The 113,961-nt window shown below is 61.3% G+C and carries 104 protein-coding genes and 1 tRNA gene (2 of these 105 running past the window's edge); 68 read left to right on the forward strand and 37 right to left on the reverse strand.

Annotated elements, in window-relative coordinates; translation table 11 throughout:
• Both J3L12_RS00250 and J3L12_RS00255 read right to left on the reverse strand, forming a co-directional pair.
• Positions 1 to 908, reverse strand: the 5' portion of a protein-coding gene (locus tag J3L12_RS00250; protein WP_208013026.1) for a DEAD/DEAH box helicase. 1,423 nt of this gene lie to the left of the window's left edge; 908 of the gene's 2,331 nt are visible here — the first part of the coding sequence; it begins with the start codon at positions 906 to 908; its stop codon lies beyond the left edge, outside the window.
• 164 nt (positions 909 to 1,072) lie between these two features.
• Positions 1,073 to 2,344 (reverse strand): MFS transporter, encoded by a 1,272-nt coding sequence (locus tag J3L12_RS00255; RefSeq protein ID WP_347708811.1) that lies wholly within the window; start codon positions 2,342 to 2,344, stop codon positions 1,073 to 1,075.
• A gap of 696 nt (positions 2,345 to 3,040) precedes the next feature.
• On the opposite strand from J3L12_RS00255, the gene J3L12_RS00260 reads away from it, so the two are divergent.
• The 5 genes from J3L12_RS00260 to J3L12_RS00280 all read left to right on the forward strand — a co-directional run bounded on the left by J3L12_RS00260 (position 3,041) and on the right by J3L12_RS00280 (position 6,766).
• Entirely contained in the window at positions 3,041 to 3,547 is a 507-nt protein-coding gene (locus J3L12_RS00260; protein ID WP_208013027.1) for a TlpA disulfide reductase family protein, read from the forward strand.
• 93 nt (positions 3,548 to 3,640) lie between these two features.
• On the forward strand, positions 3,641 to 4,324 hold the full coding sequence (locus J3L12_RS00265) for a DUF2461 domain-containing protein (protein WP_208013028.1): 684 nt from the start codon (positions 3,641 to 3,643) through the stop codon (positions 4,322 to 4,324).
• Between the two features lie 2 nt (positions 4,325 to 4,326).
• Complete coding sequence (locus tag J3L12_RS00270) at positions 4,327 to 4,731, forward strand: M67 family metallopeptidase (protein ID WP_208013029.1); 405 nt, start codon at positions 4,327 to 4,329, stop codon at positions 4,729 to 4,731.
• A 31-nt stretch (positions 4,732 to 4,762) separates the two neighbouring features.
• Positions 4,763 to 5,563 (forward strand): molybdopterin-synthase adenylyltransferase MoeB, encoded by an 801-nt coding sequence (gene moeB, locus J3L12_RS00275; RefSeq protein ID WP_208013030.1) that lies wholly within the window; start codon positions 4,763 to 4,765, stop codon positions 5,561 to 5,563.
• 60 nt (positions 5,564 to 5,623) lie between these two features.
• Positions 5,624 to 6,766: a citrate synthase/methylcitrate synthase gene (locus tag J3L12_RS00280; protein WP_208013031.1), complete on the forward strand. Its 1,143-nt coding sequence runs from the start codon at positions 5,624 to 5,626 to the stop codon at positions 6,764 to 6,766.
• 195 nt (positions 6,767 to 6,961) lie between these two features.
• Here the strand turns inward: J3L12_RS00280 and J3L12_RS00285 are convergent, their stop codons facing one another.
• Positions 6,962 to 7,792 carry a serine/threonine-protein kinase gene (locus tag J3L12_RS00285; protein WP_208013032.1) on the reverse strand — a complete coding sequence of 277 codons (831 nt, stop codon included), beginning with the start codon at positions 7,790 to 7,792 and terminating at the stop codon, positions 6,962 to 6,964.
• Between the two features lie 254 nt (positions 7,793 to 8,046).
• Between J3L12_RS00285 and J3L12_RS00290 the strand changes: the two genes are divergently transcribed.
• From J3L12_RS00290 to J3L12_RS00400, 23 genes are all read left to right on the forward strand, one after another.
• Positions 8,047 to 8,790 carry a patatin-like phospholipase family protein gene (locus J3L12_RS00290; RefSeq protein WP_208013033.1) on the forward strand — a complete coding sequence of 248 codons (744 nt, stop codon included), beginning with the start codon at positions 8,047 to 8,049 and terminating at the stop codon, positions 8,788 to 8,790.
• Positions 8,791 to 8,916: 126 nt separating this feature from the next.
• Positions 8,917 to 9,699 carry a signal peptidase I gene (lepB, locus tag J3L12_RS00295; RefSeq protein ID WP_208013034.1) on the forward strand — a complete coding sequence of 261 codons (783 nt, stop codon included), beginning with the start codon at positions 8,917 to 8,919 and terminating at the stop codon, positions 9,697 to 9,699.
• Positions 9,700 to 10,151: 452 nt separating this feature from the next.
• Positions 10,152 to 10,703, forward strand: coding sequence for an ATP-dependent protease subunit HslV (gene hslV / locus J3L12_RS00300; protein WP_208013035.1), 552 nt, complete (start codon positions 10,152 to 10,154; stop codon positions 10,701 to 10,703).
• Positions 10,700 to 11,953, forward strand: a complete 1,254-nt coding sequence (locus J3L12_RS00305; RefSeq protein WP_208013036.1) for an ATP-dependent protease ATPase subunit HslU — start codon at positions 10,700 to 10,702, stop codon at positions 11,951 to 11,953. The genes hslV and J3L12_RS00305 overlap by 4 nt, the downstream gene beginning before the upstream one ends.
• Positions 11,954 to 12,075: 122 nt before the next feature.
• Positions 12,076 to 13,149, forward strand: coding sequence for a tetratricopeptide repeat protein (locus J3L12_RS00310; RefSeq protein ID WP_243454773.1), 1,074 nt, complete (start codon positions 12,076 to 12,078; stop codon positions 13,147 to 13,149).
• Positions 13,150 to 13,214: 65 nt separating this feature from the next.
• On the forward strand, positions 13,215 to 14,207 hold the full coding sequence (locus tag J3L12_RS00315; RefSeq protein WP_208013038.1) for a hypothetical protein: 993 nt from the start codon (positions 13,215 to 13,217) through the stop codon (positions 14,205 to 14,207).
• Positions 14,208 to 14,219: 12 nt separating this feature from the next.
• Positions 14,220 to 15,983, forward strand: a complete 1,764-nt coding sequence (locus J3L12_RS00320; RefSeq protein ID WP_208013039.1) for an ATP-binding protein — start codon at positions 14,220 to 14,222, stop codon at positions 15,981 to 15,983.
• Positions 15,984 to 16,104: 121 nt separating this feature from the next.
• Positions 16,105 to 16,680 (forward strand): leucyl/phenylalanyl-tRNA--protein transferase, encoded by a 576-nt coding sequence (aat, locus tag J3L12_RS00325; protein ID WP_243454795.1) that lies wholly within the window; start codon positions 16,105 to 16,107, stop codon positions 16,678 to 16,680.
• Between the two features lie 128 nt (positions 16,681 to 16,808).
• Positions 16,809 to 17,678: a DUF1028 domain-containing protein gene (locus tag J3L12_RS00330; protein WP_208013041.1), complete on the forward strand. Its 870-nt coding sequence runs from the start codon at positions 16,809 to 16,811 to the stop codon at positions 17,676 to 17,678.
• Positions 17,675 to 18,082 carry an NUDIX domain-containing protein gene (locus J3L12_RS00335; RefSeq protein ID WP_208013042.1) on the forward strand — a complete coding sequence of 136 codons (408 nt, stop codon included), beginning with the start codon at positions 17,675 to 17,677 and terminating at the stop codon, positions 18,080 to 18,082. The genes J3L12_RS00330 and J3L12_RS00335 overlap by 4 nt, the downstream gene beginning before the upstream one ends.
• Before the next feature lie 20 nt (positions 18,083 to 18,102).
• The gene (locus J3L12_RS00340; RefSeq protein ID WP_208013043.1) at positions 18,103 to 18,801 is read left to right on the forward strand and encodes a gamma carbonic anhydrase family protein; all 699 of its coding nucleotides are present in this window, start codon (positions 18,103 to 18,105) and stop codon (positions 18,799 to 18,801) included.
• A gap of 66 nt (positions 18,802 to 18,867) precedes the next feature.
• The gene (locus J3L12_RS00345) at positions 18,868 to 19,254 is read left to right on the forward strand and encodes a DUF2946 domain-containing protein (protein ID WP_208013044.1); all 387 of its coding nucleotides are present in this window, start codon (positions 18,868 to 18,870) and stop codon (positions 19,252 to 19,254) included.
• A gap of 160 nt (positions 19,255 to 19,414) precedes the next feature.
• Positions 19,415 to 19,852, forward strand: a complete 438-nt coding sequence (locus J3L12_RS00350; RefSeq protein WP_208013045.1) for a copper resistance CopC family protein — start codon at positions 19,415 to 19,417, stop codon at positions 19,850 to 19,852.
• A 68-nt stretch (positions 19,853 to 19,920) separates the two neighbouring features.
• Positions 19,921 to 21,129 (forward strand): CopD family protein, encoded by a 1,209-nt coding sequence (locus J3L12_RS00355; RefSeq protein WP_243454774.1) that lies wholly within the window; start codon positions 19,921 to 19,923, stop codon positions 21,127 to 21,129.
• A gap of 59 nt (positions 21,130 to 21,188) precedes the next feature.
• Positions 21,189 to 21,929, forward strand: coding sequence for an MbnP family protein (locus J3L12_RS00360; RefSeq protein ID WP_208013046.1), 741 nt, complete (start codon positions 21,189 to 21,191; stop codon positions 21,927 to 21,929).
• A 7-nt stretch (positions 21,930 to 21,936) separates the two neighbouring features.
• Positions 21,937 to 22,995 carry a cytochrome c peroxidase gene (locus tag J3L12_RS00365; protein ID WP_208013047.1) on the forward strand — a complete coding sequence of 353 codons (1,059 nt, stop codon included), beginning with the start codon at positions 21,937 to 21,939 and terminating at the stop codon, positions 22,993 to 22,995.
• Between the two features lie 15 nt (positions 22,996 to 23,010).
• On the forward strand, positions 23,011 to 23,433 hold the full coding sequence (locus J3L12_RS00370) for a hypothetical protein (protein ID WP_208013048.1): 423 nt from the start codon (positions 23,011 to 23,013) through the stop codon (positions 23,431 to 23,433).
• A 383-nt stretch (positions 23,434 to 23,816) separates the two neighbouring features.
• Positions 23,817 to 25,298, forward strand: a complete 1,482-nt coding sequence (locus J3L12_RS00375; RefSeq protein ID WP_208013049.1) for a pitrilysin family protein — start codon at positions 23,817 to 23,819, stop codon at positions 25,296 to 25,298.
• Positions 25,295 to 26,698, forward strand: coding sequence for a pitrilysin family protein (locus tag J3L12_RS00380; RefSeq protein WP_208013050.1), 1,404 nt, complete (start codon positions 25,295 to 25,297; stop codon positions 26,696 to 26,698). The genes J3L12_RS00375 and J3L12_RS00380 overlap by 4 nt, the downstream gene beginning before the upstream one ends.
• Before the next feature lie 181 nt (positions 26,699 to 26,879).
• Complete coding sequence (locus J3L12_RS00385; RefSeq protein ID WP_208013051.1) at positions 26,880 to 27,653, forward strand: ABC transporter ATP-binding protein; 774 nt, start codon at positions 26,880 to 26,882, stop codon at positions 27,651 to 27,653.
• On the forward strand, positions 27,650 to 28,441 hold the full coding sequence (locus J3L12_RS00390) for a metal ABC transporter permease (RefSeq protein WP_208013052.1): 792 nt from the start codon (positions 27,650 to 27,652) through the stop codon (positions 28,439 to 28,441). Before J3L12_RS00385 ends, J3L12_RS00390 begins: the two co-directional genes overlap by 4 nt.
• 76 nt (positions 28,442 to 28,517) lie before the next feature.
• Positions 28,518 to 28,982 (forward strand): Rrf2 family transcriptional regulator, encoded by a 465-nt coding sequence (locus J3L12_RS00395; RefSeq protein WP_208013053.1) that lies wholly within the window; start codon positions 28,518 to 28,520, stop codon positions 28,980 to 28,982.
• 99 nt (positions 28,983 to 29,081) lie between these two features.
• Complete coding sequence (locus J3L12_RS00400) at positions 29,082 to 30,203, forward strand: cysteine desulfurase family protein (RefSeq protein ID WP_208013054.1); 1,122 nt, start codon at positions 29,082 to 29,084, stop codon at positions 30,201 to 30,203.
• Here the strand turns inward: J3L12_RS00400 and J3L12_RS00405 are convergent.
• The gene (locus J3L12_RS00405) at positions 30,200 to 31,885 is read right to left on the reverse strand and encodes a long-chain fatty acid--CoA ligase (RefSeq protein WP_208013055.1); all 1,686 of its coding nucleotides are present in this window, start codon (positions 31,883 to 31,885) and stop codon (positions 30,200 to 30,202) included. The genes J3L12_RS00400 and J3L12_RS00405 overlap by 4 nt on opposite strands.
• A 213-nt stretch (positions 31,886 to 32,098) precedes the next feature.
• Between J3L12_RS00405 and J3L12_RS00410 the strand changes: the two genes are divergently transcribed.
• Positions 32,099 to 33,268: an amidohydrolase gene (locus tag J3L12_RS00410; protein WP_208013056.1), complete on the forward strand. Its 1,170-nt coding sequence runs from the start codon at positions 32,099 to 32,101 to the stop codon at positions 33,266 to 33,268.
• A gap of 101 nt (positions 33,269 to 33,369) precedes the next feature.
• Entirely contained in the window at positions 33,370 to 33,804 is a 435-nt protein-coding gene (locus J3L12_RS00415) for a DUF4864 domain-containing protein (RefSeq protein ID WP_208013057.1), read from the forward strand.
• Between the two features lie 185 nt (positions 33,805 to 33,989).
• Here J3L12_RS00415 and acnA read toward each other — a convergent pair whose 3' ends face one another.
• The 5 genes from acnA to J3L12_RS00440 all read right to left on the reverse strand — a co-directional run bounded on the left by acnA (position 33,990) and on the right by J3L12_RS00440 (position 41,795).
• On the reverse strand, positions 33,990 to 36,728 hold the full coding sequence (acnA, locus tag J3L12_RS00420; RefSeq protein WP_208013058.1) for an aconitate hydratase AcnA: 2,739 nt from the start codon (positions 36,726 to 36,728) through the stop codon (positions 33,990 to 33,992).
• A gap of 567 nt (positions 36,729 to 37,295) precedes the next feature.
• Positions 37,296 to 37,505, reverse strand: a complete 210-nt coding sequence (locus J3L12_RS00425; RefSeq protein WP_208013059.1) for a heavy metal-associated domain-containing protein — start codon at positions 37,503 to 37,505, stop codon at positions 37,296 to 37,298.
• Between the two features lie 36 nt (positions 37,506 to 37,541).
• Entirely contained in the window at positions 37,542 to 38,960 is a 1,419-nt protein-coding gene (locus J3L12_RS00430; protein WP_208013060.1) for a VWA domain-containing protein, read from the reverse strand.
• 472 nt (positions 38,961 to 39,432) lie between these two features.
• Positions 39,433 to 40,857 carry a hypothetical protein gene (locus tag J3L12_RS00435; protein ID WP_208013061.1) on the reverse strand — a complete coding sequence of 475 codons (1,425 nt, stop codon included), beginning with the start codon at positions 40,855 to 40,857 and terminating at the stop codon, positions 39,433 to 39,435.
• Positions 40,858 to 40,922: 65 nt separating this feature from the next.
• On the reverse strand, positions 40,923 to 41,795 hold the full coding sequence (locus tag J3L12_RS00440) for a hypothetical protein (RefSeq protein WP_208013062.1): 873 nt from the start codon (positions 41,793 to 41,795) through the stop codon (positions 40,923 to 40,925).
• Between the two features lie 107 nt (positions 41,796 to 41,902).
• Here J3L12_RS00440 and J3L12_RS00445 point away from each other — a divergent pair, with 107 nt between their 5' ends.
• Positions 41,903 to 42,583 carry a TetR/AcrR family transcriptional regulator gene (locus J3L12_RS00445; RefSeq protein WP_208013063.1) on the forward strand — a complete coding sequence of 227 codons (681 nt, stop codon included), beginning with the start codon at positions 41,903 to 41,905 and terminating at the stop codon, positions 42,581 to 42,583.
• Between the two features lie 56 nt (positions 42,584 to 42,639).
• Here J3L12_RS00445 and fusA read toward each other — a convergent pair whose 3' ends face one another.
• Positions 42,640 to 44,610, reverse strand: coding sequence for an elongation factor G (gene fusA / locus J3L12_RS00450; RefSeq protein ID WP_208013064.1), 1,971 nt, complete (start codon positions 44,608 to 44,610; stop codon positions 42,640 to 42,642).
• Positions 44,611 to 44,922: 312 nt separating this feature from the next.
• Here fusA and J3L12_RS00455 point away from each other — a divergent pair, with 312 nt between their 5' ends.
• Complete coding sequence (locus J3L12_RS00455; protein ID WP_208013065.1) at positions 44,923 to 46,494, forward strand: DNA repair protein RecN; 1,572 nt, start codon at positions 44,923 to 44,925, stop codon at positions 46,492 to 46,494.
• A gap of 92 nt (positions 46,495 to 46,586) precedes the next feature.
• Positions 46,587 to 47,933: a sensor domain-containing diguanylate cyclase gene (locus tag J3L12_RS00460; protein WP_208013066.1), complete on the forward strand. Its 1,347-nt coding sequence runs from the start codon at positions 46,587 to 46,589 to the stop codon at positions 47,931 to 47,933.
• On the opposite strand, the gene J3L12_RS00465 is transcribed toward J3L12_RS00460, so the two are convergent.
• From J3L12_RS00465 to gmk, 4 genes are all read right to left on the reverse strand, one after another.
• On the reverse strand, positions 47,919 to 48,539 hold the full coding sequence (locus tag J3L12_RS00465) for a MarC family protein (protein ID WP_208013067.1): 621 nt from the start codon (positions 48,537 to 48,539) through the stop codon (positions 47,919 to 47,921). The two genes, J3L12_RS00460 and J3L12_RS00465, sit on opposite strands and share 15 nt — an antisense overlap.
• Before the next feature lie 90 nt (positions 48,540 to 48,629).
• Entirely contained in the window at positions 48,630 to 49,088 is a 459-nt protein-coding gene (gene argR, locus J3L12_RS00470) for an arginine repressor (RefSeq protein WP_208013068.1), read from the reverse strand.
• Between the two features lie 296 nt (positions 49,089 to 49,384).
• Complete coding sequence (gene rpoZ, locus J3L12_RS00475; RefSeq protein WP_208013069.1) at positions 49,385 to 49,693, reverse strand: DNA-directed RNA polymerase subunit omega; 309 nt, start codon at positions 49,691 to 49,693, stop codon at positions 49,385 to 49,387.
• 52 nt (positions 49,694 to 49,745) lie between these two features.
• Positions 49,746 to 50,417 carry a guanylate kinase gene (gmk, locus tag J3L12_RS00480; RefSeq protein WP_208013070.1) on the reverse strand — a complete coding sequence of 224 codons (672 nt, stop codon included), beginning with the start codon at positions 50,415 to 50,417 and terminating at the stop codon, positions 49,746 to 49,748.
• Between the two features lie 264 nt (positions 50,418 to 50,681).
• Here gmk and J3L12_RS00485 point away from each other — a divergent pair, with 264 nt between their 5' ends.
• The 3 genes from J3L12_RS00485 (at position 50,682) to J3L12_RS00495 (ending at position 56,653) form a co-directional block, all read left to right on the forward strand.
• The gene (locus J3L12_RS00485; RefSeq protein WP_208013071.1) at positions 50,682 to 51,527 is read left to right on the forward strand and encodes a transposase; all 846 of its coding nucleotides are present in this window, start codon (positions 50,682 to 50,684) and stop codon (positions 51,525 to 51,527) included.
• A gap of 127 nt (positions 51,528 to 51,654) precedes the next feature.
• Complete coding sequence (locus J3L12_RS00490) at positions 51,655 to 53,115, forward strand: glycoside hydrolase family 13 protein (protein ID WP_208013072.1); 1,461 nt, start codon at positions 51,655 to 51,657, stop codon at positions 53,113 to 53,115.
• Between the two features lie 502 nt (positions 53,116 to 53,617).
• A complete protein-coding gene (locus J3L12_RS00495; RefSeq protein WP_208013073.1) occupies positions 53,618 to 56,653 on the forward strand; it encodes an adenosylcobalamin-dependent ribonucleoside-diphosphate reductase in 3,036 nt (1,011 codons plus the stop codon).
• A gap of 402 nt (positions 56,654 to 57,055) precedes the next feature.
• Here the strand turns inward: J3L12_RS00495 and lon are convergent, their stop codons facing one another.
• A complete protein-coding gene (gene lon / locus J3L12_RS00500) occupies positions 57,056 to 59,437 on the reverse strand; it encodes an endopeptidase La (protein WP_208013074.1) in 2,382 nt (793 codons plus the stop codon).
• Between the two features lie 195 nt (positions 59,438 to 59,632).
• A complete protein-coding gene (locus tag J3L12_RS00505) occupies positions 59,633 to 59,848 on the reverse strand; it encodes a hypothetical protein (RefSeq protein ID WP_208013075.1) in 216 nt (71 codons plus the stop codon).
• A gap of 515 nt (positions 59,849 to 60,363) precedes the next feature.
• Between J3L12_RS00505 and J3L12_RS00510 the strand changes: the two genes are divergently transcribed.
• The 12 genes from J3L12_RS00510 (at position 60,364) to J3L12_RS00565 (ending at position 72,328) form a co-directional block, all read left to right on the forward strand.
• Positions 60,364 to 61,695: an NAD(P)-dependent oxidoreductase gene (locus tag J3L12_RS00510; RefSeq protein WP_347708812.1), complete on the forward strand. Its 1,332-nt coding sequence runs from the start codon at positions 60,364 to 60,366 to the stop codon at positions 61,693 to 61,695.
• Positions 61,696 to 61,766: 71 nt separating this feature from the next.
• The gene (preA, locus tag J3L12_RS00515; protein ID WP_208013076.1) at positions 61,767 to 63,152 is read left to right on the forward strand and encodes an NAD-dependent dihydropyrimidine dehydrogenase subunit PreA; all 1,386 of its coding nucleotides are present in this window, start codon (positions 61,767 to 61,769) and stop codon (positions 63,150 to 63,152) included.
• Between the two features lie 60 nt (positions 63,153 to 63,212).
• Complete coding sequence (locus J3L12_RS00520) at positions 63,213 to 63,788, forward strand: Uma2 family endonuclease (RefSeq protein ID WP_208013077.1); 576 nt, start codon at positions 63,213 to 63,215, stop codon at positions 63,786 to 63,788.
• A 60-nt stretch (positions 63,789 to 63,848) separates the two neighbouring features.
• Positions 63,849 to 65,228, forward strand: coding sequence for a dihydropyrimidinase (gene hydA, locus J3L12_RS00525; RefSeq protein ID WP_208013078.1), 1,380 nt, complete (start codon positions 63,849 to 63,851; stop codon positions 65,226 to 65,228).
• Positions 65,228 to 65,380, forward strand: a complete 153-nt coding sequence (locus J3L12_RS00530) for a hypothetical protein (RefSeq protein WP_208013079.1) — start codon at positions 65,228 to 65,230, stop codon at positions 65,378 to 65,380. Before hydA ends, J3L12_RS00530 begins: the two co-directional genes overlap by 1 nt.
• A gap of 56 nt (positions 65,381 to 65,436) precedes the next feature.
• Positions 65,437 to 66,081, forward strand: a complete 645-nt coding sequence (locus J3L12_RS00535; RefSeq protein WP_208013080.1) for a LysE family translocator — start codon at positions 65,437 to 65,439, stop codon at positions 66,079 to 66,081.
• An 8-nt stretch (positions 66,082 to 66,089) separates the two neighbouring features.
• Positions 66,090 to 66,917, forward strand: a complete 828-nt coding sequence (locus J3L12_RS00540; protein WP_208013081.1) for an ABC transporter ATP-binding protein — start codon at positions 66,090 to 66,092, stop codon at positions 66,915 to 66,917.
• Positions 66,914 to 67,831: an ABC transporter permease gene (locus J3L12_RS00545; protein ID WP_243454776.1), complete on the forward strand. Its 918-nt coding sequence runs from the start codon at positions 66,914 to 66,916 to the stop codon at positions 67,829 to 67,831. Before J3L12_RS00540 ends, J3L12_RS00545 begins: the two co-directional genes overlap by 4 nt.
• On the forward strand, positions 67,831 to 68,802 hold the full coding sequence (locus J3L12_RS00550) for an ABC transporter permease (RefSeq protein WP_208013082.1): 972 nt from the start codon (positions 67,831 to 67,833) through the stop codon (positions 68,800 to 68,802). The genes J3L12_RS00545 and J3L12_RS00550 overlap by 1 nt, the downstream gene beginning before the upstream one ends.
• A 303-nt stretch (positions 68,803 to 69,105) precedes the next feature.
• Complete coding sequence (locus tag J3L12_RS00555) at positions 69,106 to 70,191, forward strand: ABC transporter substrate-binding protein (protein ID WP_208013083.1); 1,086 nt, start codon at positions 69,106 to 69,108, stop codon at positions 70,189 to 70,191.
• A 133-nt stretch (positions 70,192 to 70,324) separates the two neighbouring features.
• The gene (locus J3L12_RS00560; RefSeq protein WP_208013084.1) at positions 70,325 to 71,563 is read left to right on the forward strand and encodes a M20 family metallo-hydrolase; all 1,239 of its coding nucleotides are present in this window, start codon (positions 70,325 to 70,327) and stop codon (positions 71,561 to 71,563) included.
• A gap of 51 nt (positions 71,564 to 71,614) precedes the next feature.
• The gene (locus J3L12_RS00565; protein WP_208013085.1) at positions 71,615 to 72,328 is read left to right on the forward strand and encodes a PucR family transcriptional regulator; all 714 of its coding nucleotides are present in this window, start codon (positions 71,615 to 71,617) and stop codon (positions 72,326 to 72,328) included.
• Position 72,329: 1 nt separating this feature from the next.
• Here J3L12_RS00565 and J3L12_RS00570 read toward each other — a convergent pair whose 3' ends face one another.
• Entirely contained in the window at positions 72,330 to 72,701 is a 372-nt protein-coding gene (locus J3L12_RS00570; RefSeq protein ID WP_208013086.1) for a hypothetical protein, read from the reverse strand.
• Between the two features lie 186 nt (positions 72,702 to 72,887).
• Between J3L12_RS00570 and J3L12_RS00575 the strand changes: the two genes are divergently transcribed.
• From J3L12_RS00575 to J3L12_RS00655, 17 genes are all read left to right on the forward strand, one after another.
• Positions 72,888 to 74,054, forward strand: coding sequence for a PLP-dependent aspartate aminotransferase family protein (locus J3L12_RS00575; RefSeq protein ID WP_208013087.1), 1,167 nt, complete (start codon positions 72,888 to 72,890; stop codon positions 74,052 to 74,054).
• A 128-nt stretch (positions 74,055 to 74,182) separates the two neighbouring features.
• On the forward strand, positions 74,183 to 74,512 hold the full coding sequence (locus tag J3L12_RS00580) for a zf-TFIIB domain-containing protein (protein WP_208013088.1): 330 nt from the start codon (positions 74,183 to 74,185) through the stop codon (positions 74,510 to 74,512).
• Positions 74,513 to 74,902: 390 nt separating this feature from the next.
• Complete coding sequence (locus J3L12_RS00585) at positions 74,903 to 76,042, forward strand: AMP-binding protein (protein WP_208013089.1); 1,140 nt, start codon at positions 74,903 to 74,905, stop codon at positions 76,040 to 76,042.
• A 370-nt stretch (positions 76,043 to 76,412) separates the two neighbouring features.
• Entirely contained in the window at positions 76,413 to 76,772 is a 360-nt protein-coding gene (gene ndhC / locus J3L12_RS00590) for an NADH-quinone oxidoreductase subunit A (RefSeq protein WP_208013094.1), read from the forward strand.
• A 73-nt stretch (positions 76,773 to 76,845) separates the two neighbouring features.
• A complete protein-coding gene (locus J3L12_RS00595) occupies positions 76,846 to 77,385 on the forward strand; it encodes an NADH-quinone oxidoreductase subunit B (RefSeq protein ID WP_208013095.1) in 540 nt (179 codons plus the stop codon).
• 15 nt (positions 77,386 to 77,400) lie between these two features.
• A complete protein-coding gene (locus J3L12_RS00600; RefSeq protein ID WP_208013096.1) occupies positions 77,401 to 78,024 on the forward strand; it encodes an NADH-quinone oxidoreductase subunit C in 624 nt (207 codons plus the stop codon).
• A gap of 83 nt (positions 78,025 to 78,107) precedes the next feature.
• Positions 78,108 to 79,271 carry an NADH dehydrogenase (quinone) subunit D gene (gene nuoD, locus J3L12_RS00605; RefSeq protein ID WP_243454801.1) on the forward strand — a complete coding sequence of 388 codons (1,164 nt, stop codon included), beginning with the start codon at positions 78,108 to 78,110 and terminating at the stop codon, positions 79,269 to 79,271.
• 72 nt (positions 79,272 to 79,343) lie between these two features.
• The gene (nuoE, locus tag J3L12_RS00610) at positions 79,344 to 79,907 is read left to right on the forward strand and encodes an NADH-quinone oxidoreductase subunit NuoE (RefSeq protein WP_208013097.1); all 564 of its coding nucleotides are present in this window, start codon (positions 79,344 to 79,346) and stop codon (positions 79,905 to 79,907) included.
• A complete protein-coding gene (nuoF, locus tag J3L12_RS00615) occupies positions 79,904 to 81,220 on the forward strand; it encodes an NADH-quinone oxidoreductase subunit NuoF (RefSeq protein WP_208013098.1) in 1,317 nt (438 codons plus the stop codon). Before nuoE ends, nuoF begins: the two co-directional genes overlap by 4 nt.
• Before the next feature lie 8 nt (positions 81,221 to 81,228).
• Positions 81,229 to 83,595, forward strand: coding sequence for a molybdopterin-dependent oxidoreductase (locus J3L12_RS00620; protein ID WP_208013099.1), 2,367 nt, complete (start codon positions 81,229 to 81,231; stop codon positions 83,593 to 83,595).
• A 164-nt stretch (positions 83,596 to 83,759) separates the two neighbouring features.
• Entirely contained in the window at positions 83,760 to 84,872 is a 1,113-nt protein-coding gene (gene nuoH / locus J3L12_RS00625; RefSeq protein WP_208013275.1) for an NADH-quinone oxidoreductase subunit NuoH, read from the forward strand.
• Between the two features lie 15 nt (positions 84,873 to 84,887).
• A complete protein-coding gene (gene nuoI / locus J3L12_RS00630; RefSeq protein ID WP_208013100.1) occupies positions 84,888 to 85,427 on the forward strand; it encodes an NADH-quinone oxidoreductase subunit NuoI in 540 nt (179 codons plus the stop codon).
• Positions 85,428 to 85,569: 142 nt separating this feature from the next.
• Positions 85,570 to 86,169, forward strand: coding sequence for an NADH-quinone oxidoreductase subunit J (locus J3L12_RS00635; protein WP_208013101.1), 600 nt, complete (start codon positions 85,570 to 85,572; stop codon positions 86,167 to 86,169).
• A complete protein-coding gene (gene nuoK / locus J3L12_RS00640) occupies positions 86,166 to 86,456 on the forward strand; it encodes an NADH-quinone oxidoreductase subunit NuoK (RefSeq protein ID WP_208013102.1) in 291 nt (96 codons plus the stop codon). Before J3L12_RS00635 ends, nuoK begins: the two co-directional genes overlap by 4 nt.
• Before the next feature lie 3 nt (positions 86,457 to 86,459).
• The gene (nuoL, locus tag J3L12_RS00645; RefSeq protein WP_208013103.1) at positions 86,460 to 88,292 is read left to right on the forward strand and encodes an NADH-quinone oxidoreductase subunit L; all 1,833 of its coding nucleotides are present in this window, start codon (positions 86,460 to 86,462) and stop codon (positions 88,290 to 88,292) included.
• Positions 88,289 to 89,710: an NADH-quinone oxidoreductase subunit M gene (locus tag J3L12_RS00650; protein WP_208013104.1), complete on the forward strand. Its 1,422-nt coding sequence runs from the start codon at positions 88,289 to 88,291 to the stop codon at positions 89,708 to 89,710. The genes nuoL and J3L12_RS00650 overlap by 4 nt, the downstream gene beginning before the upstream one ends.
• A 103-nt stretch (positions 89,711 to 89,813) precedes the next feature.
• Positions 89,814 to 92,057 carry a proton-conducting transporter membrane subunit gene (locus tag J3L12_RS00655; RefSeq protein WP_208013105.1) on the forward strand — a complete coding sequence of 748 codons (2,244 nt, stop codon included), beginning with the start codon at positions 89,814 to 89,816 and terminating at the stop codon, positions 92,055 to 92,057.
• 91 nt (positions 92,058 to 92,148) lie between these two features.
• Here the strand turns inward: J3L12_RS00655 and J3L12_RS00660 are convergent, their stop codons facing one another.
• The 11 genes from J3L12_RS00660 to J3L12_RS00710 form a co-directional block, all read right to left on the reverse strand.
• Complete coding sequence (locus J3L12_RS00660) at positions 92,149 to 92,751, reverse strand: cyclase family protein (protein ID WP_208013106.1); 603 nt, start codon at positions 92,749 to 92,751, stop codon at positions 92,149 to 92,151.
• Positions 92,748 to 93,404, reverse strand: a complete 657-nt coding sequence (gene mqnB, locus J3L12_RS00665; RefSeq protein WP_208013107.1) for a futalosine hydrolase — start codon at positions 93,402 to 93,404, stop codon at positions 92,748 to 92,750. Before mqnB ends, J3L12_RS00660 begins: the two co-directional genes overlap by 4 nt.
• Before the next feature lie 3 nt (positions 93,405 to 93,407).
• Complete coding sequence (locus tag J3L12_RS00670) at positions 93,408 to 94,187, reverse strand: crotonase/enoyl-CoA hydratase family protein (RefSeq protein ID WP_208013108.1); 780 nt, start codon at positions 94,185 to 94,187, stop codon at positions 93,408 to 93,410.
• A 63-nt stretch (positions 94,188 to 94,250) separates the two neighbouring features.
• Positions 94,251 to 95,921 carry a glycerol-3-phosphate acyltransferase gene (locus tag J3L12_RS00675; protein WP_208013109.1) on the reverse strand — a complete coding sequence of 557 codons (1,671 nt, stop codon included), beginning with the start codon at positions 95,919 to 95,921 and terminating at the stop codon, positions 94,251 to 94,253.
• A gap of 54 nt (positions 95,922 to 95,975) precedes the next feature.
• Positions 95,976 to 96,719 (reverse strand): TerC family protein, encoded by a 744-nt coding sequence (locus J3L12_RS00680; protein ID WP_208013110.1) that lies wholly within the window; start codon positions 96,717 to 96,719, stop codon positions 95,976 to 95,978.
• 223 nt (positions 96,720 to 96,942) lie between these two features.
• Positions 96,943 to 97,491: a class I SAM-dependent methyltransferase gene (locus J3L12_RS00685; protein WP_208013111.1), complete on the reverse strand. Its 549-nt coding sequence runs from the start codon at positions 97,489 to 97,491 to the stop codon at positions 96,943 to 96,945.
• Between the two features lie 3 nt (positions 97,492 to 97,494).
• Positions 97,495 to 98,196: a DUF475 domain-containing protein gene (locus J3L12_RS00690; protein ID WP_208013112.1), complete on the reverse strand. Its 702-nt coding sequence runs from the start codon at positions 98,194 to 98,196 to the stop codon at positions 97,495 to 97,497.
• 23 nt (positions 98,197 to 98,219) lie between these two features.
• Positions 98,220 to 99,179: an alpha/beta hydrolase-fold protein gene (locus J3L12_RS00695; RefSeq protein WP_208013113.1), complete on the reverse strand. Its 960-nt coding sequence runs from the start codon at positions 99,177 to 99,179 to the stop codon at positions 98,220 to 98,222.
• A gap of 504 nt (positions 99,180 to 99,683) precedes the next feature.
• The gene (locus J3L12_RS00700) at positions 99,684 to 102,401 is read right to left on the reverse strand and encodes a phosphoenolpyruvate carboxylase (RefSeq protein ID WP_208013114.1); all 2,718 of its coding nucleotides are present in this window, start codon (positions 102,399 to 102,401) and stop codon (positions 99,684 to 99,686) included.
• A gap of 251 nt (positions 102,402 to 102,652) precedes the next feature.
• On the reverse strand, positions 102,653 to 102,826 hold the full coding sequence (locus J3L12_RS00705) for a hypothetical protein (protein WP_208013115.1): 174 nt from the start codon (positions 102,824 to 102,826) through the stop codon (positions 102,653 to 102,655).
• The gene (locus J3L12_RS00710; protein WP_208013116.1) at positions 102,827 to 103,081 is read right to left on the reverse strand and encodes an NUDIX domain-containing protein; all 255 of its coding nucleotides are present in this window, start codon (positions 103,079 to 103,081) and stop codon (positions 102,827 to 102,829) included.
• Between the two features lie 96 nt (positions 103,082 to 103,177).
• Between J3L12_RS00710 and J3L12_RS00715 the strand changes: the two genes are divergently transcribed.
• Together J3L12_RS00715 and ribF are read left to right on the forward strand one after the other, a co-directional pair.
• Positions 103,178 to 103,690: an NUDIX hydrolase gene (locus J3L12_RS00715; protein WP_208013117.1), complete on the forward strand. Its 513-nt coding sequence runs from the start codon at positions 103,178 to 103,180 to the stop codon at positions 103,688 to 103,690.
• 129 nt (positions 103,691 to 103,819) lie between these two features.
• Positions 103,820 to 104,707: a riboflavin biosynthesis protein RibF gene (gene ribF / locus J3L12_RS00720; protein ID WP_208013276.1), complete on the forward strand. Its 888-nt coding sequence runs from the start codon at positions 103,820 to 103,822 to the stop codon at positions 104,705 to 104,707.
• Positions 104,708 to 104,882: 175 nt separating this feature from the next.
• Here the strand turns inward: ribF and J3L12_RS00725 are convergent, their stop codons facing one another.
• From J3L12_RS00725 to glgP, 6 genes are all read right to left on the reverse strand, one after another.
• Entirely contained in the window at positions 104,883 to 105,296 is a 414-nt protein-coding gene (locus J3L12_RS00725; RefSeq protein WP_208013118.1) for a DUF4258 domain-containing protein, read from the reverse strand.
• 100 nt (positions 105,297 to 105,396) lie between these two features.
• The gene (locus tag J3L12_RS00730; protein ID WP_208013119.1) at positions 105,397 to 106,023 is read right to left on the reverse strand and encodes a phosphoribosyltransferase family protein; all 627 of its coding nucleotides are present in this window, start codon (positions 106,021 to 106,023) and stop codon (positions 105,397 to 105,399) included.
• Between the two features lie 35 nt (positions 106,024 to 106,058).
• On the reverse strand, positions 106,059 to 107,042 hold the full coding sequence (gene mtnA, locus J3L12_RS00735; RefSeq protein WP_208013120.1) for an S-methyl-5-thioribose-1-phosphate isomerase: 984 nt from the start codon (positions 107,040 to 107,042) through the stop codon (positions 106,059 to 106,061).
• Positions 107,043 to 107,051: 9 nt separating this feature from the next.
• Positions 107,052 to 108,218: a serine hydrolase gene (locus tag J3L12_RS00740; RefSeq protein ID WP_208013121.1), complete on the reverse strand. Its 1,167-nt coding sequence runs from the start codon at positions 108,216 to 108,218 to the stop codon at positions 107,052 to 107,054.
• Positions 108,219 to 108,228: 10 nt separating this feature from the next.
• A complete protein-coding gene (locus J3L12_RS17040) occupies positions 108,229 to 108,741 on the reverse strand; it encodes a helix-turn-helix domain-containing protein (RefSeq protein ID WP_208013122.1) in 513 nt (170 codons plus the stop codon).
• Between the two features lie 78 nt (positions 108,742 to 108,819).
• Positions 108,820 to 111,336, reverse strand: coding sequence for an alpha-glucan family phosphorylase (glgP, locus tag J3L12_RS00750; RefSeq protein WP_208013123.1), 2,517 nt, complete (start codon positions 111,334 to 111,336; stop codon positions 108,820 to 108,822).
• A gap of 101 nt (positions 111,337 to 111,437) precedes the next feature.
• Between glgP and J3L12_RS00755 the strand changes: the two genes are divergently transcribed.
• Positions 111,438 to 112,160, forward strand: coding sequence for a YkgJ family cysteine cluster protein (locus tag J3L12_RS00755; protein ID WP_243454777.1), 723 nt, complete (start codon positions 111,438 to 111,440; stop codon positions 112,158 to 112,160).
• A gap of 98 nt (positions 112,161 to 112,258) precedes the next feature.
• On the opposite strand, the gene J3L12_RS00760 is transcribed toward J3L12_RS00755, so the two are convergent.
• From J3L12_RS00760 to tilS, 3 genes are all read right to left on the reverse strand, one after another.
• Positions 112,259 to 112,666: a YbjN domain-containing protein gene (locus J3L12_RS00760; protein ID WP_208013124.1), complete on the reverse strand. Its 408-nt coding sequence runs from the start codon at positions 112,664 to 112,666 to the stop codon at positions 112,259 to 112,261.
• A 134-nt stretch (positions 112,667 to 112,800) separates the two neighbouring features.
• A tRNA-Ser gene (locus J3L12_RS00765) sits at positions 112,801 to 112,892 on the reverse strand.
• A gap of 122 nt (positions 112,893 to 113,014) precedes the next feature.
• A protein-coding gene (gene tilS / locus J3L12_RS00770; RefSeq protein ID WP_208013278.1) for a tRNA lysidine(34) synthetase TilS crosses the window boundary here: on the reverse strand, positions 113,015 to 113,961 show its 3' portion. 562 nt of this gene lie beyond the right edge of the window; the window shows 947 of its 1,509 coding nt (coding positions 563-1,509); the start codon falls outside the window, past its right edge — the gene reads right to left on this strand; its stop codon occupies positions 113,015 to 113,017.

Genomic DNA, 113,961 nt, shown 5'->3' on the forward strand with positions numbered 1-113,961 from the left:
ACCAGCTCGGCGGTGCGGCGGGCGTTGGTAAAGATCAGGGTGCGCAGGCCCTGTTCGGCCGCATGACGGGCCAGCAGGGCGGCCTCGAGGTTCGGGCTGCGGCGGTGTTTGCCCTCCTTATCGAGGGCCTTGGGAATCCAGACGCCAAACTCCCGCTCGGCCCTCGAGGGGTTGGCGTTGATTGCATGGAAGTTTAGCCCCGTCAGGCTGTGGGCGTGTTCGGCAGGGTTGGCAATGGTGGCGCTCGCCGCAATCACCTGGGGGGTGGCTCCATAGTGCCAGGCCAGCCGAATGAGCCGCTGCAAAATTAGCGCCGCATGGGTGCCAAACACGCCGCGATAGGCATGGAGTTCGTCCACCACAATGTAATGCAGTTGCGACAAAAACCCGGCCCAGTCGCTGTGGCGGGGCAGCAGACCGAAGTGCAGCATGTCGGGGTTGGTGAGCAGGGCCCGGCCTTTTTCCCTGGCTGTTTTGCGCTCACTATCGGAGGTATCGCCGTCGTAGGTGTAAATGCGATCCTTCACCCCCAGGGGTTCGGCCATCTGCCGCAGTCGCCCCAGTTGGTCGTGAGCCAGGGCCTTGGTGGGGTAGAGCAGCAGGGCAGTTTTGCCCTCGAGCGCCGCCTTGAGCACGGGCACCTGGAAGACCAGGCTCTTGCCCGAAGCCGTGGAGGTAGCCAGCACCACATGCTGACCACTCTGCAAATGCTCGAGCGCTTCGGCCTGGTAGCTGTAGGGCTGTATTCCCAGGGCCATCAGCACGCCGGAGAAGATACCGCTGTAATCTGCGCTCCCAGGCGGCCTTGCCGGCAGCACCCGCACGAAACCAAGCTGGCCCGCATAGCCTTCGGTGTCGCGCAGCCAATCGGCGTAGGAGTTGTAGGGCAACAGTTCTTTGGGTAACATTGGTTCTCAGCGCCGCACCGTGGCGGTTGGATCCTGCCGTTCAAAGCATAGATTTTCCGGGCAGGCAGGTTTCTGGATGGCTCTGATGGGGATTGCACCTCGCACCCACATTGTTCGGAAGTATAGCCGAACAACCCTATGAGTTTGGCGTTGAAATTTGCGGGTCACCTATAGCTTCCGGGCCTCTGCTCCCGCACCTGAATCATCGTATAAATGGGAATTAGCACCAGCAACGCGCCAAAAAACCCCAGCATCCGCAGGTCAAACCCCTCTACGATGAGCCCTCCAAGGAGGGGCAGGGTCATGCCCGCCGCATTCGACCACAGCTCGAGCACCCCAATAGCCTGCCCCCGCCGGGTGGGTGGGGTGACATCCGTCAACACCGTATTGGAACCCAGAAAAGCCCCCGACCAGCCCAGGCCCACCAGAAAGGTTCCGCTGGTAATGACCCAGTACCCCTCGCCCAGCCCCACCAGCAGCGCCCCCAGACCCGCCACCACCAGCCCTGCCAGGATCACCGGCTTGCGCCCAATCCGGTCGGTCAGCCGGCCAATGGGCCAGGAAAAGGCAAACATCCCCATCACATGCAGCGCCACTGAAAAGGAAATCTGCGAGAGGCTACAGTCCAGCGCCTTGAGGGCCAGGGCGGTCATGGCCATCATCATGACCATCTGCCCCTGCACCGCTACCGCAGACAGAATGGCCGCCACCCGCACACGGGAGAGGTCGCTTGGCTCGAGCAGGTTGGGGTTGGAACCGGCTCTCTCAAGGGCCCAGGCGGGGTAATACTTTTCCAGCTCGAGGGCCATCTGCTTCGGGTCGGGGCGGATGCTCCAAACCAGCCAGAAGCAGGGCAGTATGAGCAGCGGAACCAGCAACCAGGCCAGGGCAATTTCATTCATGCCCAGGATTTTCCCCAACCGTTCTGCCAGCGCGACCAGGAGCGGGGAAATACCCGAGCCAAACAGCGAGCCCATCGCCACCAGACTGATGCCTTCACCGCGCCGGCTGGGTGGGTACATATCAGCCGCCGCCACGCGCATCTGCTGTACGGCCCCCACCCCACTGCCAAAGGTGAGCGCCCCAACACAAAATAGGGCAAACGAACCCAGGAGGGTGGCCATGCCGATAATCAGAGCCCCCACCAGCGCCAGCCACAGCCCCAGATACATCCCTGCCTTGCGCCCCCGCTGGTCGGTGAGCCGACCCACAAAATAGGCTGTCATCATGCGTGACAACCCCATAATGCTGGTTGCCACCCCGGCAAAGGCCGCATTGCCCAGCAACATGACCACCTGAATTGCGCCAAAGGTGGGTACTAGCTGCATCCCTGCGCCATTGATGGCCTGGGCCATGGCCAACAGCCAGGTGTTTTTCCTGACCAGGGGTGGAATCGGCACTTCGGAATGAGCTTGACTGCTGGGCTGCGCGGACACAAGCGCAGTATACGCTTGGTTTTCTGGCTGCACATTCTAAGTACATCGTCGTAGAGATGTCCGTACACCTCCGGGTTTCCGGGAGGGATTGACATAGAGCCCCCTCCCTACCACGTAGGGAGGGTGGGGGAGGGTATTGGGTAAGGCCCCCAACCAACCAGGTTACGCAAAGTCGCTGCTCAGCAACCCCACCTAACCTCCCCTACACGGTAGGGGAGGAACGAAAAGGTTTCTGCTACGGCTTTTGCAAGAGCGTACTGCATAGTTCGTGCTGCAATGGACACTTTGTACGGGTATTTATACGACTGTGCATTAAGTACCTCTCGCCCATGTTTTGGATAATGGCATGATCGAAAATCATTCGGGTATTGCGCCCGGTGAATGATTTTCTAGTGGTCTGGTAAGTAAATTTCTGTGTCATTCCGAACGTAGCGAAGCGAAGTGAGGAATCTGATGCACCTCAATCCACAGTTTTCACAATACCCGTGCAGCACGAGATTCCTCGTTGCACTGTGTGCGCCTCGGAATGACAACATGCAGTCAAGTGCAGAAGTTGGGTTCATTGAAGGCATCCCAAATTCTTTGTTACCAGACCACTAGCGTGGCCTGGATTCATCTCTAAACCTTATACAGGCGCAACTTAACTTCGGAGATTGCGAACATTTGGGGTGGGTGAACCCTGCTAAACTTGACGGGATGGAAGCTACACCCAAGAAACTATCCCCCACATTGCAACTGGGTTTTGTGGGGCTTATTGTGATCGGCCTGATTGTGCTTGCTTTGCTCTCGTCGCCGCCCCAGCGAGCGGGAGACTTGCCACAGGCCCGGTTGGTTCGGTTGGACGGTAGCAGCGTGTTGTTGCAAAGTGGCAAGCCCACCGTGCTGACCGTATGGGCCACCTGGTGCAGCTACTGCCAGCGTCAGCTGCCAGAGTTCGAGGCGATAGCTCGCCAGCGCACCGATGTGCAATTCGCTTTTGTAAACGATGGGGAGCCCGCCCAGTTGGTGCGACAGTTTCACGATACCCGGGGCTTCTCCAGTGCCGTGGTGTACCAGGACGCCCTTCGTACGGTTTCCAGTTCGCTACGGGTGAACGGCTACCCCTCTAACTTTTTCTATAACTCCAGGGGCAAGCTGGTGGGCGAAGTGCGAGGTTACATGAGCCCGGAGCAACTCCAGGCGGCTCTGGCGCAACTCAACTAGACGATTAGAGGCCAGAATGGAGCTTCGTGCTGCGAACTCCCAAATCTGCAGCTTCTAACAATTTTGCATCGAGCCGGGCGGTAGTGTTGGCTGATGTCTTGTGTGCTATCTAACAAACAGACTTACTTTACGCCGGAACTTTTTCAATTCCTGATAGAGTTACGCTTCAACAACCACCGTGCCTGGTTTCAGGCCAACAAACACCGCTACGATGCCCTGGTTCGCCAGCCATTTTTACGCTTTATCGAAGATTTCGCCCCCCGCCTGGGGCGTATCAGCCCCGATTATGTGGCCAGCCCCCGCAGCCTTTTCCGCATCCACCGCGATACCCGCTACAGCGCCAACAAAGCGCCCTACAAGACCCATGCTGCCGCACAGTTTCGTCACCAGTTGGGCCAGGACGTCCACATGCCAGGATTTTACATTCACCTCGAGCCCGACAACTGCTTCCTGGGGGCCGGGATGTGGATGCCCGAACCGGAAAACCTCCGGCGCATCCGGGCCGCCATTGCCCGACAAGACCCGCGTTGGCTAAGGCTACGCAAGAAATTCGAACTGGATGGGGAGGGTAAACTTGTCCGCCCACCCAGGGGGTATAGCCCAGACCACCCCCTGATTGAAGACCTCAAACAGCGCAGTTTTACGGTTTCATACGGCCTCTCAGAGGAAGAGGTGGTTTCAGCGCATTTGCCCGATACGGTGGAGAAGGTATTTCGCAAGCTGCTGCCGCTCAACCAGTTCTTGAGCGAGGTGTTGTTGCTGGAGATAGGGGAGTAAGCATGCTGCGGGTTCCACTGGACTGCCTCGAGCAAACCCTGCGCCACCTCCGGGCCGTGTTGCCCTACGAAGGGGTGGGGCTCTGGGTAGGCAAGCAGGGCCTGGTAAGGCAGGTCTGGCCGCTGGAAAATGTTCATGCTAATCCCCAAAAACGCTACGAGGCCGATCCACAGGCCCTAATTGAGTTGCTGCGGCGGATCGAGAGTGAGGGCCTCGAGCTTCTGGCCATTTACCATTCACACCCCACCGGCCCAGCCCGGCCCAGCGAAACTGACTGCTCGCAAGCCTTTTGGCGGGTTTCCTACGTAATCTTCGACATGCAGACCGGTGAAGCACGGGCCTACCGCTTGCCCGAAGGTGACGAGGTTGCCATGCAACTCGAGGGGGCTATGGGATATAAGTATTGAGCTTCAGGGTTCAGGCTTTCCCAGGATGCTTATGTGGACGAAAGAGGAACTGGATCGCTATGCCCGGCACATTGTGCTGCCTGGAGTGGGAGGGGCGGGTCAGGCCAGGCTGAAACAAAGTTCTGTGCTGGTGGTGGGGGCCGGTGGCTTGGGTTCGCCGGTTCTGATGTACCTGGCGGCTGCCGGGGTGGGCCGCATCGGCATTGTGGAAATGGACGTCGTAGACCTCTCCAACCTCCAGCGGCAGGTGTTGTTCGATACCCAAACCCTGGGGCAACCCAAAGCCGATGTGGCCAAAGTTCGTTTGAACAGCCTCAACCCGCACGTCCAGGTGGAGACCTACCCCCTCAAACTGGATTCGCACAACGCTCTTTCGGTTCTGGAGCCCTACGACCTGGTAATTGATTGCACCGACAACCTTCCGACCCGCTACCTGGTAAACGATGCGTGTGTATTGCTCGATAAACCATTGGTGTACGGTGCTATACATCAGTTTGAAGGCCAGCTTTCGGTTTTTCACTACCGGGGCGGGCCTTGTTATCGCTGTTTGTATCCGGAGCCGCCCAAACCCGGAACCGTTCCGAGCTGCGCTGAGGCAGGGGTTTTTGGCGTTTTGCCGGGGGTTATCGGCAGCCTGATGGCTGCTGAAGCGCTCAAGACTCTGCTGGGACAGGGCGAAACCCTTGCAGGCCTGCTGCTGATTTACGATGGCCTGCAGGCGCACTTCCGAAGTATCCGCTTTCCCCGGCGCGCCGACTGCCCCGTTTGTGGTGACCAGCCCAGTGTAACTACACTGCAAGATTATGAGCTCTTCTGCGGTATTTCGGTGTAGGAACACGATAGAATACACAGGCTGAAGCCGACATCGGTCGGAAGAGTTAGAGGAGAAACCATGAGCGCAACTGTAACCATTGCCAGAGGCCTGGAAGATGTAATTTTCACCGAAAGCAGCCTGTGCTTCATAGATGGAGACCAGGGCCGTCTGTACTATGCCGGATACAAAATTCAGGACCTCGCCGAGCACGCTACCTTCGAGGAAGTGACCTACCTATTGCTGCACGGCCACCTGCCCAACAGGGCTGAGCTAAAAGCGTTCAGCGCCAAGCTGGCCTCCCTGCGGGCGCTGCCCCCCTCGATCATCAAACAGATCAAGCAGTTCCCCCGCAACGCCCACCCCATGTCCATGCTCCGTACGGCGGTCAGTGAGCTGGGCATGGTGGACGAGACCGAGGGGGATGTCTCTCCCGAGGCGCTCTACCAGAAATCGCTCTCGCTGATTGCCAAGTTTGCCACCATTGTGGCCGCTACCAAGCGCCACCGCGAGGGGCAGAAGATTCTTTCTCCCCGCAAGGGTTTATCCCATGCAGCCAATTTCCTCTACATGTCGAACGGCAAGGTGCCCAGTAAAGAGGAAACCAAGCTGATGGATGTGGCCCTGATTTTGCAGGCTGAGCACGGCTTCAATGCTTCCACCTTTACCGCCATTGCTGCCTATTCCACCCAGGCCGACATCTACAGTGCTATTGTGGCCGCCATCGGCGCACTCAAAGGCCCCCGTCACGGAGGGGCCAACGAGGCGGTGATGAAAATGATCGCCGAGGTGGGTTCGCCCGAGAACGTGACTTCATGGTTGGCCGATCTGCAAGCCAAAAAAGGCCGGGTGATGGGCATGGGCCACCGCGTCTACAAATCCTACGACCCCAGGGCCGGTGTGCTTGACAAGTACGCGGGTGAAGTAGCCGCCAAGCAAGGTCACAGTAAGGAATATGCCATCCTGAAAGAAATTGAGCGGCAGGCTGGAGCCATCTACAACCCTAAGGGTATCTACCCCAATGTGGACTTCTACTCCGGGGTGGTCTACTCCGACCTAGGCTATCCCCTCGAGTTCTTCACGCCAATCTTTGCGGTGGCCCGCATCTCGGGCTGGTGTGCGCACATCCTCGAGTACACCAAGGTTGACAACCGCCTGCTGCGCCCCGACTCGCACTACACGGGAAAAATAGATTTGCCCTATGTGCCGTTGTCCAAGCGCTAGAGCGCTCTTCACAGATTTAGAGCCATCCGGGTATCGGAAAGCATTATCCTGAACAGAACAGTGGCCGCCTGGAAACTCGAAACCCAAGCACCCGTGGACCGAGCTCGGCCCACGCTTGGGCGCGTAACCTGCGTCTGGATCCAGCCGCATTCTGGTTTTCGTGGGCGGCCACGTTTGTGTAGGGCCCGATAACCTTCAGCCAACCCTTTGGGAAGCTTGTGTGAGGCCAATGGCTTCAAAGTCGCGCAGGGCTTCTATAGCGTTGGCATAGCGCCTGGTCACGTCTTTAGCAATAAGCCGGTCTACGTATGCCTGTAGCTCTGCCGTGACGATCAAGCCGGTATCGGGAGCGGCTACCAGAGGTGGAGGGGGCAGGTTGAGGTGGGCATTCATAACCTCCACTGGCTCGCCTGCAAACGGCAATTCGCCCGCAATGGCCCAGTAGAGCAAAATACCCGCCGAATACACGTCCGAGGCGGTGGTGGGGGACTGCCCTCGGATTTGCTCGGGGGCAATATAGGCAATGGTTCCCAGGCGAACCTTCTGGCTAAAACGCTCGCTCTGTGGCCCGGAAAGGTCGAAATCCACCAAACGCGCTTCGCCGGTGCCGTCCACAACCAGATTGTCCGGCTTTACGTCGCGGTGCACCAGGTTCTGGCTGTGCATGTGCGCGAGGGCCTCGAGGAGGTGTCTAAACACCCCCAGTACCTTATCAGGGTGGTCTTTGCGCCACTCAGAAAGCCGGCTGCCTGGGGCGTAAGCCAGCAAAACGGCGGGATTCTCGATGCCATCGTGGGGTACGCTCAGGCGTGCAAGCACGGGGTTGATGTGGGGGTGTTTGAGCTGTCCACCCACCTTCCATTCACGATCGGCCCGTCCCTCAAAACCTTGGGGAAACACCTTCAATGCATAGGGGGTACCGTGTACATCAAAAGCCAAATACACCGTCGCCAAAGCCCCGCGGGCAATCGGTCGGATGACCTTATATCGGCCCTCCAGGGTGATTCCGGCTAACCCCACATGCATCACTATACCGATTTTTTCGCCACCCCTCGGGGCAATTCAGCAATTCCATGAGATACCGGCCTTACAGCCTATTGCGCTCTTCGTAGAGCACTGCCCAACCAGGCGGCCAATGTTCTGTCCAGCGCAAAGGATTCTTAATCTCGGATGGCTCGACTTTTGTGAAGGGCGCTCTATTGCTGGCGACTTGGGTACGGAGGGTTTGGCTCGGTTTAGAATTGTGTTGGCTTAGCAACTTATGCCATGGAGGTTGCTACGTGCGCGGTCTAGTGTTGTCGGGTGGAGGGGCCAGGGGGTTAGCCCACATTGGGGTGCTGGAGGTGCTCGAGGCCCAGGGGTTCGAGGCCGAGGTGGTAGCCGGAACCAGTATGGGTGGGGTGGTAGGGGCTTTGTATGCCTCGGGCAAGAAGCCTGCTGAAATCCTCGAGATTTCCCGCTCAACCCCCTGGTTGCGCTTGCTGGACTTGGTGCCCAGGCCTGGACTCATCTCCCAGCGCGGGTTGCGCGACTTTCTGGCGAAACACCTGCCCCCTCGCTTCGAACAACTTTCCAAAAAACTGGTGGTAACGGCGGTGGACCTCGAGGCTGGCAAGCTGGCCTATTTTTCGGAGGGCGATCTGCCGGGAGCGGTGCTGGCCTCTGCGGCCTACCCAGGGCTGGTAGCGCCCGTACTTTATGAAGGCCGAACCTATGTGGATGGAGGTGTGCTCGACAACCTGCCGGTCGACGCCGCTCGTTTCATGCGGGCCAAGTATGTCCTGGCAGTGGACGTAACCCCCGAGATGCGACTGCCAGGGGTTCCCCGTTCCTCCATTGGACAGGTGCGCCGGGCCATAGACATCATGCAAAACCACCTGACCGCCGCAAGGCGTTCGCTTTACCCCCCCGAACTCTACATACGCCCCGAACTTCCAGGGGTTGGAATCGAGCAATTCGGTCGTCTGGAAGAAATTGTCGAGGCAGGGCGCAAGGCCGCATCGCAGGCCCAGCTAAGATTTTAGCCAGGTTTTCCAGTGCCAATATTCACGCGTGGAGGGCGGAATAATCAGATGGACTGCTAGGCAGAATGCCGGTGTGCGTTATGCTATGGGCCGGGCTTTAGGCCAAGACGAAGGGGACTCTGTACGATGCGCAACTTTCTGGACTATCTCTTCAAGGAATGGTTTCGCCAGGTGGGCGAGGCGCTTTTGCTGGCCTTCCTGGTTACCACGTTTGTCTTTACTACCGTGGGCGTGGTGGGCAGCTCCATGAACCCCACCCTGCTCAACGGTGAGCGGGTGTTTGTGCCCAAATATGAAACCTGGTTGGTGCGCTTTGGCCTCATGCAGTGGCAACGGGGCGAGGTTGCCATCGTCAAGCCACCAGAAGGGACGCCCAACGCGGTAGCCCAGTTCCCGGTGCTGGGCTTTCAATTCCGCGCTTTTTTTATCAAACGCATAATTGGTCTGCCCGGTGACGAGGTAAGCCTGCGTGAAGGCGTGGTTTATGTCAATGGAAAACCCCTGAACGAGGTACACATCACGGCTGAACTGACCCCTTACACCGATAGCTACCCGGTGGTCTGCTACGAGAACGAAAAACTAACCGCCCTGATCACCCAGCAACAGGTGCGCTTTGCCCCCGATCAACTGCCCGAGTATCTCAAACCCACCTTGGAAATGCTGACACCCCCCAGCGCCGAGGATTTACAGCGGAGCCGAAGCGGGGAGCACTGCTATACCAGCGCACTGAAGCTCAAACCCGGCTATTACTTTGTCATGGGCGATAACCGAACCTTTGGCGGCTCGGAGGATTCGCGCACCTTTGGGCCGGTTCCCACCGCTTCGATTGCGGGCCGGGCCAATGCGGTCTGGTGGCCCCTGAACCGCATCCGGGGTTTGCCGGTTCCCGAAGGCTTCAAGGGGCTTTAGACAATCTGCGAATCTGTTTAGAGCGCTCTTCACAAAAATCGAGCCATACGGGGTTCAGAACCCTTTGTCCTGGACAGAACACTGGCTGCCGGTAAACACCAAACCCAAGTGGCCCGGGCCTGCCCCGCGCCTGGGTGCGCAACCTGCTTCTAAGCCCAGACGCAACGCAGACAAGCGCGCCTCACCCCGGTGAGGCACGTCTGCTTGTCCCTTCTCGTTTTCGCAGGCGGCCACGTTTGTGAAGAGCGCTGTATCTGGCTGTTCCAGACACACGCCGCCGGGGGACTGGTCGCAATGGTGGCTTACGGGTCGCAATTCCCGAAAGGTCGATGGTGGGTTCATCGTCCGGGCGATATGCTGTAACCACCCGACCACGCCTGGTGGCAAATGCTTGCGTTACATACGGCGCTTCTCATATCAGATTCACCGTGCGGCGCTAGATTCCGAAGGTAATGGAGGCAATGCACGGCACCACCATCGTGGCAGTACGTCGGGATGGCATTACTTCAATTGCAGGCGATGGGCAGGTTACCCTGGGACAGACCATCATGAAAACCGGAGCGGTCAAGGTGCGCCGTCTGGAACAGGGGGGCGGCATCCTTGTGGGTTTTGCGGGTGCGGTGGCCGATGCCCTGACCCTTCTGGAGAAGTTCGAGGGGGCGTTGTCGGGGGCTAAAGGCAACCTGCAGCGGGCGGCTATCGAAACTGCCAAGCTCTGGCGTACCGACCGGGTGCTGCGGAACCTCGAGGCCATGCTGGTGCTGGCCGACCGCGACACCCTGCTCCTGCTTTCTGGCAACGGCGAGGTGCTCAGCCCGGATGAACCCGTTATTGCGGTGGGTTCAGGCGGCCCTTATGCCCTTACCGCGGCCAAAGCGCTGCTGCGATACTCCAGCCTCTCGGCCCCCGAGATTGCCGAACAGGCCATCCGGCTTGCGGGTGAGATAGACCTCTACACCAGTGGGCAGCCCACGCAGGTTCTGAGCGTAGGGGGTGCTCCATGAACCTGACCCCTGCCGAGATCGTGCGTGAACTGGACAAACACATCGTGGGTCAGGCCGCAGCCAAGCGGGCCGTGGCCGTTGCGCTGCGTAACCGAATACGGCGTAAAAAGCTGCCGCCTGAGCTGGCCCGCGAGGTCATGCCCAAGAACATTCTTATGATTGGCCCTACCGGGGTGGGCAAGACCGAGATTGCCCGGCGGCTGGCCCGGCTGGCGGGGGCTCCATTCCTGAAAGTTGAGGCCACCAAGTTTACCGAGGTGGGCTATGTGGGGCGGGATGTGGACTCCATTGTGCGAGATCTGGCCGAGGCTTCGTACCAACTGGTCATGCAGGAGATGAAGGCCAAGGTTGAGGGGCGGGCCCAGAGCATGGCCGAGGAAGAGGTGGCCTCGCTGCTGCGGGTGCAGCCTTTTGAACTGCGCTCAGGCCGCTATAACGACCAACTGGTGGAGATCGAGGTGGCCGAGGAAGCCAGGCTCCCGATGGTAGGTATGTTCGGCGGTGAGCAGATGCAGGGGCTGCAAGACATGCTCAAGGGACTGATGCCCCAGCGCCGGGTACGGCGCAAGGTGCGGGTCAAGGAGGCGCTGGAAATCCTCAAAAACCAGGAAGCCGAGCGCCTGGTGGATAAAGAAGAAGCCAATCAGGAGGCGCTTCGCCGGGCCCAGGAAGAGGGCATTGTGTTCATTGACGAGATGGACAAAATTGCCAGGGGGAAGGGGGCCATGAGCGGCCCGGATGTCTCCGGCGAGGGGGTGCAACGGGATCTGCTCCCCATCGTGGAGGGCACGGTGGTCTCGACCCGCCTGGGGCCCGTCTCGACCGACCATGTGCTGTTTATCGCCGCCGGGGCTTTCCACGTATCCAAGCCGTCCGACCTGATCCCCGAATTGCAGGGCCGATTCCCCATCCGGGTGGAACTCGAGCCCCTGGGCCCAGAGGAGTTCGAGCGAATCCTGCGTGAGCCCGAAAACTCCCTGATCAAGCAGTACTGCGCTTTGCTCGCTGCCGACGACACCGAGGTTCACTTCACCCCCGAGGCCATCCAGGCCGTGGCCCGGTTTGCTCACCAAGCTAACCAAGAGTTAGAGGATATTGGCGCCAGGCGGCTTTCCACGGTGCTGGAACGGCTGCTCGAGGAAGTCTCGTTTCAGACCAATCTGGGGCGGGTAGAAGTCACCAAAGAATATGTGGAAGCAAGGCTCGAGAATGTCCTGGCATCCCCCGACCTTTCGCGCTACATTCTCTGACTTTGGATGGTGTCCATGGAACTAAAGCCCACAACCTGCACCCAATCTCCTGCATGTGCAAACTGGCGGCAACCCGCCAACGGTTGTTGCCAGAACAGGTTGGGATATTCTGGAGGAAGATGATGCGTATCTGGTTTTTTGTGATGGTGCTGGTGGTGGGGGGCGTACTGGCGCAGCAAAACCCTGCCCAGCCTGCGCAGCCCTCGTCGCGACCGCAAACCCAGGCCAGCTTGTGCGCCCTGCTTTACGATGCCGGACGTCCCGAAGCAGCGCTCACGGCCTGTGAACGGGCGGTCAAGGATGCCCCCAGCGCCGAAAACCTGTACCTGCTGGCACGGGTGCAGTCCGAACTCAATCGCTTCACGGCGGCCATCGAGAACCTGCGCCGCTCGATTACCCTCAACAGCAGCTTCATTCAGTCGTATGTGGCGCTGGCTCAGGTGTATGTGCGGCAGTACCTGCTGGCCGAAAACCGCGAAGCCTCCAAGAACCTGCTGGATCAGGCCCTCAGTATTTTGCGTGAAGCCGAGCGGGTCAACCCCAGGTATGCGCCTATTTACGCCACCCGCGGCACGGTACTGGCCTACCAGAACCGCCTCGATCAGGCGGTTGAATCCATTAGCCGTTCGCTCGCCATCAAAGACGAGCCCGTTGTCCGGGCCTTGCTGGCCGACATTTATATCCGTCAGGGCAAATGGGATGAGGCCCTCAAGAACTACGACGATGCGGTGAAAGCGGCTCCGAAGAACGCCGCTCTGCGGGTCAAGTACGGGAGCCTGCTGCTTCTTCGCGGCAACGTGGATCTGGCGGTTGAGCATCTGGATCAGGCCGTGATCCTGTCCCCCGGCAACGCCGAGGCCTGGCTGCGTCGGGGCGATGCCTACTACGAGAAAAAGGACTGGCAGCAGGCGGGTGTTTCCTACCAGCAGACCGTAGCCCTCTCGCCGGTGCGCTTTCCCGATGCCTACATTGGTTTGGGCCAGGTTCTGATTGAACTCAAGGATTTCCAGAAAGCCCGCTTCAACTTTACCAAAGCCGTGGCCCTGGAAAGGGATAACCCTGTATACCGCTTCTGGCTGTGCCGGGCCAACGAGCTTTTGGGTGACAAGGAAGGAGCAAAAGCCCAGTGTGAGCAGGCTCTCAAGCTGCGGCCCGATTTCAAAGAAGCCCAGGAGATTCTCACCCGGTTGAAATGAGTCTGTTTTGCTCGTAAAACTGGTCAATAGTTCTCAAAAAACATAAGCAGTGGTATACTGTTTTCATGCCCTGGAAACTTGAAGCATGGAACCCCGAGTATGCCCTGCCTGAGCGGGTTGGGGGAGAAGACGAAGGGAGCGGCCTCGAGGAGATCAAAACCCACTACGAAGGTCACTGGACAGCCCGTACCCCGGCCTGGGTGGTGCCCGATGACTGGCCGATTGTGTATCTGGTGGATGGTCGGCAACGGATAGATGCCCAGATTGCCGATGCCAGGGGACGCCGTGCGCTGCTGGCAACCGTGATTGCGGGGGCGGTGCTGCGTGATGGGGCCGGAATCCGTCCGATAGGGGAGCCCCTGAAGGAGCATATTCTCTTGCACAGCGCCGACCTCGAGGAGCCCCTACCCCCTGGCCTCAGCCACTACCGCCCCATCCAGACCCCCCGGTCCGACCCTGCCAGCCTGCGTGCCAGGGTAACCGAGCAGATGCGCCGCCTGGAGGCCCGCCTGGTGAACGAGCTCACGGACGATCCCCTATCGGGACAGAGCCCTGACGGGCCTGTTCAACGAGCGGGGGGGCTGGTAATTGTGGACGGGCAGATATTTCCTGGGGAAGTGCCCTACAAAGCCCCCGGGCAGATCCTGGGCTATACCAAGACCCAGGCCGCGACCTACCTGGGGCCGGAGGAGCAGGCCTTACTGTACACACTTGAACCCTATCAGCGCACCCCGATTTTTTCGATTCCGGGGTATGCCCTGCACCGCCGGGTGGATGTTTTTTCCTGGTATGTGCGCCTGCCCCTGGAGCCCAGCGCGCCTTTTTATGGCGGAGCGGCGCTTTTGCGGGTGGAAACCCCTACCCTCGAGCCTGCCGAGGCCAGCAAGCTGGCCGACCTATCGGTGAGCCTCTTTTGCGCCCTGGCCTCCTCACCCGCCCGTGACCCCCGCGCTCCCCAGAACCTGATTCCCATTGGGGGCCTCGAGCAGTGGCTGGGCCGGCATATGGGCCAGGGTGAGGTGATCCGGCGTAGAATCGTGCAAGCGTTATTTGCTTAGGCAGGAGGTTGCGTGAGACAGGTCGGAATGGTACTGGGCAGCCGCGAAGCCGGTGCGCTGGATTTCTGGGTAGCCGTGGAGGAAGGGCAGTATTTGCGTCTCGACGACCTGGTGTATGTTGAGTTTCGCCACCCCGATCCACAAAAAGGTGACGAGAACGGCAACGTGCGCTACTACGGCATGGTAGACCAGGTCATCAAGCTCTACGAGGGGGCACAGTTCGACACCGACGTCTTCCTGGCCCGGCGCGATTTGTTGCCTGTTAGCCTGTCCTACGCCGCCCATGTGCAGGTCACCCGACTCTTCCCCGAGGAGTACCTGCCCCCCGACCCTGGCTCACCGGTGTTTCTGGCCCAGCAGGAGGCCCTGGGCATGGCCCTGTATTACGATCGCATGCAAGACCAGCGACTCCCGGTGGGCATTCTCAAGAATGGCGAGGTAGCCTACATCAACTTCGAGTTCCTCAATGGTTTCAAAGGGGGGCACGTCAACATCTCGGGCGTTTCCGGGGTGGCGGCCAAGACCAGCTACGCGACTTTTTTGCTGCACAGCCTGTTCCAATCGCCCGCCAACCGGCAAAAGGCCAACACCAAGGCCCTGATTTTCAACGTGAAGGGCGAAGACCTGTTCTACCTGGACAAAGACAACAACGGCCTCAACGACGAGGCCAGAGCCGCCTACCAAAAGCTGGGGCTGCCTGCCAGCGCCTTCCAGAGCGTGGCCTTCCTGGCCCCGCCGCGCAAAACGCCGGGGGACATCCTGCCCGATGTAAGCCGCCCCGACGCTGGCGCCTACTACTGGGACCTGGTGCAGTTTTGCCGGGAGGGGCTGCTGCCCTTTTTGTTCACCGACCGGGGGGCCATGAGCAACCTGGGTTTTCTGATTGACCAGGTGACCGAGCGCCTGCGCCGCCTGGTGGGCGAGGAGAAGGGCGGGCAGAAAGGCCCAGCGCTGCTGGTAGAGGACTGGTCGGACGAGCTTTCGGCCCTCGAGGCCGACGTCAGCTTCAACGACCTGGGCAAGCTGAAACTCACGACCTTCGCCCAGCTGGTGCGCTATATCGAGTTCAAGCTGCTGGGCCCTGAATCCGCCGAGGAGGACGAGAAGCCAAAAGGCGACCCGCGCTGGACGGCCCGCCAAGCCAGGGGCACCCTCGAGGCCTTTGTACGCCGCCTGCGAGCTTCCATCGGGAATGTGGAGCACCTGATCCGGGGTGACAGACCCGGACACCGCCCCAACCCCCTGGGTGGCTCGGCCCAGGTCAGCGTGGTGGATATTCACCAGTTGACCGCCCAGGGGCAGATGTTTGTGGTGGGCTCCATTTTGCGCGAGGTGTTTGGCCGCAAGGAGCGGGGCGAATACCAGGGTCAGGTGTTCGTGGTGCTCGACGAGCTCAACAAATACGCCCCCCGCGATGGCGATAGCCCCATCAAGGACATCCTACTCGACATTGCCGAGCGCGGGCGCAGCCTGGGGGTCATCCTGATTGGGGCCCAGCAGACCGCCTCCGAGGTGGAAAGCCGGGTGGTGGGCAACGCGGCCATCCGGGTGGTGGGCCGCCTCGACGCCGCCGAGGCCGAGCGCCCCGAGTACCGCTACCTGCCTGCTTCCTTCCGCCAGCGGGCCGTCATCCTGCCGCAGGGAACCATGATTCTGCACCAGCCCGAGGTGCCGGTTCCGCTGGCCCTCACCTTCCCGCTGCCCGCCTGGGCCATGAAAAAAGACGAGGTCAAAGAAGATATCTCGGCAAAAACCATATCGAAGCTGATAGATTAGGCTCTAGGTAGCTCAGGTAAGCAAAAAGCCAATAGCGCATAGCTCCTAGCAATAGAAAACGCGCAACCCTTGACCCCGATTGTTTTTTGTGGACAGGAAGAATTTACAGGCCGTGCTTCGAATGTATGCCCAGGGGTATTTTCCCCTGGGGATGGAGCAGGGGATTGGCTGGTTCGACCAGCGGGCCTATGGTACGCCCTACCGGGCCGTGATGCCCCTGGATGAGCGTTTTCATGTGCCGCGCAGCCTGCGGCGGGTGCTGAACGCCGGGCACTTTGAGGTTCGCATCAACGCCGATTTTGCCGGGGTACTCGAGGGTTGTGCGACCCGGGGCTGGTCGTACAGGAGCGAAACCTGGATTACCCCCGAGGTGGCCCAGCTTTACCTGGGCCTGCACCGCTACGGCTTTGCTCACAGTTTTGAAACCTGGCAGGGGGACGAGCTGGCCGGGGGCATCCTGGGTGTGGCGCTGGGGGCGGCTTTTATCGGCGACAGTATGTTTTACCGCGTACCCCATGCCTCCAAGGTTGCGCTGGTGCGGCTGGTGGAGTACCTGCGGGCCAGGGGCTTTGAGCTATTCGATGTGCAGGTGCAAAACCCCCACCTGGCCCGCTTTGGGGCCGTGGAGGTGGATCCGCTCGAGTTCCGCCGAAGCCTTCTGGAAGCCATCGGGAAGCCAATCCGGTTTGTGGACTGATGCCTATTTTGCAGGGGGACTTTGCATACCGTTTAGGAGGTGGGAGGTAAGGGTAGGTGTCATAGAGCCGATATGGCGTGCCATTCGGGAATCGTCTGATTCACTTATCAGGGCGTAGGATAAGGCCCATGAGCGCGACCTTGCCAGTTCACACCTTTTCGCTGGTAGCCCGCGACGAAAGCACCGGCGACCTGGGTATCGCGGTGGCCAGTAAGTTTCTGGCAGTCGGTTTTCTGGTGCCCTGGGCCAAAGCCGGGGTGGGCGCGGTGGCCACGCAGTCTTATGTCAACCCGCGTTTTGGCCCCACCGGTCTGGCCCTGATGGAAGCGGGGGCCGGGCCCGAGGACATCCTGGCGGTGTTCGCTCGCAACGACCCCGACCTGGCCAAGCGGCAGTTCGGCTATGTGCTGGCAAGTGGCGAGAGCCTCTCCTACACTGGGCAGGAGTGTCACGGCTGGGCCGGGGGGCGGTGGGGGCCGAACTATGCCGCCCAGGGCAACCTGCTGGCCGGCCCCGAGGTGGTGGAGGCCCTCGAGCGCACATTTCTGAACCGAACCGACCTGCCTTTCCCCGAGCGGCTGCTGGAGGCCCTGCTGCAAGCCGACCGGGCGGGGGGCGACCGGCGCGGGCGACAGTCGGCAGCGTTGCTGGTGGTGGGCGAGGGCAAGGGCTATGGCGGCATGGAGCGCTGGATTGACCTGCGGGTAGACGACCACCCCGACCCGGTGCTGGAGTTGCAGCGCCTGCTGGGCATCCACCGGCTGCTGTTTGGGGCCGGGGAGCCACCCCGCCCGCTAAGCGCCGAGGAAATCGCCTGGTTTCAGGAGCTGCTGAGGCGCCAGGGCCACTACGCCGGCCCGGTAAGCGGCGTGTGGGACGAGGCCACCGAGCAGGCCTTTACTGCGCTTATCGGCATGGAAAACCTGGAAGAGCGCTACCAGGGCGGCCCTGCGCTGGACGAGGTCGCGCTGAACTACTTGAAGGAGAAGTTCGCATGAAGACGCCGGTACAAGGGGCGGGTGGGGTGCTGTTCAACCTCGAGGGAAAGGTCTTGCTCATCCGGGATCGGCAGGGTTACTGGTGTTTTCCCAAAGGGCACCTGGACGAGGGGGAGAGCCTCGAGCAAGCGGCCTTGCGCGAGGTCGAAGAAGAGACCGGCATCCAGGCCACGGTCAGGGCACCGCTCTCGGTGACCCGGTACCGCAACAACAAGGGCATTGAACGAGAAATCCACTGGTTCTTGATGGAAGGGCAGGGCAAGATACGCCTGGAAAAAGGGCTGCATGGGGCTGGGTTTTTTGACCTGACCGAGGCTCGGCGGCTGCTTGCTTTTCCCGAGGACGTAGGCTTGTTGGAAGAAGCCTCGAGGCATGTTCAAGCGCCCAATTTCGGCATAGACTGAAGCCCAGCTTAGGAGCGAGTATGGCTGTTTACCGGCTTGGCGATCACGCACCCCAGATTCACCCCACCGCTTTCATTGCGCCTAATGCGCTCATTGTGGGGCAGGCGGAGATTGGCGAGAACGCCTCGGTCTGGTTTGGCGCGGTGGTGCGCTCGGACACCGAGAAAGTGATAATCGGTGCGGGCAGTAACGTGCAGGATGGTGCAATTCTGCACGCCGACCCCGGCGACCCCTGCATTCTGGGCCAGAACGTGACGGTGGGCCACCGGGCGGTGGTGCATGGGGCTGTAGTGGAGGACGGTGCGCTTATTGGTATCGGCGCGGTGGTGCTCAACCGAGCCCGCGTAGGCAGGGGAGCCATGGTGGGGGCGGGCGCGGTGGTGCCGCCGGGCATGGAAATTCCAGAAGGGATGCTGGCCATTGGCATCCCGGCCAAGGTGCGAGGCCCGGTGGAACCCACCCAGAACGCCGAGCGCTACGTGGAGCTCTCCCGCCATTACCTGGCCCACCTGGCCCCCATTACCCCGATTGGGCGCTACCAGATTACCCTGCGCGGGCAGGATGCCCTGAACCCCTTTAGCGACCTGCACCTGCAGCTCAAGCGAGGCGAGCCGGAGGCGCTTTCGGCCCTCAAAGCTATTGTGGAAGGGCGTACCGGTGATGCCAAACCCGAGGTGTTGCATGAGCTGGTGCGAGAGGGTCTGATTCGGCAGATTTGACGACTGCTAACTTTATGTTTATGATCCCCCAGCTCAATCAACTCTTCGGAGTACATTGATTTTTGGGTGAATGCGTGTACTGACAGGCCAGTAACCACCCCACGCACCACGGTGATTGGGTTGGTGGCGGTGGTTTTGCTGGCCTCGCTCTTATTTGGTCTGCGCGGGATGGTGATGTTTCCAGCAGAGCCCGTCCCGGTCGAGCATCACCCGCCGGTTCATGGCGACTCGAGCCCGGGCCACGACCACCTGAGTCACTGCCCGCTGTGCTTTTTGTTGATGCTTCTGCCCTCCCTGGCGCCCGAGCCTGGGGTAGCGCACGTTTTGAGCTTCGCACTGCAAATCTGGCTTGGGGAGCGCCGGGCCCGGGATGCCTTTCTGAAGGGTATGGCCGCTCGAGGGCCCCCACTGCAAATGGCTGTGATGACGGTGTGGGAAGGCAGTTTATCTTGAGCCTGTCTGACGACTTCCAGGGCCAGGGTTTTTGCCCGCTGGCAGACACTGGAAACATTTGCGGGCAGGTTCCTGCAGCCAGAATGAATCTTTGAAGCATCGGACTTCCTGATTGAGCAACAGGCTGTGGCCTACGCTCGAGTTTCTGTAGGGAGGCGAAGTGAGAAAGGTACTCTTTGCCGGTCTGGTTTTCTTTGCGGTGGCGCTGGCGCATGCCGAATACCGCAGCTCCACCCCGGCAGCCAGTACAACGGTCAGGGTGGCCCCCAAAACGGTGGTCATCAACTTTAGCGAGGCGGTGGAGGTTCGGCTCTCCACCTTCAAGGTTTATCCCCTGGGCGCGCCCCCCGAGGCCTGGGGCAGCTCGACCCGGCTTCGTCGGCTGGCCGCGCCGCTGGTGCGCCAGGTGCTTCCGCTGCGGAACGACGGGGCTCGTCGGGTTGATGCGGGCGTGACCACCACCGCCCGCACCAGCAAGAGCGTGGCCCTTGCGCTCAAGCCAGGGCTGGCGCCGGGAGCTTATGTGGTGATGTGGAAGAACCTGGGTGTGGACGGCCACACCGAGAGTGATTTTTTTGTGTTTGTGTACAAGCCTTGAGGTCGGGGTAAAGCACGAGCCTTCGCCCGCAAGGGGAGAAGGAAAGGGGTTCAGGTGGATTTGGTCTTATGCCTGTATGTAAAGAGCCGGTAGCCTCTAATCTGACCAGCCTGTACCCTACGGCTATGCCCCACGAACACGACAACACCCAATCTGTTTTGCGGGCCGCCCTTTACCTGGGGGTTTTCCTGCTTCTAGGCGCCGGGGTATTTGCCCGCTATGTAGGGCCCGAGGCCGCCAGAGCCCAGCGCTGGCGGCTGTGGTACCTGCTGTCGGGGGGGTTCCTGTTGGCGATGGGGGCCACGCTCTACGGGGTGTACCACGTGACCTGGATGCTGGGCGACACCACGCTGATGGGTAGCTACCTGCTCGAGACCCGGCAGGGAAACCTCCTGCTGGTTCGGCTGGGGTTGCTGGTAGGGCTGCTGGGGCTTTCGATGGGCTGGTTCCGGCTGGATCGGTGGCTCTATCCGTCGCTGGCCCTGGGCCTGCTGCTCACCCTGACCTTCACCTCCCATGCCGGAGCCGCCGGGGGTCTGCAACCCTGGGCCGATCTGCTGCACCTGGGTTTGGGGGTGGTCTGGGCGGGGGCGCTGCTGGCCCTGGCGGTGGTCTGGCCCGGTACGCGGCTCGAGGCGGTGTTGCGGGCTACCCGCCGGCTTTCGGCCCTGGGCCTGGTCTCGGTGGTGGGGATGGCCCTTCTTGGGGTGTATCTTGCCTGGGCGCGGTTGGGCGAGCTTTCCCAATTGTGGAGCACCGCTTACGGCCAGCGTCTGCTGCTCAAGCTGGGGTTGGTCGCCCTGGTGGTGGGGGTGGCAGCGGTGAACCGCCTCTGGCTTTTGCCCCGTTTACAGGCCAAGCGGGTCAGGGGGTTGTCCCCGGTGGGCCTCGAGGCCGCCCTGATAGCGGGGGTGCTGGCGGTTAGCGGCCTGCTTGCCACTACCGAACCGCCCCCAGCCCCCGGTCTGGCCGCGCCCCGCATGGTGAACATTTCCGAATCGGTGGGCAACCAGCGCTATGTGGGCCAGTTGTTCAGCCAGGGGGGTCTTATCCACCTGTACCTCGATTTGCGCGATGCCGAGGGGAATCTGCTCGAGGGGGGCCCTGCCCTGAAAGTCCGGGCCCAGCGAGGTGCCGAGCTGCTCGAGGAGGTCGCGGGGCCCTTCTACCGCTCGCAGTACCACCTGGCCCTGATCGCCGAAGCCCAGGGGGTGTGGGAGGTGCAGGTGGAGCTGCCGGAAAAGACCCTCGAGTTCACCCTGGACGTGCGGCCGTGACGGCTCTTTCACATGAATCTGAGCTCCGTTTTGCTAACCTCAGGAAAGGAGTCGAAAGCATGAAAGGCTGGCTTACCCTACTACCGTTGTTCCTGGCCGGGGCCCTGGCGGCGCCGGTGGAACTCAAAATCAACCTGCGAATCGGCGACCAGCCGCTTCGCTTCGGCCAGACCTACCAGACCCCCCAGGGCCAGCGCTACCAGATCGAGATGCTCAAGTTCTACCTCTCGGAGGTGGCTCTGGTGCGGCCCGATGGCCGCGAGGTTCGCATAGATGGCCTGGTGCTGGCCGACTTCAGGCGCGATGGCCCCACCCAGGGCGTCAGCGTGATGAAAATGGACGTGCCTGCCGGGCAGTACCGGGGTATCCGCTTCAATGTGGGGGTGCCGCGAGAACTCAACCACCTCGATGCCGGCACCCAGCAGATGCCTTTGGGGGTGAACTCCGGCATGTACTGGGCCTGGAACCCCGGTTATATTTTCTATCGCCTCGAGGGCCTCGCTTTGCTGCCGGAGGGCAACCAGAAGTGGGTCATCCACATGGGCACCGATGCCTTCCGTATACCGGTGCGTCTGCAAGACCTCCAGACCCGCCGGGTGCAGATCAATATACCGCCCGCTGGTGGCGCCATCACCCTGAACCTGGATGTGGCCAGAGCCTTCCAGCCGGGGCCGGGAGGGGCTTATGTGGACTGGCGTCAGCAGTCGCTAAGGCAGTTGCACGGCCTGAGCCCTGAGACTAGCCTCCTGATGTCGGTGGTGTACTACCACATGCAGTCGGCTTTCTCACTGGCACAATAGAAGTCATATGCGGCGTGGGCTACTGGGCTGGGTGGGCCTGCTCCTCCTGGGTGCAGGGCTCCTGGCCTTTTATCTCTGGCCACGCCCAAAGCCAGCAGTCCAGGCCGAACCCCCACCTGCCGCCCACCAGGCCAGCCCCCGCATTCTTTTTGCCGAGCGAACCGTGCCGGTGCCCGACGACAACCCCCAGACCCCCGCCAAGGTCGAACTGGGGCGGCGGCTCTTCTACGACCCCCGGCTTTCCAAGGACGGCCAGGTAGCCTGCGCAAGCTGCCACAAGCCCGAGTTTGCCTTTAGCGACGGGGGTAAGCCCGTCAGCGCGGGCATCTTTGGCCGCAAGGGCAGCCGCAACGCCCCTTCCCTGACCAACGTGGGCTTTCGCCGTCACCTGTTCTGGGAGGGTCGTTCGCCCCGGCTCGAGCTCCAGGCGGTAGGCCCCCTCACCGCCCACGACGAGATGGGCATGGAGCCCGAGGAACTTGCCCAAAGGCTAGGGGCCATTCCCGAGTATGCCAGAGCCTTCCAGGAGGTCTTTGGCGACGCGCCCACCCTCAAAACGGTGACCTACGCTATTGCTGCTTTCGAGCGCACCCTGCTCTCCTACAACAGCCCCTTCGACCGCTACCAGGCCGGCGACGACAAGGCCATGTCCCAAGCCGCCCTGCGCGGCTTGGAGCTTTTCTTCAGCGAGAAGGGTGACTGTTTCCACTGTCATGTGGGCCCCGACTTCACCGACGACGAGCCCCGCAACACCGCGCTCTACACCGTGTACAAGGACATCGGGCTGGCCCGCGCAACCGGCAAGGACGAAGACGTGGGCAAGTTCAAAACCCCCACCCTGCGCAACGTGGCCCTCACCGCCCCCTACATGCACGATGGCTCCATCAAAACCCTGCGCGACGTGGTGCAGCACTATAACCAGGGCGGTCAGCCCAACCTCAACGCCGACGCCCTCATCAGACCCCTGGGCCTGACCGATGCCGAAGTGGACGACCTGGTGGCTTTTTTGCAGTCGCTCACCGACCAAAGCTTCACCAGCAACCCAGCGCTTTTACCGCCCCGATAGGAAGTGAGTCTGCCGATGAAGCGATGGACACTGCGATTGCTGGCCCTGCTAGTTCTGGCGAGCCTGGCGCTGGCACACCCTTTTGAAGGCAGCGGGGGCTACGTGCGGGGCGAGGTGGACTTTGAGCCCAACGACGCCACGCCGGTTGCAGGCCGGCCCACCGTGGCCTGGATTGAGTATGTCTGGGTCGGCGGTCTGCCCATCAACCCCCAGGACTGCTTCTGCACGCTTCTCTTCTACCAGGGCAGGGTTAGTGCCACAGCCCAGCCCGACGCCCAGGTGCGGATGCAGTTCAACCCGCGCACCAAGCGAATGGAAGGGGTGGTGACCTTCCCCAAGCCGGGCCCCTACTTCCTGATTTTGCTGGGCCGCTCCATGCCCGGCAAACAGATACCCCCTTTCATCATGCAGACCATCATCCAGGTACTGCCCCGGTAAGGTGCTCGAGTGCAAAAGTACCCTGGAACCGTGCTTGGCTTTGGGTTACAGGTCGCAGGTCGCAGGCCAGGGGAGAGCACCACGCCGAGCCTAGGTCAGGGTTCTGACGAGTTTGGTACATCTGCTCAGTCGAGTTATACCAACTCTGCGCGTGAGCGGCGTAAACGCACCCCTCACTTACCGCGCCGGGGGGCGCGTCCGAGGGACTTGTATGTCGCTTTTGGGTCACTTCTGAGCAGATTTGGTATGCCAGCCGAACTGCCTGAGCGGCACCGTGCTGTAACCTGGTGTGGCCGAGATTCAGACTGTAGAACTCCCTTCAGTCTGACCTGCCTATTTGGGGCGTAATGGAACCATGCAAAAGTGGTAGAAGGGAGGACGCGGTGAGACTGAAGGTTTTGTGGTTGGTTCTTTTACTCCTGTTGCCAGGAGCGCTGGCCCAGCAGCTCCGCGAGCAAATACGAAAGTACACCCTCGACAACGGTTTACGTGTGCTGATGGTGCCGGACAAGACGGCCCCGGTCATTCACTTCAATCTGATGTTCGATGTGGGCGGGGTGGACGAGGCACCGGGGCTGGGGGGCATTGCCCACATGGTGGAGCACATGGCCTTCAAGGGCACACCCAGCATCGGTAGCCTGGACTGGGCCAGGGAAAAAGCCGCCCTCGAGGCCATTGACAAAGCCCGGGCCGACCTCGACCGGGCCCTTGCCAGCCGCGCTTCGCAGGAGGAGGTGCAGCGCCTCACGGCTGCTTTCAACCAGGCCCGCGAAGAGGCCAAAAAACTGGCCCTGCCCAACGCCATTGACCAGCTTTTTACCAACAACGGCGAACAGGGGCTCAATGCCTCTACCGGCTACGACCGTACCGACTACCGGGTTTCGCTGCCCTCTAACCGGCTCGAGCTGTACCTGCGGGTTTATGCCGACGTGATGATGAACGCGGTGTTTCGCAGCTTTTACGAAGAAGCCGATGTGGTGCTGGAGGAACGCCGCCAGCGCAGCGAGAACGACCCCAACGGGGCACTGAGCGAGGTTTTTTTGCGGACGGCCTTCCAGGTGCACCCCTATGGCCGTCCCCTGATCGGCAGCCGCGAAGAGATCCAGGGCTACCGGGTAGACAAGGCCATGGAGTTCTGGAAGACCCACTACCACCCCAACCGGGCGGTATTGGTCATGGTGGGGGATGTGGAGCCTGAACGCGATATCCAGCTGGTGCGCCGCTATATGGGCGTGATTCCCAGGGGCCCTGCACGCCCCAGCCTGAACATCCCCGCCGAGCCGCCCCAGACCGACGAGCGGCGGGTGACGCTCGAGTACAACGCCCAGCCCAGCCTGCTCATAGGCTTCCACAAACCCACCTACCCCAACCGAGAGGCCTACGTGATGGACATGATTGACTCCATCCTGACCGAGGGGCGCACCAGCCGCCTGTTCCGCCGTCTGGTGATCCAGGAACAGGCCGCGCTGAACGTCAGTGCCAGCTCGGCCTCGCCGGGCTTCCGCTATCCCAACATGTTCACCATCTCGGCCCAGCCCCGCGCCCCCCGCACCACCGCGGATCTGGAGCGCCTCATCTACGAGGAGCTGGAGCGCCTCAAAAATGAGCCCGTAACCCCGCAGGAGCTGCAAAAGGTGCGCAACCAGACCCGCGCCGCCTACCTGCGGGTACTCCAGGGTGGGCCTGGCCTGGCCCAGACGCTGGCCTTCTACGAGCTCTTCTTTGGCGGCTACCAGCGCATTTTTGAAGAAGAAGCCATTTACAACGCCATCACCGCCGAGGAAATTCAGCAAGCCGCCCGCAAATACTTCACACCCCAGAACCGTACTGTTGCCACCCTGGTCACTCGAGGAGGTAGCCGATGAGAGCCCTGTGGATCTTCTTTGTGGCCCTGCTGGCCTCGCTGGCCCTGGGCCAGGGCGTCCCTGCCGACTGGCCCGACCCTTTCAAGCTCCAGTTCCAGCGCTTGCAGCCTGCCGTCATGCAGCCCACCCGCGTGCAGCTTTCCAACGGCCTGACGGTACTGCTCATCGAAGACCGTAGCCTGCCCTTTGTGACCGGGCGGGTTTACCTGCGGGCCGGCGCCATTTACGAGCCCGCCGACAAGGTGGGCATGAGCGGCATCTTCGCCAGTGTGATGCGAACCGGCGGCGCGGGCAATCGCAGCGCCGACCAGATTGACGAAACCCTGGAAACCCTGGCCGCCTCGGTGAGCGTCAGCACCGACAACCTTTTTACCTCGGTGGCCTTCAATACCCTGACCGAAAACCTGGATGCGGTGCTGGAAATTTGGGCCGATGTGCTGATCCGGCCCCGCTTCGCCCAGGAGCGGCTCGAGCTGGAAAAAGGCCGGGCCCTGGAGGCCATCCGCCGCCGCAACGACCAGCCCACCCAGATTGCCGTGCGTGAGTTTGTGCGGCGCATCAACGAAGGCCACCCTGCCGGTAACGTCAGCAGCGCAGCCTCGATTCAGTCCATCACTCAGGCCGACCTGCTGGCCTTCCACCAGCGCTTTTTCAAGCCCAATGTGGCGGTGCTGGCCATTACCGGCGACTTCAATACCCAGGAGATGGTGGCCCGCCTCGAGCGCGTGCTGGGTGGCTGGCCGCGCGGGGAAGTTACCCTCCCCACCTTTGCCCCACCCAGCCCCAAGCCGGGCATCTACTTCGTGCAGAAGGAGACCAACCAGAGCGTCATCTACATGGGCAACCCCACCGTGACCGCCTATGCACCGGGCTACAGTGAGCTTGACCTGGTTAGCCGGGTGCTGGGCGATGGCTTCAACAGCCGCTTGTTTGTGGAGGTACGCACCAAACGGGGCTTGGCCTACGCCACAGGTGGGGCCCAGTCGCAGGGGTTTGGCTGGCCGGGCTTTTTCTATGGGGCTTCTATCTCCAGGGTCGAAAAAACCGCCGAGGTTATCGAGCTGATGCTCGCACAGTTCCGCGACCTGCGCGAGCGCCCGGTTTCGCAGGAGGAGCTCGAGCTCTTCCGCAACAACATCCTCAACGCCGAGGTCTTCCGCTTTACCTCGCGTCAGGCCGTGGCCGAGCGCATCGCCCGCACCCAGATGCTGGGGCTGCCCGCCGACTACTACGAACAGTACGTGCGCCAGATTCAGGCCGCCACCCCCGCCGATTTGCAGCGGGTTATGCAGCAGTACGTGCGCCCGGAGCAGTTTGTGATTGTGGTGGTGGGCGACCGGCGCCAGTTCGACAAGCCGCTCTCGAGCCTCGGCAACGTGATTGAGGTGCCGCTCGAGTAGCCCTGAGCACTTGTCTGGGTGCTCGAGCCAGAAATGGCTTGAATCAAAGCCGAAAGCCCAAGGCTAAAAGCCGAAAGCCTATTGACACGCGACCTGTGACTTGCGACACCGCCGCTGAATTTTCCCGTCCAGTCTCATCTCCTCTGTCCAACCAGCTATTGATAGCGTATTATCAGAAAGTATGACCGCAGCAGCGGTGGAGATGCAACAGTATTCGGTGCGTTTTGGGGAGTTCCAGGCGCTGCAAGAGGTAAACCTGAGCGTGCCTGAGGGGGCTTTCGTGGCCATTGTGGGGCCCAACGGGGCCGGCAAGAGCACCCTGCTGAAGGCTTTGCTGGGCCTCGAGCGGGATTCGTTGCGGGATGGGCCAACCCAGGTTTCGGGCACGGTGCGGGTGATGGGTCTGCCGCCCCGGCAGGTACCCCCCGGCTGGGTGGGGTATGTGCCGCAGGTCAAGGGCTTCGACCGCAGTTTTCCTGCCCTGGCCCTGGAAGTGGTGGTGTCGGGTTTGCGCCGCCGCTGGCCCTTTATCATCAGCGCCCAGGAACGCAAAAAGGCCGAGGCCATGCTGGATAAGGTGGGGGCACTGGCCCTGGCCAGCCGTCGGCTGGGCCGCCTCTCGGGCGGGGAGCTTCAGCGGGTCTATTTGGCCCGGAGCCTGATACGAGAGCCCCGGCTGCTTTTACTGGACGAGCCCGCTACGGGTGTGGACGTGGTGGGGGAGGCCGACCTGTACCGGCACCTCGAGGCCTACCAGGCCGAGCGCGGGGCCACCGTGCTCATGATTACCCACGACTGGGAAGCCGCCCAGCACCATGCCTCGGCGGTGCTGGTGCTGAACCGGCGGGTGGTGGGCTATGGCCCCCCCGAGCAGGTGCTCTGCCACGAGTGCCTGAGCCAGGCTTTCGGGCATGTGGGCCACGGACACAACCTGGTAATGGGGGGTCGCCCATGATGGAGGCGCTGCAGCTGCCGTTCTTGCAGCGGGCCCTGCTGGCGGGCCTGCTGGTAGGGGGGCTGGCCAGCTACCTGGGCGTGATGGTGGTACAGCGCCGACTTTCGTTCCTGGGCGATGGGCTGGCCCATGCGGCCTTTGCGGGGGTAGCCCTGGGGCTGCTTCTGCGCGAGGAGCCGCTCTGGGTGGCCATTCCCTTTGCGGTGGGGGTTTCGCTGGCCATCACCTGGGTACGCGAACGCAGCAGCCTGGGCGACGATACCGCCATCGGGATCTTCTTTGCGGTCTCGGTCGCGCTGGGGGTGCTGTTCATGTCGCTGCGCCAGGGCTTCGCGCCCGACGCCGTGGCCTACCTGTTTGGCTCCATTCTGACCGTGACCCAGACCGATTTGTGGGTGATGGGCCTGATTGCCCTGGGGGTTGCCCTCCTGGCCCCGGTCTGGAGCCACTGGGCCTATGCCACCTTCGACCGCGAACTGGCCCTGGCCGACCGACAGCCGGTGCTGCTCTACGACTACCTGCTCGCAGGGCTCATTGCCCTGGTGGTGGTGGTCTCGGTCAAGGTGGTGGGTATTGTCCTGATTGCTGCATTCATCGTAATTCCCGCCGCTACCGCCCGCCTGCTCAGCCGAACTTTTTCGGCCATGACGGTTATATCGGTTGTGATTGGGGTTTTTTCGGTCATTCCGGGGTTGGCGGCTGCTTATCTGTTCGATGTCCCGGCCGGTAGTGCGATTGTGCTGGTGCAGGCTTTGTTGTTTGCGTTGGCGCTGACCTTGCGCCGATGACTGACAGACTTGCGGTGAAGCTCAAAGGTGTAAATTCTACTTTTTCTTACGGGATTTAGGAGTTTATACTGGGGTTATGTGGGTCTCAACCAAAGCACAGTACGGGTTAAGGGCCCTGGTAGAGATCGGCCTGCGTCAGCCAGAGGCAGTGCCCCTCAAGGACGTCGCGGATGTGCAGGGGATTAGCCAGCACTACCTGGAGCAAATAGCCGCCCAACTGCGGCGCTCCGGCTTCATCCGCAGCGTGCGGGGGGCCAAGGGGGGCTACAAGCTGGGCCGTCCGGTGGAGCGCATCACCGCTTTGGAGGTGGTGGAGGCTTTGGAAGGCAGCCTGGCACCCGTGACCTGCCTCGAGGATCCCCAGTCCTGCTGGCAGACCGGCCACTGCTCCACCGAAATTTTGTGGAAAAAGGTGGACGATGCCATGCGGGGGGTGTTGCAACAGACCACCCTGAAGGATTTGATCGAGGAACGCAAGCAGATAGAGGCCCGCAAGCTGGTGCAGCTCGAGCCTGCGCCGCCAGTAGCCTATAGCCAATAGCTGATAGCTGATTGCCGATAGTGTGCCGTTGGTTGGCATTTCTATAAACGGCCTTTTCGAATCGCTCAATGGGGTATCGCACCCACCACGTTTTCTCCCATGGTTTACCTGGACTACGCCGCCACCACCCCGCTCGACCCCGAGGTGAAGGCCGCCGTGCAGGAGGTGCTGGCGGTTTACGGCAACCCCAGCTCGGTGCATCAGGCAGGCCGCCGGGCGCGGCAACTGCTGGAGGAGGGCCGGGAGCGCGTGGCCCGGGCGCTGGGGTGCAAGCCCCGCGAGCTGATTTTGACCAGCGGTGGCACCGAGGCCGATGCGCTGGCAGTTTATGGGGTGGCACTGGCTCGAGGTCGGGGTCACCTGGTGAGCACGCAGCTCGAGCACTCTGCTGTCCTGAGCGCTTTGAAGAACCTCGAGCGCCTGGGTTTCGAAACCACCCTGCTAAAGCCCGACCACACCGGCCTGATTCACCCCGAGCAGGTGGCCGAAGCGCTGCGCCCCGATACCCTGCTGGTCTCGCTCATGACCGTCAACAACGAAATCGGCACCGTGTATCCGGTCAGGGCGGTGGCCGAGCTCTGCCAGGCCAGGGGCGTGCTGTTTCATACCGACGCCGTACAGGCCTTTGGTACGGTGCCCAGCCGGGTGGAAGACCTGGGGGCCGACCTGATTTCCATTGCCGCCCACAAGTTCTACGGCCCCAAAGGGGTGGGGGCGCTCTACGTGCGGAAGGGCCTTGAACTGTTCCCCCTGATGCCCGGCAAACAGGAGCAGGGCTACCGGGGAGGCACCGAGAACCTGCCGGCGGTGTACGGGATGGGGCTGGCCGCCGAGAAGGCGGTGGCCCTATTGAGCCAGGAGACGCAGAAGCTGCTGCGCCTTCGGGAGCGCCTGGAATCGCAGCTACTAGCCATCCCAGGGGTCGAGCTCAACGGCCATCCCACGCTGCGCAGCCCCAAGCACGTCAACGTGACGGCCAGAGGGGCCGATGGCGAAGGGCTCTTGCTGAACCTGGATCTGCTGGGCGTGGCGGCTTCATCGGGCTCGGCCTGCGCTAGCGGGAGCCTCGAGCCCTCGCACGTACTCCTGGCCATCGGGCGGAGCAAGGAGGAGGCCAGGGCATCGGTGCGGTTCAGCCTGGGGCGCTTCACCACCGAAGAGGAAGTGGACACAGCCGCCGCCGCTTTTGCCGAGGCCGTGGGGCGCTCGAGGGTGGCCTAGCTCCCCACCTTTTGCCGCTCCTTGAGCACCGCCTCCCGCAACTCTCGCCTGAGCACCTTGCCCACTGCGCTCTTGGGCAGCTCGGTGCGGAACTCGTAGATGCGCGGCACCTTATAGGCGGCCAGGTTGTCGCGGCAATGTTTGTCCAGCTCTTCTTTGGTTAGGGTTACGCCGGGTTTGGGCACCACAAAGGCCGCCACCGTCTCGCCCCGGTACTCGTCGGGCAGGCCCACCACCGCCGCCTCGGCCACGCCAGGGTGGGCAAAGAGCACTTCCTCCACCTCGCGGGGGTAGATGTTGTAACCGCCTGCAATGATCATGTCCTTTTTGCGATCCACAATGTAGAAGTAGCCGTCCTCATCCATACGGGCCATATCGCCGGTGAGGAGCCAGTCAATCTTGATGGTTTTGTTGGTTTCCTCGGGGCGCTGCCAGTAGCCCAGCATTACGTTGGGGCCGCGAACGGCCAGCTCCCCCACCTCGCCTACCGGCACCTCGCGCAGGTTTTCGTCCAGCACCTTGGCATCAATACCGGGCATGGGCAGCCCAATGCTGCCAATCTTGCGCTCACCGGTGAGGGGGTTGCAGTGGGTGCAGGGAGCGGCTTCAGTCAGGCCATAGCCTTCGACCAGCTTGCCGCCGGTGAGTTGCTCGAATTTTTTGGTGACTTCAACGGGCAGCGCCGCCGAGCCGGAGATACAAACCTTAACCGTTCCAACCTTGCGTTTTTCGATGCCGGGGAAATTGTTGAAACCGATGTAAAGGGTGGGCACTCCAGGGAAGTGGGTCACGCCGTGCTTTTCGATGGCCTCGATGCAGGGTTTGACCTCGGGGCGGGGCAGCAGCACAATCTTGTACCCTGCAGCAATGCCATAGTTCATGGCCACGGTCATGCCGTAGACGTGGAAAAAGGGAATCGCGCCCAGCATGACTCCTTTGCCTTCCATGCTTTTGACCTCTTCGCCGCCCCAGGCCATGCTCTGGTAGGTGTTGGCGACCAGGTTGCGGTGCGAGAGCATGGCCCCCTTAGAAACGCCGGTGGTGCCGCCGGTGTACTGCAGGAGGGCAAGTTCATCGGGCTTGGCGGGGTAGGGCTGGGCAATAGGGGTGGCTGCTTTGAGCGATTTTTTGAAGTCGTGGCGTTTGGGGTGCTGCGGCAGGTTGACCCAGCGCTTTTCCCGGCGGGCTTTGAGGGGGAAGAGCAGGTTTTTGGGGAAGGGCAGATAGTCTTGAATGCCGGTGGTGAACACCCGCTTTACCGGTACATCCTGCTCGATCTCGGCATAGCGGGGCCAGAGCAAGTCCAGGATGACCAGGGTCTCGGCCCCGGCGTCGGAAAGCTGGTGCCTGAGTTCGCGGGGGGTGTACAGGGGGTTCACGTTCACACACACCCCGCCCGCGACCAGGGTTCCGTAAAAGGCGATCACAAACTGCGGGCAATTGGGCAGCATGATGGCCACGCGGTCGCCCGGCTGCACCCCCTGGGCCTGGAGGGCCCCCGCAAACTTGAGCACCGACTCCCAAAGGGTGCGGTAGCCCATCACGCTCCCCATGAACTCGAGGGCCACATGATCGGGGTATTTTTGGGCGGTGTCGGCCAGCAGTTTCCACAGGGGCACCTCGGGGAACTGAATATCCGCCGGGATGCCTTTGTCGTAGTGGTTGAGCCAGGGTCTGGTCATGGTGTTGCTCCTTACAGGTTAGGTTTTTCAGGTTCAGCCTTGCGAGTTTGCCCCAAGTCTAGCAAATCCTGTACCGAGTTCAAGATATTTAGCGTATGCCCAGCTTAGCCCAAGAAGAGCTGAATTTCAGTTCAACCCGCAATTACGGAAAAACCACGACCACAGCCAGCTCACAATTGACGGTTGTTGGTGGTTGATGTTTGACTAGGGTCTATGAACATTAAGGAAGCCATCGCCGAGTTGACGCCCAGCCTGATCGAGATGCGCCGCGACTTTCACCGACACCCCGAACTGGGGTTCCAGGAGGTACGCACCAGCGCCAAACTGGCCGAGTTTTTGGAAGGGCTGGGCCTCGAGGTTACTCGAGGAATAGCCCAGACCGGGGTGGTGGCTCGCCTGAAGGGGGCCAAACCGGGCAAAACCGTGCTGGTACGGGCCGACATCGATGCCCTGCCCATCCACGAGGACTCAGGCGTACCCTACAGCTCCCAAACCCCCGGCGTCATGCACGCCTGCGGCCACGACGGCCACGCGGCCATTGCCGCCCATGTGGCCGCAGTGTTGGCCCGCTTCCGCGAACAAATCGAGGGCGAGGTGCGCTTTGCCTTCCAGCCTGCCGAAGAAATTGTCTCGGGGGCCCGCCCGATGGTGGAGGCCGGGGTGCTCGAAGGGGTGGACAGGGTGGTGGGGCTGCACCTCTACAGCCTGATGCCCACCGGAAAAGTGGGGGTACGGCCCGGCCCCTCGATGGCCGCCGCCGATGCCTTTACCATCCGCCTGCGGGGCAAGGGCGCCCATGCGGCCATGCCCCACGAGGGGGTGGATACCGTCCTGATCGCCGCGCAGATTATCGTGGCCCTGCAAAGCCTGGTCAGCCGCGAGACCGACCCGGTCAACACCTCGGTCATCACCATCGCCACCGTTACTGCAGGCGAAGGGGCGCACAACATCATCCCCGAAACCGCCGAACTCAAGGGCACCCTCCGCACTTTCGATGCCCAACTCCGGGAGAAGCTGATCCGGCGTATTGGGGAACTGAGCCAGGGGATTGCTACCGCCATGGGAGGCAGCGCCGAGGTGAGCTGGCTACCGGGTTCGCCCGCCGTGGTCAACGACCCCGAGATGGTGGAGCGGTTCCGGCAGGTAGCCCGGCAGGTGGTGGGGGAGGAAGCGGTGCTCGAGGTGCCGCCGGTGATGGGTGGCGACGACATGTCGGAGTTCTTGAACCGCCGTCCGGGGGTGTACTTCTGGCTGGGCGCGGGCGACCCCGACCCCAGCAAAAACCGCCCGCACCACCACCCCGGCTTCTGGATTGACGATGAGCGTTCCCTGCCCCTGGGCACCGAGCTGATTACCCGAACTGTGCTTGACTTCCTGCGATAGACACACAATTTTGCGTTTATCAAACCCCAACGTCTTTACTTTTTGAAGCGTTGGTAGGAATTGCTACAAACCGGAAAGCTCCCAGGGGTGCACACTAAGGCATGAAGCCTGTTGTTGTCCTGGTTGTGCTACTGCTCCTGGGTGGGCAGGCCCAGCGCTTGCAGGATGTGCCTCCGCAAGACCGCGCCGCCATTCAGGCCATCATTCTGGCGCAGATCGAGGCTTTCAAAAAAGATGATGCTGTGCGGGCTTTCTCCTTTGCCTCTCCGGGTATCCGCCAGGTTTTCCAGACCCCCGAACGCTTCATCGAGATGGTTCGGTTGGGCTATGCTCAGATTTACCGACCCCTCAAGGTGGAGTTTGGCCCTGCCAGCCGCAGTTTGGGAACGGTGCAGCAGATTCGCCAGGTTGTGAACTTGGTCGGTTTGGACGGCAAGAAGGCGGTGGCGTACTACCTGATGGAGCGCCAGGCGGATGGCAGTTGGAAGATTGGGGGGGTGCAGCTCGAGCTAATTCCCGACGATCAGACCATTTAGAGCTCTCCAACTTTTAGAAAGCTCTGTCCTTGACAGAACATCGGACGCCGGGATGGGTAGTCACGTCCGTGAAGGGCGCGATGATGACAGATGCCAGCTGAAACGTCGATGAGCTGTTTCGCATAAGCAAACGACCCCCAGGCAAACGCATCTTGCTTGGGGGCCGTTCAATCCTCAAGCCTGCCTCATGCCTTCGCCTTCTCCGCCAGCATGTTCTTCAGCACGGTCTGCAAGATGCCGCCGTTCTTGTAGTAGTCCACCTCTACCGGGGTGTCTATGCGGGCTTTGACCTGGAAGCTCACCTGGCTGCCGTCGGCGCGGGTGGCTACTACGGTTAGCTCCTTCCCGGGGGTGATGTCCTCCAGGCCCAGGATGTCGAACACCTCGTAGCCGGTAAGGCCCAGGCTGGCGGCGTTCTGGCCGGGCTGGAACTGCAAGGGTAGTACGCCCATGCCCACCAGGTTGCTGCGGTGGATGCGCTCGAAGCTCTGGGCAATGACGGCCTTGATGCCCAGCAGATAGGTGCCCTTGGCGGCCCAGTCGCGGCTACTACCGTTGCCGTACTCTATGCCGCCCAGTACTACCAGTGGGGTGCCCTCGGCTTTGTACTGCATGGCGGCGTCGTAGACGAACATTTCCTCGCCTGCACCGGGTTCGGAGCCGCGCTCGGACTTGGGCAGTTTTTTGGTGTAGGGGCCTTCCTTGCCGTCCAGCATCAGGTTGCGAATGCGGATGTTGGCGAAGGTGCCGCGCATCATTACTTCGTGGTTGCCGCGCCGGGAACCGTAGCTGTTGAAGTCGGCGGGCTCTACCCCGTGGCCCATCAGGTAGCGGGCGGCGGGCGAGTTCTTGGCAATGTTACCGGCGGGCGAGATGTGGTCGGTGGTGATGGAGTCGCCCAGCACCAGCAGGGCCCGTGCCCCTTTGATGTCGCCAATCTCGCGGGTGCCCATTAGGTCGTCGAAGAAGGGGGGGTTCTGGATGTAGGTGGAGGCGGGGTCGAACTGGTAGAGCTGACCCGAGGGGGCCGGGAGGGCCTTCCAGCGCTCGTCGCCTTCGAACACGGTGGCGTACTGGCGGCGGAACATCTCGGCATCCAGGGTCTGGTGCACGGCCTGTTTGATTTCTTCCTGGCTGGGCCAGATGTCCTTGAGGAAGATGGCCTTGCCGTTGGGGTCGTAGCCGATAGGTTCGGTGGTGAAGTCAATATCCATCCGGCCCGCCAGGGCGTAGGCCACCACCAGCATGGGGCTGGCCAGGTAGTTGGCCTTTACGTCCGGGTTGACCCGGCCCTCGAAGTTGCGGTTGCCCGAAAGAACTGCAGCCACCACCAGATCGCCCTCCTTAACTGCCCTGGAGATTTCTTCGGGTAGGGGGCCCGAGTTGCCGATGCAGGTGGTGCAGCCGTAGCCCACGGTGTGGAAGCGGAGCGCTTCCAGGAAGGGCGTGAGGCCGGCGGCGTCGAGGTACTCGGTGACCACTTTGGAGCCGGGGGCCAGGCTGCTCTTAACCCAGGGCTGGGTATCCAGGCCCGCCTCCACGGCTTTCTTGGCCAGCAGGCCCGCGCCCAGCATCACCGAAGGGTTGGAGGTGTTGGTGCAACTGGTAATGGCGGCAATTACCACCGAGCCGTGCTGGAGTTCGAACTCGTCGCGGCCCCGCTTGACTTTAACTTTGGTGTTCAGCTTGTCGGGGCTCAGGCCAAAGCCGCGCTCTTTGACGTCTTTGGTTAGGTGCTCGAGAAAGCTCTGCTTCACGTCCGAGAGGTTGACGCGGTCCTGGGGTCGCTTGGGGCCGGCCAGGGCGGGCACCACGGTGGAGAGGTCGAGCTCGAGGTGCTCGCTGTACACCGGGGCGGCCTCGTCGGTGCGCCAGAGGCCGGTGGCCCTGGCGTACTTTTCCACCAGGTCTATCAGCTCATCGGGGCGGCCCGTCAGGCGCAGGTAGGCCAGGGTCTCTTCGTCAATGGGGAAGAAGCCCATGGTGGCGCCGTACTCAGGGCTCATGTTAGCGATGGTGGCGCGGTCGGCGAGCGGCAGCTTGGAGACCCCAGGGCCGTAGAACTCCACAAACTTGCCCACCGCCCCGTGCTTGCGGATCATCTCGGTCACACGTAGCACCAAATCGGTGGCGGTGGCCCCTTCGGGTAGCTCACCCGACAGCTTGAAGCCGATCACCTTGGGGGCCAGCATGTAGTAGGGCTGGCCCAGCATCACGGCCTCGGCCTCGATGCCGCCCACGCCCCAGCCCAGCACGCCCAGGCCGTTGATCATGGTGGTGTGGGAGTCGGTGCCTACCAGCGAGTCGGGGAAGGCGTAGAGTTTGCCGTCCTCACCTTTTTGGGTCATGACCACGCTGGCCAGATACTCGAGGTTCACCTGGTGCACGATGCCGGTACCGGGCGGCACCGCCCGGAAGTTCTTGAGGGCGTTCTGGCCCCACTTGATCAGGCGGTAGCGCTCCTCGTTGCGCTTGTACTCGAGCTCCACATTCTGCGCGAAGGCATAGGCGGTGCCGAAGTAGTCCACCTGCACCGAGTGGTCGATCACCAGGTCTACCGGCACGCCGGGGTTGATCTGCTCGGGGTCGCCGCCCAGCTTGGCAATGGCGTCGCGCATGGCGGCCAGATCCACCACCGCCGGCACGCCGGTGAAGTCTTGCAGAATCACCCGGGCCAGCATCAGGGGTACGTTCACCTCGCCGGGGTCGGGCTGCCAGTTGGCCAGGTTTATGACATCCTCGCGCGACACCTTGTACTCGTCGTGGTTGCGCAAGAGGCTCTCGAGCATCACCCGGATGCTAAAAGGCAGTTTGGACACGGGCGCGATGCCTTGTTTTTCCAGCTCCATGATGTCGTAGTAGTAGACCTCGCCCATCTTGGTAGACAGGCTCTTGCGGGCTTTGAAGTCGTCTCGGTAGGCCATAGGTTCTCCTTTTCTGCGCTCGGCTTTTGCTTGCAGGCATGAAACCAGTGCTGGGTTTTGCGGGTGCCGCAGAGTGTGGTCAGGCGTGTGCGCCTAAATCGTGTTGTTCCAAAGCACTAGTAGTTTACTCGAGATGCGCTCGAGCAAATAGCTTGTGGACAACGGACGTATCCGCTCTGGGTTGTGGGGCTGGTTTGCATGCCTGGGCGGGTGCGCCCTGCCTCAGATAAGGAGTAGTTTACACGATGTGGGCTCGTGGGTGCAGGGGGTGGCTTCCTTCAGAGATTTTCTAACATGCACCATACACGCCAACCCTATCAACGACCTACATACTCCTCTCATACTGAATTTGCCTGGATAGTTATTTTTGAGTGGCATTCCAATACGCCTCATCCGGCGACATCCCAGACGCAATTAATGATGTCTCCGACGCTTATCTCCTATACTGCCGACGAAGTGTCGCCACCTTCTCCCGCCCAGGGGAGAAGGCAAGGATTTCATGTGGATTTGGTATTAGAGGCAACAGAAAAATGACCCGCGACTTGCAACGTGGGACATGTGACCGTTTCACAGCATCCCGGCCAGAAAACCTTGTTCGCGCACGACCCGGATTAGATCCGTAACGGTGAGCTGGTGGGGGTCGTATTCGACCTCGAGCTGCCCCGTATCGGCGGGCTGGACGCTCTGTACGCCCTCGAGTTTTCTGATGGCGCTGGAAACTTTTTCAATCTGTTCGGGACGCTCCATGCCCCTTACGCCTAACAACACCCGGTTCATAGCCATTCAATTGTAGAGGATGTCTGGTACCTGGGCTCAAGCTGTGGGAGCAGGCCGGGATTCCAGCCGTTCGCTTGTGGTTCGGTACTGGAAGAAGTAAAACTCCGCCGCCAGCACGAGCGCTGCGAGCAAGGCCAGCCAGGGGGCGAGTGGCACGGTGAGGCTGGGGGGGAGGGGCTGGTCGGGGCTGGGGCGGGGCAGCAGGGTTTCGGCGGGGGTCAGGAGGCCGCTGCGGAGTTCGCCCCTGGGCGCAATCAGGTTGTAGAGCAGCACCGGGAAGGCCGGCAGGTTTTGCAGGCTTTCGGCGGGGGGCAGGTACAGCCCGTTCGGGTGATACCAGGCCAGCGCCTGGCCGGTTTCGCTAACGGCCAGGGGCTGCCAGCCGGGGGCTTGCGGACGCGGAGGAACCCGCAGGCTGTAGCCCACCAGTTCGGCACCGCGCAGGTAGGGGAGGGTGCGCTCCACGTCGAAGACCGAAGCCTGTCCGCTGGCCTGGTCGGCCAAAAACACCGTGAAGCGGGTGGGCTCGCGGCGGGGAGTGCCAATCTCGAAGGCTATCTCGCTGGGGCTGCCCCGGCTGGTGCCCAGGAGGGCCAGCAGACGCTCGAGGGCCGGCGAACGGCCCGATACCTCCACCCGCACCAGCCGCCTGGAAAAACGGGCCTCGTTGTCCAGGGCCAGGGCGTCGCTGCCTACAATCCGGGCGGTGGGTGTGGCCGAGGGCACCTCCAGGCTGCTAAAGCCCCTGGCGGGCACCTCGAGCGGATAGCGCCGGCCATCCACCAGAACCTCGCCCCGCCACAACCCCGGCCCCGCGTTGGCTACCGCCACAAAACCAGGGCCAATGGCAGTAATGCCCACGTTGGGGCCGTTGCCCGCCACGTTCAGGTAGCCATCGGTGCCAGGGGGAGCAGGCTGGTCGGAAAGGGTCAGGACGCGGGCCCCGGGCAACAGGGATTTGCCCCTGGCAATGGCAGCCTCGAGGTCGGCGTCGATAGCAGTGGCCCGGAGCCCCTCGAGGTTGCCCACCAGGCTGCGCCCCGGGGCCGGGCCAAAGGTTCGAATCTGGCTCCCGGCCACCACCAAAACCGCCCTGGGCGAGGCCCCCAGGTGCTCACGGGCCAGTTCCTTGGCCCGCTCCAGGCGGCTGGGGCTCACATCGGTAGCGGCCATCGAGGCCGAGACATCCAGCACCACCACCAGCTCGCCAGGGCGGTTTAGCGAAACCTGGGGCGCGGATAGCGCCAGCACCGCCAGCAAAGCCGAAAGCAACAGTAAGAACAGCCGTGCATCGAAGCGCCGGCGGGCCCGCCCCTTGCGAAGCGCTTTTTGCCAGAGCCAGAGCCCGGCCACCTTGCGCTCGGGAGGCCGCCGACGCCGGTACCACCACCATACCAGCCCAAGTACGGGGGGCAGTAGCAGCAACAGCCAGGGCAATCCAAACGCTACCTGCACCCCTTCAGCATAGGGTATGGCGCTACGGGCAATGCGGGTTGGCCAACCAAGGGAGTGGGGGAGAGCAGGGGAAGGAATGTTGGCCAGAGAAAAGCAATCACGGCATTCCAGCAGCGAAGCCAGAAGGGAGCAATCCAGAACTCCAGCTCGGCAAGCTACAGTGCTCTTCAAAAGCGTGGCCGCCTACGAAAACGAGAATTCGCCCAGACGCAAGTTACGCACCTAAGCGTGAGCCGGGCCCGCCCCACAGGTGCTTGGGTTTCGAGTTTCCAGGCGGCCACTGTTTTGTTCAGCAGGAAGGATTCAGGTACCTACAACACTTTGCGTCCCATAGGTGGTAGGCGTCAGAAACCCACCACCCACTTCCCACCCCACCTCATGTGCTGCTGAAAGCTGGCCATATGCCTGAGGCTGGTAGTACTGGTTAGCTCGAGTTTTGTGAAAAGCGTTCTGGCCACAGGTAGCTTTCGGATTACCAGCGCACCTCATAGAACCCCCGGCTAATCAGGCTGTTGCCTTCTACCACGGCATACGAAAGCCCCGAACCAAAGCGCTTGGCCAGCCGCTTCATGAAGTCGGTCAGGGCCCTGGCCAGCTCGCGAGAGGTTTGCTGATCCAGCTCGCTGCCAATGGTTTGCGGGAGGGTGTCGCCGAGTTGCCCGAGCTGCTCTTGCAAGGCCGAGCCCTGGTTGCCAAAGCTGTAGCCGATGGCATTGGCCGGAATTCGGGCGCGGAAGCGCCGGAAGTTGGGATCCTGGCTCCAGGGGGGGTTACCCACTGCCTGGAGGGCACTTTTGCTGGTGGCAATCACCAGCCGGGTGGGCTCGAGCTTGTAGTAGAGGGTTCCACCCAGACCTACCTCCACCGCTTTGAAGTCGCCCTCGTGGCCCAACACTTTGAAGCCGCCCTGTCCATCGGGCGTCGAGAAGGCGGCCAGGCTTTGCAAGAGTGCCAACAAGTTGGCCTCGGCAGTGGCGGGGTCGCGCACCTCCCAGTAGATCAGGTTGTGGCCCAGAATGGCCTCGCTGCGGCCATCGGGGGCGGGGGGTGGCCCCTGCACCGTCACGGTGGCAAAGCGTGCCCCAAAGGCCCGCAGATCCAGGTTGAGCCGCAGGTCAAACTCGCGCAGCAAACCTGAGAGATAGGGTCCGACCCGGCTCAGATCCAGCACCCCCGTCGAAACCGCGTAGCCCTGGGGGAGGTCGGCGGCGTTGTAGGGGCGCTCCCTGGGCAGTAGCAGGCTGGCCAGGGCCGGGTCGGGGGCGGGGTTCACGTCCAGGCGGGTCTCTTCGGTGTAGCCTCCAGCGGTGAGCTGAATGGCATAGCTGAAGCGACGGATGGTGCGGGCAGCCCCGTTGGCCCGGGGGGGCAGGTTCAGGCTTCGGATCAGATCTTGTGGAGGTGAACCCCACAGCACGATGTCGCCACGCACCGGGGCTTGCAGGCCGCGGCGGTTTTGCAAAAACAAGCGGGCATACTTGGGAGTGGCAAAAAACACCAACTCGCGGCTGAAACCCGTCTGGACATCCTTGTCACCCCCCACCAGCCAGCCACCCTGGGGGCGCATCCCCCGGGTATCTTTGCGAAGAGCCTTCATGGCTGCTGCGCTGGGCCGGGTTATGGCAAAAAATCCATCGTTGTACAGGGCAACGGCCACGCCACCCGCAGCGATACCCAGCAAGTCGGCGTCGTTGCCCGCCTGCTTGCGTAGTTCGCGGCCCAGGAAAGCCTCCATGCCGCTCTGTTTCCAGTCGGCAGCCAGACCGCTCAGGTAGCGGCTACCGCGCAGGTCGTTCATGTAAAAGCCCGCCACGGCCCCCTGGGGGGCCAGGGCAAGCAGGTTCTGGGCCAGGGCCGGGCCAAGCAACAGCAGTGCAAAAAACAACAGGCGAGCCATACCCTGTATGGTACTCGCCTTTGTCAAAAGAAGTGCCAATTTTGGCCCCTACAACTGCGCGAAAACTATAGGGTCTCCCCATTGTACGTCACGGTTACGTTGTCGCAGGCGTTGTAAACGACCTGGAGGGTGTTGCCTCGAGTGTCTTCCAGCCGCCAGCTTCCGCTAACAAAGGTTTCTTTGCAGGTACTGCTGTACTTGAGGTTGGTGGCCTTGCCACTCAGCCGGTACCATTTGGTGGCGGTGCGGAAATCCAGGGTACCCTCGTAGTTGAAGGTGCCTCCTGCAAAGGGCGTTTGGGCATTGTCCGGGGCATAGGTAGCGGTATAGGCGTAGGTGGTGCCAAACCGCCCGTCGCTGCCGTAGATTTCAAAGTTGAAGTTGTAGCGCACTGCGTAATTGGGGTTGCTCCAGGTGACGTCTACATCCAGATCAAGTTTGAGACCGGACTCGTTGGACTTTCCGGTGTTGAAGGTGAGCTCGTACTGGTTGGTATCCAGGGTGTAGCCGCTTTTGGGGTCGTTATCGTTTTTATCTCTCAGCACGATGCCCCCCTTGAGCCGGGTATCGCCTACCCTGCAATCCACCTGGTAACTGGCCTGAAGTGGAATCTTGTCGTTGTCCAGGTCTTGTTGCTGGGCCTTGGGGGGGGTCTCGCTGGCGGTACAGTTGATGGATTGGGGTTCCAGTCCGGAAGCCAGGATTACATTTGCAACCGGCGAGGGCAGGTTCAGGCCCCCCACGCGGCTGGTAGTGACCACCCCCGATGGGCTGGCGATAGCTGCGACCAGGTATTTGTTGCTTTGCACCAGGGACTCTTTGAGTTTTTGAGCATCGGACTTGGTGAGGGGGTCGGTGGTGGGCTGCTGGCCGCAGGCTGCAAGTAAGCCTACCAGCCCCAAAGCGAGTACACTGGAAAGTGAACGTAGTTTATCCATGGTTTCTCCTTGGGACACTGCCCATTAGAATGATAGAGCTATCATTATAAGTACTCAATACTTATTGGCGTTAACTAAAGACTGTATTAAATCTTGGTCAAGAAACTATGAATGTCCACCCCAAGCCCCCACGAAAGCGCCGCGACGGCCAGGCTACCCGCGAGCGGCTCATCCAGGCCACAGTCGAAATTCTGAGCCGGGAGGGCCTGGGGGCGGTTTCGACGGCTCGAGTAGCCCGCGATGCGGGAATCGTGCAGTCGGGGTTTTATGCCCACTTCGCCAGCCTCGAGGACTGCGTGGTGGTGGCTGCCGAACACATTGGCCAGCGCATCCGGGACTCCATCCGCGAGGGGTTGTCCCTTTTGCGAGAGCAAGGCGTGGACGACTTCGAGCTGGTTTTGACCCAGTACCGCCGGATTATCGGCCAGCTCGAGGCCCAGTGGCAGTTTGTGGAGCTTCTGCTGCGCTACTTCCGCGAACCCACCCCCTTGGGACGCACCCTGGCGGCCATCCAGCAGAGCATCCGCGACGAACTAACCCAGCACCTGATGGCCTTGCTAAAGCCCCTCGGAATTCCCAACGGAGGCCGCCCCGAGGCAGCCTTTCTGGCCGATCTGATGGTGAACATGCTGCTCAGCGCGGTGCAGAGCCTGCGCTGGGAGCCTTCTTTGAACAAGGAGCTGGTGGCCTACCTGCTTACCGTCGAGACCATCAGCATGGTCGCCCGCGCCTATAACTGGATGACCGAGAAGGGTTACTGGCCCGATCCCACACAGGAGCGCCTATAGCCGAAAGCTGAACACCCAGGGCATTTAGCCAAGAACAAAGCGTATCTATGGCAGCCTCAGGCTTCGGCCTTCTGCCGCTCGGCAATCACCTTCTGGGCCAGGTTGGGGGGCACCTCGGCGTAGTGGGAGAACTCGAGGCTGTAAGCGCCGGTGCCCTGGGTCAGGCCCGAAAGGGTACGGCTATACTCCAGGATTTCGGCCAGCGGGGCCTCGGCACTCACCACGGCCAGTGCGCCTTCCTGATCCATGCCCAAAATTCGCCCGCGTCGCGACTGCATGTCCGACAGAATATCGCCCACCCGCTCCTGGGGCACGAAAATTTTGAGGGCATAGATGGGCTCCAGAAGCGTTGGGCTGGCCTGGGCAACCACGTTTCTGAAGGCCAGCTGGGCGGCCAGCTGGAAGGCCATGTCGGAGCTGTCTACGTCGTGGTAGGAGCCGTGGTAGACGGCAGCCCTGAATCCTATCACCGGATAGCCGGCCAGGGGCCCGGTCTTGGCGGCCTCCCTGATGCCCATTTCCACCGACTCCATGTACTTGGTGGGGATCACCCCGCCGGTAATTTCCCACACGAACTCGTAGTTTTCGTGAGGTTCCAGTCGAAGCCAGACATCGCCGTACTGGCCGTGACCGCCGGTTTGCTTTTTGTGTTTGCCCTGACCTTCGGCCTTCTTGCGTATGGTCTCGCGGTAGGGGATTTTGGGGGGGCGGCTGATGATTTTGACCCCGTAGTCGGCTAAGCGTTCCCTGGCGGTTTCCAGGTGAAGGTCGCCCATACCCCACAGGATCTGCTCCCCCGTCTCCGGGTTCCGCTCAAACTTAAGGCTGGGGTCTTCTTCCAGCAGCTTACGCAGGGCATCGCCAAGCTTGGCCTCGTCGCTGCGGGTTTCCGGTGCAATGGCTTGCATCACCACCGGGTCGGGAAGGCGGGCGGAAGGGAACTCCAGGCGCTCCCCCTGCCATAGCTCCATGTCCTTGTGCAGATTGTCGGCTTTGGGCAGGGCCAGAATGGTGCCCGCCTCGGCCTCCTCGAGCTCCACCAGATCCTTGCCTTTGGCGGTGTAGAGGTGGGCCAGCCGCACCGTGCCGTTGTCGGATTGCAGGATGTCTCCCACCTTCAACCTGCCCCGGTACAGCCGGGCAAACGCCACCTGTCCCATGAAGGGGTCTACCTGCACCTTGAACACCTTAGCGGCCGCGCTGCCCTCGCCCCAGCGCTCGGTGGGGGATGGAAGGGCCTCGAGGAACAGATCAAGCAGCATGTCCAGGCCGATCAGCGCCCCTGAGGAGCCTATGGCCACCGGATAGACCTGGCCCTTGCGTACCGCTTCGTGGAAGGCCCTCGAGAGGGCCACTTCTTCCACCTCGCCCCCTTCCAGGTATTTTTCCAGCAGACTCTCGTCGGTTTCGATGATGGCTTCGCGGGCCTCGTTGCGGTACTTTTCGACCTGGGCTCGCTGATCCTCGGGAATGCTGGCCACCACCGGGCGGCCTTTCTCGTAGCGGAAGGCACGGTCGTGTAGCACGTCAATCAGGCCGACCCACTGGCCGTTTTCATACAGCGGCAGATGGGCCGGGATGATATGGCCCAGGGTGGAACGCAGGTCTTCGAGCAGGGCAAAAAAATCGCCCCCTTTTTCCAGTTTGGTCACCACCACCATGCGCGGCTGCTCCAAGCGCTCGGCCACCGTCCAGGCCCGCTCGGTGCCAATCTGCACGCCGGTTTCGGCAGAAACCACCACCACCGCCGCATCGGCGGCCTCCATGGCCCCGCGAATTTCCCCCACAAAATCGGCATAGCCGGGCGCATCGAGCAGGTAAATACGGTGCCCTTGATAGGTCAGGGGCAACACCGCCGTGCGAACCGATACCCGGTGGGCCTTTTCCTCCGGGGTGTAGTCCGAGGTGGTGTTGCCCTCTTCGACCTTGCCCATGCGATCCTTGCCCCCGGTGAAGTAGAGGAGCGCTTCGCCAAGGGTGGTTTTGCCGCTGCCGCTGTGCCCTACCAGGGCGACAGTGCGAATCATGATTAACCTCCTTAGTGGCAACAGTATAAAGCCTGGGGGGAGACAAAAATACTTTTATGCTGATGAACCATAGCTCATAGCGGATAGCCGAGTTCAAGCGGTCTTTGGTGGGTTCGCCAACAGGGTCTTTTTATGGTCGTTCAGCTTCTGACAGGTCGCGTGTCTCAGGTCTCAAGTCGCAGGTCGAGATAGTTACTACTTTCAGCCTTTGGCTTTAGACTTTTGCCAAAAAATAGTTGTCGCTGAGGTAAGAGGGCGTTCGCTCGAGTATTCTGTTGCTAACAAAACGAATGTGATACCCTGATTTTGGGTATGTTGGAACGCCTCGAGGTGCAAAACCTGGCGGTGCTGGAGCGGGTGGCGCTCGAGTTTGGCCCTGGCCTGACGGTGCTTACGGGTGAAACCGGCGCGGGCAAGAGTGTTTTGGTAGATGCTTTATCGCTGCTCCTGGGCGAAAAAGCCGAGGGCCTGATGCGCCCTGGGGCGGATACCCTGCTGGTAACGGCTTTCTTCGATGGCAAGAGCCTTTCGCGCAAGGTATCCCAAGGGCGCAGCACCCCGCGCATTGAGGGCGAGGTGGTAAGCCTCAAAGAACTCAGCGAGGAGGCTGCTAAGCACCTGGCGATACATGCCCAGCACGCAGTCCTGGCACTGTTTAGCCGCAAAGCCCAGCGCAGGCTGCTCGATTCGCAAGTTGAGGCGGGTCTGCTCGAGCAGTACCAGCAGGCCTACGCGCATTTTCAGGCCATTCTGAGCGAGACCGAACGCCTCGAGGCAGCCGCCCGTGAACGCGAGCGCAAGCTGGATATTCTGCGCTTTCAGACCAGCGAAATAGACCAGGCCAGGTTGGTGATAGGGGAAGATGAGCAGCTCTTGCAGGAGGCGGAACGGCTGCGCCACCTCGAGACCCTGCGCGAGCGAGTGTCGGCGGCCATTGCAGCGCTCAGCGGGGATGGCGATGCCCTGGGTCTGGTTACGCTGGCCTCACGAGAAGTGAAGGCGGCGGGGCGTTTCGATGTACAACTAGAGCAACTGGGCCGCGACCTCGAGAGCGCCCTGGACGGCCTGCGGGCGGTGAGCCGCGAACTCGAGGACTATCTGGAGGGCCTCGAGGCCGACCCAGAGCGCCTCGAGGAAGTGGAAGCCCGGCTCGCCCTGATCGAAAAACTCGGACGCAAGTACGGCGAGGGCATCCCGGCCATCCTGGCCTTTGCCGAGGCTGCCCGGCGTGAGCTGACCGAACTCGAGGGTGCCGAGGATCGCCTGGCCCAGCTTTACGCCCAGAAAGAGAGTGCCTGGAGTGCGCTCATGTTGGCGGGCGAGCGGCTCTCCCTGGCCCGTGCCCAGGCTGCCGACCGGCTATCCAGACAGGTGAGCGAAGAGATTCGTGCCCTGGGGATGCCCGCGGCCCGCTTCCAGGTGGGGCTTTTGCCCCTGGATCACCCCGGCCCCGATGGGCTGGAAGAGGTGCAGTTGTTGTTTTCGGCCAACCCCGGCCTGGGCGAAGCCCCCCTGGAAAAAGCCGCCTCGGGCGGAGAGCTATCGCGGGTGATGCTGGCGCTGGCCCTGCTGACCGGTTCGGAAGCCGATACAGTGGTGTTTGACGAGGTGGACACCGGGGTAGGCGGCGAAGCGGCCTGGCAGGTGGCCGAACGCCTGGCAAGGCTGGCCCAGCAGCGCCAGGTGCTGGTGGTGACCCACCTTCCACAAATCGCAGCCCGGGCCCAAACCCACTACCGGGTGGTCAAGAATGGCCAGTCGGTGCAGGTGCAGCGGGTAGAGGACGAAGAGCGGGTGCGCGAGCTGGCCCGCATGCTTTCGGGCAGCTATTCTGAAGCAGCCCTCGAGCATGCCCGTGAACTGCTCCTGGGCTCGGTCACGTAACAGTTAATTACTGTTGCGTAATGCTTGGGGTCGCTCCTAGACTTAAACCTTATAGGTAACCCCCTTATATCTGCCACCCTATATCCATACCTATGAGCACCCCTGCCCCTCCCCTCGAGCCAGAAACCCTAAACTGGCTGAACCAGCTTCCAGAGGCCGTGGTGTGGCTGGACGAAAAAGGGCAGGTTGGTTGGTGCAACCCCGTGGCCACCACCCTCATCCCAGACCCCAATCCCTTGGATAAGCGGCTGGAAAACTGGTTTCAACCTGTAGCACGTGAATCGCGAATGCACGAGCCGATGAATGCCGGTTGGTGGCAGAACAACCCTCAAAGAGGATTAGTGGGCATGGCCGGCAAGCGGTGGCGTTGGTTCCAGGTCAGCCTGGCCCCTTACAAAAACGGCCAACTGTGCATCCTGAGCGAGGTGACCCGCGAGTACAACCAGGCCCTGGCCTATCACTCCTCCCTCGAGGTGCTTGCCAGCCTGCTCACCCAGGAAGAAAAACTCGAGGAGCTCCTCATGCGGGTGCTGCAAACAGCCGTCGAGGTGGTTCCGGGGGCCGAGGCCGGAAGCCTGACCCTGCTGGAAAACGGCGAGTTCCGATTTGTAGCCCAGATTGGCTTTGCCGAGGAGTTGACCCAGCATGCCCTGTCTTACAACCACGAACTGGCCTGGTACGGGCTGGGAGAGGAAGCCTGGTTGCTGGGCAAACCCCGCTTGCTGGTATCGCCTCACATTCAAGAACGAACCCGAAAGCACATCTCCCACGAGCTCGATATGTTCAATCAGGTGGGCAAGCTCGAGGAGCTAAAGGCCACCGTGACCGTTCCGATTGTGCTGCAAGGCCGGGTGATGGGCACCCTCAACCTCGATTCGCTCACCTCGACCGAGGCCTTTCCTCCCGAGAGCCTGACCATTGCCCAGACCTTTGCCCTACAGGCCGCTACGGTGCTGTACGGCCTGCTTACCCGCCGGAATCTGTCCGAGCTGGCCCTGAGCGATGCCCTTACGGGGCTGGGTAACCGGCACGCCCTGGAAGAGAATTTCCCCAAAGTTCGAGCCCAGGCCGAACGTCTGGACATGCCCCTGACGCTCATTTACTGGGACATGGATGGCCTCAAACGGATCAACGACCAGTACGGTCATGCCGCAGGCGATCAGGCGCTCAAAATTCTGGCAACCGCCCTCAAGAGCGTCTTCCGCCAGGAGGATCAGGTCTTTCGCATCGGGGGTGACGAGTTTGTAAGCCTGCACCTGGGGTTGCCGCTTTCCGAAGTGCCCGAGATGGTGCGCCGGGTGCGCTCGGCCATCCACGTCGAGGTGAGCGCAGGAGCCGTGGACATCCCTCCCCTCCAGGATTTACAGGCCGCTCTTGCGCAGGCCGATCAGGCCATGTACAAAGACAAGCGCCGGGTTCGCAGCTCACTCGAGCTTTAGCAAAACCCGCACCCCATCGGCCACGTACTGTACCGCCAGGGCTGCCAGCAGTATGCCCAGCACCCGGGTAATCACATTGATGCCGGTGCGACCCAGCGAACTCGAGAACTTCAGGGCGGCCCTGAGCGACCAGTAGGTCAGGAACAAAACCGCTGCCGCCATCGCCAGAACCAGCGCGAAACCCACAATCCCCTGGGGGGCCGACCCGGCCAGAATCAGCACCCCCGCCAGGGTGCCCGGCCCGGCAATCAGCGGAATAGCCAGGGGAAATACCGAGATATCGGCCCGGGCCTGCGACTCGGCATGTTCCTCGTCGGTCTCGCGCTCGAGCTGGGCGTTGATCATATCCAGCGCAATCTTAAACAAAAGCAAACCCCCCGCCACCTTCAGCGCCTCCAGGCTGATGCCCAGATAACGCAAAATCACCCCCCCCAGCAAGGCAAAGGCCAGAACCAGCAGGCCCGCCACCAGGGTTGACCTGAGCGCAATGCGCTTTTGCTCCTGATAGCTGCGGGTGCCCACCAGGGCCAGGAATAGCGGAATCAGGCCGATGGGGTCAATCAGCACAAACAGGGTCAGAAAGGCCTTGAGAGCAAACTCGACCATCGTGATTCCATCCTCGAGGGCAGAAAAGCACCAGGCAGGGGGTTTATTACCGCCAAACTGCTTCGCCAGGCCCCCTGGCTGCCCTGGTGTTCAGGTTAGCAACCCTTCGAACTCCTCTTGCAGAGCCTCTGCATCCTGAACCGTGCGGCCCACCACCAGAATTGAATCCTCTCCTGCAATTGTGCCCACAATATCGTCCCGGCGCAGCCGGTCAATCAGCAGCGCGATGCCGGAAGCATGCCCTTCAGACACTTTGAGCACCAGCACATTCTCGCCCCGGTCTACATCCCGCACAAAGGTTGGAAAAATGCGTCGGAGTTCTTCCATTACATCTTCCGCCAGGTCGAGCTGGGCCAGGGCGTATTTGTGCTTTCCCCGCCCCAGCGGAACCCGTACCAGGCGCATTTCGTTGATGTCGCGGCTCACCGTAGCCTGGGTTACGTCATAGTTTAGCTTACGCAGCCGATCCACCAACTCGGCCTGGGTCGATATGCTCTCTCGGGAGATAATTTCTTGAATAGCCCGGTGACGCTGTTCCTTGCTTGCCATAGCGATTGCTCCCCGAATCTCGATTTGTGATTATACAGGTCGCATGCGGTTTGGGATGCTTGCCACCTTCTCAGACGTGGCCGCCCAGTCGGGCGCTACTGCCCTACAACAAAGGATTCTTATTCTCGGACAGCTCGATTTTTGTGTAGGGCGCTCTATACAGACTGCCTGCCCAATGCTCGAGGCAGGATATACGATGCAGAGGGGTCACTTTTCATCTGCACAGGCCGCCCGGCCCGTGCATGAAGATGCGGACTGACCAAAGTTGGCTCGCTAGCAATAGAGCTCCGCGCCCATCAATCAGCAGGCTCGATGACTTCGCGGGGGTACATCTGATCGAGGAATTTGGTCAGGCGATCCTCGGTAATCAAGCCTTCGCCAATCTGAAGGCGCCGGGTCTGGAGTTCTTGCATGGCCCAGGTGACTGCATTGGGGTCGGGTTTTTCACCCTCCAGCGTGCGCATGCGGGGTATCTCGTCGCTGTTCAGCACGGTGTTTTTGAAGTCGTAGCGCAGCAACTGTTGGGCGCGCTTTGCCGTCACCACGGTCAGGCGGTATTTGGAGTCGGTCAGGGCCAGAAGGGTATCAATGCCGGGTTCTGCCATAGCTCTACCTCTACAACTAAGCTCCGATTGTACAGCACAAGGTGAGAAATGTTTACTTGCCCTGCTCGCCCGCCTCGAGCCGCTTGCGCTCGAGTTCATCGAGTTCGCGTTCCAGAACCGGGTCTACCGAGAGGGCGCGGGCCAGTGCTTCGCCCATGCGCGGTTGTAGCAGCCGCTCGGCCTGAATGATGGCGGCAAAGTCGGAGACGGCTTTGTCGAGCTGGTCGTTGACCAGTACATACTTGAACTGGTCGGCCATACGAATCTCTTCTTCGGCCCGCTTGAGCCGCTTGTGAATCTTGGCCAGACTGTCGGTTCCACGCACCAGGAGCCTTCGGCGCAACTCCGACAGCGAGGGGGGAATGATGAAGACCAGAATCGCTTCCGGCATGGCCTGTTTGACCTGTAAAGCGCCCTGTACCTCTATCTCGAGGATCACATCCTGTCCTTTGCTTAGGGCTTCTTCCACCGGCTCCCGGGGGGTGCCGTAGTAGTCGTCTACGTATTGCGCCCATTCCAGGAAACCGTTTTGCGCAATTTTGCTTTCGAACTCGGCTTTGCTGACAAAGTAGTAGTCCACCCCATTGCGTTCTCCCACCCTGGGGGGCCGGGTGGTCATCGAGATCGAGTAGTACATACGGTGGTATTCCAGGAGCCTTCCCCGGATGGTGCCTTTGCCCACCCCCGAAGCCCCGGTCATGACAAACAGATTCCCACGCGGCATAACTCGGGCATGGTATCAGAACCGATGACCCAGCGCTACCCGCCCTTCACACAACGACAGGCTTTTATCGTTTTCTCTTTTCCCTCCCCCCTTGCGGGAGAGGGTGGCGACAGCGCCGGCCAGTAAGGTGCTCTTTTGGCCAAATTGAACAATTCTGCCGGTAACCGCTGTCGCCGGGTGAGGGGTTGAAACGACGATGCCCAGGCAAATGCCTTCGTGTGCTACTTGATCTGAACCCCAAGATGTGAAACAAGAGGGGGTGCTATGCACTCAGATCGCGAGCACCCCCTTTACTATCTTGACGCAGAAACCCTCCTGATCGCTACCTATGTCTGGGTAGATGACCAGCTCAAAGCCCTGCAGGCCCAAGGCTTCCGCTTCCCCAAGAAACAAAAGCACCAGAAGGCCACCCTGGCTGAACTCCTGGCCCTCGCCATCTTTCTCCTGCTACAAGGCCAGGATCTCGCCAAAGGCTTCCTCTCCGCTAAAGCCACCCTCAAGGCCTACTTCCCCTCCCTCCCCCACCTCTCCCGCTTCTACCGCGTACTGCAGAAGGCCCAGGGGCTGCTGGCCCACCTCGCAGTGCGTCTTTCCGGGGGAGAAGGCCTTCTCCAGGTGGTGGATCTGAAGCCCCTCCCCCTGGCCCAGGGTCACCACATCCATAGCCTGGATCTCCCTGAAGCCGCCGTGGGGGTGGGCCCTTTGGGAGCCTTCGGCGGGTACGTACTGATGCCGGTGATGAACGAGCGGGGTCTCTTCTTCCGCTATGCCCTCCTTCCTGGGAACGCCCGGGAGACCTGGGGGAGGGAGCTGGTAGCCGACCTGCCCGCGGTCTTGGGGGACCGGGGCTTCCGGTGGGTTCAGGGGGTTCAGACGCCTCCCTACCGGCTTAGGGGAGGGAAGGTGGTGGAGACGGGGTGGCAGGATTGGATGGGGAGGGTGCGCAACTGGATCGAGACCCGGTTCAGTGTAATGGTGCGGTCATTAGGGTTGCACAGGGTAGAAGCCCGCTCCTACTGGGGGCTGGTGGCTCGGGTCAACCTCATCCTTCTGGTGCACAACCTCATTCGCAGCCGGGTTCTCCTGAAGATGGCTGGGGTGGAGTTATGAGGTAGCACACGAAGGAATGATAAGAGCCTTCACATAACGAAATCCTGGTTGCCTACACTTGAGATTTCGTCTGTAAGGTTTAGACTAACCCCTGGCAACGTGCAGACGTTTTCGCGTGGGAGTGTGAATGACACCAGAATGGGTCAAGGATGCCGTTTTTTATCAGATTTTTCCAGACCGTTTTCGCATGGGGGCCGGGCCCCCGGCCAGCCCAGCACCGGTACAAAGTGGCTTTGAAGCCTGGGACGCCCCCCCCACCTTGCGCGGCTTCAAGGGCGGCAACCTCTGGGGCGTGATCGAGAAGCTGGACTACATCAAGGAGCAGGGCTTCAACGCACTGTATTTCTGCCCCATTTTTAGCTCTACCGCCAACCACCGCTACCATACCAGCGACTACTTTCAGGTAGACCCCATGCTGGGCGGAAACGAAGCCTTGCGCAAGCTGGTCGAGGAAGCCCACCGGCGCAACATGCGGGTAATTCTGGATGGGGTCTTTAATCATTGCGGGCGGGCCCACTTTGCCTTTCAGCACGTGATGGAAAACGAGGCGGCCTCGCCCTACCGCGAGTGGTTTCACATCTACAAGTTTCCCCTGAACGCCTACGCCAGGCACGCCAACTACGCGGCCTGGTGGAACAACCCCGAGCTGCCCAAATTCAATACCGCTAACCCCGAGTGCCGGGCGTATTTGCTGTCCGTGGCGGAATACTGGTTTCAGTACGGCATTGACGGCTGGCGGCTGGACGTACCCAACGAGATTGACGACGACGAGTTCTGGCGCGAGTTCCGCCGGCGGGTCAAGGCAAAGAACCCTGAGGCCTACATTGTGGGCGAAATCTGGGACGATGCAAGCCGGTGGCTGCAGGGCGATCAGTTCGATGCGGTGATGAACTACCCGCTGGGACGGGCCATTCTGGGCTTTGTGGGGGCAGAGGTGCTGGACAAAGACCTGGCAGCCAAGAGTGGCCTGGGGCGGCTGGAAAGCCTGGGGGCCATGGCCTGCCACCACCGCCTCGAGGAGCTTTTTTGCCGCTACGACTGGGAGATCGTGACCGCCCAAATGAACATCATGACCTCGCACGACACCCCGCGTATTTTTAGCCTCCTGCGGGGGCAGCTCGAGCGGGTACAACTGGCCTTCGCCATGCTTTTTACCCTGCCCGGAGCGCCCACGGTTTACTATGGCGACGAGATCGGCATGGCCGGGGGCCACGACCCCGACAACCGCCGGGGCATGATCTGGGATGAGGCCCGCTGGCAAAAGCCCCTGATGCAAACCATTCAACAGATGGCGGCTCTGCGGCAGTCGCTGCCGGTCTTGCGCCGGGGCCGATACCAGTACCTTTATGCCCAGGATGCCCACCTGGCCTTTGCCCGCACTCAAGGGCAAAGCAGCGTGGTGGTGACCATAAACGCCTCGCCCGAACGCTGGCGAATCAACATTCCGCTGCACGGCCTCTGGCCCAGGGGAGAGCAGGCCATAGACCTGCTGTCGGGTAAGGAGGGTCGGTGTGTGGGAGGCTACCTCGAGGATGGCATTTTGGAGCCCTTTTCCCTGGCTGTCTGGCAGACTCTCGAGCAGGTTTGAAGGTTGAAGTGCGAATAGGGGGGACATCAGGGCCCTCGCTCCCTCTTACTGAGTACGGCTGCGTCAATGGAACAAGACCATCGAATCCAACAACAAATACACCTGTCATCTGGTACGGAATATGGCTAGTGATTGTTGGGGATGGCAGCACTTCGGATTCCTCGGTGCGCCCGGAATGACACTTTTGGCTGGGTTTTTGTGCCGTTCGCGTCACCGCTCTGAGTAGCTAGTCTAAATCGCGAGACTGTTTTTGTTTAGAGCAGAACTGATTTTGGTTCATATACTACTTATAGTAGTAATTCATGAGCATTTCCCCTATATATTTGAACTAAAGGTATTGTTTTTCCCTCGAGACTTAAAGTATTATGTTTGTATCCTAATCACTGGCTTTTTAGAGACCGCTTGTCAAAGCATACAATAGGTAGTAGTATCTAGCGCGGAATCCCCAATATCTTGAGCCACTAGAGTGGCTGGGGAGAACTACTTCAAATTGGAGGACACCATGAATAGCTTCACGCCAGCACTTTTTGATGATCACGCCCAGGCCATCGCCAAGCGCCAGTATATGCAACCTGGCGATGGGGACGTATTTGGAATGTTTCGCCGGGTGGCTACCTGGGTGGCTTCGCCCGAAAAATCTGAACAGGACAAAGCCTACTGGGGTGAGCAGTTTTACCAGTTGATGGCCTCCAAACGCTTCTGCCCTGGCGGGCGGGTGCTGGCCGGAGCGGGCACCCAGCACGGCAACGTACTCAACTGCTTTGTACAGGGAGCCACCGACCACGACCCCAGCAGCTTTGATGGGATTCTGGAAGTAGCGACCAAGCTGGCCCTGGTCACCAAGGTCGGAGGGGGCAACGGGGTCAACCTTGACCCCTATGTCTCGCGCAAGAATGCCGGCCCACGCGGAACCGTGCGCGGTTTCGCCTACATCTCTGCAGAGCACGCCGACGTAGAAGACTTTATCAAGGGCATGATGCGCCCTCCCATCAACCCCGATGGCGACAAGGAAAACATCACCGTGCGCAACTGGACGCGGGTGGTCTACGGCCTTTTGAAGCCCGAACTGGCTGCGCTGGCCCGTCGCAACGGGGTCATGACCGTGCGGGAAAAGCCCGGCGATGTGCTGATGGTACCGGATGATATGCGCGGCATTATCGAAACGGCTAAAGCCGCGCTGAGCCTGGCGATCAAAGGGCAGGAACCCCATGTGGACTTCAGCAGCCTGCGCCCTGAGGGAGCCGAAATCAAGGGCAGCGGGGGTACCAGCAGCGGCCCGGTCAGCTTCCTGGTGGAGATTTACGACAACTTTTTGGAGTGGGCCAACCTGGGGGCCGAGAAAGCGGGCCCCGTGGCCACCCTGCGCTACGTGTATGCGCCGGTGCTGCGGGTGGTAAGGCAGGGTGGCACCCGCCGGGGCGCTGGAATGGCCACGCTTGCTATTGACCACCCCGACCTGCTGGACTTCCTGACCGCCAAAGATCTCGACCGCGAGGCCAGTGAGGGTGATATTTCCACCTTCAACATTTCGATCCTGGTCTCCGAAGCCTTCTGGCAGGTATTGCAGACCGACGGACTGTGGGCGGTTGAACCCTCCGAGGTGCCGGGCAAATACTACCCCTACCCGGTGCAAGGCCCCTACAACGGGGTGTTGCCTTACTTACCCGAACGCGCCCAGGACGGCGCCCGCCCCATTCCGGTGTATGGCGGCAAGGTGCCGGCCAAGTGGCTCTGGCACGAAATTGCCTGGCACGCCTGGGCTACCGGCGAACCCGGTCTGATTTTCGTGGATCGCGTCAATGAGCTTTCGGCCCTCAAGAACCTGGGGCCCCGCTATCAGATTCGCTCTACCAACCCCTGCGGGGAAATCCCCCTCACGGTGGGCGAGCCCTGCGACCTGGGGGCGATTAACCTGGCGGCTTATGTAGAAAATGGCGAGTTCAACTATGCCGCTTTCCGCCAGGATGTTCACACCGCTATCCGCTTCCTGGACAACGTGCTGGACGTGAATGTGTTTGCCCTGGAAGACAACCGTGTTGCCAGCCAGAGTTTGCGCCGTCTGGGGCTTGGGGTAATGGGCCTGGCCGATATGCTCATCAAGATGGGCCTGCCCTATTCTTCGGAGGCGGGCCGCCGGGTGGTGGCCCAGGTGATGAACGTCATGCGCGAGGAAGCCATTGCCGAGTCGGAGCGGCTGGGTCAGGAGCGGGGCGTGTTTCCGCTCTACGAGCAGCACCGGGCGGCCTTCGAGGCGCTGGGCATCCGCCCCCGCCGCAACGTGGCGGTGCTGACAGTGGCCCCCACTGGCACCACCAGCATGTTGATGGGGGTTTCCAGCGGCATCGAGCCGATGTTCTCTCCCTTCATGTGGCGGCGTATTGGCGGGCAGTACAAGGCATTGCTACACCCCTTGTTTGTGGAGATGATGGAACAGTTCCCAGCCGAGGGGCGGTTTGCCACTGCCCCCAAAGGAGAGAGAGGGAGCGAGGAAGGTCGGCTGGTCTGGGATTGGGATGCCATTATCGAAGCTATTCAAGCCAACCACGGCAGCGTGAAGGGTTTGGAGGGCATTCCCAGCGCTATTAGCAATGTGTTTGAAGGGGCCCACGACGTGCCGCCGCTGGATCATGTGCGGATGCAAGGGGTAGTACAGACCGCCTTCGACGCCGAGGGCTACGCGGCCAACTCGCTTTCCAAAACCATCAACCTGCCCAACCAGGCCACCGTGGAGGATGTGGAGGCGGCCTACACCGAGGCGTACATGACCGGTTGCAAGGGCATTACAGTCTACCGCGATGGCAGCCGCGAATACCAGGTGCTCTCGGTGAGCAAGGAAGAAAAGAAAACCCAGAATCACAGCGATGAGACGGTGGCTGTACAGCCTGCCCTGTTAGACGTTCCTGTCAGCCCTGCGGTAGAGCAGGTAGGCCAGCCAACGGTTCGCCCCATCTTTGAGCGCACGGGCCGCCTGGTGGGATACACCGATATGGTCAAACTCACCGCTGCCGACGGCACCCGCCGTGGCTTCCTGGTGACGGTGAACATGCAAGGTGAACACCCGGTGGAGGTCATCCTGACCTCGGGCAAAGCAGGCGATGAGGCCAACGCCGACAGCGAGGCCCTGGGCCGCATCATCTCCAAGGCCCTGCAATACGGTGTACCGGTGGCCGAGCTGGTCAAGACCCTGCGGGGCATCAATGGCGGCCTGTACGGCAGCTACCAGGGCCGTTTTGTGACCAGCAAGGCCGACCTGATTGCAGTAGCCCTGGAAACCACCAGCAAAATCCAGATTGCCGAAGGCGAGCGCAAAGCCGCCCAGATGCCCCTGGACGATAACATGGTGCCCCAGGCCATGCAGCGGGCCATGACCGCGCCCATCCAGGCCAGCAAGCAGCACCTGAACGCACCCCTACAGAACATCCAACCTGCCAAAACCCATACCGGACTGGGCAGGTGCCCCGAGTGTGGGGACGAGAACCTGGTGCGTGAGGAAGGGTGCATGAAGTGCTACAGCTGTGGGTATAGCAAGTGCGGTTAGGCCGGAAGTAGGCTCTTATCATTTACCTGGGTATGGTTGTTTCAACCCCTCATCCGGCGACAGCGGTTACCGCGAGAATAGTTTTATTTGGCAAAAGGAGCACCAAACTTGCCGGCGCTGTCGCCACCCTCTCCCGCAAGGGGAGAGGGAAAGGGGAAAACGATAAAAGCCTGGGTCGGAAACAGAAACTGGGCTGCGGAATGATGTCAACTTTATTTGAACACGCACCATACCGGTCAACCATATCAACATACTCCTCGTAGAGTCTCTGGCTGTGAGCTTTCGGCCTAGGTGTTAAGTGTGGGGATTCATCAACTTGAGTGATAAGTTGAAGTTGTCAGGGGCTTCCAGCCAAACAAGAAAGCCCCTCCCTGACTTGCGGGAGGGGCTATTTTCCGGACTCTAGGCGCCTGCGCCGGGCTGCTGGCGGTTGTCGGTGGGTTGCACCACAGGGGGCATGGCGGGCTCGGGTAGCAGCAGGTACTCCAGCACCTGGCCCACGTCCTCCACCAGTTTGATGTCCAGCCCTTCCAGCACTTCCTTGGGCAGATCCTCGAGCTGCGGCTCATTATCCTTCGGCAGCACGATTTTGTGGATGCCCGCCTGGTGGGCTGCCAGCAGTTTTTCTTTCACTCCACCAATAGGCATCACCTTGCCGCGCAGGCTGACCTCGCCGGTCATGGCGATGTCCATGCGGGCCGGACGACGGCTGAGGGCGCTGGCGATGGCGGTGGCCATGGTGATGCCGGCGCTGGGACCGTCCTTGGGGGTGGCGCCATCGGGGACGTGTACGTGCAGGTCTACCTTGTTGTAGAAGTCCTCGGGCAGGCCGTAAGTCTGGGTGTGCGCCCGCAGGTAGGTGAGGGCGGCCTGGGCCGACTCCTTCATGACCTCACCAAGTTGGCCGGTGAGCGAGAGTTTGCCGCTGCCGGGAACTGCAGCTACCTCAATGGTGAGCAGGGTACCACCTACCGGCGTCCAGGCCAGGCCCTGGGCGGTGCCCACCTGGGGCTCGGTTTCGGCTTTGTCGGGGCGGAAACGGGGGATGCCCAGGTAGGTGGGCAGGTCAGATGCGTCCACCGTGCGCAAGCCTTCCCAGCTTCCCTCGAGCCAGAACTTGGCCCCCTTGCGGGCAATCTTGCCCATCTCGCGCTCGAGGCCCCGCACCCCGGCCTCGCGGGTGTATTCGTTAATCACCCGCATAATGGCGGCATCGGTCACTTCAATCTTGCCCTCCATGCCAGCTTCCTTGACCTGTTTGGGCCAGAGGTACTGGCGGGCGATGGCGGCTTTCTCGAGGTTGGTGTAACCCGGAATCTCGATGACCTCCATCCTGTCCAGCAAGGGCCGGGGGATGGTTTGCAGGGTGTTGGCGGTGGTGATGAAAAAGACCTTGGAAAGGTCGTAGGGCACGTCCAGGTAGTGATCGGTGAAGGTGTTGTTCTGCTCGGGGTCAAGCACTTCCAGCATGGCGCTCGCAGGGTCGCCGCGCCAGTCTGAGCTCATCTTGTCAATTTCGTCCAGCAGGATAACCGGGTTGACCACCCCCACCTGCTTCATGGCGTGGATCAGCTTGCCCGGCATGGCCCCAATGTAAGTGCGGCGGTGCCCCCGGATTTCCGCTTCGTCGCGCACCCCACCCAGCGAGATGCGGTGGAACTTGCGGTTCATGCTCCGGGCGATGCTGCGCCCCAGCGAGGTCTTGCCCACCCCCGGCGGCCCTACCAGTACCAGGATGGGGGCCTTGTTGCGCACCTCCAGGTGGGCGGTCAACTGACGCACCGCCAGGTATTCCAGGATGCGCTCCTTGACATCCTTGAGGCCGAAGTGATCCTCGTCCAGAATCTGGCGGGTGTGGGCAATATCCAGCACCTCGGGGTCGGCTTTGGTCCAGGGAACCTCGGTCAGCCAGTCCAGGTAGGTGCGGGCCACGGTGGCCTCGGGGCTGCCCTGCTGCATGCGCTCGAGGCGATCGAGCTCCTTGAGGGCCTTGGTCTTGACGGCCTCAGGCATCCCGATTTCTTCGATCTTTTTACGCAGCGCGTCCAGGTCGCTCAGGCCGTCTTCGCCACCGAGCTCTTTCTGGATGGCTTTCATCTGCTCGCGCAGATAGTACTCACGCTGGTTGGTGTCCATCTGTTCCTTGACCCGCTGAGCCACCCGCTTGTCCAGTTCGAAGCGCTCCAGATCCCGGCTGAGCAGTTCCAGCACCTTCTTGAGCCGGGCCTCTATATCGGTCAGCTCGAGGATTTCCTGCTTTTCGGCTACCGTCCAGGTCGCGTGATAGGCGATGGTGTCGGCCAGCATGGCCGGGTCGGTGGTGCCCTTCACGGCCTCGAGCTGGTACCGATCCAGCCGCAGCGACTTGTGGCTGGTCACGTATTTGTCGAAAGCGTCCTTGAGTTCTTCCACCAGCACACGGGTCACCGCCTCGTCGGCGGGGAATACCTCGGAGTACACCTCACCTCGAGCCCGCAGGTACGGCCCCGCAATGTAATCCTTGACCTCGGCCCTGGCGCGGGCCTCGACCATCACCTGCAAGGTGCCATCGGGCAGACGCATGGCCTGCTTCACCACGGCCTGCACCCCCCATGTGTACAGGTCGTCCTGGGTGGGATCGTCCACTTCCGGGTCGCGCTGAGCTACCAGGAAGATGAGCCGGTCGGCACCCATTGCTTCCTCGACCGCACGTTTGCTTTTGGCGCGGCCCACGTCTACCGGGGTCGTGGTATGCGGCAGGATAACCGTATTTCGCAGTGGAATGACCGGCAGTTCTAAGCGCATAAGGTATCTATCTCCTGAGTTCCGCCTGGGGTTCATCGCTCTCTCGGCGGGATGGGAGCGATATATATTCTGATTTTATAGGGTGACGGGGCATGGATAGGGTCAAATCTTACACTTAGGCTACTTGAGCCTACCTTACTCAAGGATTGTTTAGCGAATTCTCGAAGTTGTAGCATCTATCGTCCCAAAAGGCCGTTATGGAGCGGGGATGCGCTGGACATCACTGACGTTCCCCAAAATAAGTTCAACCTTCAGGTATTCGCCTGGCTTGGGGGCTGGGTTCAAAAAGGTATCCTGAAATCGCACGCGAATGGCGCTGCTGTCCGTTTGTAAGACCACATCATAGAAAACCACTCCATGAATGCTTGCGGTCTGGACTTGCAAAACGGAGCCTACCAGGGTCTCATACACAAGCTAATTTTACGACCAGATGACCTTGTTATGGAGTTTTGCCCCCAGCTACTTCTGAAGGGTGCATCTGGTGCTGCTTCAGATGCTGGGCACCATCAAGGCAAAAACCACCAGGAGAGTGGCTGCAATCGTGCCGGTAAGAATGTCCAGTAGCAAGTCGCGGGCAACATTTTTATCGGGAGTTGTTCGTTTAAGCGCCATGAAATATGTATATGACAGAATGCCATTTAAGTCAAGACATAACAGAGGAGCTGGGTTTCATTTTTGACACAATTTTCGCACCTCAAAAAAGAGCTGTTTGGGAATTCATTCACGGCTTTGCATAAAGCAATGCCTTCTGGCTGGAAAACACGTGCTTGACAACGTTGTAAACTGGCCCGTATATTCCTGTTAGCAAAAACCAACTGGGTTAAATCGGCTCCCGTGAGGGCACGAACCGTCTTAGTGATCAATCACCGAGAGGGTTTTTGCCCTTTATTTTTGGCGAAAAGCCTCATCCCGATAAAGGAGGAAGCGTGCAGATCATCAAGCCAGAAGAAGTCCTATCCGAATACTACCCCCCCCTGACCGACCACGAGGCGCTGGTCGAAGCCAACCGCTGCCTCTACTGCTACGACGCCCCCTGCACCCACGCCTGTCCCACCCACATCGACATTCCCAAGTTCATCAAAAAGATTGCCAGTGGGAACGTGGTGGGCTCAGCCCGCACGATTCTGGAGTCCAACCTGATGGGGGCCACCTGCGCGCGGGTCTGCCCCGTGCAGGAGTTGTGTGAGGGGGCCTGTGTGCTGGGGGCGGAGCACAAACCCATTGCCATTGGGCGCTTGCAGCGCTATGCAACCGATTACGTGTACGAGCGCGGGATTGACGTGTTCAAGCCAGGCCCCCCTACGGGCAAGAAGGTCGCGGTGATTGGGGCGGGGCCCGCGGGCCTGACCTGCGCCGGTGAGCTGGCCAAGCTGGGGCACAGCGTCACGGTGTTCGAGAAGCGTGAGCTCCCCAACGGGCTCTCGACCTATGGCATCATCGTGCTGCGTGAGCCGGTGGAGGTGGCCCAGGCCGAGGCCGATATGGTTCGGCGGCTGGGTGTGGAGATCAAAACCCAGATGGAGCTGGGCCGAAACCTTTCCTGGGACGAGGTTAAGCAGGCTTTTGATGCGGTGTTCCTGAGCGTGGGTTTGGGGGCTGTGCCCAGGATGGGAATTCCGGGAGAGGAGTACATCCTGGACGGCCTGCAGTACATCGAGACCTCCAAGATGAACCCTGGAAGCTTGAAGGTGGGGCAGCAGGTGGTGGTGATTGGGGCGGGTAACACCGCGGTGGACTGCGCTACCATTGCCAAGCGCCTGGGGGCCGAGCGGGTCACGATGGTCTACCGCCGTACCGAACGCGAGATGACCGCCTACGATTTCGAGTACAGCTTTGTAAAAAACGAAGGGGTGGAGTTCCGCTTCCTGACTCAGCCCGTAGAGGTGCTGGTGGAGAACGGCCAGGTGGTGGGCCTGAAGTGCGTGCGGATGGCCCTGGGGGCCCCCGACGCCTCGGGCCGGCCCGCCCCCCTGCCTGTGCCTGGGTCAGAGTTTGTGTTGCCCTGTGATCAGGTGGTGAAGGCCATCGGCCAGGAGAAACCAGCGGTGGCCAGGCTGCTGGGCCTCGAGACCGAGAAGGGCTTCATCAAGGTCAACCAGAACTACGAGACCAGCCTGCCCGGCGTTTTCGCCGGGGGCGACTGCATCCGGGCCAAAGGCGCAGCCTCTACCGTGATGGCAGTGCAGGACGGCAAACTGGCGGCGTTTGCGATTCACCGCAACTTAGTGGCTGGCGTGGGAGCAGCCGCCGATGATTGATTTGGCGAAACAGAGGTCGCTTTTTTTGGCTATGAGCCTTTAGCTTTCAGCGCGACCGAAAGGAGCACATAATGGCAGACCTTAGCATCAACTTTGCCGGCATCAAGTCCCCCAACCCCTTCTGGTTGGCTTCCGCGCCCCCCACCAACTCGGGCGCACAGGTGCACCGGGCCTTTGAGCACGGCTGGGGTGGGGCGGTCTGGAAGACCATTGGGGCGCCGGTGCTGAATGTCTCGAACCGCTATGGGGCCTGGCACTACGGGGGCCAGAAAATGCTGGCCATCAACAACGTGGAGCTGATCTCCGACCGGCCCCTCGAGGTCAACCTAAGAGAAATCCGCGATGTGAAGCGCCACTGGCCCGACCGTGCAGTCATTGTCTCCGCCATGGTCGAGTCCAAGCCCGAAGCCTGGCGCGATATCGTGATGCGTATTGAAGATACCGGAGCCGACGGCATCGAGCTCAACTACGGCTGCCCCCACGGCATGAGCGAGCGGGGTATGGGCAGCGCGGTCGGTCAGGTGCCCTCGTACTGCCAGATGATTACCTCCTGGGTCACCGAAGTGGCCAAAATTCCGGTCATTGTGAAACTGACCCCCAATGTGGCCTCGGTGGTGCCGCCCGCTCGAGCGGCCCTGGCGGCGGGCGCCAATGGGCTCTCCCTGATCAATACCATCAACTCCATCGTGGGGGTGAACCTCGATACCCTGGAAATCACCCCCAATATCGGAGGGAAGGGCGGCCACGGAGGGTACGCAGGCCCGGCTGTTAAGCCGATAGCGTTGAATTTGTTGTCCTCGCTAGGGGTAGACGACGAGGTTCGCCGCTACGGGGTGCCCATCTCGGGCATGGGGGGCATCTCGACCTGGAAAGACGCCGCCGAGTTTCTGCTACTGGGCGCAACCAGCCTGCAGGTCTGCACGGCGGTCATGCACTATGGCTTCCGCATCATCGAAGACCTGGTGGACGGCCTCAACGCCTGGATGGATGCCAAGGGCTTCAAAACCATCTCCGACGTGGTGGGCAAGAGCCTGCACAGAATCTCCGACTTCAACGACTTCGACCTCTCTTTCCGGGCGGTGGCGCGCATTGACCCCGACAAGTGCATCCGATGCAACCTGTGCTACGTGGCCTGCAACGATACCGCCCACCAGTGCATTGACCTGGTTGATGCCAGCGGCAGCGTGGTGCCGCCCTTCCGCTACGACGTCCACTCCAACGGCAAGCTCGAGGCCGTGAGTACCCGCCCCCAGCCGGTGGTGCGCGAAGAAGACTGCGTGGGCTGCCGCCTGTGCCACAACGTCTGTCCGGTGGAGGGTTGCATCGAGATGGTAGAGGTGCCCTCGGGCCGTGCAAGCGTCACCTGGCGTGAGCTTACCGAGAAGCGCCCCGAGGTGACCGAGGACTGGGAGGCCATGCTGCGGTACCGGGAGGAGGTAGGCATCGAGATTCATTGAGGCATCCGCAACGGAGCGGCAAGTGTACTTTTCATCTGCAACCCGGCGTAGGATTTAGATATGGTCAGGCCAGCTCTAAAGCCCTTGAGCGTAGCGGAATACCTGGAAACCGAGCAAGCTTCCACGGTGCGGCGCGAGTATGTTGGGGGACAGGTTTATGCGATGGCTGGGGCCAGCCAGCGTCACAGCCGCATTTCCGGAAACATTTTTGCTCTGTGCTGGCAGATGGCTCGAGGCAAGAACTGCCGTGTTCACCAGGAGGGCATGCGGCTCTTGATTGGCGAAAATGAAAGAAGCGATACCGAAAAAGCCATCTATTACCCAGATGTAATGGTGGTGTGCAGTAAGCCCATAACTAACGATTACTACGAGACGGAGCCCTGCATCCTGGTTGAAGTGCTTTCGCCAACGACCCTGGCCATAGACCTCAGGGAGAAGAAGCTCGAGTACACCCGGCTGCCCTCGCTGCAAACCTACCTGATGGTTGACCAGGATTCCCTCCTGGTGCGCCATGCCTGGCGGGATGCCGAAGGTTGCTGGCAGGAGCAGGATCTGGCCGGGGATGGGGTTATACCCCTACCCTGCCTGGAGAGTCAGATTACCCTGCCGCAGATTTACCAGGATGTTTTCGCGTAAAAGCGCCTGCAGACGCGACCGAAGCCCTTTTGGCAGTGAATAAACGGAAAGGAGTCAAAAATGGGACTGCTCATCAAAAACGGCGAAATCATCACCGCAGACAGCCGCTACAAAGCCGACATCTACGCTGAAGGCGAGACCATCACGCGCATTGGGCAGAACCTGGACGCCCCGCCCGGTACGGAGGTGATAGACGCCTCGGGCAAGTATGTGTTTCCGGGCTTCATAGACCCGCACGTCCACATTTACCTGCCCTTCATGGCGACCTTCGCCAAGGACACCCACGAAACCGGCTCCAAGGCAGCCCTGATGGGGGGCACCACCACCTACATCGAGATGTGCTGCCCCAGCCGCAACGACGATGCCCTGGAAGGTTATCAGCTCTGGAAGAGCAAGGCCGAGGGGAACAGCTACTGCGACTACACCTTCCACATGGCGGTGTCCAAGTTCGACCAAAAGACCGAGGCCCAGCTCCGCGAGATTGTGGCCGACGGTATCAGCAGCTTCAAGATTTTCCTCTCCTACAAGAACTTCTTTGGGGTGGAAGACGGGGAGATGTACCAGACCCTGCGGCTGGCCAAAGAGCTGGGGGTAATTGTGACTGCCCACTGCGAGAATGCTGAGCTGGTGGGCCAGTTGCAACAAAAACTCCTGTCCGAAGGCAAGACCGGCCCCGAGTGGCACGAGCCCAGCCGCCCCGAGTCGGTCGAGGCCGAGGGCACCAACCGCTTTGCCACCTTCCTCGAGAACACCGGAGCCACCGGCTACGTGGTGCACCTCTCCTGTAAGCCTGCCCTCGATGCGGCTTTGGCCGCCAAGGCCCGTGGCGTACCCCTGTACATTGAGTCGGTCATCCCCCACTTTTTGCTGGACAAGACCTACGCCGAGCAGGGCGGGGTGGAGGCCATGAAATACATCATGTCGCCTCCGCTGCGCGAGAAGCGCAATCAAAGAGCCCTGTGGGATGCGCTGGCCCAGGGCTTTATTGACACTGTGGGTACCGACCACTGCCCCTTCGACACTTCGCAGAAGCTACTGGGTAAAGATGCTTTTACTGCAATCCCTAACGGCATCCCGGCCATCGAGGATCGGGTGAACCTGCTCTACACCTATGGGGTGAGCCGGGGCCAGCTCGACATCCACCGCTTTGTGGATGCGGCCAGCACCCGGGCGGCCAAGCTCTTTGGCCTGTTCCCGCGCAAAGGCACCATTGCCGTAGGATCCGACGCCGACCTGGTTGTATACGACCCCCACCACCGGGGCAAGATTTCGGTTGCTACCCAGAGCGTGAACAACGATTACAACGGCTTTGAGGGTTTCGAGATAGACGGCAAGCCCAGTGTGGTCACGGTGCGGGGCAAGGTGGCGGTGCGCGATGGGCAGTTTGTGGGCGAGAAAGGGCGGGGTAAGCTCCTGCGGCGCGAGCCCATGTATTTCTGATGAAGCCGAAGCAGGTGCTCAGCTTCCTGGGGGGCATATGCCTTTCGATTGGGGTGCTTCTGGCCCTGGGAGGTAGCTCGGCCTGGGCGCTGTTTGTGGTTGCTGGCGGTTTGCTAATCGTGATCGCACAGCGTAGACCCAGGAAGTGGTGAGCAGGTTGGATATTTATGCGTGGCGCGGTAGAATCCCCAGCGAAGACGAGGTCTAGATGCTAATTCCCCCCGATCAACTACTTGTGTTCGCCCTGGCCAGCCTGGCGCTGCTTCTGATTCCCGGCCCTGCAGTGCTGTACATCGTCACGCGCAGCGCCTCGCAGGGCCGTGCGGCGGGGGTGGCCAGCGTGCTGGGCATCCAGTGCGGCGGGATGGTACACGTGCTGATGGCCACGCTGGGCCTTTCGGCCATTTTGCTTTCCAGCGCCCTAGCCTTCAACCTGGTTAAGTATACAGGTGCGGCTTATCTGGTGTACCTGGGCCTGCGTACCTGGCTCTCGAGGGAGCCTGTGGAGCTTGGCGCTCTGGACCGGCAGCCCCTGGGGCGCATTTTTCTGCAAGGCTTTGTAGTCAATGCCCTGAACCCCAAAACCGCCCTCTTCTTCTTTGCCTTTCTGCCGCAGTTTGTAGACCCGGCCAGGGGAGCGGCCTCGTTGCAGTTCTTGCTGCTGGGACTGGTTTTCATTACCCTGGCTACCTTCAGCGATGGAGCCTATGCGCTCCTCTCGAGCACGCTGGGGGGCTGGCTCCGGCGCAAAACCAAGGAGCCCCGCTTTGCCCAGAGGCAGCGGCTGGTAACTGGAGGTATCTATATCGGACTGGGCGTGACCGCTGCCCTGACCGGCCAGAGACACCAATAGGGAAGACCATGATGCAGTCCAACACCCCGAACACCCACCCATCCAGCACTGGCCTCGAGGCCCCTCCCATCGTTTTGGTGAGGCAGGTCTCGATGGTCTTTCAGACCGGCACGGTTGCCCTCAAAGATGCCAACCTCGAGATTGCCCAGGGTGAGTTTATCAGCCTGATTGGGCCCTCGGGCTGTGGCAAGACCACCCTGCTGCGCCTGCTGGCCGACCTCATCAAGCCCACCTCGGGAAGCATCCAGATCAGTGGGAAAAACCCGGAGGAGGCCCGCAAGAGCCGGGCCTACGGCTATGTTTTTCAAGCACCCACCCTGATGGAGTGGCGCACGGTGCTGTCCAACGTGATGCTGCCCCTGGAGGTGATGAACTTCCCGGCTTCTGAGCGCAAAGCCAGAGCCGAGAAGATGCTCGCGCTGGTGGGGCTGGAAAAGTTTGCCAGACACTACCCCTGGCAACTCTCCGGTGGGATGCAGCAGCGCGTCTCCATCGCCCGGGCTTTGGCCTTCGACCCCCAGCTCCTGTTTATGGACGAGCCCTTTGGTGCGCTGGACGAGATTACCCGCGAGAACCTGAACCTGGAGCTGTTGCGCTTGTGGCGCGAGACCGGCAAGACCATCATCTTCGTGACCCACTCCATCCCCGAGGCGGTCTTCCTCTCAACGCGCATCGTGGTGATGACCCCCCGCCCCGGCAAAATCGAGACGGTGATTCCGGTGGATCTGCCCCAGCCCCGTACCTTCGAGACCCGCGAACTGCCGGAGTTCTTCCAGATTGCTACAGAGGTACGCGAAGCCCTGCGCAAGGGACACGGATACGAGGTGACCGAATGACCCGTATCTCGCCCAACCTGGTTCCCATGCTGGTGGTGGCCCTGGTGGTGCTGGCGTTGTACTGGCCCATTATGTATCTGGCCAACATCCCGGCGGCCCAGCGGGCGCTGGACACCGGAGCGGCGCTACCCTGTAAGTCAGCCTTCGAGTGTGCTACCCAGCTCAGAAGCCCGGTGCTGCCCTCCCCGCAACAGCTCTGGAATGGTTTTCGAAACCTGATGTTTCCCCTCAACTCCCCCAATGCCATTCCTCTCAATGCTGCCGTGACGGCGCTCGAGACCCTGGTGGGCCTGCTGCTGGCTGCCCTGGTGGGCTTCTTTTTCGCCATCGGGATGGTGGCCTCGAGGGCCTTCGAGCGCTCCTTGCTGCCCTGGATTGTGGCCTCGCAGACGGTGCCCATCATCGCCATCGCGCCCATGCTGGTGGTGGTGCTGGGCCAGTATGGAGTACAGGGCTGGCTGCCCAAGGCCATCATCGCTGCTTACATCGCTTTTTTCCCCATCGCCATCGGGGTGGCCAAGGGGCTCAAGAGCCCCGACCCCCTCAGCCTCGACCTGATGAAAACCTATAACGCCAACAACTGGCAGACCTACCTGAAGCTGCGCTTCCCCGCCTCGATTCCCTATCTCTTCACGGCCTTCAAGGTGGCCATGACGGCGGCTTTGATTGGGGCCATTGTGGCCGAAATTTCCACCATCAGTTTTCAGGGTATTGGCAAGATGCTGGCCGAAAACTCCCGTGCTTCGGATGTGGTGGCGATGTGGGTCATCATGCTTTCCTCAGCCGTGCTGGGCATTTTGCTGGTAGCCCTGGTGAACTGGTTGGAGCGCTTGCTAACCCCCTGGCAACGCGCCAGAGCAGCCGCTACGCCCTTACCCAAGCAAGCCAGGGTATCTCGTGAAGGAGCTGGCTGATGGTGGCTCAAGCGACCAAGCCAGTCTGGACCCAGGCACTGCTGGGCTGGGTGTTGTTGGCGATTGGATTTGGCGTGCTGCTCTGGTTCATTGCGAGCTGGTGGAACCAGACCGAGCCTGCTTCGGGTTCTCAAAAACTCCTGATTGGGGGTGGGTTTTTGCTGACGACGCTGGGCATCGCCAGGGTGGCCAACCAGTTTGTGAACACCCCCAACCCGGTCATAGGCTTTACCCCGGCAGCCCTGACCTTGCTGCTGGTGGTGGTAGCGGCGGAAGCCCTGTTACGGGCCTACCAGGTTCCCCCAGGCCTCATCCCGACCCCCAGCCGGGTGCTGGCTACGTTTTTTGCAGTGCGGGACGTGTTGCTACAGGACGCCTTCCAGACGGTGGTGTTGGAAGCACTCGTCGGGTATCTGATTGGCTGTGGACTGGGCGTGTTCACAGCCTTACTGGTGAGCCGGTATGTGTTTTTGGAGCGGGGCCTGTTGCCCTATGCCACGGTTTTTAGCAGCATTCCCATCGTGGCCCTGGCCCCGGTGCTGGTCAAGATGGTGGGCATTGACTGGCAGTCCAAGGCGGTGATTGTGGCCATCACGGTGTTTTTTCCGGTGGTGGTGAATACCTTCCGGGGCCTTACCGAGGTCAGCCCCCTGTCGCTTGATCTGATGCGTTCGTATGCGGCCAGCGAGGTGCAGCAGTATCGCTGGCTGCGGTTGCCCAATGCGCTCCCCTTCATCTTCAATGCCCTCAAGCTCGGGACTACCCTGGCCATGATTGGGGCCATTGTGGGTGAGTTCTTTGGGGCCAACGGGCAGGGCTTGGGGTTTCGGATCCAGATCGAAGCAGGCCGGTTTGGCTTCGATATCGTCTGGTCGGCCATTATTGTGGCCTCGCTGATTGGCATCGCCTGGTACAACCTGGTGGCGTGGCTCGAGCGGAGGTTAACGGGGTGGCACGTATCGTTTCGCTAGCGAGGACTCTGCCAGGCTCGCACCTTCGGTCTCGAGCGGAGGTTAACGGGGTGGCATGTATCCTTCCGCTAAGGTTCTTCATGCAAGGCTCGCACCTTCGGTCTCGAGCGGAGCCTGGCAGGAGAGTTTGTTTCTTTCTGAGGCGGGTACCGATGGCCTTTGGCGAGGCGTTTTCCCTGGCTATGGGTCATCCGGTATGAGTGTTGAGCAATGCGAGGGAGGTGAGTCAGGAAGCTTGACAAGGGGGTTGTAGGTTGCAGTAGGCTACCGTTTGAAGTCGCTCTGGCACAAAAGGAGGCAAGGATGAAGAAATGGTCGGTCGTATGGGTACTGGCAGTCTTCTGGTTGGCGTCGCTGGCGAGCGCACAGCAGAATCTGGTTAAGGTCAACTTGCAGCTCAAGTGGTTCCCACAGGCGCAGTTTGCTGGCTTCTTTGTGGCCAAGGAACGGGGCTTTTTCCGGGCCCAGGGGCTCGATGTGACCCTGCTGCCTGCGGGCGACCAGTCGCCCATCCAGGTGGTGCAGTCCGGTGCTGCGGATTTCGGTACGACCTGGATTGCCGACCTACTGACGGCCCGCGAGCGGGGCATCCCGGTGGTGCATATTGCCCAGATTTTCCAGCGCTCCGGCTTTACGCTGGTCTCGCTAAAGTCCACCGGCATCAAAGACCTCTGTAAGGACATGAAGGGCAAGAGTGTGGGGGTTTGGCCCTCCGGTAACGAGTATCCGGCGGTGGCGCTCTTCCGCAAGTGCGGTCTGACCAGCTCGCTGGATCCCCGGGCTACCAACCCCGATGTCACCGCAGTGAGCTATCCCTTCGACCCGGCTCTGGTCTTCCCGGACAAGGTGCAGCTGGTGTCGGCCATGATCTACAACGAGGTCAACCAGATTGCCGGGCTGGGCTACGACGAAACCAAAGTGGATGTGTTCAAACTGGCCGATGAGGGCATCAACCTGCTGGAAGACCTGATATTTACCACGGAGCGGGTGCTCAACGACCGCAATTTCAAAGGCTCGGGCCTTACGGGACGGCAGGTTGCGGCCAGACTGATTCGCGCCTCTATCCAGGGCTGGAACTGGGCGGTGGCCAACCAGGCCGAGACGGTGGAGAAGTACGTGCTGCCGGTCTGTGGTAACACCTGCAAAGGCTCGGGCACCCGCGCCGATGCCAAAGGCCACCAGACCTGGCAGATGGCCGAAATCGCCAAGCTCTACAATGCGGGCGCCACCACCAAGGGCTGGGCGGGTTTCCTGGTGCCCGCTGATTACCAGGCCTCGGTGCGTTTGCTTCGCGAGCAGGGCATTCTGACCAAAGACCCGCCTGCTGCCACGGTGGACTATGGTCCCTGGGAGGCCGCAACAGGCAAACGTGCAAGGGATTATCGCTAGAGACACAGGTTTGTTGGGGCGGCCTACGGGTCGCCCCTTTTTTGCCCCCCACGAGCTCGGTAGCAAAGGCGTGTGCGTGAAAGTTGCTCTGGAGAGGGGTAAAATTCGCATGATTTCGATACCAGGAGGAAAGATGCTAGATCCCAAACGCACCGTGGCCGAACTTAAGGAACTGCGCGACCTGACCGCCGACGAGAACGGGGCCTGGCGAGTGGCCTGGACCGATACCTGGCTGAAAGCGCGGGAGTGGTTCAACCGGAAGCTGGAGGATCTGCCGGTTGAGCAACACTACGACGCGGCGGGCAACAACTGGGTTACGTTGAAGGGGGAAAGCGAGAAAGCACTCCTGATTGGAGGCCACCTGGACTCGGTGCCGGGCGGGGGCTGGCTGGATGGGTGTTTGAACGTGCTGGCGGGCCTCGAGGTTCTGCGCCGGATTGCCAGGGAGTATAACGGGAAGCCTCCTGTCACGGTGCGACTGGTGGACTGGGCCGACGAGGAGGGGGCCCGCTTTGGGCGCAGCCTGCTGGGCTCCTCTGCCTTTGCAGGAACCCACACCATTGAGGCCGACCGGGGCCGCACCGATAAAGACGGGATACGCCTGGAAGATGCCCTGAAGCGTTGCGGAGTGGACATTAACCGTTTTCCCGAGGCCCGGGCCGAGCAAAAGAATGCAGCAGCTTACCTCGAGCTCCACATCGAGCAGGGCCCGGTGCTGTTGGACAAGGGCCTGCCACTGGGGGTGGTGCTGGGCACCAAGGGGGTGGAGCGCCACGCCATTACCTTTTACGGCCAGGAGGCACACTCCGGCTCCACACCCATGAACCGCCGCAAAGATGCGCTGGCCGCTGCGGCCAAGCTGGCGTTGGAAATCCGCCCCATTGCCATGAAGCACCCCGATGCAGTCTGCACCATGGGCAGTGTCAAGACTTATCCCGGCATCGTGACGGCGGTGGTGGGGCGCTGTGAGTGTACCCTCGATCAGCGCGATCTCGATGCGGCGGTACTGGCCCAGATGTACCGCGAGGCCCGTGAAGCCAGCGAGCGGTTTGCCAAGGAAGAAAATTGCACCGTGGAGTGGAGTCGCATCTGGAACATCGAGCCGATCCCCTTCCACCCCCAGCTCATTGAGTTTTGCGATGAGGCCATCCGCGAGGTGGCGGGGGTCTCGCACCGCCTGCCCTCAGGGCCGCTGCACGATGCCGCCGAGGTGGCCCGCGCGGGCATCCCCACGGTGATGATGTTTGTACAGAGCCTGCACGGCATCAGCCACAACAAAATCGAGGACACCCGGGAAGAGCACCTCGAGATGTCGGTGCAGGCGCTGGATCGGCTGGCCGACAAAACCATGCGCTGGATACTGAGCCAGTAGTGGTAAGTTGAGGTTTCAGCGCAGTAGAGACTTTCGACCCGTGACCGCTAAATGAGTCTTCCTACCCTGCGCCAGATCCTCGAGCTGCCTGCCTTTGCGGGGGCGGAGCTGCTATCGGGGCAAGCCAAGCTCGACAGCTATATCACCTGGGTACACGTGGCCGAGGTACTGGATGTGGCCCGGCTGCTGTCGGGGGGCGAACTGGTACTTTGCACGGGGCTGGAACTGGCGCGGGCCACCCCGGAGGCTCGAGTGGCTTATGTGCGTTCGCTGGCCGAGGCCGGGGTGGGGGGGCTCGGCCTCGAGCTGGTGCAGGGTTTGCGGGAAGTGCCCGCCGAGATGCTTCAGACCGCCCGTATGCTGCAATTCCCCATTCTGGTTTTTCGCAGCGAGGTGCGCTTTGCCGACCTGACCCGCGCCGCCCACGAGCGAATTCTGCGCCCCGGAGCCGATAGGGAAGAGCCGCTGCTGGAGTCGCTTCTGGAGGCCCTGGTCGAGACAGGCCGCGACAAAAGTTTTTTACAACGGCAACTGGGCACCGTTCTGAGCCTCCCAAGCCGGCCCCGCAGTACCTTGCTGGCGACCCTCGAGGCCCTGCTGGCTTCGCAGTTTAACATCGCCGAAACGGCCCGCAAGCTGGGGGTGCGCCGGCAGAGTATCTACTACCGTCTCGAGCAGCTCAAGGGCATGTTGGGCGATCTGGACAGCCCTGAGCGGCGGCTGGGGTTGTGGGTAGCGTTGGAGCTGCTCAAACGCCCGGGATAGGTCAGCCCAGCGCGATTGTCTGCGTAAGCCAACCCACCAGCGCCATGGCCACAAAATAAAAAAGTGAGGAGCCGCCAAAGACCTCCACCGTGCTCCAGTGGGTACGGCCCAGCACCTTCTCGCCAATGTAAAGGGTGGGATAGGCGTATAGCAGCACAAATGAGGCCATCTTGCCACCCCCGGACTGCTGGAACTTGAGGTTGACCGCCTCGTTGATGAAGTAGCGGTCATGGTCGCTTAGTTGCTCGAAATCGCGCCCCCCCAGTTCGGACTCGAGCAGGCGGCGGTGCACCCGGTGCATGGTGCGGTGTGCAAGATAAGCAGCCGCACCCAGTACAAAAGTGAGAAAAAGAGGGACTATCAATGTGCTCATCGCTTCGGAGTATAGGGCGACGCAGGATAGAGCCGGGTGATATTCAACCCGTTTTTCCAGAAGTGCGTAACGTTTGTGGGGCCATGCAACCCCTAACAGTGCACCAAACTTCATTGAGCGTCCTGGTTGGAGAGTCTAGCAATGCGGTCGCTGGTTCGAGTTGCAGATTGCGTTAGTCTGTAGTGCATGGAATCGCTCTCTACCCTGGTCGTGCACGGGGCTACCGCTGAAACACCCGCCAACCAACCGGTATCCTTGCCGATTTACCAGTCAGCTTCCTGGACCTTCGGCGACCTGGACGAAGTAGACGCGGTTTATGCTGGCGACAAACCCGGCTGCATCTATGGCCGCAACGGAACCCCCAACCACCGTGCGCTCGAGAACCTCTTTGCAAAGCTGCACCATACCGAGGCTGCGGTGGCGTGCGCGAGTGGGATGAGCGCCTTAAGCGCAGCGTTCCTGGGCTTGCTGGGCCAGGGAAGCAAGGTCGTGGCCTCGCAGGATCTGTATGGCAGTACGCTCAATGCTTTGCACGATCTGGGGCGGTTTGGAGTCGAGGTCATAACGATTGAAATTACCGATTTAGACCGAATGCAGACAGCGCTTCGGGGAGCCCGGATGCTGGTACTCGAGACCTCCTCCAACCCGCGTCTGCGGATACCGAACCTGCACAGGCTTTGTGCGATGGCCCGGCAGGCCGGAGCGTTGGTGCTGGTGGACAACACCTTTGCTTCGCCCTACCACTGCCGGCCTTTGCAGCATGGTGCAGACATCGTGATGGAAAGCCTGACCAAGTTCGTCAGCGGCCATAGCGACGTGATGATAGGGGCCCTGGCCGGGCGGCGCGACCTGATTGAACCCATTCGCTCGGTAGCGGTTCGCATGGGCTTGGTTTCCAACCCCCACGAATGCTGGCTCAGTGTGCGGGGAGCCGAAACCCTCGAGCTGCGCATGCAACGGGCCTCCAGCAACGCTGCGAGCCTGGCGCAGTTTTTGCAGGCTCACCCCAAGGTACGCAAGGTGCACTACCCCGGCCTGCCTTCCCACCCCGATCACCAAACTGCACAGGGGGTGCTGCAAAATGGTTTCGCGGCGATGCTATCCTTTGAGCTCGAGCCCTCCCGCCAGGCGGTCAACACCCTGCTGCACAACCTTCGCTACATCAAGCTGGCCCTTTCGCTAGGGGGGGTTAGCACCACCCTCTCACACCCGGCCACCAGCTCGCATCGTTTTTTGTCGAGGGCTGAACGCGAACAACTGGGCCTGCACGACGGCTTTTTGCGGATGTCGGTTGGTATCGAGAATCTCGATGACTTAAAAGGCGATTTGGAGCAGGCCCTTAGCTATCTGTAGTATGAGGTTTGTGAGTGCAGGACGGGTATTTTTTACTTCACTACTGTAGTGCAAAACCCGTTTTTTGAATAGTGTTTTGCTCCTGTTCGCAAGTTTGGCTTTCTGGCACGCTGGGGTTGGAGGAAGTTATGCCCCTACTGATTTGCCCTAACTGTGAAACCGGTATGAACGAAATCCAGCGCAACGGTGTGCACATCGACGTTTGCCCCAAATGCCGGGGCGTCTGGCTGGACGGGGGCGAGATGGAAAAACTGCTGGGCCAGGTGCGCCAGTACGAGCAGGAGTACGAAGCCGAGCTCGAAAGCTACCGCCGTCAGCAGTACGCCCCCCCGCAAACCCGCGGATACGCGCCCCCACCCCACCAGCGCAACCCCTACGATACCGACGACGACGAGTACCACAAGCGCCACGGCAAGAAGAAAAGCAAACTGGGCAGACTGTTCGACCTGTTCGATTAAGGGCTACTGTTTGTAAAACGTCGTAGAGTTAGCCGTACAGCCTAAAGGGAAAGTCGGCGAGACGGCTCACCAACCAGCCTCTCGAGCGAAGCGCCGTCTTTGCGAGGAGGCCATAGGCCGACGAAGCAATCCAGAAGAAGTTTGCCAAACTACCGGCTGGATAGAGCCATCTGGATTGCTTCGCATCCTGCGGATGCTCGCAATGACTTCCCGTATTCCAGTGAAAATGTACAGGCATCTATACGACTGTGTACTGGATGCGGGTATTCCCAAATCCGGGACACGGCTAAAAATCCTGTTCCCCAACCCTTGCTTTGGCGCGGACTAACCTTTTGGGTGGGCAGGAGCCCGTATAATCTGCGCGGAAGTGTTGAAATGAGGAGTGAGTGTATGGATCGAGTCCAGCGCCTACGTGAAGTGATTGCAGCAGCCCAAAAACATCCCGTTTATGCCCAAAAGCTAGATGGGGTGGATGTCTCGAGCCTGACCCCCGAAACCATATCCAGGCTGCCCCTTACCACCCGCCAGGAGTGGTTGGCACATATCCAGGCCCATCCAAAGCCCCCCCAGGGGGCGGCCCTGATGCACCTGACCCCCAGCCCGGCGATTGGCTGGATGCCTGAATACCTCTCTGCCGAAGATGTGGAATACCAGGCCGAAGCCCTGGCTTCCCAGATGCGCCGCTTGGGAGTGAGCGGCAAGAAAGCTCTGGTGGCCTTCGGATACCACATTTTTGCGGGTGGATGGCTGTTCCACGAGGCCCTGCAACGGGCCGGTGCAATGGTGCTGCCTCACGGCCCCGGTGAGGCCGAGCGTATTGTCCAACTGCAACAACAGTATGGCTTCGAGATTCTGGTCTGTAACCCCAGCTTTGCCATGAAGATAGCCCAGGCCGGGGGCCGCTTTGAGCTGCTGATGGCGGGCGGAGAACCGTTCACCTCGGTTCCGGGCTACCGTGAAAAGCTCGAGCAAGCCATGGGGGGAATTGCGGTAGATGCCTACGGCACCTCCGAGCTAGGGGTGGTGGCGGGGGAGAGCCTGGACAAAGACGGCCTGTGGGAAATACCCGAAATGGCCATCATTGAAATCCTGGATCCCGAAACCCTGGAACCTACGCCGGACGGCGAGAAGGGCGAGATGGTGATCACCTCGCTCTCGCGTACCCTGATGCCCATGATCCGCTTCCGTACCGGCGACCTTGCGGTGGTAAGTCGCAAAGAGGGCAGGCTCTGCCTGCCCAGAGGGGTCATCGGACGCACCGACCTGATGGTCAAGGTCAAGGGGGTCAAGCTCTACCCCACCGAGCTGGCGCCGCTGCTGATGGCGTTTGGCATAGACCCCAGGGGAGGGGCGCAGTTGGTGGTGGAAAGCAAGGAGGGCGGAACCGACAAGCTCACCCTGCGCATCAAGGCCGAGGCTGTTCCTCCCCAGCTTGGCCCTGCCTTGCAGCAAGCCACCGGGATTCGCCTCGATGACATCCAGGCCGACCCGGCCCTGGAAGGGCCGCCCCTGGTGGACAAGCGCTACTGATCCGAACCCAATCTATCGTCTGGAACAAGACTGAGTCTTGCCAGGGGGCCGGCCTCTGACAGTATGGTTCTGGTAATGGGCAAAACGGCTGCCCGGCCGCCCGCTTGCGCAGCGACACGCTTAGCGATAACCGCCATCCATAGGTTCTGGAACGCTTTATCTATAGGGTGCGCGGGCCTCTAAATTTGTCTATATTCGGTGGGATTATCTACAATGTTGGTAGCCATTCCAAAATAACATTCAGCTTGAACGTTACTTGCGTCGTGAAGGTGGAAGTGTAAGATGTTGGCGACGGGAATGCGGGCAGACCGTGCTAGTCTGACGTACTTCGTGAAGACTGGCACAAGCCAGCCCGCCCAAGAGGAGGCGCATGTCACCTATAAGTGAGTATCAGGCTTTACTGGTGTATCTGGCAGTTGCCGTCGGCATTGCCATTCTGGCAGCGGTGGTGGGAGCCATCCTGGGGCCCAAGAAAGGCGGGCGTTTTAAGCTGATGCCCTACGAGTCGGGCAACGACCCCGCGGGGGAGGTCAAGCGTTTCCCCGTGCACTTCTACGCGGTGGCCATGCTGTTCATCATCTTCGACGTGGAGGTGGCTTTCTTATGGCCCTACGCAGTGAGCGCCGGCACGGTGGGGGTGGTAGGCTTCATTGGCCTGGTGGTGTTTACGGCGCTTTTGTTTGTGGGCTTTTTGTACGAGTGGTACAAGGGTGTGATGAAATGGCACTAGCTACGCTGTCGCAAGTCTCAAGCCGCAAACACTCGAGACCTGCGACCTGTGACCTGCAACGGAGGTCTTGAGAATGGCAACCCTGACGGATTTATTTACCAAAGATGTGCAGGAGCTCGAGAACGAGGGCATCCTGTTCACCACCCTCGAGAAGCTCATCGCCTGGGGGCGCTCGAACAGCCTGTGGCCGGCCACCTTCGGGCTGGCTTGCTGCGCCATCGAAATGATGGCCTCCACCGATGCCCGCAACGACCTCTCCCGCTTTGGCTCAGAGGTCTTCCGGGCCTCTCCCCGGCAGGCCGATGTCATGATTGTGGCTGGGCGGCTCTCCAAAAAAATGGCCCCGGTGATGCGCCGGGTCTACGACCAGATGCCCGACCCTAAGTGGGTTATTTCGATGGGAGCCTGCGCGTCTTCGGGTGGGATGTTCAACAACTATGCCATCGTGCAAAACGTGGACAGCGTGGTGCCAGTGGACGTGTTTGTGCCGGGTTGCCCTCCCCGGCCCGAGGCCCTGATTTACGCGGTCATGCAGCTCCAGAAAAAAATTCAGGGAAAAGCCCGCGATGACGAAGGCCGCAAGCTGCCCAAGATTGAGGCCTGGAAACGCTAACACCCCGAGGTGGATATGCAAAAGCTGACACAGCTACTAGACCAGGCTCGAGCCAAAGGCTGGGAAATAGAGGAGGCCTACGGCAACACCTGGGTGGTGGTGCCCCGAACCGAGTTCAAGGCGCTGTTGGCGGAGCTCAAAGAGCAGGGCTGGAACTACCTGGCCGATATTGTGGGCCTGGATTACCTGGAGTATCCCCAGCCCAAACCCGAGCGTTTTTGTGTGGTGTACGAGCTGGTATCGCTGCCCGGCTACAATGGCGGCGACGGCAGCCGGGTGTTTGTCCGGGTCTACGTGCCCGAGTCCAACCCCAGCCTGCCTACCCTGACCGACCTGTGGATGGGGGCGGATTACCTCGAGCGCGAGGTTTTCGACCTGTTCGGCATCCGCTTTGAAGGGCACCCCGACCTTCGCAAAATCCTCACCCCTGAAGACCTCGAGGGCTATCCCCTCCGCAAGGACTTCCCCTTGGGCGAGACCCCGACCCTGTTCAAAGAGGGCCGCTTCATTGACCCCGACGCTTTTCGGGCGGGCCTTTCGGGCAACAAGGGCGGTATGACCGGCTGGCGTGGGGGCTCGCGCAAAGGCTACCAGGATGTGGCTGCCGAGGTGCAGAAAGTGGTCAAAGGAGGCAACTGATGGTGCGCGACCCGCAGAAACTTCACAGCCCCTCTGTAGAGGCTTACGACATCGCCGACGCACCTGAGCTCAAGTCCGAAGTCATGACCCTGAACGTAGGGCCCCAGCACCCCTCGACCCACGGGGTGCTGCGGGTGGTGGTGGATCTCTCGGGGGAGCAGATTCTGCGCCTGACCCCGCACATCGGATATCTCCATACCGGCTTCGAGAAGAACATGGAGAACCGCACCTACACCCAGTGCATCACCTACACCCCCCGCATGGACTACCTGCACAGCTTCAGCCACGACCTGGCCTACGCGCTTAGCGTAGAGAGGCTGGTGGGAGCCCAGGTGCCGCCTAGGGCCCAGGCCATCCGGGTGATGCTCAACGAGCTGTCCCGCATTGCCTCGCACCTGGTTTTTTTGGGAACCGGGCTGCTGGACTTTGGGGCACTGACGCCCTTCTTTTATGCTTTCCGGGAGCGGGAGGCGGTGCTCGACCTGTTTGAATGGGTTTCAGGTCAGCGCTTTCACCATAACTACATCCGCATTGGGGGTCTTAAGGAAGACCTGCCTCCCGAGTTTTTGGGCGAGGTCAAGAAGTTCATTGTGCAGATGCCGGCTCGCATAGACGAGTACGAGGCGCTCTTCAAAGAAAGCCCCATCTTCTATGAGCGGGCCAGGGGGGTTTCGGTCATCCCCGCCGAAGCTGCCATCAACCTATCGCTCACGGGGGGCAGTCTGCGGGCCTCGGGGGTTAACTACGATGTGCGCAAAGCCTACCCCTACGCAGGCTACGAGACCTACCAGTTTGAGGTGCCGGTACTGCATGGGGGCGATATCTACGACCGGATGGTGATTCGCATTCTGGAGATGCGCGAGTCGGTCAAGATCATCCAGCAGGCGGTGGAGCGCCTCGAGGCCCTTGGGCCGGGCCCCATCCGCGACCCCAATCCACAGATTTCATTGCCCCCGCGCCACTTGTTGGAAACCTCGATGGAGGCGGTCATCTACCACTTCAAACTGGTGACCGAGGGCTTTCACCCCGCATTGGGCGAGGTGTACGTACCGACCGAAAGCGCTCGAGGTGAACTCGGTTACTACATCGTTTCCGACGGAGGCTCCATGCCTTATCGGGTCAAGGTGCGCTCGCCCAGCTTTGTGAACCTGCAAAGCCTGCCCTATGCCTGCAAGGGCGTACAGGTCGCCGACATGGTGGCGGTCATCGCCTCGCTCGATCCAGTCATGGGGGATGTAGACCGATGAGTGCTTTGGTGGGAGACAAATTTCAAGTAACAAGGTTTCTGACCACAAAACCCAACCCATTTACGGAGGCCTATGGGATTTTTTGACGACAAACAGGACTGGCTGCGTGAGGTCTTCGCGCAGTACCCCGACACGCCCCAAGGGAAGAGAGCGGCCCTCATGCCCATGTTGCGCCGGGTGCAGCAGGACGAAGGCTGGATCTCCCCCGAGCGCCAGGAGGAAATTGCCCGGATACTGGGCACCACGGCTACCGAGGTTGCGGGGGTAATGAGCTTTTACAGCTACTACCAGGCATTGCCCACCGGCAAGTACCACCTTCAGGTTTGCGCCACGCTATCGTGCGCCATTGGGGGAGCCGACGAACTGTGGGACGAGCTGGTAAGCGAGCTGCAAATCCTGCGCGGCGACGTGAGCGACGATGGTCTGTTTAGTATTCAGAAGGTTGAGTGCCTGGGTTCCTGCCACACTGCACCGGTAATACAGGTGAACGACGAACCCTACGTGGAGTGCGTCACCAAGGCCCGCCTGAAAGCGCTTTTGCGGGGTTTGCGGGAAGGCAAGCGGCTGGAGGAGATTGTGCTGCCGGGCAAGGTAGGGCATGAAGTGCATGTGCGCGGAGAGGAGGTAGGTGCATGAGCGGGCCGATTGTCAGCGGTAAAGACCCGCGCTTTGAAAAGACCCTGTACAAACACGTAGGCCAGCCGGGTTCCTGGACGCTTGCGTATTACCTATCTCACGGTGGCTACCAGGCCGTCCGCAAGGCCATCCAGCAGGGTCAGGACTGGGTGATTGAGGAGGTGAAGAAGTCCGGCTTACGCGGGCGCGGTGGAGCGGGTTTCCCCACCGGGCTCAAGTGGAGCTTCATGCCCAGGAACACCGGCAAGCAGCATTACATTGTTTGCAACGCGGATGAGTCGGAGCCGGGTTCCTTCAAAGATCGTTACTTGATGGAAGACGATCCCCACCAGCTCATCGAGGGCATGATGATTGCCGGGGTGGGCATCCAGGCCAGCAAGGGTTACATCTACATCCGGGGCGAGTACCGCCGGGCCTATGACCGCCTGGTTGCGGCCATCCAGGAAGCCTACGCGCAGGGGTATCTGGGTCAGAACGTGATGGGCACGGGTTTTAACTTTGACCTCTACGTGCACCGGGGGGCCGGGGCCTACATCTGCGGTGAGGAGACCGCCCTGATGAACTCCCTCGAGGGCCTCCGCGCCAACCCCCGCATGAAACCGCCCTTCCCGGCCCAGGCGGGCCTGTGGGGCATGCCCACCACCATCAACAACGTAGAGTCGCTTTGCTCGGTGGTGCACATCATCGAGCGCGGGGCCGACTGGTTTGCCAGCATGGGCACGGAAAAATCTAAAGGCCACAAGCTCTTCCAGGTGAGCGGCCCCTTCAAGCGTCCCGGCGTGTATGAGCTACCCCTGGGCACCACCTTCCGCGAACTCCTGTTCGACCATGCGGGGGGTCCGACCGAGCCCATCCAGGCCATTATTCCTGGGGGCTCTTCTTGCCCACCGCTGCCCTGGAACGATGAAATCCTCGATACGCCCATGGACTACGAATCCATCAGCGCTAAAGGCTCGTTGCTGGGCACCGGGGGGGTGATTGGCATCCCGGCCAGTATGAGCATGGTGGACGCGATGTGGAACGTGACCCGCTTTTATGGCCACGAATCCTGCGGGAAGTGCACCCCCTGCCGCGAGGGGGTCTCGGGCTGGATGGTGAGCCTGTTTGAAAAAATTGGCACAGGGCAGGGCCAGAAGGGCGATGTGGAGCTGCTGGAGGGCATGCTCGACCAGATTGAAGGCCGCAGCTTCTGTGCCCTGGCCGATGCGGCCTGTTGGCCGGTGCGGGGTAGCCTGAAGCACTTCCGCCACCAGTTTGTGGACTTGGTAGAAAACGGCAAGCCCGTTGAGCGGGCGGGAAGCCGCTGGGGGTGATGGAGAGCATGGCTAAGGTAACTGTCAACGATAGAACCGTCGAGGTGCCGAGTGGCACCTCGGTCATGGATGCCATCTTCCATGCGGGCTACGACGTGCCCCTGTTCTGCGCCGAGAAGCACCTTTCGCCCATTGGAGCCTGCCGGATGTGCCTGGTCAGAACCGGAAGCCCGCGCAAGGGGCCGGACGGCCAGTTCATCCTGGAAAATGGGCAGCCCAAGATTTTCTGGATGCCCAAGTTGTCGGCGGCCTGCATCACGGCGGTCAGCGATGGCATGGTAATCGATACCCTTTCGGACGAGGTGAAACACGCCCAGTCGGGGATGGTCGAACTCACGCTTTTTAATCACCCGCTCGACTGCCCCACCTGCGACAAGGGCGGGGCCTGTGAGCTGCAAGACCGCAGCTACGAGTACGGCCTGGTGGAAAAGTTCTACCAGCCCGACCCGATGGAGCTGCCCCTCTACACCCGCTTCGAGATGACCCGGCGGCACGTGGACAAGCACCACGCCCTTTCGCCCTTCATCGTGCTGGATCGCGAGCGCTGCATTCACTGCAAGCGCTGCGTGCGCTACTTCGAGGAGATTCCGGGCGACGAAGTGCTGGATTTTATCGAGCGGGGGGTACACACCTTCATTAACAGTGAAGAGGCGGGCCTGCCCTCTAACTTCACCGGCAACATTGTGGATATTTGCCCGGTGGGGGCTTTGCTGGATCAGACCGCCCGTTTTCGGGCCCGCAACTGGGAGTACGACTCCACCGAGACCACCTCGATGGACGATGCCTGTGGGGCGGCCATCACGGTAGATACCCGCAGTGGGCTTCTGGAGCGTATTCGAGCGGCTGAGCGCCGCGAGGTGAACGAGGTCTGGATTTCCGACGCTGCCCGCTTTGGTCACGAATGGGTCAACGAGAACCGGGTGCGCTCCCCACTGGTGCGCAAAGATGGAAAACTGGTGGAAGCCACCTGGGAAGAAGCCCTGCTGGCGATTGGGAAGGGCCTGGCGGGGGTTGATAAAGCCGATATCGGCCTGTACCTGGGGGGTAACAGCACCCTCGAGGAGGGCCTGGCGGCGGTAGAGCTGGCGAATGCCCTGGGAACCCCTCACCGCGACTTTCAGGGCCGCACCGCCTACCCCGTCTCGGTCTTCTCACCAGCCAGCTTTGATGACCTGCTAGACGCCGAGTTTGTGCTGGTGCTGGGCGACCCCGCCGAAGAAGCCCCCACCGTGCACCTGCGGCTCTCGGAATATAGCCGTGGCCTGAAGCCTGCTGCCAGGCTGAACCACGGCACACCCTTCGCCGACCTCAACATCAAGGAGCGGATGCCGCGCCTAACCCACAAGCTGGCCCTATTCAGCGCCTACCCGGCCAACACCGCAAAATGGGCGGGGGCCAGCGCCGTGCATGCGCCAGGGGCCGAGGCGGCCTTGCTGTCGGCTTTGCTGGATCAGACAGAAGCTCCTGCTGGGTTGAGTGAGCAGGTGGCCTTTGTGAAAGGCAGATTGGCAGCCAGTCGGAAGATTGTCCTGATTCTGGGCGCAGGGGTGCTCAACCAGCCGGAAGCGGCCATGAAGGCCAGGCAACTGGCCGAGCGCACCGGCGCTCGGGTCATGTGCATGACACCGGCGGCCAACGGCCGGGGCCTCGAGGCTTTGGGATTGTTCCCGGCCAAAGGGGGTGCGGGTTGGATCGAGACGGGGCCCAAAGCGGTCTACTACGGTTACCTGCCCACCGAAGCCCAGCTCAGGGCGGCTTCCTTCCGCATCCTGCACCTGACCCACCGGCACCCGCTGGCCGAGAAGTATGCCGATGTGGTGCTGCCCAACCAGACCGCTTATGAAAAACGGGGTCACACGGTAAACCTGGAAGGCCGGGTGTTGCCTCTGGAGCCTGCAGGCATCAACAATGGTGAAGCCGATGGCGCAGTAGCGGCCCTGGGCTTGATTGCCGAGGCCGCCGGAGTGAAGACGCCCTTCCGGCTGGTGCGACAGGCTACCCGCTGGCTGGTTGAAAAGCACAAACTACCTTCGGCGATGGAGCGCTGGCTGCCCAAGACGGCGGGCTGGGCGGCCTCGGAGTCGGACGCCACCAGAGGCCAGCTTTACCTGCGCCCCAGCATGTGGCGGCAGGAGCAGCTGGTTGGGGCGGTGGCCAGGGTGGTGGAGGCCAGGCTGGAGATGAGTCCGGAGACGGCCAGGGCCAATGGTCTTGCCGATGGTTACATGGTTGAGCTGGAGACACCGAGGGGAGTCGAGAAACTCGAGGTCAAGGTGGCGCCCGGCCTCCCCGATGGGGTGATGTATCTGCCGGCGCTGGGCGCCTGGGCGGGCCGCAGCGTGGAGGCCCGGGTACTGGTGGGAGGTGAAGCATGAAGTCGCTTCGCAACAGGGGACAGGGCACAGAGCGCAGGGTGCAGTGGAACCCGCGTCTCTCCTTCCAAAAGCTCATCGCTTGTAGTCCACTGCTGATAGCCGGATTCGCCTTAGGCGCAGACCCCACACCGGCTGCCACCGCCAACCCCACTGACCCGCTATGGATGGTCGGCATCAAGGCTTTTCTGGTGATTTTTGGTTTGCTCACCGCATTCGCTTACATGACCCTGATCGAACGTCGCCTCCTGGCCCGTATCCAGATTCGCCAGGGGCCCAACCGGGTCGGGCCGGACGGCCTTTTGCAGCCTTTGGCCGACGCCATCAAATCAATCTTCAAAGAAGACCTGGTGGTGGCCAGGGCCGACAAGGTGGTCTTCGTACTGGCCCCCATGATTTCAGTCACGTTCGCGGTACTCACCTTTGGCCTCATTCCTTTCGGGCCTAAGGACGCCTTTTTTGGCTACGATCCCTGGGTAATTGACCTGGATGTGGGGCTCCTGTACGTTTTTGCCGTTTCTGAGATTGCCATTTACGGCATCTTCCTGGCGGGTTGGGCCTCCAACTCCAAGTACTCCTTGCTGGGTTCACTGCGTTCCTCGGCCTCGCTCATCTCCTACGAGCTGGCCCTGGGCATTAGCTTGCTGGCGCCGGTGTTGCTGGTGGGTTCGCTCAACCTGCGCGAGATTGTCGAGTGGCAGCACCAGAATGGCTGGTTGATTCTGTACATGCTGCCGGCCTTTGCCATTTTCCTGCTAACCAGCATGGCCGAGGCCGCCCGCACCCCATTTGATCTGCCCGAGGCCGAGCAAGAACTGGTTAGCGGCTACAACACCGAGTACAGCTCGATCAAGTGGGCCTTGTTTCAGATGGCCGAGTACATCCACCTCATCACGGCTGCGGCCTTGATTCCCACCCTCTTTTTGGGTGGATGGCGGATGCCAGGCTTCATGGAGCAGATTCCTCTGATTGGTGGGCTGTTTGCTCTGCCTTATGTTTGGATGTTTGTCAAGATTGCGCTCTTCCTCTTCTTTTTCATCTGGGTTCGGGGCACGCTGTTCCGCCTGCGCTACGATCAACTGATGGTTTTTAGCTGGGGCCGGTTGTTCCCGCTGGCGCTGGCCTGGTTCGTGCTGGCCGCGCTGGTGGTGGCTTTCAAGCTGCCCGTTGCCACGTTGGGCTGGCTCTCGCTTATTAGCCTGTTGGTGTTCTTTGCCTACACAATCCTGACAGCCAGACCCAAACCTCGTGTGACCCCCCGCATGGGTGCGGGCGACTAGACCAAGGAGGAATCCATGAGCATTGCTGCACTGGCGCAGAGCATGGGTATCACGCTCAAGGCTCTGTTTTCTAAACCCGTCACCATTCCTTACCCCGATGCCCCTGTACCGCTCAAGCCCCGCTTTCATGGCCGCCACGTGCTCACCCGGCACCCCAACGGGCTCGAGAAGTGCATCGGCTGTTCGCTCTGCGCGGCAGCCTGCCCGGCGTATGCCATTTACGTGGAGGCGGCTGAAAACGACCCTAATAACCCGGTAAGCGCAGGAGAGCGGTATGCCAGGGTTTACGAGATCAACATGCTGCGCTGTATCTTCTGTGGGTTGTGTGAGGAAGCCTGCCCTACCGGCGCGGTGGTGATGGGCTACGACTTCGAGATGGCCGACTACCGCTACTCCGACTTTGTGTACGGCAAGGAAGACATGCTGGTGGAGGTGCAGGGCACCAAACCCCAGCGCCGCGAGGCGGCCTATACCGGCAAGCCGGTCAAGAAGGGCTACAGCGTGCCCTACGTGCGTCCTGAACTCGAGGGCGTCAAGCCGCCTCAACAAAAGTAGGATTTTGAACCGGTAACTTCAAGGGTTCACAGGGCTCGCTCACACCTACGACATGTTCGCCAATGAGCGTTTTTCTGGTTAGAATCACCCCGATTATGAGCGACCGGGAGAACCCGATGCCGCAAGTCCTATGGAGGAACCAATGAGTGTCGGATTATGGGAAATCCTTGCCCTGCTGTTGCTGATTGGCAGCGGCCTGGCGGTGGTACGGCTGCAGAATGCCGTCCATGCTGCACTGGCCCTGATAGCCAATTTCCTGGTGGTGGCGGGCGTATATGTGGCCCTCGAGGCCCGCTTTGTGGCCATGATTCAGATTATCGTCTATGCCGGGGCCATCGTGGTGCTGTTTCTGTTTGTGATCATGCTGCTCTCGGCAGCCAGCGCCAATGTGGGGCAAGACCTGATGCCCCGGCTGCCCTGGGTGGCGGGGCTGGGTGCTATCGGCCTGGCCGGGCTGCTGACCTTTGCGGTTACCCGGTTTCAGCCGCCAGCCAATGCGCCCGCTCTGGGCGGCGGGTTGCCCCAGGCCCTGGGGCCGCTGCTCTACGACCCCGAAAAGTGGCTCTACGCACTCCTGGTGGTGGGCTTCTTGTTGCTGGTGGCTACGGTGGCGGCAGTGGTGCTGATTGAACCAGAGCGTATTATCGCAGCGACCGGCCACCCAGCCCATCCCCGCCAGGACAAAATGCCCACCCCCCCGATTGCTGAACAAAAAGATGAGAAGGCGGTGGTGAAGCGATGATCTGGCTGGTAGCTTCCGCTTTGTTGTTCTCGATTGGGGCTTATGGTGCGCTGACCCGGCGTACCGCTATTCTGGTGTTCCTTTCTATCGAGCTGATGCTAAACGCGGCTGCACTCTCGCTGATTAGTTTCTCCAAGCTCTCAGGCAGTCTGGATGCGCAGGTGGTGGTGCTCTTTATCATCGCCATTGCAGCCGCCGAGGTAGCGGTGGGCCTGGGTCTGATTGTGGCCATCTTCCGCCGCCGCGAGACCACGAGTGTGGACGCGCTGCGGCAACTGAGGGGGTAAAACGTGCAAGAGACCCTTCTTCTACCCCTAATCATTGCACTCCCCTTGCTGGGGTTTGTGATTCTGGGTTTGTCTGGCAAGCGCATCGGTGAACCTCTGGCAGGTTGGCTTGCCTCGTTGTTGGTTCTAGGCAGTTTTTTGCTGGGTTTGTTCTTGTTGTTGCAAGGCGGTGCTAAATGGACGCTGGCCGAGTGGCTACCGGGCATTCCCTTCAGCCTGAACCTGGACAACCTCTCGGGCGTCATGCTGATGGTGGTGGCCGGGGTCGGCTTACTGATCCACGTCTGGGCCATTGGCTATATGCACGGCGACCCCGGATATAGCCGCTTTTTCAGCTACTTCAACCTGTTTATCGCGGCCATGCTGGTACTCATTCTGGGCGACAGCCTGCCGGTGGTGTTTATCGGCTGGGAAGGGGTCGGGCTGGCCTCTTACCTGCTGATTGGTTTCTGGTACCACGAGCGGGTCAACGCCGACTCGGCCCGTAAAGCCTTCATCGTCAACCGCATTGGCGACCTGGGCTTTTTGCTGGCCATGGGCCTTTTGTGGAGCATGTTTGGCACCCTTTCTATCTCCGAGCTGGTGGAGAAAGTAGAAGCTGGAGGCTATAGCTTCACCACCCTCACGCTGGCGGGCTTCTTCTTGCTCATCGGGGCTATAGGCAAAAGCGCCCAGGTGCCCCTGATGGTCTGGTTGCCCGACGCCATGGCAGGCCCCACGCCGGTCTCGGCGCTGATTCACGCTGCCACGATGGTTACGGCGGGGGTCTATCTGCTGGTGCGCCATGCCTTTATCCTGCACGGCGATGGTTTCCTGGCGGGCCTGATTGTGGCCGTTGGTCTTCTAACCGCATTCTATGGCGCTCTGTGTTCGCTGGGCCAGTGGGATATCAAGCGCATCGTGGCCTATACAACCCTTTCGCAACTTGGCTTCATGTTTGTGGCGGTGGGGGTGGGGGCCTACTGGGTGGCCATCTTCCACATCGTGACCCACGCCTTCTTCAAGGCCCTGATGTTCATGACCTCCGGCTCGGTGATTCACGCCCTGGGGGGTGAGCAGGACGTGCGGCAGATGGGCGGGATGCGCAAGTACCTGCCGGCCACGCACCTGCACGGCCTGGTGGCTACCTTTGCCTCGGGCGGTCTGGTGCCCCTGGCCGGTTTCTGGTCGAAGGATGCCATTCTGGCCTATTCCTTCGAGTTTGGCCCCTGGCTCTGGGTGCTGATGCTGGGTGCTTCGGTGCTGGCGGCGCTTTACTCGATCCGCTGGTATGTGCTGGTCTTCTGGGGTGAGTACCGGGGCAAGGCGCACCCCCACGAGAGCCCGGCGGTGATGCTCTGGCCGAACCACATCCTGATGGGTGGGGCGCTGGGAGTGGGCTTTATGGGGCTGCCCTACGTGATTGACTACAAGAACTTTATTGAGCCCTACCTGAATAAGGCCATCGGGGACTTCCCCCACGAGAAGCTGCCGGTGGTCACCGAATGGGTACTGATTATCATCTCCGCAGTGGTGGCGATAGCTGCCCTGTGGTGGGGTTTCCGCTACTTCCAGCAGAAGATGCCCGCCTGGTATGAGCGTTTCCAGACGGCGGCCTTGCAGGGCTTTTATGCCGATGCTGTGTACAACGCCCTGCTGGTGAACCCGGCCAAGGGGCTGGCCGAACTGCTTTTTGGCGGCGACAAGGGTCTGCTCAGCGGCTTTGCGGGGCTGGGTAGCCTGATGGGCGGGCTGGGCGGTCTGCTGGCGAAGCTCGAGACTGGCGCCCTGCGCTTTTACCTGGCCGGGTTGCTCCTGGCGCTGGTACTGCTGTTGGGCTGGGGGGTGTTGCGATGATTCATGTTGGACTGTGGTTACCCCTCCTGGCGGGTCTGCTCTTGCTCATCATGCCCGGTCTGGGCCGTAGTTTTGCCGTTGCCTCGGCGGCCATTAGCCTGGGGATCTCGCTGGTGCTATTTGCGGGTTACGGTGGGCAGGGTGTGGCTTATGCCAGCCAGACACCCTTCCTACCCGAGGCAGGGGTCTACTATGCGCTGGGGCTGGATGGTGCGGGGCTGCTCTTTTGGATTGCGGTGAGCCTGGTGGTCTTGCTGGGGGTCTGGATTGCCGATGTGCCGGTGCGCTTTCTGGCGTACACCCTGATGATGCAGACCGGTTTGCTGGGTATTTTTGCCGCGCAGGATCTGATCTTCTTCTACTTCTTCTTCGAGGCCACACTGATTCCCTCGCTCCTGATGCTCTGGTTTTACGGGGGTGCAGAGCGGCTTCGGGCCATCTATACCTTTGCCCTCTTTACCCTGGTGGGTTCGCTGCCCATGCTGGCCGCTATCTTTGCGGTGCGCTTTTTGGGCGGGGCGGATAGCTTCCTCTATACCGACCTGGCGGCCAACCCGCTCACCGGGCAGACCGCTGTGCTGGCCTTCCTGGGCTTTATGGTGGCGCTGGCGGTCAAGACCCCGCTTTTCCCCCTGCACGCCTGGCTGCCCAGTTTCCACCAGCAGAACCACCCCTCGGGTCTGGCCGACGCCATGGGCACTTTGTACAAGGTGGGTGTCTTCGCCTTCTTCAAATGGGCCATTCCCCTGATGCCCGATGGCTTCCGCGAGTGGCAGGGCTTGCTCCTGTTCCTGGCGGCTTTTGGGGCTATCTATGCGGCCTGGGTGGCTTTTAGCGCCCCTGACTGGAAAACCCTGCTGGCCTACGCCGGGGTTTCGCACATGGGTGTGGCGGCTCTGGGCCTCTTTAGTGGCAATAGCGAGGGTACGGTAGGGGCCCTGTATCTGCTGGGGGCTTCGATGGTGTACGGTTCGGCTATGTTCTTGTTCATTGGGCTGGTTTACAAACGGACGGGGAACCTCGAGACCTCCCCGGTGCGCGGCCTGGCTAAACACGCGCCGGCCCTTTACGTGCTGGGCATGTTCTTGCTGATGGCCATGATTGGGCTGCCGGGGCTCTCGGGCTTTCCGGGCGAGCTGATGGCCCTGCTGGGGGCCTACAAGGTTTCACCCTGGCTGACCTTTGTGGCCTTCCTGGCGGTGATTGCGGCGGCGGCCTATGCCCTCACCGCCTTCCAGAAACTTTTCCAGGAAAATGCCCAGGCCCAGGCGGTGCCCGACCTGGACTCCCGCGAATGGGGTTTTGCCGCCGTCACGGTGGCTGTGCTGCTTTTGATGGGGCTGTACCCGAAGCTCTTCACCGTGTACCTCGAGCCCCTGGGCAAGGCCCTGGCCGCGCTTTTTGGAGGTGCATCATGAGCGCTGCGGTGCTTTCTGGTGTTGAACCCCGAGTGGCCAGAGCTGCTGTGCTCATGTTCTCGACCCTGGGCTCTCGACCCTCGACCCTTGCTGGAGGTGTGCGATGCTGACCCTGTACATGCTGGTGGGCTTCGCCACGGTACTGTCGCTCTTGGCCTTTGTAATCTCCCGTGAGGCCAACCGCATCGTGACGGTGGCAGGTTTGGTGCTGGCGGGTTTGTTTTGTGTGGTGGGCTGGGGCCAGACGGTTGAGGCCTTTGGGGGGCTGTACCGCTTCGATACCCTGGCCCGGGGCCTGACCCTGGTGGCCATTCTGGGCGGCCTGTGGGCCTTGCTTCTGGGGCCAGCCAAAAAGTTCGAGTTTCCGCTGCTGGTGCTGTTTGCGGCCACCGGCATGCACATTATGGCAAGCAGCCCCAACCTGGTGGTGCTGGTGATTGCCCTCGAGGTCTTCTCGCTGCCCCTGTATGTGCTGGCTACCTGGCAGCGCGACGAAAAAGGCTTTGAGGCGGGCCTGAAGTACTTTTTGCTGGGGGCTTTGGGGGCGGCCATTTTTCTGTACGGCATCGCCCTCTACTTTGGCGCAACCGGTAGCTTTATGGCAGGGGCTCCCGGCTCCGGGCCCCTCTACATCGCGGGCTTGCTCCTGATTATGGCGGCCTTTGCCTTCAAGACCGCCATGGTGCCCTTCCAGTGGTGGTCGCCCGATGTGTACCAGGGCAGCCCCACCGTAGTGACGCTGTTCATGGCCACGGCGGTAAAGGCGGCGGCCTTTGCGGCCATGTTGCGGGTCTTCACCCCGGAGGGTCTGGAAGCCTGGGGGGTGGGGATGGCGGTGCTGATCGCCCTCAGTACCCTGTTCGGGAACCTGGGGGCGCTAGCCCAGACCGAGGCCAAGCGGCTTTTTGCCTACTCCTCCATCGCCAATGCGGGCTACATCGGGCTGGGGCTCTTTGGCCCTACCGGACAGGCCACCATTCCCTTTTACCTGCTGACCTATGGGCTGGCCACAGGGCTCATTTTTGCGGTGCTCTCGATGCTCTCCAACCAGGACGTGCCCTTAGAGCGCCTGCGCGGCCTGTGGTATCGCAAGCCCCTGCTGGGCGGGGCAATGGGGCTGGGCATCCTTTCGGTGCTGGGGTTGCCGCCCCTGGCCGGGTTCTGGGCCAAGTATCTGGTCTTCCAGGAGGCGGCGCGGGCGGGTCTTTATGGGCTGGTGGTGCTGGCCCTGGTGACCTCGGCTATTGGGGCCTACTACTACCTCAAGACCTTCTTCCTGATTTTCAGCAAGCCCACCCCCGTGCAGGAGGCCGAAGACCGCGAGGCCGAGGCCGCCCTGGCCCAGTTTGGCAGCTCGGAAGCGCCGGGCATTCCGGTTGCGGCGGCCCCCATGGGCCTGACCCAGGGTTTGATGGCGCCGGCGGCGCAGATGAGTGCGCCCTCGCTGGGCATTTTGTTGGCTGCGATGGGTCTCTTGGGCCTGCTCTCGGTTTTGCCGGGACTGGGCTTGCGAGCCTTTAGCGCGGGCCTGTCGCAGGCAGTGGCTGCCGTGAGCATTACCGCACCCCCAAGCGGCGCAACCCTGATTGCTGGAAGCTATACGCTACAAGGCACCGGCAAGCCAGGGGAGACCCTCGAGCTCTTTGACAATGGCAACCCCCTGGGGGTGGTGACGGTGGGCCCTGATGGGCGGTGGAGCTTCTCCTTGCCTGCTTCGGCTCTAGCTCTAGGAGGGCACACCTACGAGGCGCGTAGGCCGGGACAAACCCCTGGAGCCCGCGTAGATGTAAACGTAACGGTGCCATCCGAGCCCACTTTCGTGGGTCTGTCTGATGGCGCTACGGTTGCCGCTACGGGCTTTACCCTGCGGGGTACGGCCCGGCCGGGCCAGGTGGTCGAAATCTTCGAGGACGGCGCCAGCTTAGGGCGGATTACTGCCGATGCCAACGGGCAGTGGAGCCTGAATGTCCCGCCGCCTCCGGGCGGAACCCGGGTGTATGAGGTGCGGCCTGAAGGCGCTGCCTCGGGGGCTCGAATCTCGCTGGTGGTGCCCGAGGCCCAGGCAGGGGCCATCTGTAGCCAGAGCTTCGCACTCTCGAACCTGCAAGCGGGGGGTACGGTCTCGAGGCCCTTCCGCTTTGGCGGGGTGGGCTCGGCCAGCAGCTACACCGTGCTGGTGCGGCGCGGCGATCGGATCATCGGGCGCAAGGAGATTCCGCTCAGCGCGGCTTGCGGCTGGAGCTACTTCTCCGACCCCGGCCCCGGCGAGATTACCTACGAGGTGCGCGAGACCGGCAAGCCCGAGACCGAACCGCCGCTCACTACCATCACCCTGAAGGTGCAGTAGAGCGATTCGGTGGATGCCCCCAACGACCAGCAGGATGGCTCTGGGAATGCGCCTGGGGTGGGGGCGGTGGGCGACCAAACCAAAAACGGCCCTAGCGCAGAATGGCCCGCACCGGTGCGGCATCGGCCCCCTCGAGCCTCAGCGGCAGGGCAATCAACTCGTAGGCTCCTACAGCCACACCGTCCAGCGCCAGCCCTTCCAGGATGTACACCCCCGCCCCCGCAAAGGCTTTGTGGCCGGGGAGGTCTTTGGAGGTCAGGGGGTCTACGCTGGGGCAGTCGGTGCCGTAAAGCCGCACCCCCTGCGCGGCCAGGTACATAGCGGCCTCAGGCTCTACGTGCATGAAGGTATGGGGAAAGGTGCCCCAGTGGTTGGGTTGCCCGGTGAAAAACAGGGTTCGCTCGGCCAGTTCCACGCTCCGCAGGAAATCCACCGACAGGGCTTCTTGCCCCCGGGCGTCCACCACCCGGCAGGAACCGATCAGCACCGAGAGCGGCACGCTTTCCAGCTTTTGGCCTGCATCCACGTAATGCCAGGGGGCGTCCAGGTGGGTGCCTAGGTGGGTGGTGGTGATGATTTTGCCCACGTTCACGCTGTCGCCCTGGGCTATCTGGGCGGTCAGTTCGTAGCGGTAGGGGGTATCGCCGGGCCAGACCGGAACCCCAGGGTAGATGCGACGGGTGATGTCAATCATGGCTCAATGATACGCAGGATGTGGTGCTCGAGGCTCTCCACCGCCTGTTTGATGCGCCACTGGGTTTTGTCGCGCACCCCGGCCAGGTTGGACACCGCCCGCAGCTCGGCGCCCTTCAGGCCCAGCCACAAGCAGGTCTGGGCGAAGGCGGCGCCCTCCATGTTCTCGAGATCGGCCTCCCATCGGCGCGATAGCTGCCGGGCCTCGGTGGGGTTTTCCGAGACCAGGTCGCGGGTCAGGAAGGTTTTGGTGGGCAGGTTGAGGGTTTGGCTCAGTTCAGCCGTGAAAGCCCGATCCAGTGGAAAGCGGTTGTGATACGGGCCCGACGCCAGCACCAGCGTAGGAAAGCCCATGCCCTTCATGCCCCCGTCCTTGAGGCCCAGGTCGGCCTGGATTTCCTTCTCGGCGAGGGCTGCGTCCCCAATTTGCAAACCTGCATCGGGGTACATGCCGGCAATACCAAACAGAAGCACCCGCTCTAACCTGCGGCGCGCTGCAAAGGCAGTTAGGGTGGCGGCGGTGTTGACCTTGCCCACCCCGCCCTCGAGCCAGACCCAACCCTCCCCGCGCAGCCCGGCGCGTCCGTGGAAAGTAAACTTTCGGCCTTTCAGAAAGGCAGCTTCGAACCGGGTAGGGCTCAGGAGCAGGAGCACGGCTTAGCCCTCACCGCCTTCCTGAAAGGATCCGTGCCGTCCAGCTCCCTCGGCAAACTGGGTGGCACCCCGGTGGGTTTCCCCTGAGGTGATCACTACCAGGCCTAGACGCGTTTCGTTGAGCAAGGCCTCCTCGAGGGATAAGTCCCATTGCTCGCGCACCGATTGACGGTCGCTCCGCAAGCAGCGCTGGGGGAAAGCCGCAAGCTGCAGGGCTAGTGACTTGGCGGATTCCAGGGCTTGGCCTGGCTCCACCAACCGGTTGACCAGTCCCATCATCCGCGCTTCCTCGCCGCTTACCCCGCGCCCGGTCAGGATTAAATCCATGGCATGGCTCTCACCAATGAGCCGGGGTAGCCGAACGGTACCCCCGTCTACCAGTGGCACCCCCCAGCGACGGCAGAAGACTCCGAAAACCGCGTCTCGCGCGGCCACCCGCAGGTCGCACCAGAGGGCCAGCTCGAGCCCACCGGCCACTGCGTAGCCCTCCACCGCCGCAATAACCGGTTTGGAGAGCCGCATCCGAGTGGGCCCCATCGGCCCATCCCCCTCCTCCTGCACCACATTGCCCTCACCCCGGGCAACCGCTTTCAGGTCGGCCCCGGCGCAAAAGTTGTCTCCCGTGCCGGTCAGGATGGCCACAGCCAGCTCATCATCGGCCTCGAAACGCCGAAAGGCCTCGGCCAAATCGGCAGCGGTGGCCCGGTCAACGGCGTTGCGCACCTCGGGTCGGTCGATGGTTACGATGGCTAGAGGGCCTTCAGTCTCATAGCGAACCGGCATACATACCCCCCTGGTTTTACTCTAACCGTTGGCCCCTGCCTGCGCTCTTTGCACCTGGAAAATTCAATCCACCACCCTGAACCCCAGCGCCTCGGCCCGCTCGACGAAGAACTGAATGTTCTCGCTTTTGGTCTCTCCGCCCAGGCTCTTGCGCTCGTAGGCGCCTTCGGCGGCCAGAATCATGGTCTCGGCCAGGCAGGCCGGTACGGCCCCCTCGCCAAAGTGCAGGTCGAGGTTGCCGGTCATGGGCCCCGGAGGCCGCACCACCCCTCCCGGAATCACCCGCACCCCCGGCACCTGCCTGACCGAATCGTCCACGTCGGGGGGTACCCCCTCATCGTAGATCCAGGCGCCGGGCTTGATGTGCTCGGGAAAGATGATGGCCGAGGGGTCGGAAGTGGCGGTAAAAATCAAGTCCGCTTCTTTGATGGCGGCAATGTCCAGGGTGGTGAGTATTTCCGGCACCGGCTGGCCCTTGCGCTCCAAATTTTGCTTGAGCGTTGCAGCACTCTTTTCCAGGCGCTCCAGGTTGCGCCCCACCAGGATAAGCCTGCCCACCAGCGGGGCAATCTGCCGGGCAATGCCGAAGGCCACCACGCCATTGGCCCCCACCACGGCGGCGGTGGCCTGTTTGAGCTTGCGCCCGGTCTGCTCGAAGTGGGCCAGAATGCCGGGGATGGCGGCCTTGACGGTACCGGCGGTGTAGGCCCCGCCGTTGGTGACCTGAATTTCGGGCACGGCTTCCTGCACGATTTTTCCTTTCTCGCCGACCACACTCCAGAAAGCGCCCAGCCCCACCACCGTGCAACCGAGCTCCTTGGCCAGCCGGGCTCCCTGAATGGCTCGCTGGGTGGCGAGTTCGGGTTTGCTGGTAATCTGCTGCGGCAGCAACGGGGCCGAGAGCAGGTGACAGCGAATCTCGCGGCCATCGGTGGTTTTCACCCCGCGCAACTCGCCCACCTTCATGGGTCGGATGGCCTCGGCCAGGTTTTCAACCAGGCTCTGGCGAATCAGGCCCCGCTCGACCAGGGGTTTGGCCCAGCGGAAGCGGGGGCTCTGAAATAGGTCTTCCACCGTGAGCGGATGAATCATAAAGGCGCAGACCACCGTCTTGTCGGTAGGTAGCGGCAGCGGCTCGCCCAGGCGCGGCTCGGTGCCCTCGAGCATTCGCCCGATGTTTTCCTTGTAGCGCCACAGGGTTACGAATAGCAAAACCCAGGCCGCCAGCTTGGCCCAGCCCGAAACGGGCTCGAAGGTGAGCACCAGCGCCAGCGTAGCCGGGATGTACATGGCTGCCAGGGAAGCGTAGCGGCTCAAGAACAGGCCCACCACCGCTACCAGCAGCACCGCCAGGGTTAGCAGGTAAGAAAGGCCGCTCAGGTAGAGCCCCAACACAACCCCTACCAGCACCCCTGCACCCCGCCCGCGCAACAGCGCTCCCTCGGCCAGAAACCGAGGAGGGTAGAGGTGCCCCAGGTAAACCAGCAGCGCAAAAACGACCGCCCAGGACAAGCCAAACTGCCCCCCCATCCATACCGCCAGAAGCCCCTTGAAGAAATCCAGGCCCCAGGCCAGCAGTGCCGGGCCGGTGCCCAGGAGCTTGAGGGTGTTCTCGAGGCCCAGGTTATAGGCCGAGGCCAGGCGCGGATCCTGCCCGGTCAGGCGGCGGATGACCCAGTACCCCAGGGGCAGCGAGCCGATCAGGTAGGCCAGGATTGCCAGCACAACAGTCATCGGCACAACCTTACCAGATTTAGAGGGGTGCGAGGAGAAAAAAAGCGCCCAGGCTCACGCCTCAGAGGGCTTGTTTTCCATTGCTTTGGCTTTGGGTTTCTGGCTCATGGCCCAGATGGTACCCAGTACCAGCACGGCCAGAATAAAGAGCGAGAACTGGGTTTTGTCTATGCCCGTGACCCACTCGGGGCGGCTCAGGACTTCCTTGGCGAACTTGTCCCAGCCCCCAATGGCCAGCTTGACCCCGGCAAAGCCCACCACCGCAAAGGCCACCGTCTCGAAGCGGGGGTATTTTTCCAGCAAACCCACAAACAGTACCGCCACAAAGCGCAGGGCCAGGATGCCGATAAATACGCCGGTGAAAATAATCCAGATGTTGTCCGAAAGGGCCACCGCAACCAGTACCGAGTCCACCGCAAAGGCCAGGTCGGCCAGCTCGATCTGGGCCACAATGGTCCAGAACTGGCGTGGGGTTACGGTCTTGAGCGTTTGTAAGGCGTCTGGGCGGGCTTCCTCTTTGGGTCTTGGCTTGCTGAAGTGCCGGATAGCGATGTAGAGCAGGTAAACGGCCCCCAAAGCCTGAATCCACCAGAACTGAATCAGATACACCGCAAAAACCAGGGCCAGGCCGCGCAGAATGTAGGCCCCGGCGATACCGTAAAAAAGAGCCTTTTGCCGCCAGGGAGGGGGTAGTTGCTTCACCATTACCCCCAGCACCATGGCGTTGTCGGCGGAAAGTACCGCCTCCAGCACAATCAGGATTCCGATAACGATCAGCGCTTGTCCAAGTTGTTCCATGGGCACCTCAGAGCCGTGGCTAGGTGTAACAACACAAAACCACCACGGCATGCTCGTGTCGTGGTGGTCTCACCAAGGCAATGCGCCCAGACTAACCGGAAGCCAATGCTTCGTACTGACGATTAATCAACCCCGGAGGGTGGCTACTCCCCAACCAGCCCGTAGAGTAGCACTCTTAGCTGGATGAAAAGCGCATGAGACTACGATTTTCGGGGGGAGGGCTTCAGGCTGGCTTCTCCCAGACCGCCCAGGTGCGGTGATGAGCTTCCATCCACCCCTCGGCCCAGGCCCGCAGATGCAGGCCGGGGGGCGGGTGCAAGAGCTCGTCTCCTTGCCAGTAGTGTGCAGCCTGGCTGCCCCGGCGGGCCGCTTCCTGCACGGTAAAGCCCTCGAGCAGCACCAACCCCCCCGGCATCAGCCGCTCGGCCAGGTGGGCCAATAAGGGACGGTGCAAAAAGTACGACTTGATAATGCCCGCAAAGGGGCCAGGGGGCAGGCTGGGGTCAGGGGCCTCGAGGTCGGCCTCGAGCGCCCAGATCGGCAAACCTTGCCGCAGGGCTTCTGCCTGCACAAACGCCAGCGCTACCCGGTTCCGCTCGAGCAAAATCACCGGATGACCCCGCCTGGCCAGAAAGAAGGCGTTGCGCCCGGTGCCCCCGGCCAGGTCGAGCACCAAGCCTGCGGGAAGCCGGTGCGCATAGGCTGCCACTACCTGGGCCGGATGGCTGAACGGAGGCTGGTGCAGGTAGTAGGCGTCCCAGTTTTTGGGCATGGCTCAGGATTGCGAAGAGCGGCGAAAGGCCCAGAGGGTTCCCAGCACCAGAATGGCCAGCGTTACGCTGAGGAAGAAAGCCTGGGGCAGATGAAGCGCCAGCTCGGGGCGGTGCAGCCAGACCTCGCTGCCGTGGCCCCAGCCCTCGAGCATCAGCTTGAGCCCGGCCCAGCCCACCACCGCATAGGCCACGGTCTCGAGCCGCGGATACCGCTCGATGATGGTCACCATAATGCCTGCAGCCAGCCGGATCAAGAGAATCCCAATAGCCACACCGGCAAAGATCACCCAGAACTCCCGGCTGAAGGCAATCACCACCAGCACCGAGTCCACCGCAAAGGCCAGGTCTACCACGTTTATCATGACTACGATGCGCCAGAAACTGGCAGCAGCGGCCTGCTGCACGCTGGCGTGGTCGGCCTCGCTGTGGGTCTTACGCCGGAAGATGTGATTGACCGCCAGATACACCAGGTAAAGCCCCCCCAGGAGCTGAATCCACCAGATCTGGATGATGATGGTGGCAAACAGCAAGGCCAGCCCGCGCAGCACGTAAGCGCCAATAATGCCGTACAAGAGCGCCCTCGAGCGCAGGTGCTCCGGCAGGGGCCGCACCATCACGGCCAGCACCATGGCGTTGTCTACCGATAAAACGGCCTCGAGGGCCACAATGATCAGAATGGCTACAAAAGCCGAACCAAACTCCATAACCTAAAGCCTATCATCTGGTTTTAGTTTCCGAACAGGTACAACAGGGCCGGGGCCAGCCCCTGCCGCCAGGTCATCCAGTTGTGGCCGGAGGGGCGCTCGAGGTAAGCGTGCGGGTAGCCCTTGTCGGCCAGCATGGCGGCAAAGCGGCGGTTGGGGGCCAGCAGCCACTCAATCTGGCCGGTCTCGCAATAAAACCGTAGCGGCAGGGTTTGAGAGTCCAGGTACTGTTCAGTGAGCCACTCAGGGTCGTTGTAGGAATCGCCCCCCTCGGGCGAGGCGGTCAGGCAGGCCGACTGGGTGGCGACCTTCTGGAACACCTGTGGGTGGCGCAGCGCCAGCCAGCTCGAGACCAGCCCCCCCAGGCTGGCGCCCATCAGGCCCCTCTCCGGGGTGGGGCCGTAGTGCGACTCCACCGCCGGGATAATCTCGTTCAGCACGTGCTGCTCGTAGGTGATGCTAAACCAGTATTCGCGGCGGCGATCCTCGGGCTCGATAAAAACAATTCGCACCGGCCGGATTTCGTCCAGCTCCAAAAGCCCCTGGGCCACCTCGGCCAGCCTGGCAGTGCGGTAGTAGGCCACCCCGTCGTGCACATACAGGGTGGCCTGGGCCGGTTCCTGGGGGTTGAACACATAGTAGCGGCGGGTAGTGCCAAAAGCCTTCGACTCCAGCCGATGGCGGTGCACGTTCACCGGGCGGGAGGGTTGGTGCGGCGGGGTGTAGTGAAAGCCTGGCAGTTCGATGGCCCTGGGGTAGCTCCACCAGGGGTTCTGGGCCTTGTGAGGGTTATCGGGGTCGGGGAAGGGCTCGCGGTTAGCGTCTAAAAAGGCATACTCGATATAGGCCCCGGCGGGGAACTCGAGGGTGAGCGGCCCCCCAATGGGAATTGGCCTTCTGTCCCAGTCGGTAAAGTCACCGACCAGAAATTTCGCCTGGGCCGGGGGATGAAAGGTTACGGAGCGTGCGTGCACCTCGACCATACCGGCCTTTATTGTATGGGGTAAGCAAGGGTTACCCTGGCCGGAGACTGTTAAGTCTTTGGTTCATCCGAGGAGAAAATGTAGGCAAACCCAGGTTAGCGGCAAACTGGACAAAGTCCCGGTTCTGCACCATGCCTCTCTTCTGGATATCACCGCCAGTTTTACCCAAACGAGGTTTCGTAGATTGCTAGGGGCGTAAATCGTTGAACGCCACGGATGTTCTCGGGACAGCTTGCGATGCCCACGTTGTAGTTTTCCTTTGTTGGAGATTGAAAACAGAATTGCTGAGCTCAAAGAGGAGATACAGCGCCTTCGAGGGGAACTTGAGCGCTTGGGATTCAGCACGTTATACGTAGCCAGCAGGTTTCGCGCTACCTTTCATAAACCAACGTGTCGTTGGGCGGTGTATTTTCTCGACTCGGAAAGATGCATTGAGTTTTCCTCACATCGAGAGGCTGTGGAGGCTGGCTACAAACCTTGCAAAACCTGCTGTGCTTGAGGGAGCTATCCTGCGTTACGCAGACCTGCCGCAATACCCAGCAAGGAGAGCATCAAAGCCCGCTCGAGCCCCTTGCGCTCGGGGGCCTCGGGGGGGGTGCGGCGGTAGCGCTCGAGCAACTCCACCTGAACCAGCGAGATGGGGTCCACATAAGGGTTGCGTAGCTCGGTCTGGCGGGCCAGCACGGGGTGGTTGAAAAGCAGGGTGTTCTGAAAAGTTTCTTCCAGAATGGCCCTGGTTTTCTCGAAGGCACGGGCAATACTCGGAAAAAAGCGCTCTGCCAGAGAAGGTTCTACCAGGCGCAGATACTCCCGGGCAATCCCCAGGTCGGCCTTGGCCAGGGCAATGGCCGCGCTATCCAGGGTGGTGGCAAAGAAGGGCCACTGCGCAAACATTTCCCGCCGCAAGCTGAGCGGAATTTCTTCCAGCCCTTCGGCCAGGCCGTACCAGCCGGGAATCAAAAGTCGCACCTGCGTCCAGGACATCACCCAGGGGATGGCCCTCAGGTCCTTTATTTCGCGTACCCGCCCCGAGCGATACACGGGCCTGCTGGCAATGTTCAGGGCGCCAATCTCGCGGATAGGGGTGAGCTGTTCGTAAAACTCAAAGAAACCGGGGCGCAGGAGCAACTCGCGGTAGACCTCGGTGGAGCGCCGAGCGGCTCGGGTCATGGCCTCGCGCCACGCTTCGCGGAGGGGCTCGGCCTGCCCGTAGAGGTCGCGGGCCGAGGCCAGCGCGGTGTGGTAGAGCATCTGCTCGAGGTTCCGGTAGGCCAGGTCGGGGTGGGCGTAGCGGTCGGCCAGGGCCTCGCCCTGCTCGGTCAGGCGCATGCGGCTGCCCACCGTGCCGGGCGGCAGGCTGGCAATGGCCCGCCCGGCGGTGCCACCCCCTCGAGCGGTGGAGGTGCCGCGCCCGTGGAAATAGTAGACCTGCACGCCCCGGCTCTTTGCTGTGGCAGTAATGGCTTCCTGAGCCCGGTAGAGCGCCCAGTTGGCGGCCAGAAAGCCTGCGTCCTTGTTGGAGTCGGAGTAGCCAATCATGACCTCGAGGCCCCCCCGGCCCTGCACATGGGCCATAAAAACCGGGTTGTCCAGCAGCCGGGCCACCACCTCGGGCGCATTTTCCAGGTCGCCCAGGGTCTCGAAGAGCGGCACCACATCGAATGGCAGGGCCCGCCCAGGGCGGTAGAGCCCCACCTCCCGCGCCAGCAGGAGTACCTCGAGCAGGTCGCTGGGGTGGTGGGTCATCGAGACCACGTGGGCCCCCCGCGCCCGCCAGTTGCGCAGGGCTTCCAGGGCGGTTTGCAGGGCCTTGGTCTGCGGACGGTAGCCCACCGGCGCCAGGGGCCGGGCGGTGGCCAGTTCCTGGGTCAGCAGGGCCTCCCTTTGCAGCGGTTCCAGCCCCACGTAATGCTCGTGCACCCCGGCGGTTTTCAGCAGTTCGGCTACGGCTTCGGTCAGCGCGCGGGACTCCTCCCGCAAATCCAGGCTGACCAGCTCGAGGCCAAACGCCTCGGCATTCAACCGCAGGGGGCGCACGCTGACTCGGGAAATCTCCTTCAGGCCAAGCTGATTGAGGCTGGCCTCGGCCTTGCGTAAATCCCCGATAAACTCATGGGTGCTGCTATAGCCAGGGCCGGTTTGCTCGCCCAACAAGGCCCGCAGCTTGTAGCGCAGCCCCATGCCAAACTGGCGGTAGGGTTCCCCCTGGAAGCGCTCGGGCAGCGCCAAACGCCTGGCATGGTCTTCCAGGGCCAGCCGCAGTTCACGACTAATGGTGATGCGCTCCTCGCTGAGCGACAAGTCCCGAATCAGGCCGTCCACGTCCTCCACAAACTTACGCAGGGCGGTTTCGCGGGCGTAGTTCTGGGCCCAGCTCGTGACCTCTGGCACCACATTGGGGTTGCCGTCCCGGTCGCCCCCAATCCAACTCCGAAACACTAATGGAGGCGAAAGGTCGGGGCGCAGGCCGTAGTGGGCCTCCAGGGCACTCTCCAGCCCATCCACCAGCCGGGGGATGGCCTGCCACAGGGTATAGGTGGTGTAAAAAAGGCCGCCTTTCACCTCGTCTTCCACACTCGGACGGGATTTGCGCAGTTCGGAGGTGCCCCACAGCAGGGCCACTCGAGCATCAAGCTGTGAGTTGGCATCAGCAATGAGCGGTGGAGCCTCGGCGTGGTTCTCCTGCGCTGAGTCTTCAGGGCCCTCTCGCTCGGCTGCATCCAGAAGCTTTTCAATCTCGCTGATGTGATACCGCTGGGTGCGGCGGCGGGTCTCGGTGGGGTGCGCGGTGAAGGTCAGGTGCAGCCGTAGCCGCGAGAGCACATCTACCGCCTGCTCATAGCTCAGACCCTGGCGTTTGAGCTGCCCGACCAGGGCCAGAAACGATTCCCCCCTGGGGGCCTGCGGGGTGCTTTTCTTCTCCCGCTCCCGATTAACCCGTACCCGGTGGCGTTCTTCGGCCAGATTGACCAGATGAAAATAGGTCGAAAAGGCCCGGATCATGTTTTCGGCCTCGGCCAGCGAGAGGCCCCGCACAATGCTCAGAAGCTGCTGGCGGGTGGCTTCGCTGTAGCTTTGCCGCAGGGCTTTGGTCAGCTCGCGGACTTCTTCCTCCAGTTCAAAAACACGCTGGCCCGAAAGCGTTCGAATAGCCTTCCCCAGAGCCCGCCCCAACAAATCCACTTCGCGCTTGAGCTGTTCAAACAGCCGATCTTCACTCATCCAGCGATAGTGTATCGGGTCTGGAAGGGATTCCCAAATGTTCGTACCCTCTTTGCCTGGGCAAGGTACATACCGCAGGAACGGTGAAGCAGGGAGCAGGGGGTAGGGGACAGGTGATGGAGACCCCCTGCCTACCTTCTACCACCCAGCCCCAACCGGGGTATGGTTGAAAGTTGGCTACACGGCCAAAGTTGGTATCGGAGCCTCCGGGTTCGCCGAGCCCAACCTCTAACCCCGGATCTCTACTCCCCCTAGGGCGTGCCCTCGAAAATGACCGGAAAGCGCACGCGGGTATCGAAAGCCAGGGGAACCAGCCAGCGCACACTGGGCACTACCGGGCCGGCAAACAGGTCGTTTACGGCAAAAATCCCCACTTCATCCTCGCCCTTGGCCTGGATCTCGAGGGCCAGCTCCGAGACGGCCACCTAGAAGTACACCTGAAAGGTATAACCCTCCAGCCTTGCCAGCGCCATCCATTCTTTGGGAGGGATGCCGACGCCGGTTTCTTCCTTGAAAACCCTGGACATGGCGGCTTTGGGCAGTTCATCGGGCATGATTTTGCCTCCCACCCCATTGAATAGCCGTGCATCCGGGTCGGCCCGGTGCTTTCGCATCAGCACCACTCGAGTTTTGTCGGGGGTGAAGAGGAAACCGGCGACGTACTGGGCTAGGGGGGTCATGGCAAGGCTCCGAAGGCGTTACCTTAGTGTATCCGGTTGGCCCCAGAGGTTGCTTCGTGGTTTGACTTGGGTTTCTTAAGCCGTTAGCTTGGGGGCATGCCCGAACGGCAGTACCTTTACAAAGGCCGCATCCTGAACCTGGCCCTCGAGGGCCCCTACGAGATTGTCGAACATGCCCACGCAGTCGCGGTGCTGGTCGAGCGAGACGGCCAGATTCTGTTCGTGCGGCAGTACCGCCCGGCCATTGGCAGCGAGACCCTGGAGATTCCGGCGGGCCTCATCGACCCCGGCGAAACCCCCGAGGAAGCGGCCCGCCGTGAGCTGGCCGAGGAGGCGCAGCTGGCCGGCGACCTCGAGTACCTCACAGGCTTCTACCTGTCGCCGGGCTTTTGCGATGAAAAACTCCACGTTTTCCGGGCCACCCACCTCCGGGCGGCCTATGCCCAACCCGATGACGACGAAGAAATCACCATCGAGTGGCACGACCCCCGGCAGGTTTTGCAGGCCGCCCGCGACGGCAGGGTGCAGATATCAGCCTCGGCCATGGCGGGGATTTTGCTTTATCTTAGCGAGAGGGCTTTGGGGGGCGGTGTTGTGGGCTCCGGGTAAAAAGCAGGCCTTGCCCACGCCAGCACGAAGCTCAAGCTGTGTTCGTGGCATTAACCCAGGATTTCTAAAACAAGTTTTATCCGCTACCTGTAGTATTGTTTGGCGTGCTGTAACATCACCCCCTTCACCATGCTGCTGATTAACGACCCCTCCGACGCACCCGCCGGCCCCAAGGTGGTGGCCATTGGTAGCTTTGATGGTTTGCACCTCGGGCACCAGCACCTGATCCACCAGGCCCAGCAGGAGGCCAAGAACCGGCACATTCCGCTCTTGGTCTACACCTTCGACCCCCCCAGCAAGGTTTTCATGCGAGGGGAGGGCTTCCTGACCGATTTGTCGGAGAAGCTCGAGCTTTTGCGGGGCCTGGGGGTCGAAATCGCCCTGATTGTGCCCTTCACCGAGGCTTTCTCCAAACGCAGTAAGGATGACTTCCTGGGCGACCTGCGAGCCCTCGAGGCCCAGCGCATCTATGTAGGTGCCGACTTCCGCTTTGGCAAGGCCAGGGCTGGAGGGCTGGAAGACCTGAACACGGTAGCGCCCACCCAGATTCTGCCGCTGCTCGAGCTGGGTGGCAGGCCGGTCAAGTCGAGCCGTATCCGCGATCTGCTGCGCGCGGGAGAGGTTGACGAGGCCAAGCTGCTGCTAGGGCGGACGTACACCGCCCGGGGCATCGTGCAGGAGGGTGACAAACTCGGGCGGCAGTTGGGTTTTCCCACCGCCAATATCGAAGTAGCCCCCCTCAAAATTCTGCCGATGGGCGTGTTCGCCGTGCGGGTGCAGACCCCCCAGGGCCGCTTTGGCGGCATGGCTAACGTGGGCTACCGCCCTACCGTCTCGGGCCAGGTGTTGCGCTTCGAGGCGCATCTGTTTGGCTTTGCGGGCGATTTGTACGGTCAGGAATTGAGCGTGGAGTTTCTCACCAAGCTGCGCGGCGAAAAGAAATTTGAGAGCCTGGAAGCCCTCAAGGCCCAGCTTGCCCAGGATGCCGAGGCAGCCCGTCGGGTGTTGGGAATCTAGCCTGCAATCTGCGCCTAATATCAACTTTAGGCTCATGCCCAGCCTTCAGCGAAGTACGAGATGGGGGTGGGTGATGGGAGGTAGGCGGTGGGTTTTCAGCGTCCAGACCCTACTTCTTGCCTTCCACTCCGCGCGCCCTGCTATCGGCTATCGTCCATCGTCCATAGACCCCTCCTCAGCGCGGAATGTCCTCGGCGGTCAGAAACTTTGGCCTGACCCAGCGCACCTCCTCGAAGGTGCCATCGTAGCGCAGGATGGCAGCCATGCGGGCCCTCGAGTACACCTGGTGGGGCTTCTTGGGGATGAAGGCGGTCACGATATCCACCCAGCGCGGTTCGCGGTATTCCAGCACCACATGCAAGGGTAGCTTGAGGTTGGGCGGGAAGACCATATAGCCCAGCACCAGCATCCGCTGGTCTTCGGGATAAACGGCCATCTCGCGGCCCCACTCCACAGCCTGCAACACATCGTGCTCGATGAAGCCCTCCTGCAGCATGTGCTTGGCCACGTGCGGGCCAATGCGGTAGCGGCCTTCGCGGATGTAGGGGAGGAGTTCCTCGAGCCTGCGAATACGTGGTCGTCTGAGCATCGGTTCCCCCCTTTATCAAACAGCCCCACCGCCTTTGGGGTTGGTGGGGCCGGTGCGACACATCAAAAACCCCTGAATTCAAAGGGGCTTTATGCCCAGATTATACGGAGTACCGGGCCAGGTGGTGTGGGCTTTTCACCGCAATTGCGGCGCCATACACCCTGGCGGCTCCGGCCTCGAGCAAGGTCTTGCGGGCCCGCTCAAAGGTCGTACCGGTGGTCAGCACATCATCTACCAGCAGCCAGATTCCTTTCACCCGGCGGGTTGCCCGAAAGGTGGCCTCGGAGAGCTCGAGGCGCTGCTGCAAGGTTTTCCTGGTTTGCGACGGTTCCCATGTGGTGCGCTCGAGCAGGCTCTGGTAGGGGATGTGCAGTTCTTTGGCTACCGCCTGGGCCAGCAGTTCGGCCTGGTTGTAGCCGCGCAGCACCTTGCGGTGTAGCAGGGTGGGTACGGCAGTCAGGCCATCAAGCCCCCACTCGGCTTGCTTGATCCCCAGCGCGATTTGCTGGCCCAGAAATAGGGCCAGCTCGCGCCGACCCTGGTACTTGAGGGCCTTGGCGAGCGGGCCAAACCGCTTGTAATCGCCCAGGTACACAAAGTGGGGGAGATGCCGTGGCACCAATAAAGCCCGGCAGTTAGCACATAAAACCGGCTGGCCTAGCGGCTGCCCACAACCGGGGCAGGTTGCGCCGGTTAGCTGTTCCCACCAGCCCAAAAGCGAGGCCATGCTTCACCCCATATACCCTACATAACGGCCATGCTTCACCCGATGCCCAGTGCTGCCCGCAGCGATTCGTCGAAAGGGGGGTAGAGCACGCCTTTCTCGGTCACAATGCCGGTAATCAGGTGATGGGGGGTCACGTCAAAGCCCGGATGGGCGGCTGGAAAGCCCTCGGGCGCGATGGGCTGCCCCCGGATGACCGTGACCTCCTGGGCCGAGCGCTGCTCGATGGGAATTTGAGCGCCGCTTTCCAACCTGGGGTCTACCGAGGAGAGCGGCAAGGCCGGGTAGAAGGGGATTCCGTGGTACTGGGCCAGAATGGCCAGACCGTAGGTGCCAATCTTGTTGGCAAAGTCGCCGTTCAGGGCCATGCGGTCGGTGCCGAGGATTACTGCATCCACCTGGCCCTGGGCCATCATGTAGGCGGCCATGTTATCGCTGATCAGGGTGGCGGGCACCCCCGCTTTTTGCAGCTCGTAGGCGGTCAGGCGGGCCCCTTGCAGATAGGGGCGGGTCTCGTCCACCCAGACATGGCTTACCCGGCCCTGACGATGAGCCTCGATAATGGCACCGAGCGCGGTGCCGTACCCGCCGGTGGCCAGCGGCCCGGTGTTGCAGTGGGTGAGCACCTGGCCTTTGAGCACCCGGGCCCCATGCTGGCTGATGGCCCGCTCGGTTTCCTCTACCTCAGCCCAGATGGCCCGGGCTTCCGTTAGCGAGGCTTCCAGGCTGCCCCAGTAGGGCTTCATTCGATCCAGGGCGTAAAACAGATTGACCGCGGTGGGGCGGCTCTGGCGCAGTACGGCGTCGGCCTCGGCGAGGGCTTCACCCGACAGATGGGCCAGCACCATCCCGTAGGCCGCCGTGACCCCAATGGCCGGAGCCCCGCGCACCACCATTTCCTTGATGGCCTGGGCAGTTTCCCGGGCGCTCTTGCAAGGTACCCAGACCTCTTGAAAGGGGAGCTTGCGCTGATCCAGGAGCCAGAAGGTGTTTTCTTCAAAACGAAAGGGCAGCACACGCATGGGGTCAGTCTACTTCAAGGTATTCAAAAGGCTGGTGTAGAGCAGAAAGAACTGGTTTTCGTCGAGCCGCGCCTGCGGGTTGTTCCAGGTGGCCGAGACGCAGTACTGTTTTCCGTCCCGGGCAGTGAGCCAGGTGGTCAGGTTGAGTACGCCCGGCTCCGAGCCGCCCTTATAGGCCACGCGCTGCCAGTCGGCAGGGTTGGCGAGGCCCGGGTTGAGCGACATCAGGGGCAAAGCCTGCACCTTGCCCATGAGTGCACACAGTTCGCGGGTGCTGAAGAACCACTCCACATCTATGGCCACCGGCCCTCCCGCAAAAACACTGACATCGGGCAGGGGGAGGTTGGCCAGTTGGGGCAGCAGCGCGGCCCTTGCAGCGGGGTTGGCCCGGTAGCGCAGGAGCCATTCCCGGTTTTGCGGGTTCTTGAGCACAAAGGCCTCGCGGGTGGTCAGGAAGGGCCGGTTGCGGGGGGAGAGTTTTTCCACCTCGGCCCGCCCCAGGGTAGCGATCAGGGCGTCGGTGGCGGTGTTGTCGGAGATGGAGATCATCTGGGTGGCGTACTGCTCGAGGCTCAAAGGAGTGCCGTCGGGCAGGTTTTGCAGGGTGCCGCTGGGCAGGCTTTTCCACTCCGGCCGCAGCGGTACAGTGTCGCTCCAGCGGCGCTGCCCGGCCTCAATCTGCTGACGCAGGGCTTCCAGCACCGCCAGTTTGAAGGTCGAACCCACTGCCAGTACGGCATCTGCGTTCAGATTGAAACGTTCCTGGCTGCCCTCGAGCACCAACACACTGACCTGTCCGGGCAGCTTGCGGTACTCGGCCAGCAGCTGCTCTAACGTAAAACCGCCCCTGGGTTGGGGTGGGCGGAAGAAAAGCCCCTGGATGCGACCCTGGGCGTCAAGCGAAATTTGTGCGGGTACCACACCGCGCTCAAAGTTCACCCGGAAGTTGGGGCCGTCCGGTTCTACCCCCTGGTATCTGCCAAGACTGGCGGAAAGCTGGGCCAGGATGGCCTCGACCTGGGCCACCGACACCTGTTGCAAGAAGACCGGGGCGAACCACTCGGCCCTGGGGGGTTGCTGGGTGAAGAGGCGCTCGAGGGCCGCCTTTGGGGTCAGGGTAACCTGGGACAGCGCCAGCCCCAGCAGCAGGGTTCCTATTGCCATCCAGCGTTTCATCGCTACCTCCTTATTCTTTTACCTGGGCTGCCAGAGCCTCGCCCCCGGCTGCGCTCAGGATTACCAGCAAAGGGATGACTCGCTCCGGGGGCACGGTGTAGCTGCCGCGCTTGCCTGCTTTCAGCCATCCTCCGCTTTGCAACTCTTTTAGATGATGGTAAAGCTGTCCGGTGGTGCCAACTTCTACCAGGTGTTGCAGGTCTTGTGAGCTGCTTTTCCCGTTGAGAACAGCCCGAAGAATCTCCAGGCGCAAAGGGTGGGCCAAGGCTGCGAGGCTCGGAGCCACTTCCGCCCACGGAACACTAAGCAGGGATCCCACCGGCAGCCCCCATTGCCACCCCCAGGTGCCGGAAGCCACCTCGGCATGTCCCGCAAACACCACCTCGCCGCCCGGTCTGGCGGTCTGGCGTAAGTAATCCAGCGCCCAGAAGGCGCCTTCGGATGGGTTAGATGGCGTTCTCGAGGCTAGTTCCAGGGCGGCCAAGCGGGCTTCGATCTGACTCAAGCGGGCCTCTAGGTTCACAAAAATATGCTATTACGTTATTACGTAAAATATATGAGAAAAAAAGCCCACCAAAGGGTGGGCTTTTGTTTGGGACAACTACACCTTCACCGGCTCCTCAACCACGGTTCCGGCCCACTTCACGAAGGCTACCTCACGGGGGCTGGAAAGCTCGGGGTGCGCTGCCACGACCCGAACCCCGTACACATAACTGCCAGGCCGGGCCGGGGTGTAGCTGCCGGTGTACAGGAGGGCATCGCGCTCCTGGCCGCTGGGCTTCAGCGCGACCACTTCCAGGTCGCCGCTGCTGCGGCGGACTACCAGCTCAACCTTCAAGGTCTCGGTGGGAATGCCATAGGCTTGCACAAAGGCCCGCAACTGCAAGGGTTGGTTGGCCGTGGGGTGGGGCGCTTCCACCCAGACCTTTACATTGTTCCAGGCTCCCTTCACCAGGGTTTTCCAGCCCGCCACCTCCTTGAGGGCAGCAGCATTCCGCTCCATCAGGTGGGCCGCCCGCTTCGCCAGGGGCGTGTAGAACTTGCGGTGGTACTCATCCACCATGCGCTGGGCGGAGTAGGTGGGGCCACAGGTGCGGATGCTGTCGCGCACCATAGCCAACCAGCCGCTGGGCGTGCCAACGGCCCCTCGAGCGTAAAACAGCGGAATCACCTCGTACTGCAGTGTGTCGTAGAAGCTCTGGGCATCGGCGTGATCCTGGGCCTCTTCGGTGGCGTAGGTACGCTCGTCGCCGATGGCCCAGCCGTTGGTGGTGTTGAAGGCCTCGGCCCACCAGCCGTCCAGAATGGAGAAGTTCAGGGCACCATTGAGGGCGGCTTTCATGCCCGAGGTGCCCGAGGCTTCCATGGGGCGGCGGGGGGTATTGAGCCAGACGTCCACCCCCTGTACCAGGCTGCGGGCCAGGCTCATGTCGTAGTTCTCGAGCAAAATCATTTTGTCTTCCAGCCCCAGGGCCTTGATTTTCTCGGCCAGCTTCTTGATGAACTCCTTGCCGGGTTCATCCTTGGGGTGGGCCTTCCCGGCAAAGACAAACTGCACCGGCAGGGGGCCGTTCAGAATGGAGACCAACCGCTCGGGGTCGGTAAACATAAGGATGGCCCGCTTGTAGGTGGCAAAACGGCGGGCAAACCCGATGGTAAGCACGGTGGGGTCTAGCACTTTCTCGGCAGCCCGTAGGCTGGCCGGTAGGTCGCCATTGCGGCGGCGCTGCTCGAATAACCGCTCCCGCACCTCCTCAATCAGGCTGGCCCGCAGTTTGTTGCGGATGCGCCAGAGTTCGTCCTCCTCGAGCCGATCCACGGTCCACTGGCTGGGGTCGTGCAACTGCTCGATCCAGGTTTTAGGGAAAGTGCGCTCGTAGAGGCTGTGCATCTCGGGATGTAGGAAGGTGAAAGTATGGATGCCGTTGGTAATATGCCCGATAGGGACTTCCTCCGGCTCGAGGCCCTTCCACAGATGCTGGAACATCTCGCGGGAGACTTCGCCGTGCAGGGCCGAAACCCCCCCGGCAGCGCGGGAGGTGTGCAGGGCCAGGTTGGACATGCTGAAAACCGGGCCATAGCTTTTTTCCTCGCGCCCCAGGGCAATGAACTCCTCTTTACTGATGCCCAGCTTGTTCCACCAGCCATCCAGGTAGCGTTCCACCAGATCCAGCGGAAAGGTGTCGTGTCCGGCAGGTACCGGGGTATGGGTGGTGAAGAGAGCCCCTGCTGCCGTGGCTTCCAGCGCTTCGCTGAAAGAGCGCCCGGCGGCCACCATCTCGCGCATACGCTCCAGGCCCAGGAACGCCGCGTGGCCCTCGTTCATGTGCCAGACTTCGGGCTCCAAGCCCAGCGCCCTGATCAGGCGAACCCCACCCACCCCCAGAATGAGTTCCTGCTCGATGCGGATTTCCTGTCCAGGCGCATACAGACGGGCAGTTAGGGCGCGGTCTTCGGGGCGGTTTTCCGGCAGGTTGGTGCTCATTAGGTAGACCGGAACGGTGCCCACCTGGGCCTTGTAGGCCATGATGTAAACCGTGCGTCCGGGAAACTCAACCCCCACCTTGAGGGGCCTGCCGTCTCTGGTCACTACCTGCAATGGCAGCTCCTCGGGCAGCAAATCTTCGTAGACTTCACGCTGCTGGCCCTCGGGGGTGAGCTGCTGGCGGAAATAGCCCTCGTGGTAGAACATGCCAATTCCGGTCAGGCTAAGCCCCAGATCTGAAGCCGACTTCACGTGGTCGCCGGCCAGAATGCCCAGGCCGCCCGAGTAGATGGGTAGCGACTCGTGGAAACCATACTCCATCGAGAAATAGGCAATGCGCGGGGGTTTTTGGGGGCGGGTTTGCAGGTAATGGCGGAAGTTAGCGACGGTGGCTTCTACCGCGCCCACATAACCCGCATTCTCTGCCAGGGCCTGCAGCCGCTCGGGTTCGGCTTCCAACAAGGCTCGCACCGGGTTCGACCGGAAGCGCTTCCACTGCGAAGGATTAATTTGTTCAAAGAGATGTAGGGCCTCCGGGTTCCAGCTCCACCAGAGATTGTAGGCCACTTCGCGCAGTCCCTTCAGGGGCTCAGGCAGGGTGGGCATGGCGGTGATTCGACCGAGGACATTCATAATCAGGAAGTGATTGTACCATTACAGGTTTGCTTACCTGTAAGCAACCAATCAACCTCGTCCCAGACGACATTCTCCTCTTGGGTGTGGAGATACCTGGCATGCGTATCATGGAAGTTATGAACCCGGACTTGCGGCAGGCGGTGGCTCGAGCGCACCAGAAGCTGGACACTCAGACCGAAGGCTATCTGGCTCAGCACGGCCTGAAAGTAAGCTGCCGCCAGGGCTGTTTTGCGTGTTGCTTTGCCTGGGTGGTGGTGGGGTTGGCCGAGGCCGCTTATCTGCGCGAACAGCTCGAGGCCCATCAACCACAAGTGCTCGTCCGCCTCGAGGCCGAGGGCCCCAAAAGGCTTACCCGCATAGCACAGCAAAAACATAGACCCGATTTTCCCACCCGGTACTTCCTGGAGGCCAACCCCTGTCCGCTGCTCACGCCGGAGGGGGCCTGCTCGGTGCATCCCCAGCGCCCCCTGGCTTGCCGGGGGGTACTGACCAACCTGTCCGCCCGTTACTGCGCACCTGGCGCAGTGCCCGAGCTCCGAGGCAAGGAGCGGGCTGCCTACCAAAGCCAGCTCAAACCCTGGCACGGCCCCGAGCACTACCTGAAGGCGCCCTGGCAGTATTCCGAACGTCTGGCGCAAAAGCTATGGGCCACAGAAAAGCAGGTACGCGGTTTTACCGTTGTGGGGGAGCTGGTAAGCCTGATTTACCTGCTAGGCCAACCCAACTTTCAAAAAGCCCTGGAAAATGGCTTGGCGGCTGTCAGGCAAGCGCTTACAAAGCGCGGGCTTCTGGGTGGGCGGTATGGGTTCTGGTTGGGTTAGAAACACAGCCTAGCGCTGGCTATTCAAGCCGGCCACTGTTCTGTCCAGGACAAAGTTTTTTACCTTGGATGACTCCGAAAGAATTCGAGAAAAGCAATCTACTCTATTAAGCCAGCATCAATCATGCGCATGTAGGAGAAAAAAAGCGTGACCTGGTCGCTGAAATCACGAATAAAGGCGTGGATGGCCTCGGGGGTGACCCCCTCGAGGCGCAGGTCGCTCTCGATGACCGGATCGTTATCGGCATCGAGGTAAGACTTGGTAAAGCGGTAGCGGCGATTCCAGTTGAGCAGGTGGCGGGGTTCTACCCGGTCAAAACCCGAAAACCCGGCCCGCAATTGCAAGCTTGTCACATGTGGCTCGCCGTAGGTGATGAGATGCCCGCGCAAACCACTGGGAAACTCCAGGCTGAACAGGTTTTCCTTGATCTGTTCGGCGCTAGCACCTAGCTGCTCGAGGAGGATGCGTACTTCTTCGGGGGTGACTTCGCGCAGAACCGTATCCATTGCTTTTCGGGTGAACCCAGGCGGCCTGATGAAGGGTGATGCTTGCAAAAAAGTGGTCTGACAACAGGTAGGGGTTGTTTGCCACCTGTCCCCTTAGCCCTGACCCTGTATCTATGGCCTGACTCCGGTGTTTCTGGCGGAGGAGGAGGGATTCGAACCCTCGATAGGGGGAACCCCCTATACCGGTTTTCGAGACCGGCCCGTTCAACCACTCCGGCACCCCTCCGTTCGGGTAAATCCGACAGGCCCGGCAGAGCCGAATAGAAACTTTAGCACAACTTGGTCGCAAAGTCACGGGTTTGCGCGGAGGGGGTCTTGTAAACCGTGCATTTTGGTTAATGCACAGATTTACTGAGAAGCACGTTTATGTGCAAAAAAGCCCCTCAGAAGCTTGGCTGACTCGCGTTCGAGCCAGCCGCCTTCCCAGTCGAAGGGTGGTTTCAGGCGATGGACTGTTACGGCCCCTGCCTTGAGGTTTTCTACGGCATATACCACCCGCTTCACCTGGGCCTCCATCAGAGCGCCGAAGCACATGGGGCAGGGCTCTAAGGTGACATAGACGGTGGCTCCTGGCAGCACCTTGGCTTGCTTTTTGAGCAGGGCTCTTTGTAGGGCCAGTAGCTCGGCGTGGGCGGTGGCGTCTTGGATGCGCTCCACCTCGTTGTGGGCGGTGGCCAGCTCTGTGCCGTCCCAGACCACCACCGCTCCAATGGGTACTTCGCCACTGCCCAAGGCCAGCCGAGCTTGCTCGAGGGCCGTGCGCATGTGCTCGAGGTCGTCCGACTCGGGCCAGAGGTTCCAGACTTCCTGTACGGTGTCGCCAACCGCTCGTACCGGCCAGACCTGCTTGAGCTCGGGTGGAACGCTGTGTTCGGTGAAAAAATCCACCAGCCGAACCCGGCCTTCCGGCAGGTCAATCTGGTCGCCCGGCTTGGGAAGCCTCGAGCCCCGCCAGGGGGGAAAGGCATCCACGATGGGCGGAATCAGGAACAGGGTGCCGTCGCGGCGGCGCACCTGCCAGCCTTCGGGTAGAGTGAAGGACTCGCCCTGCAAGGCTCGCTCGAGCTGGGTAATCCAGTTGGCTTCGGGTCGAAGCCCGATCTGCTCGAGCATCTGCCGCAAAGCTCGGCGCCGCAGCCCTGCCGGCGCCTGCAAGAGCGGGGCAATGCGATAGGCCGGACAGGGCCAGCGCCCGTCCCGCAGCAATAGTTGTCCGGCCAGCGGGTCAAGGGCCTCGTCGTCTACCTGCGAGATGGCGGCAAAACGGGCGAGAGAGGCGTTGGTTTGGGGAAAGC

Source organism: Meiothermus sp. CFH 77666 (assembly GCF_017497985.1).
Lineage (GTDB): Bacteria > Deinococcota > Deinococci > Deinococcales > Thermaceae > Meiothermus.

Coding starts and splice junctions, on each gene's coding strand:
- J3L12_RS00260 (WP_208013027.1), top strand. CDS start 3,041: ATGGAAGCTACACCCAAGAAACTATCCCCCACATTGCAACTGGGTTTT.
- J3L12_RS00265 (WP_208013028.1), top strand. CDS start 3,641: ATGTCTTGTGTGCTATCTAACAAACAGACTTACTTTACGCCGGAACTT.
- J3L12_RS00270 (WP_208013029.1), top strand. CDS start 4,327: ATGCTGCGGGTTCCACTGGACTGCCTCGAGCAAACCCTGCGCCACCTC.
- moeB (WP_208013030.1), top strand. CDS start 4,763: ATGTGGACGAAAGAGGAACTGGATCGCTATGCCCGGCACATTGTGCTG.
- J3L12_RS00280 (WP_208013031.1), top strand. CDS start 5,624: ATGAGCGCAACTGTAACCATTGCCAGAGGCCTGGAAGATGTAATTTTC.
- J3L12_RS00285 (WP_208013032.1), bottom strand. CDS start 7,792: ATGCATGTGGGGTTAGCCGGAATCACCCTGGAGGGCCGATATAAGGTC.
- lepB (WP_208013034.1), top strand. CDS start 8,917: ATGCGCAACTTTCTGGACTATCTCTTCAAGGAATGGTTTCGCCAGGTG.
- hslV (WP_208013035.1), top strand. CDS start 10,152: ATGGAGGCAATGCACGGCACCACCATCGTGGCAGTACGTCGGGATGGC.
- J3L12_RS00305 (WP_208013036.1), top strand. CDS start 10,700: ATGAACCTGACCCCTGCCGAGATCGTGCGTGAACTGGACAAACACATC.
- J3L12_RS00310 (WP_243454773.1), top strand. CDS start 12,076: ATGCGTATCTGGTTTTTTGTGATGGTGCTGGTGGTGGGGGGCGTACTG.
- J3L12_RS00315 (WP_208013038.1), top strand. CDS start 13,215: ATGCCCTGGAAACTTGAAGCATGGAACCCCGAGTATGCCCTGCCTGAG.
- aat (WP_243454795.1), top strand. CDS start 16,105: ATGTATGCCCAGGGGTATTTTCCCCTGGGGATGGAGCAGGGGATTGGC.
- J3L12_RS00330 (WP_208013041.1), top strand. CDS start 16,809: ATGAGCGCGACCTTGCCAGTTCACACCTTTTCGCTGGTAGCCCGCGAC.
- J3L12_RS00335 (WP_208013042.1), top strand. CDS start 17,675: ATGAAGACGCCGGTACAAGGGGCGGGTGGGGTGCTGTTCAACCTCGAG.
- J3L12_RS00340 (WP_208013043.1), top strand. CDS start 18,103: ATGGCTGTTTACCGGCTTGGCGATCACGCACCCCAGATTCACCCCACC.
- J3L12_RS00355 (WP_243454774.1), top strand. CDS start 19,921: ATGCCTGTATGTAAAGAGCCGGTAGCCTCTAATCTGACCAGCCTGTAC.
- J3L12_RS00360 (WP_208013046.1), top strand. CDS start 21,189: ATGAAAGGCTGGCTTACCCTACTACCGTTGTTCCTGGCCGGGGCCCTG.
- J3L12_RS00365 (WP_208013047.1), top strand. CDS start 21,937: ATGCGGCGTGGGCTACTGGGCTGGGTGGGCCTGCTCCTCCTGGGTGCA.
- J3L12_RS00370 (WP_208013048.1), top strand. CDS start 23,011: ATGAAGCGATGGACACTGCGATTGCTGGCCCTGCTAGTTCTGGCGAGC.
- J3L12_RS00380 (WP_208013050.1), top strand. CDS start 25,295: ATGAGAGCCCTGTGGATCTTCTTTGTGGCCCTGCTGGCCTCGCTGGCC.
- J3L12_RS00385 (WP_208013051.1), top strand. CDS start 26,880: ATGACCGCAGCAGCGGTGGAGATGCAACAGTATTCGGTGCGTTTTGGG.
- J3L12_RS00390 (WP_208013052.1), top strand. CDS start 27,650: ATGATGGAGGCGCTGCAGCTGCCGTTCTTGCAGCGGGCCCTGCTGGCG.
- J3L12_RS00395 (WP_208013053.1), top strand. CDS start 28,518: ATGTGGGTCTCAACCAAAGCACAGTACGGGTTAAGGGCCCTGGTAGAG.
- J3L12_RS00400 (WP_208013054.1), top strand. CDS start 29,082: ATGGTTTACCTGGACTACGCCGCCACCACCCCGCTCGACCCCGAGGTG.
- J3L12_RS00405 (WP_208013055.1), bottom strand. CDS start 31,885: ATGACCAGACCCTGGCTCAACCACTACGACAAAGGCATCCCGGCGGAT.
- J3L12_RS00410 (WP_208013056.1), top strand. CDS start 32,099: ATGAACATTAAGGAAGCCATCGCCGAGTTGACGCCCAGCCTGATCGAG.
- J3L12_RS00415 (WP_208013057.1), top strand. CDS start 33,370: ATGAAGCCTGTTGTTGTCCTGGTTGTGCTACTGCTCCTGGGTGGGCAG.
- acnA (WP_208013058.1), bottom strand. CDS start 36,728: ATGGCCTACCGAGACGACTTCAAAGCCCGCAAGAGCCTGTCTACCAAG.
- J3L12_RS00425 (WP_208013059.1), bottom strand. CDS start 37,505: ATGAACCGGGTGTTGTTAGGCGTAAGGGGCATGGAGCGTCCCGAACAG.
- J3L12_RS00435 (WP_208013061.1), bottom strand. CDS start 40,857: ATGGCTCGCCTGTTGTTTTTTGCACTGCTGTTGCTTGGCCCGGCCCTG.
- J3L12_RS00440 (WP_208013062.1), bottom strand. CDS start 41,795: ATGGATAAACTACGTTCACTTTCCAGTGTACTCGCTTTGGGGCTGGTA.
- J3L12_RS00445 (WP_208013063.1), top strand. CDS start 41,903: ATGAATGTCCACCCCAAGCCCCCACGAAAGCGCCGCGACGGCCAGGCT.
- fusA (WP_208013064.1), bottom strand. CDS start 44,610: ATGATTCGCACTGTCGCCCTGGTAGGGCACAGCGGCAGCGGCAAAACC.
- J3L12_RS00455 (WP_208013065.1), top strand. CDS start 44,923: ATGTTGGAACGCCTCGAGGTGCAAAACCTGGCGGTGCTGGAGCGGGTG.
- J3L12_RS00460 (WP_208013066.1), top strand. CDS start 46,587: ATGAGCACCCCTGCCCCTCCCCTCGAGCCAGAAACCCTAAACTGGCTG.
- J3L12_RS00465 (WP_208013067.1), bottom strand. CDS start 48,539: ATGGTCGAGTTTGCTCTCAAGGCCTTTCTGACCCTGTTTGTGCTGATT.
- argR (WP_208013068.1), bottom strand. CDS start 49,088: ATGGCAAGCAAGGAACAGCGTCACCGGGCTATTCAAGAAATTATCTCC.
- rpoZ (WP_208013069.1), bottom strand. CDS start 49,693: ATGGCAGAACCCGGCATTGATACCCTTCTGGCCCTGACCGACTCCAAA.
- gmk (WP_208013070.1), bottom strand. CDS start 50,417: ATGCCGCGTGGGAATCTGTTTGTCATGACCGGGGCTTCGGGGGTGGGC.
- J3L12_RS00485 (WP_208013071.1), top strand. CDS start 50,682: ATGCACTCAGATCGCGAGCACCCCCTTTACTATCTTGACGCAGAAACC.
- J3L12_RS00490 (WP_208013072.1), top strand. CDS start 51,655: ATGACACCAGAATGGGTCAAGGATGCCGTTTTTTATCAGATTTTTCCA.
- J3L12_RS00495 (WP_208013073.1), top strand. CDS start 53,618: ATGAATAGCTTCACGCCAGCACTTTTTGATGATCACGCCCAGGCCATC.
- lon (WP_208013074.1), bottom strand. CDS start 59,437: ATGCGCTTAGAACTGCCGGTCATTCCACTGCGAAATACGGTTATCCTG.
- preA (WP_208013076.1), top strand. CDS start 61,767: ATGGCAGACCTTAGCATCAACTTTGCCGGCATCAAGTCCCCCAACCCC.
- J3L12_RS00520 (WP_208013077.1), top strand. CDS start 63,213: ATGGTCAGGCCAGCTCTAAAGCCCTTGAGCGTAGCGGAATACCTGGAA.
- hydA (WP_208013078.1), top strand. CDS start 63,849: ATGGGACTGCTCATCAAAAACGGCGAAATCATCACCGCAGACAGCCGC.
- J3L12_RS00530 (WP_208013079.1), top strand. CDS start 65,228: ATGAAGCCGAAGCAGGTGCTCAGCTTCCTGGGGGGCATATGCCTTTCG.
- J3L12_RS00535 (WP_208013080.1), top strand. CDS start 65,437: ATGCTAATTCCCCCCGATCAACTACTTGTGTTCGCCCTGGCCAGCCTG.
- J3L12_RS00540 (WP_208013081.1), top strand. CDS start 66,090: ATGATGCAGTCCAACACCCCGAACACCCACCCATCCAGCACTGGCCTC.
- J3L12_RS00545 (WP_243454776.1), top strand. CDS start 66,914: ATGACCCGTATCTCGCCCAACCTGGTTCCCATGCTGGTGGTGGCCCTG.
- J3L12_RS00550 (WP_208013082.1), top strand. CDS start 67,831: ATGGTGGCTCAAGCGACCAAGCCAGTCTGGACCCAGGCACTGCTGGGC.
- J3L12_RS00555 (WP_208013083.1), top strand. CDS start 69,106: ATGAAGAAATGGTCGGTCGTATGGGTACTGGCAGTCTTCTGGTTGGCG.
- J3L12_RS00560 (WP_208013084.1), top strand. CDS start 70,325: ATGCTAGATCCCAAACGCACCGTGGCCGAACTTAAGGAACTGCGCGAC.
- J3L12_RS00565 (WP_208013085.1), top strand. CDS start 71,615: ATGAGTCTTCCTACCCTGCGCCAGATCCTCGAGCTGCCTGCCTTTGCG.
- J3L12_RS00570 (WP_208013086.1), bottom strand. CDS start 72,701: ATGAGCACATTGATAGTCCCTCTTTTTCTCACTTTTGTACTGGGTGCG.
- J3L12_RS00575 (WP_208013087.1), top strand. CDS start 72,888: ATGGAATCGCTCTCTACCCTGGTCGTGCACGGGGCTACCGCTGAAACA.
- J3L12_RS00580 (WP_208013088.1), top strand. CDS start 74,183: ATGCCCCTACTGATTTGCCCTAACTGTGAAACCGGTATGAACGAAATC.
- J3L12_RS00585 (WP_208013089.1), top strand. CDS start 74,903: ATGGATCGAGTCCAGCGCCTACGTGAAGTGATTGCAGCAGCCCAAAAA.
- ndhC (WP_208013094.1), top strand. CDS start 76,413: ATGTCACCTATAAGTGAGTATCAGGCTTTACTGGTGTATCTGGCAGTT.
- J3L12_RS00595 (WP_208013095.1), top strand. CDS start 76,846: ATGGCAACCCTGACGGATTTATTTACCAAAGATGTGCAGGAGCTCGAG.
- J3L12_RS00600 (WP_208013096.1), top strand. CDS start 77,401: ATGCAAAAGCTGACACAGCTACTAGACCAGGCTCGAGCCAAAGGCTGG.
- nuoD (WP_243454801.1), top strand. CDS start 78,108: ATGACCCTGAACGTAGGGCCCCAGCACCCCTCGACCCACGGGGTGCTG.
- nuoE (WP_208013097.1), top strand. CDS start 79,344: ATGGGATTTTTTGACGACAAACAGGACTGGCTGCGTGAGGTCTTCGCG.
- nuoF (WP_208013098.1), top strand. CDS start 79,904: ATGAGCGGGCCGATTGTCAGCGGTAAAGACCCGCGCTTTGAAAAGACC.
- J3L12_RS00620 (WP_208013099.1), top strand. CDS start 81,229: ATGGCTAAGGTAACTGTCAACGATAGAACCGTCGAGGTGCCGAGTGGC.
- nuoH (WP_208013275.1), top strand. CDS start 83,760: ATGGTCGGCATCAAGGCTTTTCTGGTGATTTTTGGTTTGCTCACCGCA.
- nuoI (WP_208013100.1), top strand. CDS start 84,888: ATGAGCATTGCTGCACTGGCGCAGAGCATGGGTATCACGCTCAAGGCT.
- J3L12_RS00635 (WP_208013101.1), top strand. CDS start 85,570: ATGAGTGTCGGATTATGGGAAATCCTTGCCCTGCTGTTGCTGATTGGC.
- nuoK (WP_208013102.1), top strand. CDS start 86,166: ATGATCTGGCTGGTAGCTTCCGCTTTGTTGTTCTCGATTGGGGCTTAT.
- J3L12_RS00650 (WP_208013104.1), top strand. CDS start 88,289: ATGATTCATGTTGGACTGTGGTTACCCCTCCTGGCGGGTCTGCTCTTG.
- J3L12_RS00655 (WP_208013105.1), top strand. CDS start 89,814: ATGCTGACCCTGTACATGCTGGTGGGCTTCGCCACGGTACTGTCGCTC.
- J3L12_RS00660 (WP_208013106.1), bottom strand. CDS start 92,751: ATGATTGACATCACCCGTCGCATCTACCCTGGGGTTCCGGTCTGGCCC.
- J3L12_RS00670 (WP_208013108.1), bottom strand. CDS start 94,187: ATGCCGGTTCGCTATGAGACTGAAGGCCCTCTAGCCATCGTAACCATC.
- J3L12_RS00675 (WP_208013109.1), bottom strand. CDS start 95,921: ATGACTGTTGTGCTGGCAATCCTGGCCTACCTGATCGGCTCGCTGCCC.
- J3L12_RS00680 (WP_208013110.1), bottom strand. CDS start 96,719: ATGGAACAACTTGGACAAGCGCTGATCGTTATCGGAATCCTGATTGTG.
- J3L12_RS00685 (WP_208013111.1), bottom strand. CDS start 97,491: ATGCCCAAAAACTGGGACGCCTACTACCTGCACCAGCCTCCGTTCAGC.
- J3L12_RS00690 (WP_208013112.1), bottom strand. CDS start 98,196: ATGGAGTTTGGTTCGGCTTTTGTAGCCATTCTGATCATTGTGGCCCTC.
- J3L12_RS00695 (WP_208013113.1), bottom strand. CDS start 99,179: ATGGTCGAGGTGCACGCACGCTCCGTAACCTTTCATCCCCCGGCCCAG.
- J3L12_RS00700 (WP_208013114.1), bottom strand. CDS start 102,401: ATGAGTGAAGATCGGCTGTTTGAACAGCTCAAGCGCGAAGTGGATTTG.
- J3L12_RS00710 (WP_208013116.1), bottom strand. CDS start 103,081: ATGACCCCCCTAGCCCAGTACGTCGCCGGTTTCCTCTTCACCCCCGAC.
- J3L12_RS00715 (WP_208013117.1), top strand. CDS start 103,178: ATGCCCGAACGGCAGTACCTTTACAAAGGCCGCATCCTGAACCTGGCC.
- ribF (WP_208013276.1), top strand. CDS start 103,820: ATGCTGCTGATTAACGACCCCTCCGACGCACCCGCCGGCCCCAAGGTG.
- J3L12_RS00725 (WP_208013118.1), bottom strand. CDS start 105,296: ATGCTCAGACGACCACGTATTCGCAGGCTCGAGGAACTCCTCCCCTAC.
- J3L12_RS00730 (WP_208013119.1), bottom strand. CDS start 106,023: ATGGCCTCGCTTTTGGGCTGGTGGGAACAGCTAACCGGCGCAACCTGC.
- mtnA (WP_208013120.1), bottom strand. CDS start 107,042: ATGCGTGTGCTGCCCTTTCGTTTTGAAGAAAACACCTTCTGGCTCCTG.
- J3L12_RS00740 (WP_208013121.1), bottom strand. CDS start 108,218: ATGAAACGCTGGATGGCAATAGGAACCCTGCTGCTGGGGCTGGCGCTG.
- glgP (WP_208013123.1), bottom strand. CDS start 111,336: ATGAATGTCCTCGGTCGAATCACCGCCATGCCCACCCTGCCTGAGCCC.
- J3L12_RS00755 (WP_243454777.1), top strand. CDS start 111,438: ATGCGTATCATGGAAGTTATGAACCCGGACTTGCGGCAGGCGGTGGCT.
- J3L12_RS00760 (WP_208013124.1), bottom strand. CDS start 112,666: ATGGATACGGTTCTGCGCGAAGTCACCCCCGAAGAAGTACGCATCCTC.